Source organism: Patulibacter minatonensis DSM 18081, from assembly GCF_000519325.1.
Classification (GTDB): domain Bacteria; phylum Actinomycetota; class Thermoleophilia; order Solirubrobacterales; family Solirubrobacteraceae; genus Patulibacter; species Patulibacter minatonensis.
On record NZ_KI912613.1, the window covers coordinates 3570918 to 3653632 of the forward strand.

Annotated in this window: 76 protein-coding genes, 5 tRNA genes and 2 pseudogenes; 34 read left to right on the top strand and 49 right to left on the bottom strand. The window is 74.6% G+C overall.

Annotation, left to right across the window (positions count from 1 at the left end; all coding sequences use genetic code 11):
* From PATMI_RS30885 to PATMI_RS0116605, 7 genes are all read left to right on the top strand, one after another.
* Positions 1 to 1991 (top strand): hypothetical protein (locus PATMI_RS30885; protein WP_036726027.1); only part of this gene is annotated, 1991 nt, incomplete at its 5' end.
* Between the two features lie 125 nt (positions 1992 to 2116).
* Positions 2117 to 3616: a collagen-like triple helix repeat-containing protein gene (locus PATMI_RS38300; RefSeq protein ID WP_026911698.1), complete on the top strand. Its 1500-nt coding sequence runs from the start codon at positions 2117 to 2119 to the stop codon at positions 3614 to 3616.
* Between the two features lie 327 nt (positions 3617 to 3943).
* A complete protein-coding gene (locus PATMI_RS0116585; protein WP_026911699.1) occupies positions 3944 to 4747 on the top strand; it encodes a flagellin N-terminal helical domain-containing protein in 804 nt (267 codons plus the stop codon).
* A 218-nt stretch (positions 4748 to 4965) separates the two neighbouring features.
* Entirely contained in the window at positions 4966 to 7533 is a 2568-nt protein-coding gene (locus tag PATMI_RS38555; RefSeq protein ID WP_051471844.1) for a glycosyltransferase, read from the top strand.
* Complete coding sequence (locus tag PATMI_RS34825; RefSeq protein ID WP_051471846.1) at positions 7530 to 8981, top strand: methyltransferase domain-containing protein; 1452 nt, start codon at positions 7530 to 7532, stop codon at positions 8979 to 8981. The genes PATMI_RS38555 and PATMI_RS34825 overlap by 4 nt, the downstream gene beginning before the upstream one ends.
* Positions 8982 to 9027: 46 nt before the next feature.
* Positions 9028 to 9651, top strand: coding sequence for a CHAP domain-containing protein (locus PATMI_RS34830; protein ID WP_051471849.1), 624 nt, complete (start codon positions 9028 to 9030; stop codon positions 9649 to 9651).
* Positions 9652 to 9770: 119 nt separating this feature from the next.
* Positions 9771 to 10331: a hypothetical protein gene (locus PATMI_RS0116605; RefSeq protein ID WP_026911700.1), complete on the top strand. Its 561-nt coding sequence runs from the start codon at positions 9771 to 9773 to the stop codon at positions 10329 to 10331.
* 73 nt (positions 10332 to 10404) lie between these two features.
* On the opposite strand, the gene PATMI_RS0116610 is transcribed toward PATMI_RS0116605, so the two are convergent.
* From PATMI_RS0116610 to PATMI_RS0116635, 5 genes are all read right to left on the bottom strand, one after another.
* Positions 10405 to 10950 carry a DapH/DapD/GlmU-related protein gene (locus tag PATMI_RS0116610; protein ID WP_026911701.1) on the bottom strand — a complete coding sequence of 182 codons (546 nt, stop codon included), beginning with the start codon at positions 10948 to 10950 and terminating at the stop codon, positions 10405 to 10407.
* The gene (locus PATMI_RS0116615) at positions 10947 to 11414 is read right to left on the bottom strand and encodes a DUF1579 family protein (RefSeq protein WP_026911702.1); all 468 of its coding nucleotides are present in this window, start codon (positions 11412 to 11414) and stop codon (positions 10947 to 10949) included. The genes PATMI_RS0116610 and PATMI_RS0116615 overlap by 4 nt, the downstream gene beginning before the upstream one ends.
* A gap of 33 nt (positions 11415 to 11447) precedes the next feature.
* A complete protein-coding gene (locus PATMI_RS0116620) occupies positions 11448 to 11903 on the bottom strand; it encodes a VOC family protein (protein WP_026911703.1) in 456 nt (151 codons plus the stop codon).
* A gap of 109 nt (positions 11904 to 12012) precedes the next feature.
* A complete protein-coding gene (locus tag PATMI_RS30905) occupies positions 12013 to 12837 on the bottom strand; it encodes a sigma-70 family RNA polymerase sigma factor (protein ID WP_051471854.1) in 825 nt (274 codons plus the stop codon).
* A gap of 438 nt (positions 12838 to 13275) precedes the next feature.
* On the bottom strand, positions 13276 to 13545 hold the full coding sequence (locus PATMI_RS0116635; protein ID WP_026911704.1) for a hypothetical protein: 270 nt from the start codon (positions 13543 to 13545) through the stop codon (positions 13276 to 13278).
* Positions 13546 to 13706: 161 nt separating this feature from the next.
* Here PATMI_RS0116635 and PATMI_RS0116640 point away from each other — a divergent pair, with 161 nt between their 5' ends.
* Positions 13707 to 14552: an alpha/beta fold hydrolase gene (locus tag PATMI_RS0116640; protein WP_026911705.1), complete on the top strand. Its 846-nt coding sequence runs from the start codon at positions 13707 to 13709 to the stop codon at positions 14550 to 14552.
* 145 nt (positions 14553 to 14697) lie between these two features.
* Here the strand turns inward: PATMI_RS0116640 and PATMI_RS30910 are convergent, their stop codons facing one another.
* Positions 14698 to 16752 carry a protein meaA gene (locus PATMI_RS30910; protein WP_051471856.1) on the bottom strand — a complete coding sequence of 685 codons (2055 nt, stop codon included), beginning with the start codon at positions 16750 to 16752 and terminating at the stop codon, positions 14698 to 14700.
* A gap of 144 nt (positions 16753 to 16896) precedes the next feature.
* Positions 16897 to 17973, bottom strand: coding sequence for an SDR family oxidoreductase (locus tag PATMI_RS0116650; RefSeq protein ID WP_026911706.1), 1077 nt, complete (start codon positions 17971 to 17973; stop codon positions 16897 to 16899).
* A 106-nt stretch (positions 17974 to 18079) separates the two neighbouring features.
* On the opposite strand from PATMI_RS0116650, the gene PATMI_RS30915 reads away from it, so the two are divergent.
* Positions 18080 to 18994, top strand: a complete 915-nt coding sequence (locus tag PATMI_RS30915) for an MBL fold metallo-hydrolase (protein WP_051471858.1) — start codon at positions 18080 to 18082, stop codon at positions 18992 to 18994.
* A gap of 310 nt (positions 18995 to 19304) precedes the next feature.
* Here PATMI_RS30915 and PATMI_RS0116660 read toward each other — a convergent pair whose 3' ends face one another.
* From PATMI_RS0116660 to PATMI_RS0116680, 5 genes are all read right to left on the bottom strand, one after another.
* Entirely contained in the window at positions 19305 to 20096 is a 792-nt protein-coding gene (locus PATMI_RS0116660) for a DsbA family protein (protein ID WP_026911707.1), read from the bottom strand.
* A complete protein-coding gene (locus tag PATMI_RS37605) occupies positions 20086 to 20640 on the bottom strand; it encodes a hypothetical protein (RefSeq protein ID WP_026911708.1) in 555 nt (184 codons plus the stop codon). The genes PATMI_RS0116660 and PATMI_RS37605 overlap by 11 nt, the downstream gene beginning before the upstream one ends.
* Positions 20637 to 21194 carry an RNA polymerase sigma factor gene (locus PATMI_RS34835; protein WP_051471860.1) on the bottom strand — a complete coding sequence of 186 codons (558 nt, stop codon included), beginning with the start codon at positions 21192 to 21194 and terminating at the stop codon, positions 20637 to 20639. Before PATMI_RS34835 ends, PATMI_RS37605 begins: the two co-directional genes overlap by 4 nt.
* Before the next feature lie 141 nt (positions 21195 to 21335).
* On the bottom strand, positions 21336 to 22076 hold the full coding sequence (locus PATMI_RS0116675) for a DsbA family protein (protein ID WP_026911709.1): 741 nt from the start codon (positions 22074 to 22076) through the stop codon (positions 21336 to 21338).
* Between the two features lie 419 nt (positions 22077 to 22495).
* A complete protein-coding gene (locus PATMI_RS0116680; RefSeq protein ID WP_026911710.1) occupies positions 22496 to 22981 on the bottom strand; it encodes an OsmC family protein in 486 nt (161 codons plus the stop codon).
* A gap of 128 nt (positions 22982 to 23109) precedes the next feature.
* On the opposite strand from PATMI_RS0116680, the gene PATMI_RS0116685 reads away from it, so the two are divergent.
* Positions 23110 to 23397, top strand: coding sequence for an ATP-dependent Clp protease adaptor ClpS (locus tag PATMI_RS0116685; RefSeq protein WP_026911711.1), 288 nt, complete (start codon positions 23110 to 23112; stop codon positions 23395 to 23397).
* Positions 23398 to 23503: 106 nt separating this feature from the next.
* Here PATMI_RS0116685 and PATMI_RS0116690 read toward each other — a convergent pair whose 3' ends face one another.
* Positions 23504 to 23896 carry a hypothetical protein gene (locus PATMI_RS0116690; RefSeq protein ID WP_026911712.1) on the bottom strand — a complete coding sequence of 131 codons (393 nt, stop codon included), beginning with the start codon at positions 23894 to 23896 and terminating at the stop codon, positions 23504 to 23506.
* Positions 23897 to 24183: 287 nt separating this feature from the next.
* On the opposite strand from PATMI_RS0116690, the gene PATMI_RS0116695 reads away from it, so the two are divergent.
* Both PATMI_RS0116695 and PATMI_RS0116700 read left to right on the top strand, forming a co-directional pair.
* Positions 24184 to 24624, top strand: a complete 441-nt coding sequence (locus PATMI_RS0116695) for a hypothetical protein (protein ID WP_026911713.1) — start codon at positions 24184 to 24186, stop codon at positions 24622 to 24624.
* Positions 24625 to 24634: 10 nt separating this feature from the next.
* Positions 24635 to 26074, top strand: coding sequence for a sigma-70 family RNA polymerase sigma factor (locus tag PATMI_RS0116700; protein ID WP_026911714.1), 1440 nt, complete (start codon positions 24635 to 24637; stop codon positions 26072 to 26074).
* A 99-nt stretch (positions 26075 to 26173) separates the two neighbouring features.
* Here the strand turns inward: PATMI_RS0116700 and ccrA are convergent, their stop codons facing one another.
* The 3 genes from ccrA to ygfZ all read right to left on the bottom strand — a co-directional run bounded on the left by ccrA (position 26174) and on the right by ygfZ (position 29122).
* On the bottom strand, positions 26174 to 27430 hold the full coding sequence (gene ccrA, locus PATMI_RS0116705; RefSeq protein WP_026911715.1) for a crotonyl-CoA carboxylase/reductase: 1257 nt from the start codon (positions 27428 to 27430) through the stop codon (positions 26174 to 26176).
* A gap of 72 nt (positions 27431 to 27502) precedes the next feature.
* Complete coding sequence (locus tag PATMI_RS0116710; RefSeq protein WP_026911716.1) at positions 27503 to 27904, bottom strand: hypothetical protein; 402 nt, start codon at positions 27902 to 27904, stop codon at positions 27503 to 27505.
* A gap of 162 nt (positions 27905 to 28066) precedes the next feature.
* The gene (gene ygfZ, locus PATMI_RS30925; RefSeq protein WP_084270016.1) at positions 28067 to 29122 is read right to left on the bottom strand and encodes a CAF17-like 4Fe-4S cluster assembly/insertion protein YgfZ; all 1056 of its coding nucleotides are present in this window, start codon (positions 29120 to 29122) and stop codon (positions 28067 to 28069) included.
* Between the two features lie 74 nt (positions 29123 to 29196).
* On the opposite strand from ygfZ, the gene PATMI_RS0116720 reads away from it, so the two are divergent.
* Together PATMI_RS0116720 and PATMI_RS0116725 are read left to right on the top strand one after the other, a co-directional pair.
* Positions 29197 to 29562 carry a hypothetical protein gene (locus tag PATMI_RS0116720; RefSeq protein WP_026911717.1) on the top strand — a complete coding sequence of 122 codons (366 nt, stop codon included), beginning with the start codon at positions 29197 to 29199 and terminating at the stop codon, positions 29560 to 29562.
* Between the two features lie 31 nt (positions 29563 to 29593).
* Positions 29594 to 29929, top strand: a complete 336-nt coding sequence (locus PATMI_RS0116725) for a hypothetical protein (RefSeq protein ID WP_157260816.1) — start codon at positions 29594 to 29596, stop codon at positions 29927 to 29929.
* Between the two features lie 79 nt (positions 29930 to 30008).
* On the opposite strand, the gene PATMI_RS30930 is transcribed toward PATMI_RS0116725, so the two are convergent.
* Positions 30009 to 31112: an ABC transporter substrate-binding protein gene (locus PATMI_RS30930; RefSeq protein ID WP_169738384.1), complete on the bottom strand. Its 1104-nt coding sequence runs from the start codon at positions 31110 to 31112 to the stop codon at positions 30009 to 30011.
* Between the two features lie 354 nt (positions 31113 to 31466).
* Between PATMI_RS30930 and PATMI_RS37965 the strand changes: the two genes are divergently transcribed.
* Positions 31467 to 32450, top strand: coding sequence for a hypothetical protein (locus PATMI_RS37965; RefSeq protein ID WP_026911719.1), 984 nt, complete (start codon positions 31467 to 31469; stop codon positions 32448 to 32450).
* Positions 32451 to 32747: 297 nt separating this feature from the next.
* Positions 32748 to 33221, top strand: coding sequence for a transcription elongation factor GreA (greA, locus tag PATMI_RS0116740; protein ID WP_026911720.1), 474 nt, complete (start codon positions 32748 to 32750; stop codon positions 33219 to 33221).
* Between the two features lie 313 nt (positions 33222 to 33534).
* Here greA and PATMI_RS0116745 read toward each other — a convergent pair whose 3' ends face one another.
* The 4 genes from PATMI_RS0116745 to PATMI_RS0116760 form a co-directional block, all read right to left on the bottom strand.
* On the bottom strand, positions 33535 to 36837 hold the full coding sequence (locus PATMI_RS0116745; protein WP_169738385.1) for a lamin tail domain-containing protein: 3303 nt from the start codon (positions 36835 to 36837) through the stop codon (positions 33535 to 33537).
* Positions 36838 to 37009: 172 nt separating this feature from the next.
* On the bottom strand, positions 37010 to 37756 hold the full coding sequence (gene cofE / locus PATMI_RS0116750) for a coenzyme F420-0:L-glutamate ligase (RefSeq protein ID WP_026911722.1): 747 nt from the start codon (positions 37754 to 37756) through the stop codon (positions 37010 to 37012).
* Between the two features lie 4 nt (positions 37757 to 37760).
* Positions 37761 to 38411 (bottom strand): 2-phospho-L-lactate guanylyltransferase, encoded by a 651-nt coding sequence (gene cofC / locus PATMI_RS30935; protein WP_051471863.1) that lies wholly within the window; start codon positions 38409 to 38411, stop codon positions 37761 to 37763.
* A complete protein-coding gene (locus PATMI_RS0116760) occupies positions 38408 to 39379 on the bottom strand; it encodes a 2-phospho-L-lactate transferase CofD family protein (RefSeq protein ID WP_245604185.1) in 972 nt (323 codons plus the stop codon). Before PATMI_RS0116760 ends, cofC begins: the two co-directional genes overlap by 4 nt.
* A 93-nt stretch (positions 39380 to 39472) precedes the next feature.
* Between PATMI_RS0116760 and PATMI_RS0116765 the strand changes: the two genes are divergently transcribed.
* The gene (locus tag PATMI_RS0116765; protein WP_157260817.1) at positions 39473 to 40465 is read left to right on the top strand and encodes a hypothetical protein; all 993 of its coding nucleotides are present in this window, start codon (positions 39473 to 39475) and stop codon (positions 40463 to 40465) included.
* A gap of 36 nt (positions 40466 to 40501) precedes the next feature.
* On the opposite strand, the gene PATMI_RS0116770 is transcribed toward PATMI_RS0116765, so the two are convergent.
* Positions 40502 to 41251 (bottom strand): SDR family NAD(P)-dependent oxidoreductase, encoded by a 750-nt coding sequence (locus tag PATMI_RS0116770; RefSeq protein ID WP_026911725.1) that lies wholly within the window; start codon positions 41249 to 41251, stop codon positions 40502 to 40504.
* Positions 41252 to 41312: 61 nt separating this feature from the next.
* On the opposite strand from PATMI_RS0116770, the gene PATMI_RS0116775 reads away from it, so the two are divergent.
* Positions 41313 to 42722, top strand: coding sequence for an amidase (locus PATMI_RS0116775; RefSeq protein WP_026911726.1), 1410 nt, complete (start codon positions 41313 to 41315; stop codon positions 42720 to 42722).
* A gap of 81 nt (positions 42723 to 42803) precedes the next feature.
* Positions 42804 to 43601: an inositol monophosphatase family protein gene (locus PATMI_RS0116780; RefSeq protein ID WP_026911727.1), complete on the top strand. Its 798-nt coding sequence runs from the start codon at positions 42804 to 42806 to the stop codon at positions 43599 to 43601.
* 44 nt (positions 43602 to 43645) lie between these two features.
* On the opposite strand, the gene PATMI_RS0116785 is transcribed toward PATMI_RS0116780, so the two are convergent.
* Positions 43646 to 43728: transfer RNA gene (locus tag PATMI_RS0116785), tRNA-Leu, on the bottom strand.
* Positions 43729 to 43752: 24 nt separating this feature from the next.
* On the bottom strand, positions 43753 to 44244 hold the full coding sequence (locus tag PATMI_RS0116790; protein ID WP_084270019.1) for a hypothetical protein: 492 nt from the start codon (positions 44242 to 44244) through the stop codon (positions 43753 to 43755).
* A gap of 71 nt (positions 44245 to 44315) precedes the next feature.
* Here PATMI_RS0116790 and PATMI_RS0116795 point away from each other — a divergent pair.
* Positions 44316 to 44397 (top strand) — tRNA-Leu (locus tag PATMI_RS0116795).
* A 43-nt stretch (positions 44398 to 44440) separates the two neighbouring features.
* Here the strand turns inward: PATMI_RS0116795 and PATMI_RS34840 are convergent.
* Complete coding sequence (locus tag PATMI_RS34840; RefSeq protein WP_051471865.1) at positions 44441 to 46651, bottom strand: penicillin-binding transpeptidase domain-containing protein; 2211 nt, start codon at positions 46649 to 46651, stop codon at positions 44441 to 44443.
* A 287-nt stretch (positions 46652 to 46938) separates the two neighbouring features.
* On the opposite strand from PATMI_RS34840, the gene PATMI_RS0116805 reads away from it, so the two are divergent.
* Positions 46939 to 47397, top strand: a complete 459-nt coding sequence (locus PATMI_RS0116805) for a GNAT family N-acetyltransferase (protein WP_051471867.1) — start codon at positions 46939 to 46941, stop codon at positions 47395 to 47397.
* Here the strand turns inward: PATMI_RS0116805 and PATMI_RS0116810 are convergent.
* The gene (locus PATMI_RS0116810) at positions 47315 to 47905 is read right to left on the bottom strand and encodes a hypothetical protein (RefSeq protein WP_157260818.1); all 591 of its coding nucleotides are present in this window, start codon (positions 47903 to 47905) and stop codon (positions 47315 to 47317) included. The two genes, PATMI_RS0116805 and PATMI_RS0116810, sit on opposite strands and share 83 nt — an antisense overlap.
* A 145-nt stretch (positions 47906 to 48050) precedes the next feature.
* Between PATMI_RS0116810 and PATMI_RS30945 the strand changes: the two genes are divergently transcribed.
* Positions 48051 to 49352: a lipase family alpha/beta hydrolase gene (locus tag PATMI_RS30945; protein WP_084270020.1), complete on the top strand. Its 1302-nt coding sequence runs from the start codon at positions 48051 to 48053 to the stop codon at positions 49350 to 49352.
* Positions 49353 to 49381: 29 nt separating this feature from the next.
* On the opposite strand, the gene PATMI_RS0116820 is transcribed toward PATMI_RS30945, so the two are convergent.
* Both PATMI_RS0116820 and PATMI_RS0116825 read right to left on the bottom strand, forming a co-directional pair.
* On the bottom strand, positions 49382 to 49864 hold the full coding sequence (locus tag PATMI_RS0116820) for an anthrone oxygenase family protein (protein ID WP_026911731.1): 483 nt from the start codon (positions 49862 to 49864) through the stop codon (positions 49382 to 49384).
* Entirely contained in the window at positions 49861 to 50730 is an 870-nt protein-coding gene (locus PATMI_RS0116825) for an NAD(P)H-binding protein (protein WP_026911732.1), read from the bottom strand. Before PATMI_RS0116825 ends, PATMI_RS0116820 begins: the two co-directional genes overlap by 4 nt.
* 81 nt (positions 50731 to 50811) lie before the next feature.
* Between PATMI_RS0116825 and PATMI_RS30950 the strand changes: the two genes are divergently transcribed.
* On the top strand, positions 50812 to 51792 hold the full coding sequence (locus tag PATMI_RS30950; protein WP_051471869.1) for an AraC family transcriptional regulator: 981 nt from the start codon (positions 50812 to 50814) through the stop codon (positions 51790 to 51792).
* A gap of 80 nt (positions 51793 to 51872) precedes the next feature.
* Positions 51873 to 52598: a hypothetical protein gene (locus PATMI_RS37970; protein WP_026911733.1), complete on the top strand. Its 726-nt coding sequence runs from the start codon at positions 51873 to 51875 to the stop codon at positions 52596 to 52598.
* A 69-nt stretch (positions 52599 to 52667) separates the two neighbouring features.
* Here the strand turns inward: PATMI_RS37970 and PATMI_RS0116840 are convergent, their stop codons facing one another.
* The 8 genes and pseudogenes from PATMI_RS0116840 to ku (PATMI_RS37610) form a co-directional block, all read right to left on the bottom strand.
* The gene (locus PATMI_RS0116840) at positions 52668 to 53375 is read right to left on the bottom strand and encodes an SDR family oxidoreductase (protein ID WP_026911734.1); all 708 of its coding nucleotides are present in this window, start codon (positions 53373 to 53375) and stop codon (positions 52668 to 52670) included.
* 104 nt (positions 53376 to 53479) lie between these two features.
* On the bottom strand, positions 53480 to 54388 hold the full coding sequence (locus PATMI_RS0116850; RefSeq protein WP_026911735.1) for a hypothetical protein: 909 nt from the start codon (positions 54386 to 54388) through the stop codon (positions 53480 to 53482).
* Positions 54385 to 54993, bottom strand: coding sequence for an RNA polymerase sigma factor (locus tag PATMI_RS30955; RefSeq protein WP_051471871.1), 609 nt, complete (start codon positions 54991 to 54993; stop codon positions 54385 to 54387). Before PATMI_RS30955 ends, PATMI_RS0116850 begins: the two co-directional genes overlap by 4 nt.
* 67 nt (positions 54994 to 55060) lie before the next feature.
* A complete protein-coding gene (locus PATMI_RS30960) occupies positions 55061 to 55465 on the bottom strand; it encodes a YccF domain-containing protein (protein WP_051471873.1) in 405 nt (134 codons plus the stop codon).
* Positions 55466 to 56303: 838 nt separating this feature from the next.
* A pseudogene (locus tag PATMI_RS38805) lies at positions 56304 to 56672 on the bottom strand (VOC family protein); the annotation flags it as partial.
* A 48-nt stretch (positions 56673 to 56720) separates the two neighbouring features.
* Positions 56721 to 57041: pseudogene (locus PATMI_RS38810) on the bottom strand (VOC family protein); the annotation flags it as partial.
* 77 nt (positions 57042 to 57118) lie between these two features.
* Positions 57119 to 57985 carry a non-homologous end joining protein Ku gene (gene ku / locus PATMI_RS30970; RefSeq protein ID WP_051471875.1) on the bottom strand — a complete coding sequence of 289 codons (867 nt, stop codon included), beginning with the start codon at positions 57983 to 57985 and terminating at the stop codon, positions 57119 to 57121.
* Positions 57985 to 58968, bottom strand: coding sequence for a non-homologous end joining protein Ku (gene ku / locus PATMI_RS37610; protein ID WP_051471877.1), 984 nt, complete (start codon positions 58966 to 58968; stop codon positions 57985 to 57987). The genes ku (PATMI_RS30970) and ku (PATMI_RS37610) overlap by 1 nt, the downstream gene beginning before the upstream one ends.
* A 78-nt stretch (positions 58969 to 59046) precedes the next feature.
* On the opposite strand from ku (PATMI_RS37610), the gene PATMI_RS37615 reads away from it, so the two are divergent.
* Together PATMI_RS37615 and PATMI_RS30985 are read left to right on the top strand one after the other, a co-directional pair.
* Complete coding sequence (locus PATMI_RS37615) at positions 59047 to 59958, top strand: thioredoxin domain-containing protein (protein WP_051471879.1); 912 nt, start codon at positions 59047 to 59049, stop codon at positions 59956 to 59958.
* A 123-nt stretch (positions 59959 to 60081) separates the two neighbouring features.
* On the top strand, positions 60082 to 61041 hold the full coding sequence (locus PATMI_RS30985) for an alpha/beta hydrolase (RefSeq protein WP_051471882.1): 960 nt from the start codon (positions 60082 to 60084) through the stop codon (positions 61039 to 61041).
* A gap of 3 nt (positions 61042 to 61044) precedes the next feature.
* Here PATMI_RS30985 and ligD read toward each other — a convergent pair whose 3' ends face one another.
* Positions 61045 to 63738: a non-homologous end-joining DNA ligase gene (gene ligD, locus PATMI_RS36020; protein ID WP_084270021.1), complete on the bottom strand. Its 2694-nt coding sequence runs from the start codon at positions 63736 to 63738 to the stop codon at positions 61045 to 61047.
* 71 nt (positions 63739 to 63809) lie between these two features.
* On the opposite strand from ligD, the gene PATMI_RS30995 reads away from it, so the two are divergent.
* Positions 63810 to 65030, top strand: coding sequence for a CynX/NimT family MFS transporter (locus tag PATMI_RS30995; protein WP_051471884.1), 1221 nt, complete (start codon positions 63810 to 63812; stop codon positions 65028 to 65030).
* A gap of 9 nt (positions 65031 to 65039) precedes the next feature.
* On the opposite strand, the gene PATMI_RS0116900 is transcribed toward PATMI_RS30995, so the two are convergent.
* The 4 genes from PATMI_RS0116900 to PATMI_RS0116915 all read right to left on the bottom strand — a co-directional run bounded on the left by PATMI_RS0116900 (position 65040) and on the right by PATMI_RS0116915 (position 67446).
* Positions 65040 to 65741 (bottom strand): stage II sporulation protein M, encoded by a 702-nt coding sequence (locus tag PATMI_RS0116900; protein ID WP_157260821.1) that lies wholly within the window; start codon positions 65739 to 65741, stop codon positions 65040 to 65042.
* Positions 65742 to 65972: 231 nt separating this feature from the next.
* Positions 65973 to 66737 (bottom strand): hypothetical protein, encoded by a 765-nt coding sequence (locus PATMI_RS0116905; RefSeq protein WP_026911737.1) that lies wholly within the window; start codon positions 66735 to 66737, stop codon positions 65973 to 65975.
* A gap of 95 nt (positions 66738 to 66832) precedes the next feature.
* Positions 66833 to 66903 (bottom strand) — tRNA-Trp (locus PATMI_RS0116910).
* A 51-nt stretch (positions 66904 to 66954) separates the two neighbouring features.
* Positions 66955 to 67446, bottom strand: a complete 492-nt coding sequence (locus PATMI_RS0116915; protein WP_026911738.1) for a hypothetical protein — start codon at positions 67444 to 67446, stop codon at positions 66955 to 66957.
* A gap of 142 nt (positions 67447 to 67588) precedes the next feature.
* On the opposite strand from PATMI_RS0116915, the gene PATMI_RS31000 reads away from it, so the two are divergent.
* Positions 67589 to 69118 carry an MFS transporter gene (locus PATMI_RS31000; RefSeq protein WP_245604186.1) on the top strand — a complete coding sequence of 510 codons (1530 nt, stop codon included), beginning with the start codon at positions 67589 to 67591 and terminating at the stop codon, positions 69116 to 69118.
* Positions 69119 to 69149: 31 nt separating this feature from the next.
* On the opposite strand, the gene PATMI_RS0116925 is transcribed toward PATMI_RS31000, so the two are convergent.
* The 3 genes from PATMI_RS0116925 to pheA all read right to left on the bottom strand — a co-directional run bounded on the left by PATMI_RS0116925 (position 69150) and on the right by pheA (position 71557).
* Entirely contained in the window at positions 69150 to 69521 is a 372-nt protein-coding gene (locus PATMI_RS0116925) for a hypothetical protein (RefSeq protein ID WP_026911739.1), read from the bottom strand.
* 117 nt (positions 69522 to 69638) lie between these two features.
* Positions 69639 to 70655 (bottom strand): prephenate dehydrogenase, encoded by a 1017-nt coding sequence (locus tag PATMI_RS31005; RefSeq protein ID WP_051471886.1) that lies wholly within the window; start codon positions 70653 to 70655, stop codon positions 69639 to 69641.
* Entirely contained in the window at positions 70652 to 71557 is a 906-nt protein-coding gene (gene pheA, locus PATMI_RS31010) for a prephenate dehydratase (RefSeq protein WP_051471888.1), read from the bottom strand. The genes PATMI_RS31005 and pheA overlap by 4 nt, the downstream gene beginning before the upstream one ends.
* 46 nt (positions 71558 to 71603) lie before the next feature.
* On the opposite strand from pheA, the gene PATMI_RS0116940 reads away from it, so the two are divergent.
* Together PATMI_RS0116940 and PATMI_RS0116945 are read left to right on the top strand one after the other, a co-directional pair.
* Positions 71604 to 71674 (top strand) — tRNA-Gly (locus tag PATMI_RS0116940).
* A gap of 391 nt (positions 71675 to 72065) precedes the next feature.
* Positions 72066 to 72139: transfer RNA gene (locus PATMI_RS0116945), tRNA-Pro, on the top strand.
* A 90-nt stretch (positions 72140 to 72229) separates the two neighbouring features.
* Here the strand turns inward: PATMI_RS0116945 and PATMI_RS0116950 are convergent.
* Complete coding sequence (locus PATMI_RS0116950; RefSeq protein ID WP_026911740.1) at positions 72230 to 72586, bottom strand: nuclear transport factor 2 family protein; 357 nt, start codon at positions 72584 to 72586, stop codon at positions 72230 to 72232.
* 210 nt (positions 72587 to 72796) lie between these two features.
* Here PATMI_RS0116950 and PATMI_RS0116955 point away from each other — a divergent pair, with 210 nt between their 5' ends.
* The gene (locus tag PATMI_RS0116955; RefSeq protein WP_157260822.1) at positions 72797 to 73606 is read left to right on the top strand and encodes a hypothetical protein; all 810 of its coding nucleotides are present in this window, start codon (positions 72797 to 72799) and stop codon (positions 73604 to 73606) included.
* 16 nt (positions 73607 to 73622) lie between these two features.
* On the opposite strand, the gene PATMI_RS34850 is transcribed toward PATMI_RS0116955, so the two are convergent.
* Complete coding sequence (locus PATMI_RS34850; RefSeq protein ID WP_084270022.1) at positions 73623 to 74126, bottom strand: HPP family protein; 504 nt, start codon at positions 74124 to 74126, stop codon at positions 73623 to 73625.
* Positions 74127 to 74207: 81 nt separating this feature from the next.
* Between PATMI_RS34850 and PATMI_RS31025 the strand changes: the two genes are divergently transcribed.
* Together PATMI_RS31025 and PATMI_RS34855 are read left to right on the top strand one after the other, a co-directional pair.
* A complete protein-coding gene (locus PATMI_RS31025) occupies positions 74208 to 75173 on the top strand; it encodes a LysR family transcriptional regulator (RefSeq protein ID WP_051471893.1) in 966 nt (321 codons plus the stop codon).
* A 70-nt stretch (positions 75174 to 75243) separates the two neighbouring features.
* Positions 75244 to 77637 carry a sensor histidine kinase gene (locus tag PATMI_RS34855; protein WP_051471894.1) on the top strand — a complete coding sequence of 798 codons (2394 nt, stop codon included), beginning with the start codon at positions 75244 to 75246 and terminating at the stop codon, positions 77635 to 77637.
* Between the two features lie 11 nt (positions 77638 to 77648).
* On the opposite strand, the gene PATMI_RS0116980 is transcribed toward PATMI_RS34855, so the two are convergent.
* The 3 genes from PATMI_RS0116980 to PATMI_RS0116990 form a co-directional block, all read right to left on the bottom strand.
* Positions 77649 to 79376 carry an alpha-amylase family glycosyl hydrolase gene (locus PATMI_RS0116980; RefSeq protein ID WP_084270023.1) on the bottom strand — a complete coding sequence of 576 codons (1728 nt, stop codon included), beginning with the start codon at positions 79374 to 79376 and terminating at the stop codon, positions 77649 to 77651.
* A 118-nt stretch (positions 79377 to 79494) separates the two neighbouring features.
* Complete coding sequence (locus PATMI_RS0116985; protein ID WP_026911743.1) at positions 79495 to 79932, bottom strand: PaaI family thioesterase; 438 nt, start codon at positions 79930 to 79932, stop codon at positions 79495 to 79497.
* 72 nt (positions 79933 to 80004) lie between these two features.
* Positions 80005 to 81549, bottom strand: coding sequence for a DHA2 family efflux MFS transporter permease subunit (locus PATMI_RS0116990; protein WP_026911744.1), 1545 nt, complete (start codon positions 81547 to 81549; stop codon positions 80005 to 80007).
* Between the two features lie 244 nt (positions 81550 to 81793).
* Here PATMI_RS0116990 and PATMI_RS31035 point away from each other — a divergent pair.
* On the top strand, positions 81794 to 82715 hold a 922-nt coding region (locus tag PATMI_RS31035), incomplete at its 3' end, for a patatin-like phospholipase family protein (protein WP_169738387.1).

The following is an 82715-nucleotide window of genomic DNA, read 5'->3' on the forward strand; positions in this document are numbered from 1 at the left end:
TCGTCGGTCGCGCTCGCGCCGCGGCACGGGCGGCGGTCGCGACGGCGCTCGGCGGGCCCGAACCGTCCCCGCCGCCGCCGGCCCGCGACCCCGCGAGGTTCGCCGACTACTGGGTCTCGTCGGTCTCGCCGTGCCTCGACGACGGCTTCGCGCCGCCGGTGCTCGAGGGGTGGACGACGCTCAGCCGCGACCCGGTCGACGAGGACGAGGACCCCGACGACCGGGGCGACGAGATCGATCCCGATCCCGGGATCGAGGACGAGGACGCGCCCGGACCCGCGCGCCGACCGCGCGTGGCGTTCGACGTCGTCCGGCTGCACCGCTCGGAGCGCGAGGTCGAGCGCAGCGTGCTGCGCGCCCTGATGCCGGACGAGGCACCGGCGCTGGTGGACGTCGCGTGGGACCGCGTCGCCGACGCCGTGTGGGCGCCGCGCCTGCGGACCGCGTTGCTCGCGTGGGAGCGGGCCGGTGCGCCGGCGCCGTTCGCGATCGCCGACTACCGCGACGCCGTGCTGCACGACCTCGACCGGCCGGGGTGGCCGGAGCTCGCGACGATCGGCCTCGTCCTGACGCTCGTCGACGAGGGCGGCTGGTCGCTCGAGGCCCCGCTGGAGGGACCGCTCTGGGTCTCGGGCGGGGGCTGGAGCCTGCAGCCGCAGGGCCTCGGCGAGAGCGTCCTGGACGACGCGTGGGACGAGGACGGCTGGGAGCAGCTGGTCGAGGACGCCGGGGTCGCCGAGCTCGTCGTCCGTCCGGGTGCCGCGCAGCGCCGGCCGTCCGTCCCCGACCGGTGGCCGGACGACGAGGTCGGCGGGCGACCGGACGGTTCCCGGTGGGCGGTCGACCCGCGCGGTGCCCCGTCGCCCAGGACGGGTGCGGAGCCGGACGTCGACGATCCTGCCGTCCCGGGACGGCAGGTGCCCGGTGCGACGACGCCGGAACACCGGACACCCGCGGTCGAGTTCGTGACCGGCACCGCCGGCCGCGCGCACGCGACGCGCGCCTCCGGGACGCCCGAGCCGTCGCCGGACGAGGTCCTGACGATCGCGCTCGCCCGCCCGTCGGGGCGGCTGTGGCGGACCGCCGCGGCCGCGCTCCTGCTGCTGGTGCTGCTGGCGACCTTGGTCCTCCTGGTCGTGGCCTCGGCGCGCACGGACTCCGCCTGGCAGACGGTGTCGGCGGTGCTCGTCGCGGTCGCCGTCCCGTCCGGTGTCGCCGCGTGGCTGCTGCCGCGGCTGCGCGCCCGCCTGTCGAACGGCACCCTCGTCGTCATGGGCGACACGGTCGTCGTCCGCCACCCCGGCGTCCTCCGGGAGCCGCTCGAGCTGCCGCGCCAGGCGATCCGGGCGGTGCTGTTCGACGACGGCGACTGGTCCGACGACCGGCGGTTCCCGATCGGCGCGACCGAGCGGCTCGTCGTCAGCGGCCGCTCGGAGGCCACGGGGTGGCTCTGGACCCGCGAGGACCCGACGCTCGTGCCGATGGTCGGCCACGGGTCCGAGGCCCCGAACCTCGCCCTGCTGCTCGACGGTGCCCCGGTCGCCCCGCGGCCGCGCAGGATCGCGTCGTGGGGCCCGATCCCCGGCGAGGTCCTGAGCGGGCTGCTCGTCGCGGTCCAGGACGTCGAGGCCGCGCGCCGGGCGTTCGCCCCGTGGGCGCTCGGGCGCGCCGCGACCAACGACGACCTGCGCCGCGTGGGCCTCGCGTTCCTGGACGGCGAGACCGACGGGTCCGGGACGCTCGGCGAGGCCGAGCTGCTCGGTGGCACGCCCGCGCCGGCCGGCGGTGCGCCGCGGCGGACGCTCCTGCGGGCCCGCGAGCTCCGGAAGGGCTGGCTGCTGCTCGCCGCCGGGGTGGTGGTGCCGTTCCTGGCGCTCTGGGCGGTCGGGATCGGGCTGCTCTGGCGGATCCGCGACGGGCGCGGCCAGCTCCCCCTGATCGTGGGCGGCCTGGCGATCTTCGTCGGCCGCCTCGCGCTCTGGATCGGCTGAGGCGCCCGGACGCACCGGCCGTCGGGCGTCCGGCGGCGCGCGTTGGCGCGGGGCCGGGACACCGGTCGCGATCGCGGGGGACTTCCCCGATGCCGTCCCCGCGGGCCGACGGCACCCTGCGAGGCATGCGTTCCTCCGTCCGCCGCCGCGCCCGCGCGCTGGCCGCCACCACCGTCCTGTCCTCCGCCGTCCTCGCGTCGACCGCACCGCCGTCGGGGGCGACCGCCGTCGTCTACCGCGACGGGAACGACGTCCACCTGAAGAGCGTCGACGGCACCCGCAGCAAGCGGATCACGAGCGACGGCACGTCGAGCTCGTACTACACGGTGCCGACCGCCGACGACGCGGGCAACGTCGTCGCGATCCAGGGCAGTGGCACGTCGCGGATGATCGTCTGGCACCCCGTGGGCGGCGGGACGCCGATCCGCAACGTCATGCCGTGGAAGATCGGCAGCGCCGTCAACGCCGGTCCGACGTGGTCCCGGCTGAACGCGTCGGGCACGTCCCTGGCGTACGGCTACCTCTACAACCGCGACATCCACACCGCGCTGTCGCCGCACCTCGCGATCGTGAACCCGAAGGCGCCGGGGAGCCCGACCTCGCCGACGTACGACGTGGCGGGGTACACCGATGGCTCGTGGTTCGGGAGCAAGGTGCTGACGACGAACGGGCAGCAGCTGTTCGTGGAGACGACCCCGGGGACGTTCCAGGGCTGGCTCGTCTCGCCGTCGGGCATCACCGGCGGCGAGCTCTCGCGGGACGGCTCCCGGGTCCTCGTCCGCCTCGGCAACGGGGCGCTCGAGCTCGACACCCTCGACGGCCGGACGCCCCCGGCGGCGGGTCCGACGTCGGGCTGCCAGATCGCCCCGAACGGCAACGACCGGTTCTCCGGCCAGGTCCGCATGGCGCTCTCCGCCGACGGCCGCCGCGTCGCCTGGTCCGACGCGTCGGGCGTCCACGTCGCGACGGTCGCGACCACGACGACCCCGGAGGCCGCGTGCCGGCTGACCGAGCACGTGGTCCTGAGCCCGACGGGCGGCATGCCGTCCTTCACCGAGTACACGATCCCGGCGCCCACCGATCCGGGGAACCCGGGCGATCCCGGCAACCCGGGCGATCCGGGGAACCTGGGCGATCCCGGCAATCCGGGGAATCCGGGCGATCCCGGCAATCCCAGCGACCCGGGCAACCCGGGGGATCCCGGGAACCCGGGGGACAAGGGGCCGACGGGCGGCGGGACCACGACGACCACCACCACAACGACGCCCGACGGCGGGAAGATCCCGGACGGCGGGAAGACGCCCGGCGGCGGGAAGACCCCGGTCGCCTTCCGCGTCGCCGAGGTCCCCTCGCTCACGACCGCGAAGCTCCGCAAGGGCCAGGCGCTCACGGCGACCGCGCCGGGTCCGGGGCGGATCACCGCCACGGTCCTGCGTGCGAAGACGACGGTCGCGCGAGGCGTCGCGACCACGAAGCGCGCCGGCTCCGCCCGGGTCACCCTGAAGCTCACCGGCGCGGGACGCCGTGCGACGCTCCGCAACAGGCGCGTCGTGGTCGCGATCACCTTCCAGCCGAAGAACGGAAAGCCGATGACGCTCAAGCGCAGCGTCGTCGTCCGCGGCTGAGCCCGGGCACCGGCGGCGCCCGTCCGCCGTCCGGCGACGCGCACCGACGTGGTCGCAGTCTGGTCGCTGGGGGCGCGCGAAGCACGACCACGTGGCGCCGACCCCTGACGTGGTCGCAGTTCGGCCGTCGGGGGCGTTCGAACCACGACCACGTCCCACCGACCGCGGCCTCGCCGCCCCCCACCCACGGCCCATGGTGGACGCCGGCTGGACACCTCCGACGGGTCGGCTCAAGTCCCGGACCCGGACGCCGATCAACGGTGCGCAAGGGGCGACACGGACGTCGCCCCAGGAACATCAACCACAGCGGATCAAGGAGATCAGCGCATGTCCCTTCGCATCAACACCAACGTCGAAGCCTTCAACGCCCACCGCAACCTCAACGCCACGAGCGACAAGATCGCCAAGTCCATGGAGCGCCTGTCCTCGGGCCTGCGCATCAACCGCGCCTCGGACGACGCGGCGGGCCTGGCGATCTCGGAGAAGATGCGGGGCCAGATCGGCGGTCTCGATCAGGCCAAGCGCAACGCGCAGGACGGCATCTCCCTCGTGCAGACGGCGGAGGGGTCGCTGACCGAGGTCCACTCGATCCTGCAGCGCGTGCGCTCGCTGGCGGTGCAGTACCAGAACGGCACCGTCGGCTCGGACGACAAGGCGGCCATCGACGCCGAGGTCTCGCAGCTCACCACGGAGCTCGGCGCCATCGGGACGCGGGCGGACTTCAACGGCACGAAGCTCCTCAACGCGTCCGGCACCGTCACGTTCCAGGTGGGCGCGAACGACTCGGAGACGACCACGGTCAGCCTCGTCAGCCTCGGCTCGAAGCTCGGCTCGGTCGCCGGTGCGACCACCCTCTCGGGGATGACCCTGTCCTCCATCGACGCGGCGATCAAGGACGTGTCCCAGACCCGCGCGGACTTCGGTGCCGTGCAGAACCGCCTGGAGCACACCCTGAACAGCCTGTCGGTGACGCAGGAGAACCTGACCGCGTCGGAGAGCCGCATCCGCGACGTCGACATGGCCAACGAGATGGTGGCGCTCACGAAGAACCAGGTGCTCTCGCAGGCCGGCACGGCGATCCTGTCGCAGGCCAACCAGGCCTCGCAGGGCGTCCTGTCGCTCCTGCGCTAGTCCTGATCCGCCGGCCCCCGGGCCGGCGGCGAGGGATCGGGGAAGGGGTGCCACGGCCCCGGGGCGAGAGCTCCGGGGCCGCGGTCGTTCCCCGGCCGCCCGTCCGCGGCGTCGCGACCGCCCGCGCCGTCGCGTGCGGACGCCGCGCTCCGCGCAGCCGTTCCGAAACGCCGGTCCACCCGTCTCAAGATGCGCCGCGCCCGGCCGACGAAGGGTGCATGGCGCTCCGACTGACCCCAGAACCCGCCGCGACGGCCGAGCCGCTCGCCGCACGCCTGGCGCCGCGCGCCGACCGCCTGCTGCGCGACCACGACCTGCCCGGGTGGAGCGCGCTCCACCGGTCGGTCGACGACGAGCCGGACGTCCACCGCCGCTACGAGGCGCGCCGGACCCTCGGCGAGCGGGCCCTCGCGCACCCCGGCGGCTCGCCCGCGCAGGTCGCGGCCCGGATGCTCGTGGTGGCCGGCCGCCTGCTCCACCTGCTCCACGACGAGCCCCGCGAGCCGGTCCTCCTGAACCAGGCCGGGGTCGCGCTCTACGAGCTCGGCCGCCTCGACGACGCCGAGGCCCTGTTCCGCGCCGCCCACGCGCTCGACCCGCGCCTGCACCAGGTCGTCCGCAACCTCGGCGAGGTGCGCCGTCGCCGCGAGGCCGGCCGCACCCGGCAGGACGGGCTGCCCGTCGAGGTCCGCATCGGCGTCGAGGCCCTCGTCCCGAAGGTGCGCGACGTCGTCGGCCGCGCCCGGCCCGCGGAGGGCCTCACCGTGTCCCTGTGCATGATCGTCAAGGACGAGGAGGCGATGCTGCACCGGTGCCTCGCCGCCGCCGCGCCGTGGGTCGACGAGCTGATCGTCGTCGACACCGGCTCCACCGACCGCACGGTGGAGATCGCGGAGTCCCACGGTGCACGCGTGCTGCACCACGTGTGGCAGAACGACTTCGCGGCGGCCCGCAACGTCTCGTTCGACGCCGCGACCTCGGACTGGGTGCTCTACCTCGACGCCGACGAGGTCCTCGTCGACGGGGACGGCCCCCGACTGCGCGAGCTCCTGGGCCGCACGTGGCGCGAGGCGCTGTTCCTCGTCGAGACGAACCACACCGGCGACCTCGAGGACGGCACCGCGACCACGCACGACGCGATGCGCCTGTTCCGCCACCGCCCGGAGCGCCGCTTCAAGGGCCGGCTCCACGAGCAGATCCAGCACGTCCCGGCGTACCTGCCCGAGCGGCTCGAGGTCTCCACCGTCCGGATCGAGCACTTCGGCTACCTCGGCGAGGTCCGCGAGCGCAAGGACAAGGTGCACCGCAACCGCGACCTCCTGGAGCGGCAGTTCGCCGACGGCGAGGACACCCCGTTCCTGCGCTTCAACCTCGGCATGGAGCACGTCGCCGCCGACGACGTCCATGCCGCGATCCCGCACCTCCTGCAGAGCTGGACGGCGCTCCGGGACGACCCCGACCGCGGCGCCTACGGGTTCGTGCCGATGCTCGCCTCGCACCTCGTCGACGCCCTCCGCGCCGCCGGCCGGCACGACGAGGCGCTCGCCCGCGCGGAGGAGGTCCTCGAGCTCTTCCCGTCGTTCACCGACGTCGTCCTGATGCAGGGCCACGTCCACCGCGCGACGGGCGACCCGGCCCGGGCCGAGGAGCGCTACCGCCACGCGATGGACCTCGGCGACGCGCCCAGCACGTACGTCGCGACCGTCGGCGCGGGGACCTACCTCGCAGCCCGCGCGCTCGCCGACATGCTCGCGGGGGAGGGGCGCGACGACGAGGCCGAGGCCCTCCTCGAGCGCACCCTGCGCGAGCACCCGACGCACTTCCGCACCGCGGAGGCGCTGGCCGCCCTGCTGCTCCGCCGCGGCCTGCCCGCGGCCACGGTCGTCCGGCGGATCCACGGGATCGTGCCGGACCTGCCGCCCAGCGGCCGGTACCTCGTCGCCGCGGCGCTCCACCGCGCGGGCGCGGCCGACGAGGCCGAGGCCGAGCTGCGCGCCGTCCTCGCCGCGAGGCCCGGATCCGACGCCGCCCGACTGCAGCTCGTCGAGACGCTCGTCCTCCAGGGCCGCCTCGAGGACGCCGCGGCCGAGGCCGGCCGCGTGCCGGAGGACAGCCCGCGGGAGGAGGCCGCCCTGCGCCACGCGCTGTTCTGCCGCCTCGCCGCGGGGCGGTCCGCCGACGACGTCCTGGTGCGTGCCGCCACGGTCCTGCCGCCCGGCGACCTCGCGCTCTTCGCGGCCTGGGCCCGCCGGACGGACGGCACCGCCGACGGGCCAGCGATCCCCGTGGCGCCGAACGGACCGCGCGGAGCCGCCGGGTCCGACGCCTCCTCCGGGTCCGCCACGTCGTCCGCGGCCGTGGGCCTCCCCGCCTCGGCCGCCGAGCTCGCCCTGACCCTGCTGAACGCCCTCGCCCGCCTGGAGCGGTTCGAGGCGTTCGAGCGCCTCGCCGCGGTCTACGAGCGGACCGCCCTGCCCTGGCGGCAGCGCCGGGAGCGCCTGGCGCGCCTCTACCTGCGCCGCGGCTTCCTGCAGTCCGCCGCCGACGAGTGGATGGCGGTGATCCGGCGGGACGGCCCCGACGTCGACGCGCTCCGCGGCCTCGCCGTGATCGCCCAGGAGATGGGGATGGACGACGACGCCGCGGTCTTCGCCGCCGACGCCGACGCGCTCGCCGGTGTCGACCGCCCCTCCGCGGGCGACGCGACGCCCGGTGCGCCGCCCCCGGGATCCACCGCGACGCCCGCAGGCGCGGTGTCTCTCGGCGCCGCCGAGGCGGTCCGATGAGCACGACGGAGCAGCCCGTCGGCAGCGGCGTCCGCCGCACCGACCACGAGGACCACTACTTCGAGCACGTCCGCCCGGAACTCCGGGTCCGCGTGCCGCTGACCGCCGCACGGGTCCTCGACGTCGGATGCGGCGCCGGGAGCCTCGGTGCCGCGCTGAAGGCCGAGCGGCCGGGCCTCCGGGTCGTCGGCCTGGAGGGCTTCCCGGAGGCCGCCGCCGAGGCCCGCACCCGCCTGGACGAGGTCCTCGAGGTCGACCTCGACGCGATCGACGGGCTCCCGCACCCGGAGGGCACGTTCGACGCGATGATCTTCGGCGACGTCCTGGAGCACCTCCGCGACCCGCAGCGGCTCCTGCGGGTCCTGCTGCCGCACCTCGCCCCGGGCGGCGTGCTCGTCTGCTCGATCCCGAACGTCAAGCACTGGAGCGTCGTCCACCCGCTGCTGGTCCAGGACCGCTGGACCTACGAGGACGCGGGCCTCCTGGACCGCACCCACGTCCACTTCTTCACGCTCGAGGAGGTCGGGACGATGCTCGACGAGCTCGGCCTCGAGGCCGTCGAGATCGGCGTCAACGACCTCGCGCCGCTGCCGGGCGCGCTGACGCCGCTCGTCGACGCCGCCGTCGCGCTCGGCGCCGAGCGCGACGAGACCGCGGCCCGCCTCGGTGCCTACCAGTACCTCCTGACCGTCCGACGGACGGGGGAGGACCCGCGCCGCGCCGCGCAGGACGACCTCGCGGAGAGGACCGACGCCTCCGCGGACCACGTCCCGCCACGCGCGGGCCGCCACGACGCCACCGCCCGCGGCCTCGACCGTCACCCACCCGGCACGCCGCCGGAGCTGACGATCGTGATCCCGACGCTCGACGCCGCCGGCGACCGGCTCCGCGCCTGCGTCCGCGCTCTCCAGGACCGCACCGACGTGCCGTACGAGATCGTGGTCGTCGACAACGGTGCGCCGCCCCAGGGCTTCACGGCCCCGGTCAACGCGGGTCTGCGCGCGGCGCGCGGTCGCTACGCCGTCGTCTGCAACGACGACGTCGAGGTCCAGGACGGCTGGTGGCCGCCGCTCCGGCGGGCGCTCGACCGGGGCGAGGCGGTCGCGTTCCCGTGGACCGCGGACGGCCCGATGCGGGAGGACTTCGCGGCCTGGTGCTTCGCGGTCTCCCGCGACGCCCTGGACCGCCACGCCGTCCTCCCCGGGGAGTTCCTCGATCCGGCGCTGGTCGTCTGGTACCAGGACACCGACCTGCTGGCCCGCCTGCGCGCCGCGGGGACCCCGCCGGCGCTCGTCCGGGAGTCGCAGGTGCGTCACGGCCTCAGCGAGACGGTGGCGTCCGAGGACCCGGCGCTCCGGGCGTGGATCGCCGTCCAGGTCGAGGACGACCGCCGCGCCTTCGAGGCACGGCACGGCACCGGGGTCCCCGGCGCCGCGGTGACGAGCTGATCGCGCGGCGCTCAAGGTCCCGGTCCCGCCGCCGATCACCCGCGTGATGACCCTCGCCACGACGCTCGACCGGATCGCGCAGCTCCAGGCGCTGGCGGACCCCCAGGCCGCCGCCCGCACCGCGGCGGCGCAGCGCGCCGCCGCGGCGGGCGCGACGCAGGCGGCGACCACGACCGCCGCCACCGCGACCCCCACGGGGTTCGCGACGGCGCTCCGGACCGCGTCGTCGACGGGCGCGACGACGCCGATGATCGAGGCCGCCCGCAGCCAGCAGGGGGTCACCGAGCAGCCGCCGGGGTCGAACGACGCGCCGCAGATCGCGGCGTACCGGCAGGCGACCGAGGGCGCCCCGGGACCGGGGCCGTGGTGCGCCTACTTCGTCTCCTGGGCCGCCCGGCAGGCGGGGACGCCGCTCGGCGATCGCGGCCAGGGGTTCGGCTCCGTGGACGCGATGTGGTCGTGGGCGCAGGGCGCCGGCCGCGGCGTCCCGAACGGTCCCGGGATCTCCCCGCAGGTCGGCGACGTGATCGTCCTGGACCAGCACACGGGCATCGTCACGGGCGTCCGTCCCGACGGCACCGTGGAGACGATCGAGGGCAACACCTCGGACCGCGTCGACGTCCGCACCCACCCGGCGGGCGAGGCGATCGGGTACGTCCGGATGACGTAGGAGGGGCGGGAGGAGCGCGCCGAACCGGACGACACCCGCTGCCCGTCGGCCGCATCCGCCCGGGCCGGGTCGGCACGGTCGACCTCGCGACGGGCGGGGAACGCGGGTACCGTCGCGTCGTGCGCGTGATCGTGTCGTCGAGAGCCGTGGTCGGCTGTGCGGTCCTCCTGCTCGCCGCGAGCGTCGCCCTGCTGTGGGTGCCGTGGTTCCCGTTGAACCCGCGGGTCGAGTGCGGGTGGACGTGCTACGTGCCGCTGGAACCGGGCCGGAAGGGGCCGACGTTCCTGTCGCTCGGCGGCCGGGGCGGGCACTCGGCCGCTGTCCTCGCGTCCATCACCGCGATCCTGGCGACCACGTCCGCCGTCGTCGTCGCGGTGACGCGACGACACCTGCCGCGCGTCGCGCCGGTGTCACTGATGGTCCTCGGGACGGCGTCGCTGATCGCGTCGACCGTCGCGATCCTCCGCATCACGGGAGCCGACATCATCCTGGTCCCGGGGCCCGACCAGGGCCATCTGGTCGGCGATCCGTCGGTCGGGACGGGGGCGGTCGTCGCCCTCGCGACCGGTGCCGGCACCGTCGTCCTCGGCCTGCTCGCCCTCGTCGCTCCAAGGGCCCCCGGGCCGGCGCGCAGGGAGTCGCGCGCGGCCGCGGCGCTCCCGCGGGCGCAGGAGCCGTAGCGGCTGCCCGCTCGTGCGCGGGTCGAAGCGATGGAGCGGCGCCGACGTCCGCCGACCGCGTGCGCCCGGCCCCTCAGCCCACCGACCGCACGACCCTCGCCGGATTGCCGGCCACGAGCGTCGCCGCGGGCACGTCGCGGCTGACGACCGCGCCGGCGGCGATCACCGCGCCGTCCCCGACCGCGACCCCGCCGACCACGATCGCGCCGGCGCCGATCCACACGTCCTCGCCGATCCGGATCGACGCGACGACGACGCCGTCCCGGCGCTCCGCGACCGCCGTCGGGTGCCCGCTGGAGAGCAGGCTGACGTTCGGCCCGATCATCGTGCGGGCGCCGATCTCGATGCCGCCGATGTCGTTCAGCGTGCAGCCGTGGTTGACGAAGACGTCGGCGCCGACGCGCAGGTCGACGCCGTGGTCGCAGTGGAGCGGCGGGACGAGGCGGAAGCCCTCGGGAGCGGGGCGTCCGGTCAGCGTCGCCCAGGCCTCGAGGATCGCGTCCTGGTCGGCGTACGGGAGCCGGTTGAGCGCCTCGCAGCACGCGAACGCCCGCGGCACGCCGTCCATCGCGGCCCGGAGCTCGGCGCTGCCCCGCGGCAGGTGCCGCTCGCCCTTCACGCGCCGCGCCGGAGCGGCGCCCACATCGCCGGGTACGGACCCGCCCGCATCGTGTCCGTCGCCGCGGACGCCGGGATCACGTTGTGCATCGACAGGTGCAGGACCTCCGGGTCGGAGGCGTCGACGACGACCTGCCAGCCCCAGTCCCCGGCGTACGTGCAGGAGACGGTCAGCACGCGGCCGGCCGAGGTCCCGGAGAGGACCCGCGGCTCCGGCTTCTGGTGCCACGAGTCCCCCCAGAGCCCGACGACGGTGCCCGGGGCCTCGCCGGCGCCGAGCACGAGCAGGCCGTCCTGCTCGCCGTCCTGGGGGTGCGACCACGTGTACGCGATCTCGGTCAGGTGCCCACCGGCCGCGCCCCGGACGACGGCCCCGGCCGGGGCGTCCTGCAGCGGGTCGTCGGGCATCAGGCGGAACCCGTTGGTGCCGGTCCAGGATCCGGTGTGCCCGGCGAACGCGTCCATCGGCGGACCGTACCGCCGGGTGCGGCGCGTGCCCTACGCCGTCGTGGTGCCCGCGGGCTCCGGTGCGCCGGGCTTCGCCGCCGGGTCGACCCACATGACCTGCCAGCCGTGGCCGTCGAGGTCGAAGAAGCTGCGCGTGTACATGAAGCCGAAGTCCTCGACCCCGTCGGCCTCGGTGGCACCCTCGGCCAGCGCCGTGGCGGAGACCGCGTCGACCTCGTCCTTGGACCCGACGGTGAACGTGTAGAGCGCCAGGGCGTGGGTGGACGGGTCGCCGGCGGGCAGCTTCGAGTACTGCGCGAAGCTCTCGCGGCTGGACAGCATCACGGACGCCTCGTCACCGAAGACGAGCAGCGCGTTCTGTCCCTCGACGCTGGCCCGCGGGTCGAGTCCGAAGCCCAGCTTCAGGAAGAACGCCCTGCTGCGCTCGACGTCGGCGACCTGCATGTTGACGATCAGGGAGCGTGAGGGATGTGCGGGAGTGGTCATGGTGGGGTCCGTCCGGAGGTTCGGTGGGGTGTCGCTGATGGTCAGACCCCACGCGGACCCGGAACTCATCTGACGGACGTCGAGTTGGCGCGAGGACGCTCCCCGCCGATCAGTCGACGAGGGAGCCCAGGAGCTCCGCGTCGCCCCCGAGCGCGACCCGCAGGCGCTTGCGGAGCGTCCCGGCGATCTGGCAGACGCGGGACTCGGAGACGCCGAGCAGCTCGCCGATCTCCCGCAGACGCCGCTCCTCGACGTAGAGCAGCAGCGCGACCTCGCGCTCGCGCGACGGCAGCGCGGCGACCGCGGCGGCGACCCGGTCACGGGCCTCCTTGACGGCGGTGGCGTGCTCGGGATCCATCGAGCGGTCGCGCATCGCGATCGTCTCCGCCCGGTCGACGACGACGCCGTCGGAGCCGGAGACCGTGGTGGCGAGCGACTCGACCTCGGCCAGGGCCAGCTGGTCGCGCCGGCCCCGGACCTCGTCGGGCGTGCTCTCCAGGCGGTCGGCCAGCTCGACGTCGGTCGGCTCGCGCTCGAGGTGCCCGCGCAGCTCCCGACGCGCCTTCTCGGCGTCGCGCTCCCAGCGGCGCAGCGACCGCGGCGCCCAGTCGCGGCGGCGGAGCTCGTCGAGGACGGCACCGTGGATGCGCGTCCAGGCGAACTGCTCGAGCGTCGCGCCCTTGACGGGGTCGTACCGCTCGATCGAGACGACGAGGGCTTCGTAGCCGGCCGCCGCGAGGTCGTCCATCTCGCAGTAGGCGGGGAGCTGCCGGATCTTCCTCGTGACGATGTGCCGGACGAGCGGCGTCAGGAGGAAGACCAGGTCGTCGCGCTCCTGCTTCGACCCCGTCGCGCGGTACCGCTCCCAACGGGCGAGCAGCTGCTCGGACGTCGGGCGACGGTCTGGACGCTGGCGGGTGGTGAGCGGGCTCATGGAAATCCGATCCGGGGGATGCTTCGGGGCGATCGAGGGGGAGGGGGTCCCCCGTCCTGGGGACCTACGATCGTCGGATCTGGAGGCCGAAGTTGGCGGAACTCAACGGATGATCCCCCCGTGTACGGCGTTCATACGCTGGATGTCCAAAGCGCTAAACACCCGCCCCGACGGGCGGTGTTTCGAAACCGGATCCCGTTCTACGACGGGTAACGCTGGTCACGCGGGCCTCGCGGCCGTGTCGCACATCGCCTCCCCCGATCGGTGGATGTCCAGTGCCGATCGGCGTTCTTGAGCGTCTTGCGTGCCCTGGGCCACAGTAGGGCATGGCGGCCGCTGCATCAAACGTTTAGACGTCCAGATCGCGAAAATGGACGATCGGTGGACGCGCGGGACGCGGCGTCCGTTCGGCGGGCCGAATCCGCGTCCCGGGCGCGGTCAGGCCGAGGCGAAGAGCCGCCGGAGGGTGTCGCGGTGCTTGACCAGGAGGACGATCGCCACGGCCACGAGGATCAGGACGATCCAGCCCGCGCTGAGGTCGGAGGAGCCGTGTCCGGACCCGTAGTAGTGATGGCCGCCGTACGAGCCGGAGCCGTGGGACGTCGACGCGTGGTACGAGGACGACGATCCCGAGGAGTGGCTCGAGAAGTGGTGGCTGCCGATGCCGGCGCGGGGGAGGACGGCGGTGGTGGGGACGGCGGTGAGCATGGGTCCATCCTGCGACGGACCGGCAGCCGCGACCATCGCCGCCCGGGGTGGACCGCACCACCCCCTCCGCGCCGGGCGCGCCCGGCGCAGCCCGTCGGCCGGCGTCGGCGTCCGCCCGAGCCCGTCGCGGAGCGCCCGTCGCCCCGTTGTAGGTTCACGGCATGTCGACCCCGCACCGCACACGGACCGTGACCGTCGGAGGGGTCGGCTCCCCGGTGCTCGACCAGGGCCCGGCGGACGCCGACGAGGCGGTCGTGTTCGTCCACGGCAACCCGGGTGCGCGGGCGGACTGGGCGGACCTGCTCTCCCGCCTGCCGTCCGGCGTCCGCGCGATCGCGCTGGACATGCCGGGTTTCGGGGCCGCCGACGCCCCCGCCGACTTCCCCTACGACGTCGACGGGTACGGCCGGCACCTCGGCGGGGTGCTGGACGAACTCGGCGTGCGGCGGGTCCACCTGGTCCTGCACGACTTCGGGGGGCCGTGGGGCCTCTCGTGGGCGGCCCGGCACCCCGGTGCGGTGCGGAGCATCGTCCTGTTGAACACCGGCTCGCTGAGCGGCTACCGCTGGCACCACTGGGCGCGGATCTGGCGCACGAGGGTGCTCGGCGAGCTCTTCATGGCGCTGTCGTTCCGCCCGCTCCTCGTCCGGGTCTTCCGCCGCGAGAACCCCGGCCTCTCCGACGCCCACCTCGGCCGGATCTACGACCAGCTGGCGCCGCGGACGACCAAGCGGGCGGTCCTCCGCCTCTACCGTGCGACACCGCCGGACTGGATGGGGCGGGACCGCGAGGCCCTGCGGGCGATCGATCCCCCGGTGCTCGTGGTGTGGGGGACCGACGACCGGTACCTGCCCACCGTGCAGGCCGACCGTCAGGTGGAGACCTTCCCGTCGGTGCGGGTCGAGAAGCTCGAGGGCCGCGGCCACTGGGCGTACCTCGAGGACCCGGAGGCCGTCGCCGCCCACGTGCTCCCCTTCCTGGCGCAGCAGGTGGCGGCCACGGAGTGACGGACGGGACCGTCGCGCCGGCGGTCGGTGCGACCTCCGGCGCGGCCGCCCGGCCCTCCGCACGGGAGGCGCTCCGCCGATCGGCGACGGGCCACGCCGCGCGCGCCCCGCCTGCCGGGCCCGCGCCGTCGGGCCGGTCCCGCGATCAGCTCGCGGCGCCGGCCTCGATCGACCCGCCGGTGGGGGCGGGGACGTCGGCGGCGTCGAGCACGCCGTTGGCCTCCGCGACGATGCGCGTGATGTCGGCCATGATCACCGAGATGTCGAAGTCCTTGGGCGTGTAGACGCCCGCGACGCCGGCGTCGGCCAGCGGCTGCGCGTCGGCCTCGGGGATGATGCCGCCGACGATCACGGGCACGTCGACGCCCTTGTCGCGGAGCTCCTGGATCACGGCCGGGATCAGCTCCAGGTGGCTGCCCGAGAGGATCGAGAGGCCGATGACGTGGACGCCCTCCTGCTCGGCCGAGTGCGCGATCTGCTCGGGCGTCAGGCGGATGCCCTCGTAGACGACGTCCATGCCGACGTCGCGGGCGCGGACGGCGATCTGCTCCGCGCCGTTGGAGTGGCCGTCGAGGCCCGGCTTGCCGACGAGGATCTTGATGCGGCGGCCCATGGCCTCCGACACCCGCTCGACCTCGGCCTGCACGGCCTCCAGCGACTCGGAGCGGTCCGTCGTGGACGCGGCCTCGCCGACGCCCGTCGGGCCGCGGTACTCGCCGAACGCGGCGCGCAGCGTCTTGGCCCACTCGCCGGTCGTGACCCCCGCGCGGGCGGCCTCGATCGACGCGGGCATGATGTTCTCGTCCGACCCGGCGACCTCGGCCAGGCGGGTCAGCGCGGCGTCGACGGCGGCCTGGTCGCGACCGGCGCGCCACTCGGCGATCGCGTCCTTCGCGTGCTGCTCGACGGCGTGGTCGACGGTCATGATCCCGCCGTCGCCCGCCGCCGTCAGGGGGGAGGGCTCGGTCTCCGTGTACTTGTTGATGCCGACGACGGTGAGGTCGTTGCGCTCGATCCGGGCGATCCGCTCGCGGTGGCTCTCCACGAGCGAGCTCTTCATGTAGTCGACGGCCTCGACCGCGCCGCCGTGCTCGGCGACCACGGCCATCTCGGCACGGGCGCCCTCGAGGAGCTCGTCGACCAGGCCCTCCATGACGACGGAGCCCTCGAAGATGTCGGGGTACTCGAGCAGGTCGGTCTCGAACGCCAGGACCTGCTGGATGCGCAGGGCCCACTGCTGGTCCCAGGCGCGGGGGAGCCCGAGGGCCTCGTTCCACGCCGGCAGCTGCAGCGCGCGGGCGCGGGCGTTGCGGCCGAGCGTGACGGCCAGCGCCTCGAGCACGATCCGCTGGACGTTGTTCTCCGGCTGCGCCTCGGTCAGGCCGAGCGAGTTGACCTGCACGCCGTAGCGGAAGCGCAGGGCCTTCTCGTCGGTGATCCCGTAGCGGTCGCGACCGAGGGCCTCCCAGAGGACGCCCATCGCGCGGAGCTTCGCGTGCTCCTCGATGAACCGCACGCCGGCGTTGACGAAGAACGAGATGCGGGAGAAGACCTTCGGCATCACCGACGGGTCGACCTTCTCGGCCGCCGCGTCGAGCACCGCGATCGCGTTGGACATCGCGTAGGCGATCTCCTGGACCGGCGTGGCCCCGGCCTCCTGCAGGTGGTAGCTGCAGATGTTGATCGGGTTCCACTTGGGGACGTGCTCGACCGTGTAGGCGATCATGTCCGCGATCAGCCGCATCGAGGGGCCGGGCGGGAACGCGTAGGTGCCGCGCGCCAGGAACTCCTTGATGATGTCGTTCTGCGTGGTGCCCTGGAGCGCGCGCTGGATCTCCTCCGGATCGCTGTCCGGGTTCTGCTCCTCGGCGGCGACGATGTACATCGAGAGCATCCACGCGGCGACCGCGTTGATCGTCATCGACGTGTTCATCGTCTGCAGCGGGATGCCGTCCATGAGGACCCGCATGTCGCCGATGTGGGAGACCGGGACGCCGACCTTGCCGACCTCGCCGCGCGCGAGCGTGTCGTCGGGGTCGTAGCCGGTCTGTGTCGGCAGGTCGAACGCGACGGAGAGGCCGGTCTGGCCCTTCGCGAGGTTGCCGCGGTAGAGCTCGTTGGACGCCTTCGCCGTGGAGTGCCCGGCGTAGGTCCGCATCAGCCAGGGACGGTCCGGCTTCGGCAGGCGTGGGCTGGTCATCCCGGGAGTGTAAGCCGCACCCCCCGTCCGAGGGGTGGTGCGTGATCCACCGCATCGGACGTCCCCACATCCGGGCACCACATCGCGGGCCGGGGAATGCGACCGGCGGTAGGTTCCGGACCCCGCGGCCCGGGGCGTCCGCGGCTACGGCAGGACCCGCGCCGAGCGGTAGGCGTCCAGCGTCCGCAGGACCGCCTCCGGCGTCCGCCGGTGCCCCGTGAACCCGAGGTCGCGGCTGCGGCCCGTGTCGGCGAAGACCTCGAACGGGCGTCCGAGGTCGGCGTCGGTGTGCCACCACGACGCGACCCGCGAGAGGTCGGGCTCGACGAGGCCCTCGCGCTCCGCGATGGCCCGCCACGTGTCCTCGAGGCCGGCCATCTGCCGCTCCAGCGGGCGGGGCTCGCCGGCGAAGCCCTCCGGCTCGACGCCCAGGTGCTCCGCGATCCGCGGCCACAGGGTGCGCCAGCGGAAGACGTCGCCGTTGACGACATTGAACGCGGTGTCCGCGGCCCGCGGGGTCGTCGCGGCCCACGTCATGTGCTCGGCGAGCAGATCGGCGTCGGTGACGTCGCAGACGCCGTTCCACTGCTCCTCGGAGCCCGGGAAGACGAACGGCCGGCCGAGCTCGCGGCAGAGCGCGGCCTGGGCGCCGATCGTGAGGCCCATGTTCATCGCGTTGCCGACGGCGAAGCCGACGACGGTGTGCGACCGGTGGACGCTCCACGTCGCGCCGAGGCGCGCCGACGCGGCGAACAGCTCGTCCTCCTGGTCGTAGTAGAAGTTCGCGACGTCCAGGCGCGGCTCCTCCTCGCGGAACGGGGTGTCGGGGACCTCGCCGGTGCCGTACGCCTCGAAGGGGCCGAGGTAGTGCTTCAGGCCCGTGACGAGCGCGACGTGCCGTACGCTGCCCGCCGGCTCGATCGCCGCGAAGAGGTTGCGCATCATCGCGGTGTTGACCTCGCGGTTCTCGTCCTCGGTGTCCCGCTTCGACCATGAGGTGTAGAAGACGTGCGTCGGCGCGAGGCCGAGGAGCGCCGACGCCACGCCGTCCGCGTCGAGGAGGTCGGCGGCCACCGCTCGGGCGCCCGCGGGAGGCCCGCCGGGATTGCGGGCGAGGCCGACGACCTCACCGCCGCGACCGGTCAGGAGGCGGACGATCGCGGCGCCGGTGATGCCGGTGGCGCCCACCACCAGGGCGACGGGGATCTCGGGCTCGGGCACTGGGGGACCGCCTCTCTCGCGCCGGGGTCCGGCGCGTCGACTCGGCCTCCGACGGTAGCGGCCCGTCACCCGCGGCCCCTGACGCCCGGGAGATAGGGTCGGAGGGGTGACGTACGACCCGCCGCAGACCGTCGACCTGATGCACATGGGCAAGCCGAAGGCGATGTCCGCGCACCTCTTCGACGACGTGATCGTCGACCCCGGGTGCGAGAAGACGATCGACAAGGTCGTCGAGGCGCTCGACGGCCGCACGCCGCGGGCGATCCTGCTGACGCACATCCACTTCGACCACGCGGGCGGCACCGGGGCGCTGGTGCGGCGGTTCCCGGACGTCGAGGTCTGGGTCCACGAGCGCGGCGCGCGGCACATGATCGACCCGACCCGCCTGGTGGCCAGCGCCCGCAAGGTCTTCGGCGACTACTTCGACATGCTCTGGGGCGAGGTCGTCCCGATCCCGGAGCAGAACGTCCGCGTCCTGCACGGCGGCGAGTCCGAGGGTCCGTGGGAGGTCGCCTACACGCCGGGCCACGCCCAGCACCACGTCTCGTACTTCCACACGCCGACCCGCACGGCGTTCACGGGCGACGTCACCGGCATCCGCATCGACGGCGGCCCCGCGCTGCCGCCGACCCCGCCGCCGGACATCGACCCGCCGCTCTGGCACCAGTCCCTCGAGACGGTCGCCGCCTGGGAGCCCGAGCGCCTGGCGTTCATGCACTTCGGCCAGACCACGGACGACGTGATGGAGCAGATCGCCACCTGCCACGAGTCCCTGGACCAGTTCGCCGAGGCCGCCCGCACGACCGACGCGGCGGGCATGGCCGAGTGGATCCGCGCCTGGGTCCTGGAGCGCGCGGGGGAGGAGGGCCTGCCGACGTACTACGCGGCCGGCCCGTTCGAGGGCCTGCACGCGGGCCTCGCCCGCTACTGGAAGCGGGTGCACGCGGAGGCCGAGGCCGACGCCGCCGCGGCGCACGACGAGACGGTCGTGGGCGACGAGCACCGCCCGACGACGGGCTGAGCGCCGGTCCCGACGCGACGGCAGGCGCGGGCAACGAGTCCGCCCCGCGGCGGCACGCGGGGGGCCGGCCGGGGTCACGGACGGTCGGAAACCGGCCACGAACGACCCCCGACCCGGCCGTCCCGTCACGCCGAGGTCACGGACGGTCGGGTACCGACCACGAACGACCCCCGACCCGGCCGTCCCGTCACGCCGAGGTCACGGACGGTCGGGTACCGACCACGAACGACCCCCGACCCGGCCCTCCAGCACGACGGGCGCGGCGGACGTGTCGGGGACCACGCGTGGCCGATCGACGGCCGGGTCGCCGTCACCCGCCGCGGGACGCCTCGGCGACGACCCGGTCGATCGCGTCGACGTCGTCCGTCGCCACGCGCCGCCCTTCCCGCGACCCACGCGGGAGCACGTAGAGCGACGGCGTCTCGTTCGTCCCCAGGCCCCGGGCGAGGGCCTCGGCGGCAGCGATGCCGGAGCGCGACGCCGGGGTCTCCCGGGTCTGCACCCGGTTCGTGGCGATCCTGTTGACCGTCGCGATCCGGCGGAGCGTGTCGTCCGTCGCCCAGGCGTCCTGCTCGGAGCCCTGGTTCCAGTAGAGCGCGTCGACGAAGGTCCAGAAGCGTCCCGCGGGGGCCAGCGCGTAGGCGGCGCGACGTGCGCCCTCGCCGTCGGTCGTCCCGGCCGGGGCGTCGCGGTAGTTCACGAGCTCCAGCCGCAGGTTCGCCTTCCCGGTCCGGACGAGCCGGTCGACGATCTCGCGCTGCGGGCCCAGCTCGTGCGCCTGGCAGCTCGGGCACTTGAGGTCCGCGATCTCGAGGAGCGTGACCGGGGCGCCGGGGTCGCCGAGGACCGTGCCGCGTTGCGGGAGACCACGCAGCATCGCGGCGGTCTCGCGCGACCCGCGGACGCCGTCGCGGTCCGGGGTGCCCTTCGCCGCCGGGTCGGGCCTGAACGCCCCGACGGCGACGACCACCGCGACCACGACGACCACGACCCCCACCGCGCCGCCGAGCAGCCGGAGCCGGCGGCGGCGCTGCTCGGCCGCGTGCTCCGCGGACTCCCGGGCCTCGCGGGCGCGCCGCGCCGCGGCGGCCTCAGCAGGCACGGGGATCGCCCGGGTCGACGGCGGGACCCGCGTCCCGCGGCGGGACGAGGAACGCCGACCCGACGGAGCACCGCAGCACCCGGGCCAGGTCGAGGGACGTCCCATCGCCGGCCGCTCCGGTCGATGCCGCTCCTGCCGCCGTCACCCCGGACGACCGTGCGTCGCTCTCCGGCGACCCGGCACGGGCCTCTGCCGGCCCCATCGTCGCCGCCCGACGGGCCGACCCGTCCGCGACGTCTGACGCACCCGGGGCGCCGGACGAGCCGGTGGACGTGAAGGCGAACACGACGACCACCGCCAGGACCGCGGCGCACGCGACCGCGGCGAGACGACCGCGGAGCGCCGGCGCACGGCCGGCCGCGGGGAACGGGAGCACCGGATCCGGGGTGGCACGCGGCGCCTTCAGGACGGTCGGCGGGGGGACGGGACGGCGGTCGACGTCCCGCCCCGGTGCGGCGCCCCGCCCACGCGCGGTCGCCCGCTCGTCGGCGGCGCGCATCAGGGCGAGCCGGAGCTCGGGGAGGTCGACGTCGGGCCCGCTCATGCCGGGGGCACCAGTCCGCGGAGGGTGGACAGGCCGCGGCTGACCCGCTGCCGGACGACGGCGGTGGAACAGCCGAGCTCCCGCGCGATCTCCGCGTAGTCGCGCCCGTCGAGGACGTGGGCGACGACGGCGTCGCGGTGCTCGGCGGGCAGCCGGTCGAGCAGCACGAGAGCGTCTGCACCGCGGGCGACGTCCGCCAGGTGCTCCAGGTGCTCGACCGTCTCGTCGGTCAGGTCGAGGGCCGGCAGGCCGAGGCGATCGCGGGCGTCGTGCCGCACCCGGGCGCTGCGGTAGCTGTGCGAGAGGACGTTGCGCGCGATGCCGAAGAGCCAGGCCACCGCGGACGCGCCGTCCCGTCCCTCGAACCGGTCCGCGGACTCGAGCGCCGCGGCGAAGACCTCGGCGGTGAGGTCCGCCGCGAGCTCCGGGGTGCTCGTCCGCCGGAGCATGAAGACGAGGACCGCCCGTTCGTGCCGCTCGTAGAACTCCCCGAACGCCGCGCCGTCGCCTGCGGCCAGCAGCTCGTGGTCCGGTCTGGGTCGTCGTCTCCGCACACGCATCATCAAGGGAGTACCGCGACGGTGCCGGGTGTGACGAGGACAATCCGTCGACCGGCCGGCGGCGAGGTCCACCTCCGGCGCGCTCTGCACCCGGCATGCACGAGGACGGGGTCCGGTCGCGCTCGACGGCCGCGCCTACCGCGTCCCTCCACGCTCCAGACGGGCGACGGCCTCCTCGATCCCGCGCGCAGAGGTGTTCGAGACGGCGAGGGTGGATCCGCCGTCGCGGCGCCGCACGTACAGAGCGGGCGTCCCGGTCGCCTCCAGGCGCGAGAAGCGCTGGTCGTCGGCCCGCGCCGCACGGCGGGACGCGGCGGTCTCCCGCATGGTGCCGGCACCGACCGGCGCCCCTGCGAGGCGGCCGAGCTCGACGAGGCGAGCGGGCGTGGCCCACTCGCGGGTCTCGTCGCCCTGGCGGCGCAGCACCTCCCGGGCGAAGCGCCACAACCGGTTCCGGGACGCGAGGTTCAGCGCCGTGGTGCGCAGCCGCGCACCGTCGTGCGTCCCGACGTTCCCGTCGATGATGTCCACGAGGTGGAGCTCGATCGCCGCACGCCCGGGGCGCACCAGCCGGCGGACGACCGTGCCGAGCTCGGTCTGCTCGAAGCTCCGGCACGCCGGGCACTTCAGGTCGGCGAACAGCACGATCCGGACCGGCGCGCTCGCGCGGCCCAGGAGGTTCCCGTGCTCGCGGACCCCCGGGTACGCGGGGGTCGCGGCGAGGGCGGCCGACGGCGCACCGGACACGAGCGCCGCGGACGTCGCCGTGGCGAGCGACGCCACCGTCGTCACGATCGCGGTCCGTCGCGTCAGGAGCCGGCCCTCCGGATCGGTCGTGCCGCGGGCGACGGGACGGGGCGATCCGGGACGGGACATGTCCGGAGGCTACCGGCGGCTCGCCGGGCGATCGACCGACCGGATCACCGCGCCGCGGTCACGGATGCCCGGATACCGACCGGAAGTGACCTCCGACCCGGGTCGCCGTTGTGTTGCGGTCACGGATGGTCGGATACCGACCGGAGGTGACCTCCGACCCGGCTCGTCGTCGCGCCGCGGTCACGGATGGTCGGATACCGACCGGAGGTGACCTCCGACCCGGCTCGTCGTCGCGCCGCGGTCACGGATGGTCGGATACCGACCAGCGGTGACCTCCGACCCGACCCGACCCGATCCGATCCGATCCGACCCGATCCGATCCGACCCGACCCGACCCGATCCGATCCGACCCGACGCGCGCCGCGGTCACCGATGGCCGGAGACCGACCGGGAACGGACCCGGCCCGTCGCGCCGCCCCTCACGCCCACCGGAACGCCGCGTCGATCACGATCTCCGACCGGAGGGAGTTGGCGATGAAGCACTCGTGGTGCGCCAGGTCGACGAGCCGCCGGAGGCGGTCCTCGGACGTGTCCCCGCGGACCGTGATCGCCGGGCGCAGGACGATCCGCTCCACCCACATCGGCGTGAAGCCGGAGCCGTCGGTGGGCTCGGGCATCTCGCCGGTCGCCTCGTCGCGGTAGTCGACGACGTCGACGCGGGCGCGCGCGGCGACCGCGAGGAACGCGAGGAGCTGGCACGAGCTGGCCGCCGCGACCAGCAGCTGCTCGGGGTTCAGCCGCGCCGGATCGCCGCCGAACGCCGGGTCGCTCGTCAGGTCGAGCTCCGTGCGCGCCGGCGTCGCCTGCACCCGGTGGGCGCGGTCGTAGTGGTCGTACCCGACACCTGTGGAGCCGTCCCACGTGCACGTGGTGGCGTAACGGTGGACGGCCGCGCCCTCGGTCATGCGGACACCTTGGCACAGCACGGCGGGTGTCCTATGGTGGAGATGACGGCCCCGCGACCTGAGGTCCCCCGGCACGATCGCCGCCTCGGTCCGCATCCCCCGGGACTTCCCCGTTACCCTGCACGACCGTGAGTCAGACCATCGAGCAGACCCGCGCCGCCGACCCGCTGACGGGACTCGGTGGGGCGTGGAACGTGATCGTCCGGGACGACGACCACAACACGCACCAGGGCGTCGCGGTGGTCCTCGCCCGGTTCATCCCCGGCGTGTCCGTCGACTCGGGCCTCCGGATCGCCGACAAGATCCACCACACCGGCGCGGCCATCGTGTGGACCGGCCACAAGGAGCTGGCCGAGCACTACTGGGAGCAGCTGCGCGACGCGGGCCTGACGATGGCCCCGCTCGAGCAGGCCTGAGCCCCGCGGTCCGGGTCCCGACCCGGGCGACGACCTCGAGAACCACGAAGGCCCGCCGATCGGCGGGCCTTCGTCGTTCCCGGCGCGCCCTGGAGCGCCCGGACGTTCAGCTGGCGACCGGGGCCCCGGTCATGCGCTCGTCGTCCTCGGCCTTCGCCGGACCGAACGGCTCGTCGCCGTACGGGTCGGTGACGCCGGCACCGCGGCCGTGCGCGATCGCGACGTTCTTCTCGTACGCGAGGGGCTTCTGGAAGAGCTTCGTCTGGACGGTCCGGAACTCGATCCAGGTCTCGGAGTTCCACATCCGCGTCCAGGTCTCCTGGTCGGGGACCGCGATCGACATCCGGAACTTGTAGGCGTCCTCGCGCGAGCGGATGACCCGGACCTCGAGCGCGCCTTCACGCAGGAGCTTCGGCGTCAGCTCCTGGAGCTTCGCGGCGAGGTTGTCGGCCTGCAGGCCTGTCGCGTAGAACGGGATCTCGTAGGCGATCGTCGTCATCGTGCGCCTATCGTCCCACGTCCGGGCCGATCGCGCGGGCGAGGCGTCGGGCCGGGGCGGCCGCAGCGATCCGCCGACCGCGTTCGTCACAGGGGAGCCCGGTCCCCGAGCACGCGTCCTCGGACGCGCCCGCCGGCGGCCGGGGCGATCGACCGCAGGACGCCCCACCCGGAGCCTGGAAACATTCTTGGAGGAACGTGCGTGCGTTCCGTCGTCCCCCGACGTCCTCACCCCGACGGCGCGCAACGGATGCGCCGTCACCGTCCCCCAGAGAACGAGGAACTCCCATGTCCCGCATCAGCAGCACCGTCCGGCCGACCCGTGCGACGAGCGTCGTCCTGGCCGGCGTCGCCGCCCTCACCGCGTTCGCCGGCCCCGCGGTCGCCGCCGACGCCCCGGTCATCAGCGCGCAGAAGACCTGGACCGGGGCGAAGACGCCCGTGTCCGTCCCCGGCAACCACCTGCACAAGGGCGACACCATCCCGAAGGGCGCGGTGCTCGTGTACCGCGAGGTCACGGTCACCGGGCCCACCTCGAAGCGGCGACTCGTGCTCACGCTGCCGCGCCGCAAGGGCCTGACCGGCATCGCCGTGTCGGAGGGCTCGTCCGTCAGCGTCCAGGTCGCCAAGGGCCACGAGCAGTACGAGGGCAAGCGGCGAACCGTCCTCACCGTGCAGGGACGCAAGGGCGACGGGGGCAAGGTCACCGTCTACGGGTACGGCCGCTGAACGCTGCCCCGTGAGCCCCAGCTCCTCGTCCCGCGACGATGCGCTGCTCGCCCGCCTCGCCGCCGGGGACGAGGCGGCGTGGGACGCGATCGACCGTCGTCACCGTCCGGCGCTCCGGCGCTGGGCGGCGTCCCTGTCCCGTCCTGGCGTCGTCGACCCCGACGACGTCGTCCAGGACGTGCTCGTCCGCGCGCACCGGGAGCTCGCGGGCGGGTTCGTCCCCGACCACCTGTCGGCCTGGTTGCACCGGATGGTCCGCAACGCCGCGATCGACGCCGTCCGGGCACGGGCGCGCCGGGTGGCGGATCCCCTGGACGATGCGCTCGTCGCCGACACCGGCGGAGGTCCGGACGTCGTGATCGTGCGCCGCGAGCGGCTGCGTCGCGTCATCGACGACGTCGCGCGCCTGCCGGACGCCCAGCGGCGCGCGCTCGTCGCGGTCGCGGTCGACGACCGGCCCGTCGAGGAGGTCGCGGACGAGCTGGGGATCAGCGCCCCCGCCGTCCGCATGACCGTCCGTCGGGCCCGCGAGAACCTCGTCCGGACCGAGGAGGCCCGGGACGCCACGTGCGACCGGATCCGCGAGGTCCTGCACGACGCCCACGACCGCGGGCGCCGGCCGTCGGAGCAGGCCCGGCTGCACCTCCAGCACTGCTCCGACTGCCGCGCGTACCGCAAGGCGTTCCGCCGGGTCGACCGTCGCCTGCGGGTCCTCGTCCCACCGATCGTCCCGCTGGCCGGACTCCTCGGAGGGGGCGGGGTCACGGTCGGCGTGGTCGGCAAGTCGGTCGTCGCGGGCGTGCTCGCGGTGGCGGTCGCCGGCGGTGGCGTCCTCGTCGAACGACAGCACCAGAAGGGCCCCGGCGATCCGTCTCCCGTGACGCTGCAGGCGGGGATCGTCTCCGACCGAGAGGTCCGGCGTGGCGGGGCGCTGCCGCCCGGGACCTACGCGGTGACCGCCCGCGTCCGGCTGCCGGCCGGCGTCCCGGCGCGGGGGCAGCAGCGCGCGGTCACCCTGCGGTGCCCACCCGGCACCAGGACGAAGCAGATCATCTACCCGGCGAGCCCGAAGTCGTTCGACGTGGCGACGGACATCGACTCCAGGCTCGGGATCGGCGGGCCGACCCTCCGCCTGATCTTCGACGACCGGCGCCTGCCACGAGCACGGACGACACGCGTCGGCGCGCTGTGCCGACGACCGGACGGCGCGGGGTCGCTCGTCCAGCACCCGAGGCGGGCGCGCCCGGGAGAGGTCCCGATGACGACCGGCACGGGCTTCACGTACCTCCGTCGGCGTCCGGGCGGGGTCATGCGGGCCACGCTGTCGGCCTACGAACCCGTCTCCGTGATCCGGACGTCCCGCCGTGGCGGGTGGGTCTACGTCGCCGCGGACCTGCCCGGCGTCCGCGGATGGGTCCGCCTGTCCCAGCTGCGACCGGCGGGTCCGTGACGGGACCGCGCCGCCTGCCGCTGGACGACCGCGGCGGCGCGCTGATGCTGGATCGTGACGAAGCACCTGCGGCCGCGGTGAACACGGCCGCAGGTCCGGTCAGACGCCGATCTCGCCCTTGATGGCGCCCGGGCCCTCGCCGGTGCGGCCCTCGTCCTCGGTCTTCGCGCCGACGAGGATGGCGATCTTGCCGGAGTGCTTGTTGTCGCGCATGAGCTGGTGGACGTTGGCGGTCTCCTCGAACCCGACCGTCTTCCAGAGCACCGGCTTGACCTTGCCCTCGGCGATGAGGGCGTTGGCCTTCATGCACTGGTAGGCGTTGGCGAAGTGGGAGCCGATGATCTCCTTCTGCTTCATCCAGAGGTACCGCACGTCGAAGTCGAGCGTGTAGCCCGACGTCGCGCCGCAGATGACGACCTTGCCGAACGGCTTGACCGTGAAGACGGAGGTCGGGAACGTGGCCTTGCCGACGTGCTCGAAGACGACGTCGGGCGCGTCGCCGAGGAGCTCCTTGACCTTCTTGGAGAACGCGCGGGAGTGGCCGAAGCGCTCCTTCTCCTGCTCCGGCGTCTCGTCGCCGGTGCGCATCATGCCCTTGAAGTCGTTGCGGTTGATGTACCCGACCGCGCCGAGCTCCTTGACGAGCTCGCCCTTCTCGTCGGACGACACCACGCCGACGCACTCCGCGCCGGCGGCGAGGCAGAGCTGGATCGCGAAGACGCCCAGGCCGCCGGCGGCGCCCCAGATCAGGACCTTGTCGCCGGCCTTGATGGCGGCGCGGTCCATGAGCATGCGGTAGGCGGTGAAGTACGTCAGGCCGTAGGACGCGGCCTCGGCCCAGGAGAGGTGCGCCGGCTTCGGGAGCAGCTGCTGCGCCTGGACCTTGCAGAACTCGGCGAAGGAGCCCCAGGTGGTCTCGTAGGCCCAGATCTTCTGCGACGGGGCGGCCATCGGGTCGAGGCCGTGGACCTCGACGTCCTCGTAGGACGCCTGGTTGCAGTGGATGACGACTTCGTCGCCGACCTTCCAGCGCGTGACGCCGTCGCCGACCTTCCAGACGATGCCCGACGCGTCGGAGCCGCCGATGTGGTGGCCGAACTCGGGGTGGTCGCCGTACTTGAAGACGGAGACGGGCTGGCCGAGGGCGGCCCAGACGTTGTTGAAGTTCACGCCGGCGGCCATGACCCGCACGACGACCTCGAACGCGCCGGGCTGCGGCACGTCGACGGTCTCGAGCTGGATCGCGTCCTCGGGCTCGCCGAGGCGGTCTTCGCGGATCGCCCAGGCGGACATCGTCGCGGGCAGCTCCCCGGGGGCCGTGCGCGCGGTGTGCAGGTCTGTGAGGTCGACGGACATCCGCGGAACCCTACCCACAGTACGACCGGACCGGATGCCCGCCCGGCCCCCGTTGGAGAACCGCTGGGGGTGCTAGGGCAGCAGCAGCTCGCCGTCGGAGCTGCCGCGGGTCTTCCCGACCCGCAGCCGGGCGTCCTCGATCCCGGATCCGGCCTGCAGGCGCCAGGTCCCGCGGGTGACCGTGCCCTGGATGGCGGCGACGCCGCCGGGCGCGATCGGATCCTTGGTCGCGCGCGTCCGCCCGCCCGATCCGGAGGGCGCCAGGGTCGCCCGGACGGACTTCGTCGACTGGTTGCTGATGACGATCCGGACCGGACCGCCGCCGAGGCGCGCGGGGGAGATCGTGACGCCCTTGTCGGTGATGGCCGCGCTGACCTGGAGCGTCGCCGGAGGACGCGAGCCGTTCGGCTTGTCCTTCTGGTCGACGCGGCCGCAGCCGGTCAGGACGGAGCCGGCGACGACCGCGGTGCTCATGAGGACGATGGAACTGCGGGCGTGCATCGCTTCCGGGCTCTCCAGGTTCGGTCGCGGCAGGGGCCGCGGACGATCGGTCGCAACCCTACCCGAGGTCGCGTTCCGTGTCCGATCGATCTGCGACACCCGTCGAGCGGACGGTGCGCGCGCGGTCGCGGGACCTCAGGCCGAGACGTCGCCGCCGGCCCGGCGGAAGGGCAGGGCGACGACCCGCGCGGACGTGGGGCCGCCCTCGGCCGGCCGCAGCACCACGGTGTCCTCCGGCTCGATCTCCCGCCGCACGAGCGCCAGGGCGATCGGTCCGAGGGCGGGGGAGTCGACGCAGGTCGTCACGCGACCGAGCTCGCGCCCGTCCCGGACGATCACGGTGCCGACCGGCACCGTGCGCTCCAGCTCGAGACCCCGCAGGTGCCGGTTGGGCCGGCCGCGCCAGTGCAGGCGCGCGACGGTCTCCTGCCCGACGTAGCACCCCTTCGTGAAGCTCACAGCCCGTTCGACGATCCCGGCCTCGGCGGGCATGACGCTCTCGTCCATCTCGTGATGCAGGCGGGGACGGCCCGCCTCGACGCGCGTGACCTCCGCCGCGGAGGCGTCGACCGGACGCGCGCCGTGCTGCTCGAGGGCCGACCGGACGGCGTCGGTGTCCGCGGCGGCGGGCAGCACGTCGACGCCCGCGGGCGTCCGGACGAGGCGGACGGGGACCCCGTCGACGTCGGCGGCGACGGTCGCGTGCTCCTCGTCCGCGAGCGCCTCCGCCGCCGGGCCGAGCACGGACCCGGTGCGAGGTCCGGCCAGGGAGAGCAGCCCCAGCTGCAGCGTCCGCTTGTGCAGCTCGACGTCGAACCCGATCAGGTGACGGCGCAGGTGGTCGAACAGCGCCTGGAGCCCGCTGCGCTCGCACAGGAGCAGCAGCTCGACGTCGTCGGACGTCCCCACGTGCACGATCCGCAGGTCGGCGACGATCTTCCCCTTCGGCGTCAGGAGCGCCGCGTAGGTCCCCGTTCCGGGCTCGAGGGCCTCGACGTCCGCGGTGACCTGGCCGGTCAGGAAGGTGCGCGCCTCCGTGCCGGTCAGCGCGAGCTTCCCCGACGGGGACCGGTCGACGAGGCCGGCGCCCTCGCGCAGGTCGCGGTAGCCGGCGGCGACGACCTCGGGGTCGGGGGGCTCGTCGGCCGGGGGCGCGGCCGGTGCGTCGTGGGTCTGGGGGACATCGGGCACGTCTCCGACAGTAGCGCCCGCCGATCCGGTTCCCGACGCAGGGCGTTCCGGACGATCATCTAGAGTGCAGGCCGATGTCGCTCGCCAAGAACTTCCAGCGGGTCCTCGACTCCCTGCCCGACGACTGGTCGGACCTGTCGCTCGATCTGCGGATCGTCGACGAGGACCGCTACGTGGAGGCGGCCACGTACGTCACCACGACGTGCAACGCGCAGCCGTACTCCCGGCACGACTGGCACTGGCGGATCCTCGTCGCGCACCGGTTCGGCCACGCCGCGGCGCCGACCGCGGTGCTGTCGGCGCTGTCGCTGCTGGACCAGGCCGGGATCACGGGCGAGATCGTCGTGCGGGACGTCCGCGTCGGACGCGCCGAGGTGGAGCCGATGTGGGGGCGGGGAGAGACCGCCCGCCAGGAGTTCCGTCGGCTCCGCGCCCACTGACGGCCGGGCGACGCACGTGCGCATCGCCGTCGTGGTTCCCGATCTGCTGTTCGGGTCGCAGGCCATGGAGATCGTGAAGGCCGCCGGGCACGACCCGGAGCTGACGTCGGACATCGACGGGCTCGTCGAGCTCCTGGCGGCGGAGGACTTCGCCGCCATCGTCGCCGACCTGAGCGTCGACGGGGTCGAGCGGGCCGAGGCCATCGCCGACGTCCGGCCCGCCGGCGTCCCGGTGCTGGCGTGCTTCCCGCACGTCGAGCCCGAGGTCCGCTCCGTCGCGCTCGAGGTCGGGCTGGACCAGGTCGTCCCGCGCTCGCGCCTGGCGCGCGAGGGCGGGGCCCTGCTGAACGCCCTGCTCGACGCCTAGGGGACCGGGGCGGGCCCCGCCCCGAGCGTCCCGACGCCGGCCGTGCCGAACGTCGGCGAGGCTCGGGGCACCCGCGGGCTCAGCTCCCCGGCGCCTTGCTCCAGACCATCGCGTCGACGTCCGGCGCCTTCTTCGTGATGCCGACCTTCGCCTCCCAGGTCGCCCACGTGCGCAGCTCGGCACGGGGGAGCGTGCCGGTCCGGCCGACCTGGTCGACGAAGGCCGGCTTGACCGCGGCGAGCTGCTGCTCGGTGGTCGCCGGATCGATGCTCTTGTCGCCCGACCCGCTGCGCAGGGCCTTCACCGCCTCGTCGTCCTGGCCCTTCGGGGTCGACGCGACGGCCTCGTAGCCGGCGGCGCTCGCCCGGGCGAACGCGAGGACGTCGTCGCCGCGGGACGCCAGCGTCTTCGGCGTGGCGACGATCAGCAGCTCGGGGTAGACCGGCGCGCCGTAGGCGTCGAGGCGGAAGACGTGGGTCTTCGGCCGTCGGGCGGTCAGGGCGACGCCCTCCGCGTTCCAGAACCCGATCGCCGCGGCGACCTTGCCGCTGAGCACCGACGGGACGGCCTCGAAGCCGATCGTCGCACGCTCGACCTGCTTCGGATCGCCACCGTCGCCGCGGACGATCTGGTCGAGCGCCGCGTCGTCGCTGGGCAGGCCGGTGACGCCGACCCTCTTCCCCTCGAGGTCGCGCGGCCGGCGGACGCCCGGCGACGCCAGGACCGCGGCGAGCGGCCGCTGCACGAGCGCGCCGACGGCCACGAGGTCCGCGCCGTCCTGCCGCGCCAGCGCGACGTCGTGGATGTCCATGACCGCGAGGTCGGTCTTGCCGGCCGCGAGGAGCTTCGCCCCGTCCGCGCCGGAGCCCGGGATCCGGATCTGCACCTTCAGCCCCGCCTTGCGGAAGAGCCCGCGCTCCTGCGCCACGTAGAGGCCCGTGTGGACCGCGTTGGGCGCGAAGTCGAGGGTGAGGCTGAGCGGCCGTGACGCGGCGCCGGGCTCGGTCGTCGCGCCCCCGGCCGTGCGCGTGCCGGTGCTCCCGCCGTCGGAGCCCCCGCAGCCCGCCAGCAGGCCGGCGCTCACCGCGAGCGCCGCCAGCCGGACCACCGTCCCCGTCGATCGTCGGCGGGACGCCGATCGGACGAGGGTGGCCGGGCTCCGGGGGTCCTGCGATCCAGACATGGCACACAGGGTGGCGGACCGGGGGATCCGGCGGCTTGACGGCCGGTTGAATGAAGCGAGCTGCTCTGAGCCGGCCAGTTCCGGACGACGATCACTCCGTCCATCGGAACTCGTCACTGAAGGTCCTGCTTCAGAACCTCGAACAACCCGACCCGTGTCTTCGAGAAATCGGGCCTCGATTCGGCGACTCAGCGCGCATCTCGGCTCTAGCAAGATGCTCATGGACGCACAAGCAGGCCTACGCGTCCAGTTTTCCGGCGAGGTCGATATTGCTGCCCGGGTGGCTGGTACCTTGCTCGCCGCTGTCCACTCGGCAGTTCTCTTACCAGGAGTAGTTGTATGCGTAGAAGTGTTGTGGTCGCCTTCGTTGCGACGTCCTTGGCGATCGGAGTCGCACAGTCGGCGTCGGCGGATGTTCGCCGCGGAGGCGTCGATGACCCAGTCGGCGATAGCACCGGCGGGGCGACTAGGGACATCACGCGGTTCGCGGCCAGTTACGACCAGAACGGCAGGATCTACGGCAACGTCACGTTCGCAGCGCCGTACGATCCCGCGCAGCCGTCGTTTGTGTCGATGAAGTTCGCGTCGATCGACGGATCGACGTGTGGCGGCGTCAGTGCGAGCCTGTTCGGGTTCCAAGACTCCGCGTCGCCTATTTTCACGATTGATGGCGTCCGTGGAACCGGTTCTGGATTCGGGACGCAGCTGGACACCACGAGCGTGGCGTTCTCGGCGACCAACTCACAGTTGGCGAATCGCGACTGGAAGTGCGTGACCGTCACGGTGTCGCCGAAGGACGGCGACGGGACGATTTCTGATCAGCTCACCGGACCGCTGTACTTCGATGGGTTCGCTCCCGACAGCGACGGTGACGGCGTCGCAGACAGCATCGACAAGTGCCCGACGGTCGCCGCACCCGGCACCGCCGACGGGTGCGTCCCGCCGGCCACGACGCCTGCTCCGACGCCTGGGGGCGGCTCAGGTAGCGGCACCGCGCCGGCCACCACGACGGCGTCGGCAACGTTCAAGGCTTTGAAGACCGTGAAGCGCGGGAAGTCCACGGCGCTGCGTCTGACGGTGAAGAACCCGACGTCCGCGCTGATCAAGGGCGTGAAGGTCATGTTCACCGCCCCAAAGAACACGACGTTCAAGAACGGCAAGAAGCGGTCGAAGACCGTGACCGTCGCCCTCGGAGACATCGGTGTCGGAAAGACCAAGACGGCATCCGTGACGGTCCAGACGACCAAGAAGTCGAGGAAGTCCTCGACGATCGCAGTCAAGGTGCAGCCGACTGGATTGAAGAGCACGAAGGTGTCAGTGCCCCTGAAGACCCGCTGAGATCCAACCGCCCGCAAGAGAGTCGCCGCCGCGCACTGCGGCGGTGGGTTTCGTCGGTTTCCGCGCCTTGAAGGTCTTCCGGAACAGTCGAGACGGCGCTGCGAGCGACAAGCGGTGAAGCGTCGCTGAGCAGTGGACCGTCAACGTGTCCCAGCGAAGTCTGCGGCAGCGCCGCGGGGCTTCGCGCTCAAGCCAGCGACCGGTCGGATGCGATCGGCCGGCCGGCCGGCCCGGGCAAGTCGACTCGAGGGTTCTGTGTCAACCCGCGCCCGCGGCCCCAGTCGTTACGGTGGTGTGATGGAAGCCAGCGGCGAATCGATCTCCCCCGAGGGCCTCGAGGCCCTGAAGGCGGAGCTGGACGAGCTCGAGGGTCCGGCGCGCCGGGACATCGCCGCGCGCATCCAGCGGGCGCGCGAGCTCGGCGACCTGAAGGAGAACGCCGAGTACCACCAGGCCAAGGACGACCAGGCGCACCTCGAGACCCGGATCGCCGGCCTGCTGGAGCGTCGCCGGAACGCCGTCGTGACCGAGGTCTCGACGAGCGGGAACGTCGTCGGGTTCGGCTCCACCGTGACGCTCGTCGACGTCGACACCGAGAAGGTCCAGAAGTGGTCCCTCGTCGGTGCCGCGGAGGCCGACGCGAGCGCCGGCAAGATCTCCGTCGAGTCGCCGGTCGCCCAGGCGGTCCTCGGCCACGCGCTCGGCGACGTCGTGAAGGTCACGACGCCGCGCGGCGTGCGCAACCTGCGCGTCGACAAGCTCGGCGACTGACCCCCGGCCGCCCCGGGTGGCCCGGGGCCGGGGCGAGGCGGGGAGCGATCCGGCTCTGGTTCGTCGGACGAGCCATCGACGCATCGGTCGGTCTGCGAGCGGGGAGTGATGCGCGCTTGGTTCGTCAGACGAGCCATCGACGCATCGCGCGGCCCGCGGCCCGCGAACCGCGAGCCCTGTGCCGCCGGAGCCGTCTCGCGCCCGGCGGCCGTGCCGGCCTCCGGAGGCGGAGACGCTCGCGCGTCACGACCTCCGCAGGCACCACCGGTCCCGCCACCCCGAACAGGGCGGCGGGACGCTCCGGGCTCCGGGCTCAGCGCACCCGCAGCGTGATCTTGCGGGTCACGACCGTCTTGCCGACCGTGATCCGCACGGTCAGGCGCTGGGTGCCCCGGCGGGCGCTGCTGCCGACCTTCACCGGGATGCTGACGCGGCCCGTCTTCCCGGCCTTGACCGTGCCGTAGCGGGCGCTGCCCGACTTCCCGGCGCGGAGGGCGGCGGGGAGGGAGACCTTCACCTGCGCGCCGCGGAACGACGAGGTCGTCAGGTTGCGCAGCGAGACCGAGACGCGCGCGGTGCGGCCGCGGGTGACCGTCCGGGTGGACGCGATCGACACGCTCACGCGGCCGTCGTCGCCCTTGTCGCCCTTGTCACCCTTGGCTCCGGCGTCGCCCTTGTCGCCCTTCGTGCCGGTGCCCGTCGCGCCGGTGTCGCCCTTGGCGCCCGTATCGCCCTTGGCGCCCGGTGTGCCGGCGTCGCCCTTCGGGCCGGTCGCGCCGGGGGTGCCCGGATCGCCCTTCGGGCCGGTCGAGCCGGTCGCGCCGGGCGTGCCCGGGGTCCCGGGGGTGCCCGGAGTACCCGGGGTGCCGGGCGTGCCCGGATCGCCCTTCGGGCCGCTCGGCGCCGCGATGCTCCTGCCCGTCAGCGGCACCGAGAGGTTCCCGCCGTCGGTGGTGATGGCCAGCGTCGCGGTGGACGTCGTCGTCGCGCGACCCGGGGCGAACCGGATCCGGATGCGGCACGAGGCGCCCGCGGCGACCGTCTGGTCGGCCGCGCAGGTGCTCGACGTGATCTGGAAGTCGTCGGCCGAGGCGTCGTCGGTGTCCGTGATCCGGACCTTCGACACCGTCAGCGCGGCGTTCCCCGTGTTCGTCACCGTGACGTCCTGCGAGCCGCCGAACGTCCCGACGGGCTGGTCGGCGAACGTCGGCGCGGTCGCCTCGGCCTTCGGCGCCGGCGCCACGGCGTCGATCGTCACGAGCTCCGGGTCGTGGTCCGAGATGCCCTGGCCGGTCGCCTGGTCGAACGGGTGGTCGTTGTTGCTGTGGACGTACCGGACGTCCGCCACGCGGGCGGCGAGGCCCGACGTCGCGAGCGGGTGGTCGAGCGTCTGCAGCCGGCCGTTGAACTGGTAGCTGTAGCGCTCCTGCGCGGGGGCGCGCTCGCCGAGGTTCGTGAGCGTGCCGCCCGACGTCGCGGTGATCAGCGGCGACTCGTCCTCGAACGAGTTGTAGTCGCCGACCGAGAGGACCTCCTGGCCGTCCGCCTTCAGGCGCGCGGCCTCGTCGCGGACGATCGTCGCCATCGCGTCGCGGCAGGCGTCCGAGCCGGCCTTCGACCGGAAGTGGTTGCTGATGATCGTGAACCGCACGCCGGGCTTCGGCTCGACGTCGAGCGCGAGCGGCGGACGACCGAACAGCTTGCCGCCCTCCGAGCAGTTCGGGATCGTCGTGGTGGTGTCCTTCGCGAGCTGCCGCGGGGCGCCGTGGACGACGACGCCGGACTTGACCAGCACGCCGACGTCGATGCCGCGGGTGTCGTTGCCCTCGGGCGCGTAGGCGGTGTAGCCGCCGATCTTCGCGGCGAGGTCGTCGAGCACCTGCTGGCTCGTCTTCTGCGTGCCGGTCGTGCTCGTCCGGCCGTCGCCGATCTCCTGCACCGCGACGACGTCCGGGGCGCGCAGGCGGTCCTTGATCGCGGTCGCCGTGCGCTCGAGCTGCGCCTGGTACTCGGCGGGCGTGATGACGTGGTTCAGGTCCCCGACGGCACCGTCCGGGAAGAGGTTCTCGACGTTGAAGCTCGCCACGCGCGTCTGGCCCGCGGCCGCGGCCGGGGCGGTCGCGACGGCCGGCTCGGCCGGGTCGGGCGTGACCGTCGGCAGCGCACCGGGCTGCGGGGCGATCGAGTAGTTGTAGTACGAGAAGCCCATCGGGCCGGTCGCGCCGGTGACCTTCGAGAAGAGGCTCCCGATCACGGCCGTCGTCGACGGCGCCGCCGGGTAGTACGGGTTGTTCGGGTCGCCCGCGCCCGCGTCGTCGACGAGCTTCAGGAGGCTCGGGCCCGGGTTCTGCCGGAAGACGCGCGACTTCGCGTCGCCCGGCGTCAGGAAGAGGTCGCCGAACTTCGACGTGCCGCCGCTGTTGGCGACGCCCGTCGGGAGGGTGACGAGCATGCCCTCGAGCTGCTCGTAGTAGCTGCGGGTGCCGTCCGCCGACGGGTTCGTGACGGTCTGCGCCTCGGCCTTCGCCTGGTCGATGACGACCGGGTCGGGCTTCTCGGCGGCCGTGGCGTCGCCCTCGACGGTGACGACCGGCGCGTTCGTGGCGGTGCTGCCGCGGAGCGTCGTCTCGTTGAACTTCTCGAAGACCGTGCCCGTGACCTTGATCTTCTTGCCGATCAGGGCCTTGCGGTCCGTGGCCGTCCCGATGCCGCGCACGCGGGAGACGAAGACGCCCTCGGAGGTGGCCGGGTTGCCGTCGTCCTGGCCCTTCGGCGTCTGGATCCAGACGCCGGCGTCGGCCGGGTAGGTCGTGTCGTACGTGTAGCCGACGCGGTCGTCGACGCCGGTGACGACGCCCTCGACCGTGACCTCCTGGCCGTTCTTCGGGCTCGCGACGCCGCTGCCCTGGACCTGGCTGATCGGGGTGATCGTGCCGCCCGGGTCGGGGTCCGTGCCCGGGTCGGGGTCGACGCCCGTGCAGGTCACGGGTGCCGCGGCCGAGTTCTTCGGCGCCGGCGCCGCGATCGTGAAGTCGGTGGCGTTCTGGTCCGTGTCCTGGCAGCCGTCGAGCTTGCGGATCGCGGCTGTCGAGTTGCTGAGGTTCGCGGTGGGGCTGCCCTCGAACGCGTTCGTGGTCGTGCCGTAGCCGACGCGGTCGCGGAGCGTGGAGCCCTTGAGCAGGTCGACCCGGCCCGCGGTGCCGGACATCAGGAGGTCGCCGGTGGCGTCCGGGGTCGGGAGCGCCGGCAACGTCGTGCCGCTGCCCGTGGACTCCTTGATCAGGTAGCGCCCACCCGCCGGGATCGTCCCGGTCAGCGGCGTGGTCCCGGTCCCGGTGCCCGTGGCGGAGCGGTAGATGACGCTCCAGTTGCCCGCGGTCAGGTCGACGGGGGCGGCGCTCCGGTTGACGAGCTCGATGAAGTCGCTGTTGTACTGGGCGCCGGAGTTGCCCCCTCCGCCGTAGACCTGCGAGATCGCGAGGTCGGGAGAGCCGGCGGCCGACGCCGCCTGCGGGAGGGTGGCGGCGACGCCGAGCGATGCGGCGACCGTGAGCGCGGCGAGCACGCGCGTGGGAGCGGGGCGGTCGCCGGGTGGCAGACCGATGAGACGGGACACGGGGTTCCTCTCGGGAAGGGGCGGGAGGGACGCCGGGTCGCGGCGCACCGTTGGCGACCGTACGGCCACCGGACCCACGCGCCGTCACGCCCCGGTGAACGCCGCGTGTCCCCCGTGTGACCGCCGATCCGGTACCGCCGTAAGCCGTCGCGGGCCCCGGCGGGCGGGTCCGTCAGGCCCCGAAGAGGTCCTCGTCCGCGGGGCGCACGAGCGTGCTCGCGCCCGGGCCGTCCTCGGCCGTCACGTGGTCGCCCAGGCCGCCGACGACGACCGCCGGCTGACCGGACGCCTTGCCGCGCATCAGGTCGGCGGCGGACGCGACGTGGTCCGCCGTGGCGATGACCGTGGCCTTGAGCTCCCGCCCGTGGCGGTCCGTCGCGCCGCGCTCGTCGGCGACGGCACGCAGGCCGGCGCAGCCGATCGCGACCTCGGCCTGGCCGTGGCGCCAGGCCCGGCCGAACGAGTCGGCGATCACGACCGCGGGTCGGCCCGGCAGCGCCGCGCGGAGCCGGCGGGCGGAGGCGTCGGGGTCGGCGGGCAGCGTGACCGCCCAGCCGTCCTCCACGTTGGAGCGGTCGACCCCGGCGTTCGCGCACACGAAGCCGTGGTGGGTCCGGCAGATCAGGACGCCGCGGCGCGCGCGGACGATCTCGCGGGTGCCGTCGAGGATCAGCTGGACGAGCTCGGGCTCCTTCTCGAGCTCGGCCGCGAGCTCCGCGGCCCGCGCCGAGACCTCGACGGTCGCCAGGTCGACGAGTGCGCCCTCGGCCTTCGAGACGACCTTGTGGGAGACGACGACCGCGTCGTCGGCCCGGAACGGCGCGCCGTCGTGGGCCGCGAGGACGAGTGCGGCGAGGTCGTCGCCGGGCGCGACCTCGGGCAGGGGCCGCAGCGCGCGGACGGTCAGGGGTGCCGTCACGGGCCTAGAGGATGCGGGGCAGCAGCCCGCGCGTGTGCGACGCGCCGCCGCGGACCTCGTCCAGCCGCGCCTGCAGGGCGGCGAGGTCGTCGCCGGTGTCGACGTCGAGCATGACCGTCAGGGGCTCGGACTCGTAGACCGCGGCGCCGGCCGCCTCGCCGGCCTGCGCGTGGCGCTTGCGGCTGCCCTCGCCGAACGACGGGGTCATGACGTCCGGCGGCGTCAGCACGAGCGCGTTGGTGCCCTCGCCGTGGCGGTCGGGGACGATCGTGACCTCGCGGCCCTCGGGGGCCGCGCTGAGCAGGCCGTCGATCTCCGCCGGGTCGATCGCCGGGGTGTCCGCCGGCAGCAGGATCACGCGCTCGGCGCCCTTGGAGAGCGCCATGCCGACGCCGAGGACCGCGGCCTCGCTGTGCCCGAGGTCCCGGGCGTCCATCAGGACCTCGGCGTTGTAGTTGATCGCGATCTGCTCGGCGATCGGCTCGCCGGTGACGACGATCACGCCGTCGACGAGCTCCGCGCGCCGCAGGGCGATCAGGACGTCGGTCACCATCGCCTGCATCAGCGCGACGCGGGAGCGCGCGGGCAGGCGGTCGGCCAGCCGGGTCTTCGCCTGCGGGAACCGCTTGACGGGGACGACCGCGATGGTCCTCATGCGGGGCTCCGGTCGCCCGCGGCCAGGTCGGCGGCGAAGGCGAGGACGTCCGCGGCGACGGACGCGCGGGACTCCGCGTCGGCCATCAGGACGTTCGCGGTGCGCACGGCGACGCCGGGGAGCTCGACCTCCTCGTCGGTCAGCAGCCCGTCGAGCAGGCCGTCGTAGACGCGGGCGATGCCGGGGGCGTCCATCGAGACGTCGGCCCACCGCAGGAACGACGCGGTCGGGCCCTTGAGGACCTGGCCGTCGACGAGCGGGGCGACGGCGACGACGGGCGCCGCGGCGGAGCGCAGGGCCTCCCGCACGCCCGGCACCGCGAGGATCGGGCCGATCGAGATCACGGGGTTGGACGGCCCGACGACGATCGCCCGCGCCGACGCGATCGCGCGCAGGACCTCGGGGGTCGCGGTCGCCTGCTCGGCACCGTCGAACGCGACGTCAAGCACGACGGGCGCGGGCTCCTCGCGCAGGCGCCGGATCATGAACTCCTGGAAGTCCCACCAGCGGTCGTCGGCGCGCACCCGGGTGCGGACGGGCTCGTCGGCGGGGGGCAGCACGTGGGCGGCGACCCCGTAGGCCGCCGCGTTCTCGGCGAGCACCTCGGTCGGCCGGGCGCCCTCGGCGAGACGGCGGGCACGGCGGACGCACAGCGCGAGGTCGCGGTCGCCGAGGTTGAACCAGACGTCGTCGCCGAGCTCGCGCAGGGCGTCCATCACGAGGAACGTGTCGTCCTTCAGGCCCCAGCCGCGCTCGTCGATCCGGTCGGCGAGCCAGAACGTGACGAGGTCGGGATCGGGGCTCACGAGACCGCCGTGGATCTCGACGTCGTCCCCGGTGTTCGCGATCACGACGAGGTCGTCCTGGGCGTGCTGCAGGATCCCACGGGCGAGCTTCGCGCCCCCGGTCCCCCCGGCGAGCACGACGACCGGGGCCTCGGGCAGTGGGCGGGCGACCGCAGAAGACACGACGGCGGAGTATAGGCCCGGACCCGGCCGGTCCGGAGCCTCCCGCGAGGCCGGGTGGACGTCCGGACGGTCGCGTGCGACGGTTGCGTCCACATGCGCGTCCACGCCCACCGGGGGAACACGCTGGCGGCCGGAGCGGTCGTCCTGGCGGCCGCCGTCGTCGAGGCCGAGCTGCGGTCCGGGACGACCACCGCCGTCCGCGTCGCGCTGCTGGTGCTGCTGGCGTCGGTCGCGGCCCTCGGCGCCCTCGGGTCGCCCGTCGAGGCGGCGGGTCTGCGCGCCTACCAGGAGCTGCTGCTCGCGATCACCGCCCTCGCGGTGACCGGGCTCGTCGCGCACGGGCTCGACCTCTCCGGGGCGTCCCCGGGGCGGCCGGTCGAGGCGTTCTGGGTCGCGGTGGTCGCGGGCGCGGGCGCGGTCGTCGCCCTCGTGCTCGCGCGGGTCCGGTCGGCGACGATCGTCCTCGGGCTCGGCGCCGCGGCGGCGGTCCTGGCGCTCGTCGCGGGCACCGGCGCGGCGTGGACCGGCGACGACCCGCGGGTCGGGATCCGCTGGGCGCTGCTCGCGGCCGCGGTCGTCCTGGTCGGCGCGATCATGGTGCGGATCGACCGGCGGTACCAGCAGGCGGTCGCGCTGGCCGACGCCCTGGCCGGCGTCGTGGTCCTGCTCGCCGCCACGTTCCTCGTGGACGACGTCCGCGGGGCGGCGGAGCTCCTCGGCCTGCCGCGGGCGACGGAGGACGCCGGTCTGGGCTGGCAGCTCCTGATGCTGACCGCGGGGTTCGCGCTCGCCGGGCTCGGGGCGACGCTCCACGAGCGCGGACCTGGCTGGCTCGGGGCGCTGGCGCTCGTCGCGAGCCTCGGGGTGCTGGCGCGGGACGGCGGCGGCTTCGCCGGCTGGCCGCTCGTGCTCGTCGCGGTGGCGGCGGTCCTCGTGGCCGTCGCGCTCCGGCCGGTGGCCCACCGGGGCGTGGTCGACGACCCGGTGCCCGACGACGACCTCCCGCCGCCGGTCCCGTTCCGGCCCCGGGGCCTCGCACGGGTCCCGCCGGACCGCGACCGCGGCGACGCCGACGACCTGCTGTAGCGCGGCGCCGTCGTCCGCCCGGGGCGCGGCCCCTGCTCAGGCGGTGCGGTGCACGTCGCGGCCGGTCGCCTGGTCGCGGGGCCGGACGACGATGGAGTCGAGGTTGACGTGCTCCGGGCGCGTGGCGACGAACGCCACGAGGTCCGCGACGTCGTCGGCGACCAGCGGGGTCATCCCGGCGTAGACCGCGGCGGCCTTCTCCTCGTCGCCGTCGAAGCGGACGCGGGCGAAGTCGGTCTCGACCATCCCGGGCTGGATCTCGGTGACCCGGATCGGACGGCCGAGGAGCTCCAGGCGGAGCGTCCTGGTGGTCGTCCAGACGCCGTGCTTGGCGGCGATGTACCCGCCGCCGCCGGGGTAGATCTCGAAGCCGGCGATCGAGCCGACGTTGATGATCGTCCCCGAGCCCGAGGCCTCCAGCGCGCCGATCAGGGCCTTCGTGACCCGGACGGTGCCCAGCACGTTGGTCTCGTACATCGTGCGCCAGCCGTCGAGGTCGGCGTCGAGCACCGGATCCGCCCCGAGGGCACCGCCGGCGTTGTTGACGAGCACGTCCAGCGTCGGCACCTGGGCCGCGAACGCGTCGACGGACGCGTCGTCGGTGACGTCCAGGGCGATCGCCCGGCCGTCGATGTCGGCCGCGATCGCCTCGAGCCGGTCGACCCGCCGCGCGCCGAGCACGACCTCGTACCCCGCCGCGGCCAGGCGGCGCGCGGAGGCCTCGCCGATGCCGCCGCTGGCCCCGGTGACGACGGCGACGGGGCGGGCGGACGGGCTCTCGGGCATGCCCCGCGTTCTAGCACGACCGGGCCCGGGCGCCCCCGGCGGCGACCGGTACCGTGGCCGGATGGAGATCGACGAGCTGCTCTGGGCCGGCGCCGACGCGCAGGCCGTCGCCCTCCGCGAGGGGCGGGTGACCGCGCCCGACCTGCTCGAGGCCGTCCTCGCCCGGCTGGAGGCGACCGCCCCGGCGCTCAACGCGTTCCGCATCGTCTTCCCGGAGTCCGCACGTACCGAGGCCGCCGCGGCCCAGGCGCGACTGGACGCGGGGGAGACCACGCCGCTCCTCGGCGTGCCGGTGGCGGTCAAGGACGACCAGGACGTCGCCGGCGACGTGTCGCCCGCCGGGGGCCGGCCGCAGGGGCCGCCCGCGACGCAGGACGGCATCATGGTCCGCCGCCTGCGGGCCGCGGGCGCCGTGGTCGTCGGCCGGACCCACGTGCCCGAGCGGATGCTCTGGCCGTTCACCGAGACCCTGACCTACGGCGCGACCCGCAACCCGTGGGACCTCGACCGCACGCCGGGCGGCTCGTCGGGCGGCACCGCGGCCGCGCTGGCGGCGGGGATCGTCGGTGTCGCGTCCGGCTCCGACGGCGGCGGCTCGATCCGCATCCCGTCGTCGATGTGCGGCCTGTTCGGTCTGAAGACCACGCGCGGCGTGCTGCCCGACGACGGCGAGGAGCACTGGCACGGCCTGGCGGTCGCCGGGCCGATGGGCCGGTCCGTGGCCGACGCCGCGGCGATGATGGACGTGATCGCCGACGACGGCTGGGCGTCGGGCGAGGCCCCGTCGGGCGAGCCGCAGCCGAGCTACCGCGAGGCCGCCGACGCCGATCCGCGTCCGCTGCGGATCGCGATCTCGTGGCGCGCGCCGATCGGGAAGGTCCCGATCGAGGCCCGCCGCCGCGCCGCGATCCTGGAGACCGGCGACCGCCTGCGCGCGCTCGGTCACGAGGTCGTCGAGCGCGAGGTCCCGTACGGCCCGCGCGCCTTCCCGCAGTTCCTCGTCCGCTACCTGCGGGGCGTCGCCGACGACGTGGAGCCGCTGCCGCGGAAGGACTGGCTGGAGCCCCGGACGAGGAACGCCCGGCGCCTCGGCCGGCTCGTCCCCGACGCCGTGCTGGCGTGGGCACGCGCGCAGGAGCAGGTCCTCCACGAGCGCTTCCGTCCGCACTTCCAGGCGTTCGACGTCGTGCTCCAGCCGGGCATGACGGACGTGCCGTGGAAGATCGGCGCGTTCCACGGGCGCGGCGCGCTGACGACGATGCTCGGCGTCGCCCAGCGGATGCCGCACATGCCCGTCTGGAACGTGCTCGGGTACCCCGTCGCCGCCGTGCCGATCGGCCTGGACGACGCCGGCCTCCCGATGGGCTGCCAGTTGATCGGGCCGCCGCGGTCCGAGCGGCGGCTCCTGTCGCTCGCCGGCCAGCTGGAGCGCGACCGGCCCTGGGCGCACCTGCGCGCCGCGGGGGTCTGACGGACGGGCGCCGCGGGCCGCGGAGGCCGCCGGTCACGCGTGGGGAACGCCCCGGCCGTGCCGATCCCTCACGATGAGGGCATGACCTCCGGGCACGACACCGCCGTCCTCGACGAGCTCCTCGCCGTCGCCGAGGCGGCCGCGCGCGCCGCGGCCGCCGAGCTGACGTCGCGGGCCGGTGACCTCCAGGCGCTCCGGATCGACACGAAGTCGACGGCCACCGATCCGGTGTCGGAGGCCGACGTCGCCGCCGAGGAGGCGATCCGTCGCGTCCTCGCCGCCCGGGTCCCGGACGACGGGATCGTGGGGGAGGAGGGCGACGACGTCCTCGGCACCACCGGTCGCCGCTGGATCGTCGACCCCCTCGACGGCACCGTGAACTACCTCTACGGCAACCCGCAGTGGTGCGTGTCGGTCGCGTGCGAGGACGTCGTGGGCGTCGTCTACGACCCGGGGCGCGAGGAGCTGTGGGCCGGCGCCGCCGACGGCCGCGCGACGCTGAACGGCACGCCGCTGCCCCGTGCCGCGGCGCCCGACGGCGGCCTCGGGCACGCGCTGGTCGCGACCGGCTTCGGCTACGACCCGGAGGTCCGGCGCATCCAGGCGTCGATCGTCTCGCGGGTGCTGCCGGAGGTCCGAGACGTCCGCCGGGCGGGCGCCGCGGCGCTCGACGTCGTCTGGGTCGCCGGTGGCCGGACCGACGCGTTCTACGAGTACGGCGTGAAGGCCTGGGACACCGCCGCGGGCGAGGTCATCGTGGAGGCCCTGGGCTACGAGGTCCGGACGATCCTGGGCCACGGCCCGATGGGCGACGGCAAGCTCGTCGCGCCGCCGGAGCTCGTCGACGGACTGCTCGCGCTGGTCGCGCCGGACGCGTAGGCCGGAGAACGACGAGACCCCCGCGGGGCGGGGGTCTCGAGAGGTACCCGGGGAGGGATTCGAACCCTCACTCCGTTGCCGGAAGCGAATTTTGAGTCCGCCGCGTCTACCGTTCCGCCACCCGGGCAGGTGGTTCCCGGGATCGTAGGGGTCAGGCGGGGACGGTGCCCTGCGGACGCACGTCGGCGCTGCGGGTGTCGGGCACCGTGCGCTCGACCTCCTCCTGCCAGTTCTGGGAGAAGGCGACGATCGTCACGATGATCACGAGCACCTGGACGGCGAGGATGATGATCGTCAGGAAGCCGAGGTCGGCGGAGAGCGCGGCGTCCTTGTAGCCGATCGCGTCGCGCTCGTACCACGAGTTGATCGAGACGCCGGCGAAGATCGCGACGAACGCGCCGATCCCGGCGGCCATCGGCAGCACCCCGCGGCTCCAGCGCACGACCTGGACGATGAAGATCAGGTTCAACGCGATGAACGCGATGTTCAGGGGCTTGGCGTCCTCCATGAGGTCCCAGCCCTTGATGGTCGTGGCGGCGATGACCGCGCACGAGCCGAGCAGCGAGAGGATGACCACGAGGCGCATCACCTTGCTGGCCGACTTCTCCCGGTTGGGGTACTCGAGCTCCACGTTTCGCGCCATGACGCCGAGGAGCCTACACTCCACGGCGGAGGTCCGGGCGAGTTTCGGACCCTCGGTCGCAAACACGCCGAGCGGGCGTGGTGGAATTGGTAGACACGCGGGCTTTAGGTGCCCGTGGCGCAAGCCGTGGGGGTTCGAGTCCCTTCGCCCGCATCCCGTCACGAGGGGTCCCGAGGGACGCCCCGTCGGGGCGGCGTCACTTCTTCAGCGCCGCCTGCAGGACCGCCCTGGCGACGGGGGCCGCGGTCGCGCCGCCCTGACCGTCCCCGCGGCGCAGGACGCCCACGGCCACGGGATCCCGCTCGCCGCCGGACGACGGCGCGAACGCCGCCATCCACGCGTCGGTGTCCGACGAGTCGTTCGGGTCGCAGATCGTCGTCGACGTGTCCGGCGGCGCGGTCGTCGTCGGGTCCACGGGGTCCGTGAACGAGTCGTCGGGCGGGGTTTCCTCGGTCGTCGTGTCGTCCGTCGTCGTCGGGTCCGCATCGTCCGTGCTCGTGGTCGGAGGATCGTCCAGGGCGTCGGGATCGGCGCCGCCGTCGGTCGTGGTGCCCTGGGCCAGGGTCAGCCCCGCGGGCCGGAGGAGCGCGCCGCGACGACCGCGGTACGCGGCACCGTCGGTGCTCGCCCCGTCGCGCGTCGTGGTGCCGTCGGTCCCGCCCGTGCCGCCCCCGCCGGAGGGGCCCTCGCTGCGGCAGGTGCCGATCTCGGCCGTGCCGGTCTTCCCGGCGACCGTGACGTCCGGGATCTGCGCGGACGTGCCGGTGCCGTCGGAGACGACGGCCTCCATCATCGTCAGCAGGTCCGACGCGACGCTCGTGTCGATGACGTTGCGGACCTTCGCCTCCGCGTCGGTGCGGCGGAAGGTCAGCACGGGCTGGTCGCCGCCGGTCGCGACGGTGGTGGCCATCATCGCGACCTGCAGCGGGGTCGCCCGGACGCTCGACTGCCCGATGCCCGAGAGCGCCAGGTCGGCGTCGTCGAGGTCGTCCGGGATGCGGCTGCGGACCGCCCCGTCGACCGGGGGCGTGCGGTTGAAGCCGAACGCCTCGGCCATCTTCACGAACGGCGTCGAGCCGACCTTCACCGCCAGCGGCGCGAAGACCGAGTTGCAGGACTGGGCGAACGCCTCCACCAGCGTCCCGCCGCAGCTCTCGCCGTCGGCGTTGCGGATGCCCAGGGCCGAGGTGGCGACCGGGAACTGCTCGTCGGTCGTCGTCGACCCCTCCTTCAGCGCCGCGGCCGCGGTGATGATCTTCATCGTCGATCCGGGGGCGCTGGCCTCCTGCCACGCGTCACCGGAGAACGCCAGGACCTCGCCCGTGCGGGTGTCGATGGCGGTCAGGCCACCCCCGGACGGCGCGGACGCCTGCGCCTGGACGGCGGCCTCCATGACGGGCAGCGAGACCGACGAGACGACCGTCTTCGGCGGGATCGCCTTCTGCCGGCCGAGGACGCGGTCGCCGGCCTTCAGCGTCAGGCCGGGGGTCCCGACGAGGTCGTCGTTCAGGAGGCGCTCGAGCCCCGACACGCCGACCTGGGTGTTCGCGGGGATCCCCTTCGCCTGGTACGCCGCGCGGTCGGACTCCGGGATCGGGCCCATCGCGCCGCGGATCTCCTTGACGACGTCGGCGGGCGCGGACGACCGCCGGTCCCTGCCCTGCGCGATCGGCGTCTTCCCGTCGCGGAACATGATCGTTCCGCGGGTCGGGATCTGCGCCTGACGGGTGAGCCGCTCGCCGGTGCGCAGCCCGGGGAACGCCAGGCTGCGGGACCACGCGATGCGGGCGTCGTTCCCGGAGCCCAGGACCCGGAGCCGGAGGTCGCCCTCGATCGTCCCGAAGAGCTTCGTGCGGATGCTGATCGGCGCGACGAACTCGTTGCCGTCGCGGGTCGACCCGCCGGTCTCGATCGACTCGCCGGTCGCCAGGCGGTAGGCGTCGCGGTTCAGGCCCGCGAAGCGCTTGACCGGGTAGACGCGCTGGGCGTCGGTGTCGATCGAGTCGAACATCGCCTGGTAGTCGCGGGAGGCGAAGGCCGACAGGAACTGGTCGACGACCGCCTGCTCGGCGTCGCGCTCGTCGTCGCCGGCGCCGCACGAGGAGACCAGCAGGATCACCACGATCAGCGCGACGCCGCCGATCGCCGCGAACAGGGCCTGCCGCGGAGGCGTCCAGCCGCCCGGCTCGGGCCCGTGGCCGCCGTCGGCGGGACCGCCCGTCGGACGGTGCGGGAGGCGCGGGCCGCCGCCGCCGGTGCCCCCGACGCGTGCGGGCTCCTGCTCCGCCGCGCTCGGGCGCGGCCGTGGGCGGGGCCGGTCGTCGTGCCCCGCGCGCGGGATCGCCGGGCGGAAGGGCTTGAGGGGCTTCAGCTCCTCCTGGTCGTCGTCGTCCCAGTCGTCGCTCATCGCGTCACCGCCGGGACGGAGGGCGGGACGACCCGCGGGAGCGTGGGGGCGAGCACCGACGACCCGCGACCCGCCGGGCGCGGGCGTGACGGCACCCCGGCCGGTCCCGTGGGGGGACCGGTCGTCCGGGCGGCCGAGGCGGTGGTGGGACGTACGCGCACCGGACCATCGTGCCGCACCGGCGCCCGGCGCGGGGAGGCGTGGCGCGGGGGAGCGCCCCGGACCGGGTGCCGCGGGTCGTCCACGTGCTGTCGCGACCGGGCCCGCGCGCCGGTACGGTGCCTGCCGTGTCCGTCGCCGCGTCCGTCCGCCCACTGCGCCCGGACGACCACCGGGCGTGGGCCGTGCTCTGGGACGGCTACCTGCGCTTCTACCGCGAGGAGCTGACGCCGGAGGTCACGGCCGACACGTTCCGGCGGCTGTGCGCCGGGACCGCCGGCGTCTTCGCGCTGGTCGCCTGCGACGCGGACGATCGCCCGATCGGCCTGGCGCACGCGATCGTGCACCCGTCGACGTGGTCCCCCGGCGGGTACTGCTACCTCGAGGACCTCTTCGTCGATCCCGCCGCGCGCGGCGGGGACGTCGGCCGGCTCCTGGTCGACGCGGTGGCGGCGGAGGCCGCCGCCCGCGGGACGACGAAGCTCTACTGGCAGACCCAGGCGTTCAACGGTCGTGCCCGGTCTCTGTACGACCAGGTCGGGACCCTGTCGTCCGCGGTGGTGTACGAGCGGGATCCGGCGACGTAGGCCCGCCCGGCACCGGTTCCGCGGGGTCCGCGACGGCGACCGCCACGGTGGGCCGGAGCGCGACCGCGGCGCCGAGCAGCACCGCTCCCGCGCTGGCCGCGAGCGCCACGACCGCCCCGGGCCCGGGGTTCGCCGAGAACACGCCGTCGGCGGTGGTCTGCACCATCGTGCCCCCCTCGGCGTAGCGGACGATCACGACCACGGTCCCGATCAGCGTCCCGAGCCCGGCGGCGGAGATCGTCCACCCGAGCGCGACCGGTGGGCCGTCCGACGACCACAGCGCGGTCACGAGGACCGCGACGGCCAGGACCGCGAGCACGACGAGCAGGATCCCGACGAGCGGTGCGACCTGCAGGCCTCCGCGGCCCCCGAGGGCGGCGATCGACACGGGTCTCGAGGTCGGGACGTAGCACGTCCACCCGCAGTGACCCTTGTGGCCGTTGGCCGTCAGCCAGGTCAGGAGCGGCGAGACCGTGCAGGCGGCCCCGACGACGGCGGCGCTCGCCACGAGGGGGGTACGCCGGCCGGCCCGCATCCCACGACCGTACTACGGGTGCCCGGAGATCCCGGCACGGATCCGCCGGTTCACCGAATTCGACCGCCGGTAGCTCTTTGCCGCGGACGGCGGTCGGGGAGGTACGGTGTCCACCGTGATGCGCCCCCGATCCGCCCTGCGACGCACGATCCGCCCCCTCCGCGCGCCGCTCGTGGCCGCGGCCGCGGCGGTGGCCGTGGCGCTCGCGGGCCCGCAGGCCGCGAACGCCGCCGATCCGCTGCCGGTGCCGTGGAGCCCGGTGAACCTCGTCGCGGGCGGTGCGAACCCCGACGCCGCCCCGGGGGCCAACGACTTCTCCTGCAAGCCCGCGCCGGGCACGCGACCCGTGGTGCTGGTCCACGGCCTCGGTGCGACCCTCGGCACGAACTGGGCGACCTTCGCCCCGCTCCTGAAGAACAACGGCTTCTGCGTCTTCGGGCTCACGTACGGCCGGTCCGCCGGGTTCCCGTACGTCGCCGGCCTGCAGCGGATGGAGGACAGCTCCGCGGAGCTGCAGGCGCTCGTCGACAAGGTGCTGCAGGCCACCGGCGCCGACAAGGTCGACCTGCTCGGCCACTCGGAGGGCACCGTGATGCCGCGCTGGTACCTCTCCTTCCGCGGTGGCGCGGCGAAGGTCGACAAGTACGTGCAGCTGACCCCGCTCTGGGACGGCACGAACCTGGCGGGCATCGGCGACCTCGTGGCCGCGGACAAGGCCCTCGGGCTGGGCGCGCAGCAGGGCCTGACCACGCTGCTGTCGCCGGTCTGCGGGTCGTGCGTGCAGTTCGCGCGCGGGTCGGACTACCTGAACGCGGTGAACGCCGCGGGCCCCGCGATCCCGTCGATCCACTACACGGAGATCGCCACGAAGTACGACGAGCTGGTCCAGCCCTACACCAGCGGCCTGCTCGACGCCCCGAACGTGAAGAACACGGTCCTCCAGGACGTCTGCCCGCAGGACATGTCGGAGCACCTCGCGGTCGCCTACTCGCCGAACGTCGCGCAGCTCGTGCTGAACGCGCTGGCGCCCGACCGGGCCCGGCCCGTCCGCTGCGTGACGATGCTGCCGACCGGGCCGGTCGGCACCGTGCCCGACATCGGCCTGGAGCCGCGGTCCGCGAGCGCCGCGAAGCCCGCCGCCGCCGCGCAGTGCGCCAGCCGCCGCTTCGCGATCCGCGTGCGCCCCACCGGCCGGGCGATCCGCTCGGTCACCGTCCGGGTCGGCGGGCGGAAGGTCGCGACGCGCCGCGCCGCCGGCACGACCGCCGCGCAGGGCCGGTGGACCGCCACCGTCGACCTCACGCGGTACGGGCGCCGCACGGTGTCGGTGGTCAGCCGGGCCGTGCTGCGCGCGAAGGACGCGAAGGGCCGCGCGCGCGTCGTGACCGACGCGCGCCGCTACCGGACCTGCGGGGCCTGAGCAGGGGCGCGCGGGTCGCCGCCTCCGGGTCACCCCGTCGTCATCCCCACGACGATCAGCCCGGTCGCGATCGCCCCCGCCGCCGCGCGCAGGTGGTTCAGCGGCGTCCACGTCCCGGTGTAGTCGCTCCAGCGCGCCGCCGCGCCCGAGGCGTGCGCGTCGACGGTAGACAGCGCGTCGTTCATCGGCACGTGCTTGCCCATCGTCAGGCCGATCACGCCGACGAGGAAGACCCCGGCGCCCGCGGCGAGCCACGGCGACGACGGGTCCGACCACGACCGCACCGCGACGACGACCAAGGCGACGCAGAGGAGCGCTCCGCCCATCAGGACGATCATGAACGCCGGGGTGACGGCCTTCTCGTTGATTGCCTGCATCGCCTCGATGCTCGCGCCGGGGTCGAGCTGGTCGAGCGCCGGCATCACGAACGCCGAGAACGCGAACAGGACCCCGGCGCTCAGGCCGCACGCCAGCGCGGTCGACAGCGCGAGCCCGAACAGCGGCCCGGTCATCGGGCCACCGCCGGCACGTCCCAGGCGCCGCGGGCCGCCGCGTCGCGGACGTAGTCGCGAAACGGCCGGGCGGGCCGGCCGAGCGCCTCGCGCACGCCGTCGGTGGTCGGCGTGTTGCGGCCGTCGAGGACCTCGGTGAACAGGTAGGCCATGAGGCCCGCCACGTCCTCCGGGACGCCGGCGGCGGCGAGCCCGGCCAGGAAGCCCGGGAGCGGGACCTCCGTGTGGACGACCGGACGGCCGATCGCCGCGCCGATCGCCCCGACCGCCTCGGCGAAGGTCAGCGCCTCGGGCCCCGTCAGCTCGTGGAGCCGGCCCGCGTGGCCGTCCTCGGTCAGGGCGGCGACGGCGACGTCGGCGATGTCCTCGACGTCGACGAACGGCTCCCGCACGTCGCCGACGGGCAGCGCGACCTCGCCGGTCAGCACCGGGTCGAGCAGGAAGCTCTCGTCGAAGTTCTGGGCGAACCAGGCGCAGCGGACGACCGTCCACGGCGTCCCGGCGGCCTGCACCGCCCGCTCGGCGCGCTCGGCCTCCGGCTCGCCGCGTCCGGAGAGGAGGACGATCCGCTCGACGCCCGCCGCGGTCGCCTGCCGGGCGAACGCGCCGACGGTCTCGGCGGCGCCGGGCACCGCCAGGTCCGGCACGTAGGCGACGTAGACGGCCCGGACGCCGTCGAGCACGGCCGGCCAGGTCGACGCGTCGTCCCAGTCGAAGGCGGGCGACGCCGAGCGCGAGCCGGCGCGGACGTCGACGCCCCGGGCGCGGAGGCGGTCGGCGACGCGTCGCCCGGTCTTGCCGGTCGCGCCGAGCACGAGCACGGGGCGGCGGTCGGTGGTGGTGGAGTGCTGCGGTGTGGTGGTCATGCCGACGATTCAAGCGCCGCGAGTCTGGACGTTCCATAGTCGAATCGCTTCGATGCATACGCGAGCGTCTATGATGCGGCGATGGACGCGATGGCCGGCCTCCTCGACGGTCCCCGGGCGCGCGGAGCGTTCCTGCTGCGCTCGGCGATGGACCCCCCGTGGTCGCTGCGGGTGCAGGACGAGGCGCCGCTCACGATCGTCGCGATCGTCCGCGGTCACGCGTGGCTGCTGCCGGAGGGACGGGACGCCGGGGCCCCGCCCGTGCGGCTGGACGTCGGCGACGTCGCCATCGTGCTCGGGCCCGACCCATACGTCGTGGCGGACGATCCCGCCACCGCCCCGCAGGCCGTGATCCACCCCGGCCAGCGCTGCACCACCCCGGACGGCGTCGAGCTCGACGCGATGCGCGAGCTCGGGGTCCGCACCTGGGGCAACGACCCCGACGGCGAGACGGTGATGCTGACGGGGACCTACCACCTGGAGGGCGAGGTCAGCCGGCGCCTGCTGCGCGCGCTCCCGCCGCGGCTGGTCCTCCGGGAGGACGAGTGGGACTGTCCGGTGATCCCGTTGCTCGCGGACGAGGTCGTCAAGGACGCGCCGGGCCAGGAGGCCGTGCTGGACCGGCTCCTGGACGTGCTGCTGATCGCCGTGCTCCGCGCCTGGTTCGCGCGACCCGAGGCCGAGGCGCCCGGCTGGTACCGCGCGTCGGCCGACCCCGTCGTCGGGCCGACGCTCCGGCTCCTGCACCACGAACCCGCCCGCCCGTGGACCGTCGAGGCGCTGGCGAGCGAGGCCGGGGTGTCGCGGGCGGCGCTGGCCCGCCGCTTCCACGACCTGGTCGGCGAGCCGCCGATGAGCTTCCTCACCGGGTGGCGGATCGCGCTCGCCGCGGACCTCCTGCTCGAGCCGGGCGCGACGGTCGGCTCGGTCGCGCACGAGGTCGGGTACGGCAGCGCGTTCGCGCTCTCGACGGCCTTCAAGCGCGTGCGCGGCGTGAGCCCCTCGGTGTGGCGGACGCGGGTCGCCGCAGACGACGCCGCCCCGGTCGAGGCGGCGGTATGACACACGGGGAGCGCCCGACGCGCAAAGATCCATGGACCCGCCCCGACGATCCCGTCGGTCGGGTCAGGCAGGATCCCCCCATGGACGAGCAGCACCCCGAGCCCGTCGCTCCCTCACCACCACCTGGCCCGGAGGCCCCCACCGGGTTCCGCCGGCACCTCACGCCGCCGATGGTGATGAGCACGCTGGCGCTCTTCGTCGCGCTCGGCGGCACCGGCTACGCGGCGACGAAGCTCCCCGCGAAGTCGGTCGGCGGCAAGCAGCTCCAGGACTCCGCGGTGACGTCCTCGAAGGTCAAGAACGGGTCCCTCCTGGCGAAGGACTTCAAGACCGGCGAGCTTAAGGCGGGCAAGGCCGGGGCGCGCGGGGCCGCGGGCCCCGCCGGCGCGACGGGCGCGACCGGGGCACCGGGACCGCAGGGCGCGACCGGCGCGACGGGCGACACCGGGGCCCGCGGCGGCTTCAGCTCGGTCGTCACGCGGTCGATCGAGACGAACGTGGCGGGTGGCGGCACCGCGGCGCTGGTGGTGGCGCGGTGCAACGTCGACGAGATGGCGACCGGCGGGGGCGGATCGTTCGTCAACGGCTCCGCCGACAACACGTCGCTCGGGCGCTCCGCGCCGATCCGCGTGCTCCGGAACCCGGACGGGACCGTCGTCTCGACCGGCGTCCAGGACGCCAAGCCGGACGGCGCGAACAGCGCCGACGGCTGGACGGTCGTCGGGACGAACCGCACCGGCAGCGCGATGAACTCCGCCGACTCCCGGACGCTGCGGGCGTTCGTGCTCTGCGTCCCGCGGCCCTGACGGCCGACGTGCGGCGGTCCCCGTCCGGGACCCGTGCGCCGCGGCGGCGCTCGGCGGTCCCGGGCCAGGTCAGGCCGCGGACGCCTCGCCGTAGAGCACCGACGGCGGGTTCGACAGTCCGGCCTTCACCTGGCGGCTGATCTCGTCGACGAGGACCTCGTCGTCGTCGGCGCGCAGCCCCGCGATCAGCGCGTCGGCGACCTCGGAGGCCTGGATCTTGTCGCCTTGCAGGCCCTCGGTCAGGTCGGTCTCGACGTAGCCGACGTGGACGCCGACCACGCGCGTCCCCTGCTCGCGCAGCTGGACGCGGAGGCCGTTGGTCAGGGACCATGCCGCGGCCTTCGTGGCCGAGTAGTTGGCGAGGTGCGGCATCGCGATCCACGAGACGACGGAGAGCATGTTCACGAGCGTGCCCCCGCCGTTCCGCGCCAGCACCGGGGCGAACGCCTGCGACACCGCGAGGGTCCCGAAGTAGTTGACGTCGAACTCCCACCGCGCGGTCTCGACGTCGATGTCGAGCGGCGCGGAGGGCGCCCCGACCCCGGCGTTGTTGACGACGAGCTGGACGTCGCCGAGCTCCTCGGCGAGCGCCCGGACGCCGGCCGCGTCGGTGACGTCGAGCCGGACGGGGACGACGCGGGGGTCGGTGACGGACGCGGGGTCGCGTGCGCCGGCGTAGACCTTGGCGGCGCCGGCGTCCGCGAGGGCCGCGGCGAACGCCGCGCCGATCCCGCGGTTGGCGCCGGTGACGAGGACGGTGAGACCTTCGAGCTGCATGGTGTTCCGATCTGCGTTGCGTGAAGCGACTCAGCGAGTCATACAGGTTCGGTCATGCAACCCACTCGGGCGGGGCGATCCCGGCGACCCCGCCGCGCCGGCCGTCAGCGGAACGTGCCCTCATCGCGGACCGACGCGCCCGGGTGCGGTCCCATCCGCAGCAGCCGGTTGGTGGCGGCGTCGCGGGGGAGGGACTCGGCCACGTCGAAGTCGATGGTCAGCAGAGGACTCGGGGCGCCGAGCCGGTCGACCACGCGGACGGGGAGGGCGTCGTCGGTGCGGAGGTAGATGTCGCGGGTCGTCGTGCGCTCGGTCGCGGGGGCGTCGAGCCCCTTGCCGGGACCCGACGCGCCGGTGAAGGTCTTCAGCGAGCTCGTGATCCGGACGTGCTCGACAGGCGTGCCCCGGATCTCGGTGGGCTCGAGGACCTCGACGCCGTCCGCGCCGTCCTTCGCCCGGCGGAGGAGCTCGGCCAGGTCGCCGATCTGCGTCACGCCGAGCCCGGGCGGGGTGGTCGCCAGGTCCGGGACGGCGCGTCCGTCGCGCGGGAAGAACGCCGGGTCGGTGTGCCGGAGCAGCTCGTCCCGCTCGCGGTCGTAGGTCACGAACGTCCTCGCGTCCTCGTCGCGGACGGACTCGAGCTCGCCGCCCTGGAAGATCGTCCGGTTGCGTCGTCCGTCGGTCGTCTGCCACGACTCGACGGTGCGGACGCCCGAGCCGCTCGTGACGGTCGAGCGGTAGTGCAGGATCGTGTCGGGCTTCGTGACCGCGGCCGCCGCGCGGTCGAGGATCCCCGGCACGCTGCCGCCGTCGCCGGGCAGGACGGCGACGCCGGCGGTCGCGACGACCGCGATGGTGCCGGCGAGGGCGACCGGCCGGACGTACCGGGCGTGTCGTCGGGGCAGCGTCTGCGGGCCGGCGAGCAGCAGACGCTCGAGGGCGTCCTCGTCGGGGCGGGCCTCGGCCTCGGGACGGAGCTCGCGCAGCAGGGTGGTGGGATCGGTCGGGCTCATGTGCGGGTCCTGGTGGTCGTGGGGGTGGTGGGGTTCGGGACGGTGCCCCGGGGGGCGGGACGGTGGGCGGTGTCGGGCCGGACGACGGCGGGCGCCGGGCCGGCGTCCAGCCGGGCCTGCAGCGCCCGCGCGAGGCGGCGCCGTGCGCGGGAGAGCCGGGCGCGGGTGACGACCGGGCTGAGCTCCAGCACGACCGCGATCCGCCGGGCGGGGAGGTCCTCCCAGACGTGCAGCAGCATCAGTTCGCGGTCCTGGGGCTCCAGGGTCTCCAGCGCGTCGAGCAGCGCCCGGCGGTGCTCCCGACGCTCGACGTCCTGCTCGACGCCCGGGCCGTCGAGGTTCGCGACCTCGCGGACGCGGCCGGCCAGCGCCCCGGCGCGCTCGGCGGAGCGGCGTTGGTTCGCGAGGACCTTCGTCGCGACGTTCAGGAGCCACGGCAGCACGTGGGCCGGGACGTCGCCGAAGCGGCGCCACGCGACGAGGAACGTCTCGGCCGCCAGGTCGTCGACCTGGTCGGCCGGGGCGCGGGCGGCCAGGTAGCGGTGGACCGTGGCGTAGTGCGCGCGGTACAGCTCGCGGTAGGCGTCGGGGTCGCGGTCGTCCATCACCGGGGAGATGTGCGGCCGGCGCGATTCGTGACCGGGGGCGTCGGAGTCCGCGGCCCGGGGTCCGTCAGAACGCGACGCCGCGCGCGTCGGCGTACGACCCGACCGGGACGACCCGCTGCCCGAGCGGGAGGAGGCTGATCGGGATCAGCTTGAAGTTCGCGATGCCGAACGGGATCCCGATGATCGTCACGCAGAGCAGGACGCCGGTGACCAGGTGCCCCAGGGCCAGCCACCAGCCGGCGAGGAGGAGCCAGATGACGTTCCCGATCCCGGACATCACCCCGGCGTCGGCGGCCGGCACGACCGTCCGGCCGAAGGGCCACAGGCAGAACCCGGCGATCCGGAGCGCGGCGATGGAGAACGGGATCGTGACGATCGGGATCACCATCAGGATCGCCGCGAACGTGTAGGCGAGCGCCATCCAGAACCCGGCCAGGACGAGCCACAGGACGTTGAGGATCAGGCGCATGGGGCGAGCCTACGGCGGGCGGGTGAGGCCGCGATCAACGGGCGGGGCGGTGGGTGCCGGGTGGGGCAGCGGCGCGGGGGACGGAGGCGGGGCGCTGCGGGCACCCGATCGCCGGATACGTGGGACGGACGCGCGGAACGAGTGCGACGTGACAACCCCCACCCGTCCCGGAGGGCCTTGTCACGTGTCCGGGTGCTGGGGAGGACGACGTGACGAGGGGCGCCGACACCGGGGGGTTCGTCACGTCCTTCTGATTGGAACCGAGACGCCGGGGTCGCTACGGCCGCGGTCGGCTCGACCCAGCCCCGGCGGGTGCGAGAGACGGCAGCGGTGCGGCCGAGGCGGACGGGACGGCCGAAGGCGGCGGGGCGCCCGAGGCGGACGGGAGGGCAGCGGAGGGCGGCGGGGCGGACGGGACGGCTGCGGAGGGCGGCGGGGCGGACGGGGCGGACGGGACGGCTGCGGTGGGCGGCGGGGCGGCCGAGGCGGACGGGACGGCCGACCGGGGTGGGGGAAGACCCGCCGGCGGTGACGGGTCGACCGCGAGGTGCCAAGCCCCCGCCTCGGACCGAGCCCTTGGCACTTCGTGGTCGTTGAGCGACCCCGATGTGCCACGGTCCCACGCCGGCAAGGGCCCTTGGCACCTCGTGGTCGTCGTCTCCGTGACCCTGCGAACCGTGCCGTCCCGGCGTCAGCGCGGACTGCGCCGTTTCGCCGTCCCGCCGTCCCGCCGTCCCGCCGTCCCGCCGTCCCGCCGTCCCGCCGGACACGCCGCCCCGCCGACCTACTCCACCCCGCCGAACTACTCCACCCCGCCGGACTACGCCGCCCCGCCGGACTACCCCGTCCCGACGTACACCGACTCGACGTTGTTCCCGTCGGGGTCGACGACGAAGCCGCCGTAGTAGTGCGGGCCGTACTCGGGGCGCGGGCCCGGTGCACCGTTGTCGGCGTACCCGGCGGCCAGGGCGGCGGCGTGGAACGCGTCGACCGTCGCGCGGTCCGGTGCGAGGAAGCCCAGGTGGACGTGCTCGGTGCGGGCGCCGCCGGCGACCAGCGAGAAGGTGCCGCCGCCCGGGCCCTCGCGGACGTACGAGACCCGCTCGCCCGTGTCGGTCAGCCGCCGGATCGGGGCGTGGGGCGCGATCGCCTCGAAGAACGTCCGCGACGCGGCGAGGTTGCCGACGCGGATCCAGAGGTGGTCGACGTTGCCGTCGGTCCGCCGGCCGTCGCGATGGACGGCCTCGACGCTGTTGCCGTCGGGATCGCGGAGGAACGCCCCGTAGTAGGTCGGGGTGAAGTCGCGGACCCCGGGCCGCCCGTCGTCGGGCGCCCCGACCTCGACGCCGGCGCGCCAGAAGGCGTCGACCAGGTCCCGCGACGCCACCGAGAACGCCAGGTGGAGGTTCCTCGTGACCGGATGCCCCGGACCCGCCTCGGCGAACGAGAAGTCGCGCCACTGCAGGTAGACCGGCCCGCCGGTCGGTCGCTCGAGCCGGGCGGCCTCGAGCACGGGCCGGTAGAAGCGCTCGGCTGCCCGGCGGTCGGAGACGCGGATGGTGACGTGGTCGAACATCTGCCGGGTCGCCACCGTACACCGGCCCCGAACGGGCGGCGAGCGGTGCACGCCGCCCGGCGCGGCACCGGGGATCCTCAGCCGGCCTTCGCCCGTCGCTTCGAACCGCCTCGGGACGTCGCCGTCCCGCCGCCCTTCTTCGACCGGGCCCTCGCCGTCGCCAGGCTCTCCTCGAGCGCCGCCATCAGGTCCTTCGGGGCCTTCTGCGGGGCCGGCTCGGGGTCGTGCTCCGGGATCTCGACCTCGCCGTTCTTCCGCTTCTCGTCGATCAGGCGCAGCAGGCGGACGCGGTGGCAGTCGTCGTAGCGGGAGGGCTTGAAGTCGTCGGTGAGCTCGCCGATCAGGGCGACGGCGTCGTCGATCTCGCGCTTCGTCGGCTTCCCCTTCTTCCCCGTCGGGATCGCCCCGATGTCGTCGGGGGTGCGGAGCTCGTCGGCGAAGTGCATCGTCGTCAGGGACAGCAGGCCGTCCTGCTCGCGGAGGGCGACGAGGTACTCCTTGGCGCGCAGGACGATGCGCCCGATCGCGACCTGGCCCGCCTTCGCCATCACGTCGACGAGCAGGCGGTACGCGCGGATCGGTCCGTCGCCGTCGCCGGCGGGGAGCAGCCAGTAGGGGTGGTCGAAGTAGACCGGGTCGATGTCCGTGAGCGCGACGAAGAGGTCGATGTCCACGGTGCGCGTCTTGTCGGGCTGCGCGGCCTCGAAGTCCTCGTCGGTGAGGACGATCATCCGGTCGTCGTCGGTCTCCCAGCCCTTGGCGACGTCCTCCCAGTCGACCTCCTTCCCGTCGGTCGATGCGACGCGCTGCATCTGCACCCGCTCGCCGGTCTCCTTGTGCACCTGGTGGAAGTGCACGTCGCGGTCGCGCACCGCCGAGACGAGCTGCACCGGCACGTTGACCAGGCCGAAGCTCAGCGAGCCGGTCCAGAGGGAGCGCGCCATCAGGACGCCGCCTTCTTCTTCGTGGTCGACGGCTTCTTCTTCGTCGTCGACGCCTTCTTCTTGGCGGACGCCCTCTTGGTGGCGGTCGACGTCGACCCACCGGACGACGGCTTCCCGCTCGAGGACTTCGACCCGCCGGACGACGCCTTCGCCTTCGCCGAGCTCGCCCCCGCCGTCGCCTTCTTCCGCTCCGCGGCGGTCTTCCGCTTCGGCTTCCCGCCCTTCAGGCTCGCCTCCAGCGCGTCGGCGAGATCCCCTCCGTCCTCGGGCTTGCGCTTCGCCTTCTTCGGCTCCTTGCCGTGGCGCTTGCGCTCGATGAGGTCCATCACGGCGTCGCGGTAGGTGTCGTGCTGCTCCTCGGGCTCCCAGTCGCCCTGGAGCATCTCGACGAGCGCGCCGGCCATCTTGACCTCGCGGGCGCCCGGCTTCTTCCGCAGCGACGGGAGCTCGAGGTCGGACTTGTCGACGAGCTCGTCGTCGAAGCGCATGGTCTGGATCCCGAGGGCGCCGCCGAGCGGGCGGACGGCGACGAGGTTCTCGCGGGAGCGCAGGACGAAGCGCCCGATGCCGACCTTGTCGCTCTTCTCCAGCGCCGCGAGGAGGACGCGGTAGCCGTGGACGCCGTCGTCCTGGGCGCCGACGAGGTAAGGCTTGTCGTAGAAGACGGGGTCGATCTCCTCGGCGCGGACGAAGTGCTCGATCGCGATGACCTTCGGGTGCGTGCCCTCGGCCGCGGCGATCTCCTCCTTCGTCAGGACGATCTGGCCGTCGTCGCCCTCGTCGTAGGCCTTCTCGATGTCGGCGTACTCGATCTCGTCGCCGGACTCGGCGCCGATCCGCCGGTGCTCGATCGTCGCGCCGTCGCTCGCGCGGACCTCCCGGAACCGGAGGGTGTGCGGGCTGGTGGCCGAGAACAGCTTCACCGGGATCGCGACGGACCCGAACGTGATCGTCCCGTTCCAGATGGAGCGCGCAGCGGGCATGGGGACGACGGGTACCCCGTGGGAGCCGGGCGACGCACCGACCGCTGGCGGTCGGGCGTACGGGGTAGGGGCCGGGCGATGGCCGCCCCCGACGCATCCGGATCCCCCGACCCCGAGGATCCCGCGCCGCCCGACGACCGGTCGGCGGACCGGCCGCGGGTCGAGGTCACGCTCTTCACGGACCCGGCGTGCCCGTTCGCGTTCTCGTGGGAACCCGTCCGCTGGGCGCTGCGGTGGCAGTACGGCCGGCAGCTGCGCTGGCGGACGACGATGATCGTCCTGACCCGCGAGGAGGGGGAGGCCGAGAAGCTCGCCGGGGGCGCCGACGGCCTGCAGGAGGCGTACGGGATGCCGATCGCGCGCGGCCCGCACGCCCGTCCCGCGTCGAGCGAGCCCGCGTGCCGCGCGGTCGTCGCGGTACGCCTGAACGCCCCGGAGCACGAGGAGGCGCTGCTCCGTCGCATCCGTGTCCGGACCATGGCGGGCGGGCTGCTCGACGATCCGACCCTGCTCGCCGCGGCGGCGGTCGACGTCGGCCTGGACCCCGTCCGCGTCCAGACGTGGGCGGCGACCGCGCCGGTCGCGATCGCGCTCGACGAGGACGCCACGGCCGCGCGGACCCCGTCCCCGAGGGCACGGGCGCTCGACCACCGCCTCGGCGGTCCCGCCGGCGAGCGGCGCTACAGCGCCCCGAGCCTCGAGCTGCGGCTCCCGTCCGGCCCCGGCGTCGCGAGCGTCCCGGGCTTCAACTCGCACCCGACGTACGAGATCGCGCTGGCGAACCTCGACCCCGCGCTCCGGCGCCGCGACGCCCCCGACGACGTCCCGACGCTCCTGGACTGGGCCGGCGTGCCGCTCGCGACGGCCGAGGTCGCCGCCATGATGCGGATCGACCGGGACGACGCCCGCGAGCGGCTCGAACGCGTCGCGACCCGCATCGATTCCGGCGCCGACGCGTACTGGGCCCTGCCGGACCGCGCGAGAACCTGAGCAGCCCTCCCGGCGCAGCGGTCCACGGCCGCGCATCGCCGGTCCCCCACGGCGGTTCCACGGCCCCTCGCGGACGCCCGAACGCGAGTGGTGGACGCCCTCCCGACGGCCCATGCTTCGCGCATGAGCTACGGCCCCGCCCACCGCACCTACGCCCGCGACCACGACGCCTGGCGGACGGTCCAGCCGCTGCTGCCCGCCGCCATGCGGACCCTCGGCGACGAGCCGGAGGAGGAGGCGTGGACGAGCGGGGCCGCGACGCTGCACCTCGACCGCTACCGGGTGGAGGACGCCCCGGCGACCGTCGTCGTGCTCCACGGCGGCGGCGGGCACGGGCGGCTCCTGTCGAGTGCCGGGCGACTCGCGCGGGACGCCGGCATCGAGGCCGTGATGCCCGACCTGCCCGGGTACGGCCTCACCGACGCGCCGCCGTCGGACCGCCGCTACGAGGCCTGGGTGCGGCTCGCGGCGGGACTGGTCGTGGCCGAGCGGGAGCGCAGCGGTCGCCCGCTGGTGGTCGCCGGGATGAGCCTCGGCGGGATGCTCGCGTGGCACGTCGCGGCGTCGCTGCCGGTCGGCACGGTCGCGGGCGTCGTGGCGACGAACCTGCTCGACACCGCGGACCCGGCGGTCCGGGCGGCGGTCGTCCGGCACCCGGCGCTCGCGCGCGTCGCGCCGGCCGCGCTCCGGGCGCTGCCGCGACGGCTCGACGACCTCCGCGTGCCGCTCTCGCTGGTCGGGAACGTCGGCGGGATCAGCAACGACCCGGCGGTCACCCGGGCGCTCGTCGCCGACCGTCGCGGGACGGGCTCGCGGGTCGCCCTCGGCTTCCTGCGCACGTGGCTGGCGTACGAGCCGCCGGTCGCCCCGGAGGACTGGGAGCACGGCCCGGTCCTCCTGGCCCACCCGGGAGCGGACGCCTGGACGCCGACGGCGCTCAGCCTGCGGTTCTTCGACCGGATCGCCGGCCCGAAGCGGTTCCTCGAGCTCGAGGACGGCGGCCACCTGCCGATGGAGGAGCCCGGCCTCACGACGATGCGGGACGCGATCGCGGGGCTCGTGGCGACGCCCGCCGGCGGGTGAGTCCTAGCCGTTCAGCTCCGGCAGCCGCTGCTCCAGCGTCAGCAGCGGCGCGAAGAGGTCGCCCCGCCGCGCCACGCGCTCGAGGGTGCGGTCGGCGGTGAAGACGAGGGTCTCGGGGTCGTCGGAGCGCTCGCACGCCTCGACCTCGTCCCAGTCGATCGGCGTCGACACCGTCGGGCGGCGGCGGGCGCGCAGCGAGTAGACGCCGACCGTGGTCTTCGCCTGGTCGTTCTGGCTCCAGTCGATCAGGACCTTCCGGTGGCGGAGCTCCTTCGCCATCTTCGACACGACGAGGTCGGGGAGGTGCTTCTCCAGGAACCGCGCCAGCCACCGGGCGAACGGCTTCGTCTCGTCGTAGTCGCCAGCCTCGCCCAGCGGGGCGTAGAGCTGCATGCCCTTGGACCCCGACGTCTTGCAGACCGCCTGCAGCTCGAACCGGCCGAGGACGTCGCGGATCGCCAGGGCGACGCGGCAGCAGTCGACGATCGACGCGCCCGGACCGGGGTCGAGGTCGAACACGAGGGCGCGGGGGCCGGACACGCCGTACTCCGCGTCGGGCCGCCCGAGCGACAGCGACGGGTGCAGCTCGATCGCCGCGAGGTTCGCCGCCCACAGGAGCGTCGGCAGGTCCTGCACCATCACGAAGTCGACGGTGCCGTCCTTCTTCCCGTACGGCACGGTCGTCGTCGCGACCCAGTCCGGGCGGTGCTTGTCGGCGTGCTTCTGGAAGAACGCCTTCTCCTCGACGCCGTTCGGGTAGCGCTTGAGCGTCATCGGGCGGCCCCGCCAGTGGGGGAGGGCGACCGGCGCGATGGCCGCGTAGTACCGCAGCACGTCGGACTTCGTGAACCCGCCGGGGTAGAGCGCCTTGTCGAGGTTCGACAGCTTCAGCGTCCGCCCCTCGACCTCGACCTGGACGCTCTTCCCGGAGGACGGGATGAGCTCGTCGGGGTCGACGTCTGCGACCTCCGGCTCGGCATCGCCCGCCGCGTCCGCGGTCGGGTCGGATGGCGGCTCCGGCTCGTCGACGACCGTGGCCTGCACCGGCGCGCCCGTCTCGGGCCGACCGCCGAGTGCGGCGGCGAGGACGTCGTCGGGGACGTGGTGGGGATCGTCGGAGGCCGGCGCCTTCCCGTCCTCCGAGGACGTCGTGCCCGTCGACGCCGCTCCGCCCTTCGGGCCACGGGACGTCCGGGAGGACGCCCCGTCCTCGGACGGCGCTGCGGCCTGCTCATCCTCGCCCGCCGCGGACGGCGCCGCAGCCGTCTCCCGCACGACGTCCTTCGCGTCCTTGTCGTCCCGGAGGCCCTGGTAGGCGCCCTGGCGGATCGAGCCGTCCGACGTCCACTCGGCGAACCGGACCGCGACGACGAGCGAGGGGGTGCAGAAGCGGGCCTCCTTCGGCGGTTGCCGGCCGGCGAACGGGGACGTCTTGCGCTCCAGCCGCTCGAGCTTCGCCGTCAGGTCCTCGAGCGTGTCGCGGTCGAACCCGGTACCGACGCCGCCCGCGTACTGCAGTTCACCCGATTCGTCGAAGACCCCGAGCTGGAGCGACCCGAGGACGCCCGAGCGGCCGCCCTTCCCGGGCAACCACCCACCGACGACGAACTCCTGCCGCTGCTCGTGCTTCACCTTGACCCACGCCTCCGATCGACGCCCGGGACGGTAAACGGCGTCGGTGCGCTTGGCGATGACGCCCTCGAGGCCCTGCTCGGCGGTCGCCGCGAGGAGCCCCTCGCCCTGGCCGACGTACGCGGCCGGCGTCTGCCAGTGGTCGCCGTCGAGTCCGAGCTCCTCGAGCCGCTCCCGACGCTCGGACCACGGCAGGCCGATGAGGGCGTGCCCGTCGAGCCAGAGGAGGTCGAAGACCATGAGCGTCACCGGCCGCTCCTGCGCGAGCCGCTTCACCTGCGCGCCCCGCGCGTGCATGCGCGACTGGAGCGCCTGGAAGCTCGGCCGCCCGTCGTCGCCGAACGCCACGACCTCGCCGTCGAGGATCGCCTCGTGCGACGAGAGCTGCCGGTTCAACGCCCGCAGCTCCGGATAGGCGGGGGTGATGTCGTTGCCGGCGCGCGAGAACAGGTGGAAGCGCCCCGGCTGCGACCGGACCACCGCCCGGACGCCGTCCCACTTGACCTCGAACGCCCAGTCCTCGAGTCTTCGCGGCAGGCTCCCGGGCTTCGCGAGCATCGGCTCGATCGCGTCGGGCATGGGCTCCGCGTCCGCGTCGACCGGCGGATCCATGCGGTGGATCATCCAGTCCTTCGGGTCCTTGCCGGCGTGGAAGAGGGCGTGCTTCCCGGTCAGCCGGTCGCCGGAGAAGACGACGATGATCTCGTCCTTCCGCCACTTCTCCACCTCGAAGGTCCCGCGGTCCCAGATCGTCATCTCGCCCGCGCCGTAGTTGCCCTCGGGGATCGTGGCCTCGAAGTCCAGGTACGTCAGCGGGTGGTCCTCGGTGTGGACGGCCTTGCGGTTCTGCTCCGGGTCGGTCGGCAGGCCGCCCGGGATCGCGAACGAGGCGAGCGCCCCGTCGTGCTCGAGGCGCAGGTCCCAGTGCAGGCGCGTGGCGTGGTGCTCGTGGACGACGAAGCGCGGGGCGTCCTTTCCGGCCGACGCCCCGTCCTCGTCCCCGGAGGGCTCGGGGGTGTCGTCGAAGGACCGCTTGCGCCGGTACTCGTCGAGGGGCTCGGCCATCGGGGCCCACCGGTACCCCGCGTGGGCCCGTGCCACCCGGACCCGCGGCCGCCCGTGCCACGATGCAGGGGATGTCGCTCCGCCCGGACGACGCGGCGGCCCCGCGGGGCGTCCGCGGCGAGCTCCTGCTTCTGGGCGTCGCGGTCGCCCTGTTCTCGCTGAACCTGCGGCCGGCGCTCGTGGCCGTCGGGCCCCTGGCGCCGCAGCTGCGCGACGACACCGGCCTGAGCGCGGCGTCGACGAGCCTGCTGACCACGCTGCCGCTTGTCTGCTTCGGGCTCTTCGCGACCGTCGCTCCGCGGCTCGGCCGGCGGGTCGGCCTGGAGCGGGCGCTCCTGATCGCGCTGGCGCTGCTCGTCGGCGGGATCGCCCTGCGGGTCGTGTCCCCGGTGGTGGCGCTGTTCGCCGGCTCCGCGGTCGCGGGCGCCGGCATCGCGATCGCGAACGTCCTCCTGCCCGGGGTGGTCAAGCGGGACTTCGCGGACCGGACCGGCCCGATGATGGCGGTCTACTCGGTGGGGCTCAACGGCGGCGCGGCGCTCGCCGCGGGGCTGACCGTCCCGCTGCAGGACGCGCTCGGGCTCTCCTGGCGCGGGGCGCTGGCGCTGTGGGCCGTGGCCGCGCTGGCCACCGCCGCGCTCTGGCTGCCTCGGGCGCTCGGGGCCGCGCCCGCGCCGGTCGCGGCGTCGGCGCACGCCCGCGGCGTCTGGCGCTCCCGGGTCGCGTGGGCCGTCGCGCTCTTCATGGGCCTCCAGTCGCTCGAGTTCTACGCGATGTCCGCCTGGCTGCCGACGCTGCTGCAGGACGACGGGACGTCCGCCTCGACCGCCGGGCTGCTCGTCGCGCTGATGAGCGTCGCGAGCATCGGGGCGTCGCTCGTCGTCCCGGTGCTCGCCGCCCGGTCGCGACGGCAACGGGGCCTGACCGCGTTCGCGGCGGGCTGCTTCGCGATCGGGCTCGTGGGGCTGCTCGTCGCGCCGTCCGACGGCGCTCTGGCGTGGGTCCTCGTGCTGGGCCTCGGACAGGGGACCGGGATCAGCCTCGCGCTGACGCTGTTCGTCCTGCGCTCGCGGACGCCCGAGGGGGCCGGCGAGCTCTCCGGCATGGCGCAGACCGTCGGCTACCTGATCGCGGCCGGCGGGCCGCTCGGCGCCGGAGCGCTGCACGACCTCAGCGGCGGCTGGACGCTCCCGCTCGTCGCGCTGCTGGTGCTGCTCGTCGCGATGGTCCCGGCGGGGTGGCGCGCCGGGGCGGACCGGATGCTCGAGGACCCGTCGCCCGCGGAGCCGTGAGCGCGCGGCTCAGAAGAAGTCCGAGGCGATGACGACCTCGACGAACGCCGAGGCGATCACGACCGGCACGGCGATGATCACGCACGCGGCGACGGCCGCCAGGAGCTCGCGGTTGCGGTCGCGGCTCTCGAGCCACAGGGCCGCCGCGAGGGGCAGGAAGACGGCGATCAGCTCCGGCACTGCGTGAGGGAGCAGGCGGACGAGGATCTCCGCGGAGGTCATCCCCCCCTTGCCGGAGAGATCGGCGAGCGAGTGCCCGAGGATCAGCGCCTGCTGCAGGATCGAGTACATCGTCAGCGCGACCACCAGGAGCAGCGCGGGCGTGGCCGCGTTGCGGTGGATCCACGCCTGGACCCCCGACATCTCGCCGGCCTGGATCGGCAGCGACCGGCGCACCAGGTACGTCGCGAAGCAGACCATCAGGTGCAGCAGGAGCACCGTGAAGTTGCGGCCGAGGATGAACCAGAAGTCGGCCCAGCGGGCGCTCGGGTCCGCCGCGATCAGCGACCCGCTGGTCGCCTCGGGCGTGGCGGAGACCGACACGATGTACGTGGCGAGAAGCAGGATCGCCGCGATCGCGGCGCTGATCCCTACCCACGGCAGGAGCTGCGACGGTCGCTCCGACCATGAACGCAGGGCCACGCGGCTGTCGGCGATCGCCGCGTTCCGGGCGGCGAGGCGCGCCGCCGCGGTGTCCTGTCTCGTCGCCATGCCCCGATCGTACGGGTCGGTCCCGGCGGCGACGCCCGCTCGATCGTCCAGCCGCGCGACGCGGACCACCTGCACGAGCGTCGGATCGCCGTCGCAGACGGGCGTGGGTGCCCACGATGGGCGTCCATCGATCGTCCAGGCGACTCCTGTCGGCCGTCGGTCTTCCGTCCAGGCGTCCGTCGCGCCCGGTGGCGCCGCGGATGCCGCCCCGGCCCGGGGCGGCGGGGCGACTCAGGGGCCGACGGCCTGCGCGTCCGTCAGCCGGCGGACCGCCGCGGTCATCAGCTGCTGCTGCACGGCGTCGTCGACCCCCACGAGGGCGAGCAGCGCGAGGCCGCGCCCGACGCGGGAGGTGGCGATCGAGATCGACACGTCCTCGGTGCGTCCCTCGGCCCGGACCGTCACCGACACCCGGTACGCGCTGGGGCCCGAGCCGCCCGTCAGCGCCGGCGTCGACTCCTGCGGCGCGCTGACGGTGCCGCCGGCCTTCTTCGCCGCGTCCCGGACCTGATCGAGGCCCGCCTTCACGATGCAGTCGCGATTGAAGTCGCTGTTGATCGACTCCAGGCTGCGGAGCGCCTGCGCCGGCGTCTCGTACAGGTAGACGGCGCTGCCGACCGAGCTGTCGCCCTTCCGGAACAGCTCGGTCCGCGCCCGCCCGGAGGTGGCGCGCTTGGCGGCGACGATCGCCGGGCACGGGCCGTCGACCTCGTCCTTCCCGCCGACCTGGCCGCCCGTCCACGTCCCGGGGAGGTCGGCCCGGACGAGGACGCCGTCGCGGGCGGTCGCCTTCTCCTGCGCCGCGCTGCCGGCGGGCGCCGACTCGATCTCGGCGGCGGGAGTGGCCGCCGTGGTCGTCGGCGTCGTCGCGGCGGTGGTCGCGGGGGCCGTGGTCGTCGACGGTGAGCGGGCCTCGGTCGTCGGGTCGTCGTCCCCGCCGCCGCACCCGGCGAGGAGGACGGCGGTCGCGAGCAGGGGGAGGGCTGGGCGCATCATGGGCGCGAGCCTACGGCGTCGACCGGCGGTCCGCCCGGGCGCCGGACCCGGTCCCGGAACGCAGGACGCCCGGCGGGACCGGGCGTCTGGAGAGGCGGGGGATGGAGGAATCGAACCTCCCGTTGCGGTTTTGGAGACCGCCGTGTTACCGATACACCAATCCCCCCTCGGGGTCGCACATGGTACCCAGAGGACCCTCGGACCGTCGGCTCGCCCGTCAGCGCGGGAGCGCGCAGCGGGTCACGGCGTCGCTGCCCTGCACGGAGATGACGAGCGTGGAGGCGTCGCCGAGCTGGTCGTCGTAGGACCCCTGGCGGGCGGCGTCGCACCAGATCTGCGCCTGGCCCTCGTCGGCGGCGGTCGCCCGGGCCGTGCCGTCGCCGCGCACGGAGATGCTCGGGCGGTCCCCGTCGACCGTCGGCGGCTTCTGGACCGTCACCGTGGTGGTCGGGGGCGCGGTGCCGCCGCTCGTCCCGCCCGTCGTGGCGGTGCCGGCACCCGGAGTGGTCGCGGTGCTCGTGGAGGGCACGACGACGGTGGTCTGCGGGACCGCCTGGGTCGACGTCACGACCGGCGCCTGCGCCTCGGTGGTCGTCGAGGCGGCGGATCCGGTGGACGTCGTGGTGTCGTCGTCGCCCGAGCCGCCGCAGCCGGCGAGGGCGAGCGCCCCGCAGGTCAGGGCGACGGCGGAGGCGGAGGAGAAACGCATGGACAGGTGATACCGCGGGACCCGGATGCGGTGGGCCGCGCGTTGCAGGCACCCCGCCCGCGGCCGGCACCGCGGGTGCCTACGATCACCCGGTGCCCCCGTCCCGCCCAGCGCCGTCCGTCGCGACCGGCGCGCGTCGACCGTGAGCGTCGCCGGGGAGGACGCCCCGACGACCCGCCGCGGCTGGGTCGTCGCCGGGCTGATGGCCACGCTGGCGCTCTCGGCGCTGGAGGGCACGATCGTCGCGACCGCCGCGCCGCAGGTCGTCGGCGACCTCGGCGGCTTCTCGCTCTTCGGCTGGGTCTTCTCGGCCTACCTGCTGACGCAGACCGTCACGATCCCGCTGTACGGCAAGCTCGCCGACCAGTACGGCCGCAAGCCGGTGCTCCTGATCGGCGTCTCGATCTTCCTCGCGGGCTCGGCGCTCTGCGCGGCCGCGTGGGGGATGGTGGCGCTGATCGTCTTCCGGGCCGTCCAGGGCGCGGGGGCGGGGGCGATCCAGGCCACAGTGCAGACCGTCGCGGGCGACCTCTACGCGGTGGAGGACCGCGGGAGGATCCAGGCGCGGCTGTCGAGCGTGTGGGCGGTCTCGGCGCTCGCCGGTCCGGTGCTCGGCGGGGTGCTCGCCGAGACGCTGTCGTGGCGGTGGATCTTCGTGCTGAACGTGCCGGTCGGCCTGGTCGCGATGGCGATCGTGTGGCGGCACCTGCACGAGGACGTCCGGCGCCGGGCGCACCGGATCGACGCGCTGGGGACCGCCCTGATCTTCGCGTCGGCGGGCCTCCTGGTCTTCGCGCTGCTGCGCGGCGGCGCCGCGTGGGACTGGCTGTCGGCCCCCAGCCTCGCGATCCTGGCGGCCTCGGCCGTCGCGGCGCTCCTCGCGGTCCGGGTCGAGCGGCGGGCCGAGGAACCGGTGATGCCGCCGTGGGTGTGGCGGCGCAGGGCGTTCGTGGGCGCGAACCTCGGCATGGCCGGGCTCGGCCTCCTCTTCGCGGGGCCGTCGATCGTGCTCCCGGTCTACGGCCAGCTCGTGCTGGGCCTGAGCGTCGCGGTGGCGGGGCTCCTGCTCGCCTCGATCCTGATCGCGTGGCCGGTCGCGTCGTCGCTGGCCCCCCGGCTCTACCTGCGGGTCGGGTTCCGGCGGAGCGCGATGCTCGGGGCGATGCTCTCCCTCGCCGCGACCGCGGGGTTCGTCCTCCTGCCGCACGAGCCGTCGGTCGTCCCGGTGCTGGTGGTCGGCCTGGTGCTGGGTGCCGGGTGCGGGCTGCTCTCGGTCCCGCTGGTGGTGTCGGTGCAGACCGAGGTCGGGTGGGAGGACCGCGGGGTCGCGACGAGCACGGCGATGTTCTGTCGCGTGCTGGGGCAGAGCCTCGGCGCCGCCGTGTTCGGGGCGATCGCGAACGCGACGCTCCACGCGCACCTGCGGGACGCGCCGCAGGACCTGCGGGCGCAGCTGCCCGCCGACGTCGACGGGATCAGCCGGACCCTGCAGGGCGGCGCGGGGCTGGACGACCGCGCCGCGACGTACCTCGGCACGGCCGTGACGGCCGCGACGGAGCACGTGTTCCTTGGACTGGCGGTCGCGGCGGCCGCGACCCTGGTGGTGCTCGCGCTCGTGATGCCGCGCGTGGCGCCGCCCGTGCCGTCGGGGGCGACGGCGCCGGCGGACTGATCCGCCGCCGTCGGCCGCCCGGGGGATCGGGCTACTTGCCGACGTTCTGGAGCTGCTTCTGGGCGTCCTCGAGCTGCTTCTTCGCGTCGTCGGGGAGGTTGCCCTGCTCCTTCGCGGCGTCGATCGCGTCGTTCGTGGCGTCCTTGGCCTTGTCGGTGATCTCGCCGGCGCGCTGCTCGAGCTCCTTCTGGACGTCCTCCGCCGAGCGCTTGCCGGAGCGCACGTCCTCGGCGGCCTTCTGGGCGTCCTCCTGGAGCTGCTTGCCCTGCTGCTGGAGCTCGACGCCCTGCTGCTGGATCTTCTCGGCGGCCTGCTTCTCGTCGTTCCCGCCGCAGGCGGCGAGCGTGATCGTGAGGAGGGCGGCGACGGGGAAGGCGATGAGGCGGGTCTGTGTGTTCTTCATGGTCCGTACCGTATGGGCCGGATCGGCCCGCCGCCGCGTCATCCGACGCATTCGGCGCGTACCGCTCGTCGCGTCCCGGACGGTCGGGTGGGAGCCCGTGCGGGCCACCACCGAGCGTTACGCGCCGGCCCCGCTGCGCTCGCCCACCAGACGGCCGTCGCCGGCGTCGGCGAGGCCCCGCACCGCGACGCCGCGGGCGCCCAGCGCCAGCAGTCCCGGCCAGCCGTCGGCGACGACCACGGGCTCCCAGGACGGGGCGGTCCACCGGGCCGCGGCGATCGCGTCGTGCGCCGCCACACCGCGGTCCCAGGCGGCCTGGAGGTCGTCGTGCTCCCCGGCGCGCAGCGCGGCGGCCGCGGCGCGCAACCCGTCGGCGGCCGCCTCGAGCGCGTCGGCGGTGGGCGTGGCGTTGGCGTGGAGGATCTCGACCCAGAGCCCGGACGGGGCGCCCGCCACGCGCGTCATGTCCCTGAGCGCGCCGCCGGAGAGCACCGCGGCCAGCGGCCCACCGGCCGGCGGGCCGGCGGCGAGCTCGGCGAGCGTCCCCGCCACGACGTGCGGCGCGTGGCTCGTGGCGGCCAGCGCCCGGTCGTGGTCCTCGGGCGTGCACGCGACGAGGCGCGCGCCGAGGGCGTCGAGGACCGGCGCGGCGGTCAGCAGGGTGGCGGTCGTGTCGGCGACCCCGTCGGGATCGTCGGCGGGCGGGCAGACGGCCCAGGTGGCGCCGTCGAGCAGGTCGGCCCGGGCCGCCGCGAAGCCGCCGCGCTCGGCGCCTGCCAGCGGGTGCGCCGGCAGGAACCGCCCCGCGGCACCGGGCACCCGCGCGCGGACCTCGTCGACGACGGGCCCCTTCACCGACGCGGTGTCGACGACGACCAGGTCGGGGTTCGCGGACAGCGCCGCGGCGGCGACCTTCGCGGTCGCGTGCGGCGGGACGCAGAGCAGCAGCACGTCGACCGCGCGCGCCGTGGCCTCGGGCGATCCGTCGGCCGGGACGCCGAGGTCCTCGCACCACGTGCGCGGGTCGGGCCAGACGTCGCACCCGCGGACGTCGACCCCGGCCGCACGCAACGCGAGGAGCGCGGAGCCGCCGATCAGCCCGAGCCCGCAGACCCCGACCCGCGGACCGCTCATCCGCGCGCCGTCCGCGCGAGCATGCGCTCCAGGCGCCGGTCCTGGTCGCCGTCGCCGGCGGAGCCCCGCTTCTCGGGCCGGGTCGGGTCCTCGGGGTAGGACCCGAGGAAGCGGACGTCGGCGGTGCGCTCGAGCAGCCCGACCGTCGCGTCGCGCACGCGGGCGTCGTGGAGGTGCCCCTCGACCTCGACGAAGAACACGTACTCGCCCAGCAGCTCCTTCGTCGGCCGCGACTTGATCGCCGTCATGTTCACGCCGCGGCCGGAGAACTCCTGCAGCAGGGACACGAGGCTGCCGGCGCGGTTCTGGTCGGGGAAGAGCACGAACGCGGAGCGGTCGCGGCCCGTCGCGGCGGGGCTCTCGTGGCCGAGGCGCAGGAACCGGGTCGAGGCGCGCTCGTCGTCCCGGATGCCGCGCTCGGTCGCCACGAGGCCGAACTGGGCACCCGCGTCGGGCCCGGCGAGCGCGGCCCAGCCGGGCCGGGCCTCCTCGGCGACCTCCCGGCAGGCGACGGCGTTGGAGCTCGCCGCGCGCGTCTGCAGCCCGTGCCGGCGGATGAAGGTCTGGCACTGCGCCAGCCCGACGGCGTGGGAGACCACGCCCGTGAGCGGCGCGTCGTCGCCGGGCAGGCGCCACAGGTCGAAGGCGACGGGGATCACGCGCTCGGCGACGATCACGACGTCCTCGTCGGTGGCGATCAGGAGGTCGAGGTTCGCGGCGACCGGGCCGTCGAGGCTGTTCTCGAAGGCGATCACCGCGCCGTCCGCCGATCCGCCCGTGACCGCGGCGATGACCTCGTCGGCGTGGTCGAGGGCGACGAGCCGCTCGCCGGCCCGGGCGAGGTCGATCGCCGCGCGGTGGGTGAAGGTGCCCTCGGGCCCGAGGAACGCCAGGTCGGCCATCCGGCGAGCCTACCCGGCGCCCTCCTGGCTAGACTGCGACCTCCTCGCGGGCGAGGTGTTGTGGTTGCACAGGAGCCTTCCAAGCTCTTAGGGCGGGTTCGATTCCCGTCGCCCGCTCCTTCCGGCCCGGCCGACCCACCGGCGGCCGGCGGCCCGATGCGACGAAGGCCCCGGTCGGTGACCGGGGCCTTCGTCGTTCCTGCAGCTGCCGCCTGGGTATCCCGCGCCCGCCCTACTGCTGCGGACGCGGGGGTCTTGGCGGTTCCATCAGCTGGTGCGGCGGGTGGAAACGGTGCGGGCGGTGTTCGGCATTCGGTGGCTCCTCGGTGGCTCTTCGTCCTGCGGTGTCATCCATAGAACCACCCGTTCCTTGGCACGAGGGTGGGGTGACCTCTGGAGTTCCTAAGGGTTCGGGAGCAGGCGGGTAAGCGGCGGCGAACCGGGGGCTCTCGGCGCCCGACCGGTCGGCCGACCGCCGAGCGCCCGCTGCGGTAGCCTTCCGCGTCCTCGGGGAGTGGCGCAGTCTGGTAGCGCACCCGGCTGGGGGCCGGGCGGTCGCAGGTTCAAATCCTGTCTCCCCGACTGAGGAACGAAGGACCCGCACCGGCGGGTCCTTCGTCGTTCCGGGCCCGGTCCGGCGACGACCGTGGCCTCGCGCTCGCGGTCGCCGGGTCAGGCCGCGGAGTCCGTCGTGCGGAGCACCGAGATCCTGCCGGCGTCGATGACGAACGCCTCGACCCGCCGGAAGGGCCGTGGCGGTCCGCCGTCGGGCGACCGGAGGCGTCCGCCGCCGACGGTGAAGCCGCAGCCCGGCCCCGCGAACAGCCGGTCGACCGAGGAGCGGGCCCGCCCGGTCGGGAGCTCGGCGGTCAGGCGGGTGCGGAAGGCGTCGCACCCGTCCGCCACCGGGAAGCCGTTGCGCTCCCAGCGGAGGTCGTCGGTGACGCACGCGACGATGCCGGCCACGTCACCCGCGGCGCGGGCGGCGATGTAGGCCTCGATCAGCTGGTTCTCGGATGACGCGGGCATGGGGCTCCCGGTGCTCGTCGGGGCCGGGGATCCGGCCGGTGCGACGATCGTGCCGTCCGGCGCTCTCGGTGACCAGAACCCGATGTCCCCGCGTCGCGATGACGAACGTCACCTCCGGGTCGGCGAACGGCGTCGGATGGACCACCATCGGTCCGGCGGATCCGCCATCCGGCCGATGACGGGCCTGCGGCCACGGCCTAGAGTCCGGCCATGGACAGGATCGTCTCCCGACCGGCCACCGGACCGCGACGTCGTCGCCTACGTCGACGCCCCGTCGCGGTGCTCGGCCTCTCGCTGCTCGCGCTGATCGTGACGCCGTCCGGGGCGCTCGCCGCACGCGACGCCACGCCTAAGGAGCTCGCCGCGTTCGCCGCCGCCAACAACGTCGGCGACGGTCCGCAGTGCCTGACGGACGAGGACGGGACGTCGCCCGTCGCAGGGACCGACCTCGAGGGCCGCGTGTCCGAGCTGGACCCGACGTGGGGATTGTCGTACAGGTCGGGTGCGTGTTCGATGGCCGAGGGCCGGACGCTCTACCGCATCGTCGGCGGCACGTGGACGGTCGTGACCACCGTCAGCGGATTCAACTACTGCCGGGCCGTCTCCCCGGCGCTCCCCGACCGCGTCGGCGAGGAGCTGGGCATGTGCGACCCGACGCCCGGTGGGACCGTGCTCGGCGCGCCGGGGCTCATGCCGAACGGGAAGGGATGGGGGGCCTCGCGCCCGCGGATCATCTACAACGGGGGCGTCCCGAGCGGGCTGATCGTGAAGATCCGGTGGAAGCACTGGGGGTCGCGCACCGCGACCGGACGCGGGCGGACGTTCATCTACAAGCCCCAGGGCGGCTACTACCGGGGGTCCGTCCGGGCGCAGCTCCGAGCCGGCCGGTTGGGCACCTGCACGACCGGCGGACGCAAGACGTACCGCCGGCTCGAGGTACGGGTGCCGTCCCGCCCGGGAGGGAAGCTCGGCCGGTGGTTCTCCTGGAGCGGCGCCCAGGACCTCTGCAGCATCGACTGACGGGACGGTGGCCCGGTCAGCTGTTCGGCGCCGCCTCGAGCGCCGGCCGCCGCACCGGGTACCGCTGCCCGTGCAGCAGCGGCGACAGCACCATCGTGGTCGCCACGAGCGTCGCGGCGCCGAGCAGGACGACGGTCAGCGGGAACCAGAGGTCGCCCTGGTGCTGGATCGCCACGGCCGCGGTCGCGACGGCCGGGGCGTGCAGGACGTCGAGGCACATCATCGCCACCGCGGCGACCGAGGCGGCGAGGGCCACCGCGAGCGCGCCGCCCCCGAGACCGGCGAAGACCGCCACGCCGACGCACGCACCGACGAGATGTCCGCCGACCACCCGCCGCGGCGCGACGCCGGGGAGGTGCGGAGCGCTGTGCTTCAGCGCGGCCGTCGAGAGGAACGGCGCGATCAGGAGCGGGGAGCCGAGCGTCCGCCCCAGCGCCGCGACGAGCGCCGCGCTGCAGAACACGCCGAGGCCCATCCGGGCGAGGGGCGGCAGGTGGGGAGGGACCGTCGGCAGGGGCATCGCGGCGACGGAGCATGCCGACCACGACCGTTCGGATCCAATATCAAGTGGTGACCGTTCGATCAGCTATCGTGATGACGCGTGAACGTCCGGCACCTGCGGTTCTTCGTCGCGCTCTCCACCGAGCGCCACTTCGGCCGCGCCGCCGCGGCCTGCCACGTGTCGCAGCCCGCGCTCTCGATGGCGATCCGCCGGCTCGAGGCCGAGCTCGGCGTGCGGCTCGTCGAGCGCGGCGGCGGCAGCACCGTCGGGCTGACGGAGGCGGGGGAGGCCCTCGTCGACCGCGCCCGCGCGACCGTCCGCGGCGTCGACGACATCGAGGCCGAGGCCTCGCGGCTGCGCGGACGACTGACGGCGACGCTGCGGCTCGGCACGGTGCCGACCGCCGTCGCGGCGGCGCCCGCGCTCGTCGCCCCGCTGCTCCGCGCCCACCCCGGCGTCCGCACCGAGATCCGGACGTCGTCGGGGCGCGACCTCCTGGGGCGGGTCGCGCGGCACGAGCTCGACGCCGCGCTGGTCTACGAGGACGACGGCCTCGCCGGCGTCCGGAGCACCGCGCTCTACCGGGAGCGCTTCGTGCTGGTCGGCGGCCGCGACGACGACCCGCCCGGACCGGTGTCCTGGGGGACGGTCGGCGGGCTGCCGCTGTGCCTGCTGACCCCCGAGATGCAGCAGCGGACGATCCTCGACGACGTGTTCCGCCGCGCCGGCGCGACGGTCCGCCCCGTGGCGGAGGCCGACGCGCTCCCCGCCCTCCTCGGGTTCGTCCGCGAGGGCTGGGCGACGGTGCTCGGCCGGACCTGGTTGTCCGGGCAGCGGCTCCCTGCGGACGTGCGCGTCCGGTCGATCGTCGACCCGGTGATCGAGCCGACGATCACGCTCGTGACGGCCGCGGCGGGGCCGGCGACCCCGGTGGTGCGGGCGCTCCTGGACGCCGTCTCCGGCCTCGACGTCGAGGAGCTCCTGGGCGCCGCAGGCGTCCACGACGAGGGACGGACAGGCCCCGCGGCCGCGTCGGCCTCCCCGGGGAGCCCGTCACCGGCCTGAACCACCCGGGATCGGATCCTCGCCGACGGATCGGGCGGGGCGTCGCGCATCCGATCTAGGCTCTGAGGCCGTGCCTCCCGCCTTCAGCGACGCGTGGGTCCGCCGCGCGGCACCCGAGGGCGCGGACCTCGCGGGACGCGGCTCGCGCGTCGCCCGGCTCATGCTCTCGGTGATCCGGCCGATGACGGTCGCGATCGCGCTGCTCCTCGGCCTGCTGTCGCCCGACGTCCAGACGCTGCCGCTGGTGCTGCTCGCGGCGGTGGGGTTCGCGGAGACGGCGTGGACCGCCCGGTGGCTCCTGCGCGCCACCGTCGGGGACGACGACCCACGGGCGCTCGGCCCGCTGATCCTCGACGCCGCGCTCCTGATGGTGGCGATCGGCCTGAGCGGCGGCGCGGACTCGTACGTCGTCTTCATCGTGATGGTGCTGCCGATCGCGGCGGCCGTCGTTGCGGGCCCCCGGGCGATCGTCGTCCTCGGCGTCGTCGGCATCGGGGGTTTCGGCCTCGTCGTCGGGTGGGGCGCGGAGCTCGCCGTGTTCGCCGTCGAGGGGGTCTGGGCCGTGATCGTGGCGATCGCCGTCGGGCGCCAGCGCGGGATCCTGCTCCGGCGCCTCGCGCAGATCGACGACTCGGTCGCGGCGCTGCGGGCCCCGGGACGGCAGGTGCGGGACGGGATCGGACCGGAGCTCCGGACGACCGTCGTCGCCCCGATCGCCCGGGTCCGGCAGGCGCTGCGGGATCCCGCGTCGCCGACCTCCGCGGTGCTGCACGAGCTGGCGGACCGGGTCGGCGCCGCGTCGGTCCGCGTCCGCTCGGTGGTCTCGGAGCTCCACGCCCCGTCGGGCCGGCCCCGCGGCCTCGACGGGCCGCTCGTCGACCTGGTCGCCCGGCGCGCGCCGACGGCGCGGACCCACCTGGCGGTCGGCACGGCGCGGGACCGCCGGTTCGACGCGCTGCTCGTGTCGATCGTCCGCGACGCGCTCACCGTGGTCGCGACGCCGGACAGCACCACGGTCGCGATCGACGTCGTCCCCGACGGACGGGGCGCCGTGATCCGCGTCGTCGCGACGCCACCCCCGGTCCGCGATCCCGAGGACACCGATGAGCGCCACCGGGTCCTGGCCCTGCGGGTGGCCGGTGCCGGCGCTCGGCTCGAGGTGGAGGACCCGGCCCGCGGCGTCGTCGTCGTGAAGGTCCGCGACCTCCGGGCCCCCGACGGGGAGGACCCCCGCACCGCGCTCGCGGGCGTCCGGGGCGTCCGGCGCGTCATCGCGGTCTGCCGCATGGTGGGCGCGCTCGCCGGGTTCGCGGTGGCGCTGATCGCCGGCGGCAACGATCCGGGCTGGGGGCTCGCGGGCCTCGCGGTGATCGTCGTCGGCGCCGCGACGACGGCCGTGCTGGTCACGCGTCCGATCCGCGCGCCGGTGCTGCTCCTGCTCGTCGCGATCGACACGATCCCGATCGTGTGGCTGTGGTCGGTGGTGGGGCCGGACACCCAGCGCTTCCTGCTGCCGATCGGCATGATGCTGCCGGTCGCGTGGGCGTTCGTCGCCGGACCGGGCCTGCTCCTCGCGATCGACGTCGGCATCGTCGGAGGGCTCGCGGCGTACCACGACCTCGGGCCGGCGGGCACCCCGGCGGCCCTCGCCGGCGTCTGGGCCGCCTCCGTCGGCATGGTGCTCGCGACGGCCGGGAAGATCCTCGCGTCCCAGCTGCGGGACGCCGCGCTCCGGCGCAACCGGTCGGTGCAGCGGATGCTGGAGGGGGAGGAGGGCGAGCGGCGGCGACTGGCCGCCGACCTCCACGACGACGCGCTGCAGCTCCTCCTGGCCGCCCGGCAGGACCTGATCGAGGCCGCGGACGGCGATCCGGACGGCGCGGGCCTCGCGCTCCAGGCGCTCGACGAGGCCGACGCGGCGCTGCAGTACGTGCTCGACGAGCTCGACCTCGACGACCGCGCGCCGCTGGTCGAGGGCGGGCTGCGGGCGGCGCTCGGGCAGATCGCCACCGACGTCGAGGCCCGAAGGCGCGGCCCGCGGATCGTGCTGCACGTCGACCCCGCGGCCGAGGGGCACCGCGACGGCCTGATCGTCCGGGTCGCGCGCGAGCTGCTGACGAACGTCGTCCGGCACGCCACCGCGACCGCCGCGCACGTCAGCGTCGTCTCGACCCCGGACGGTCTGCGCCTCGAGATCGCCGACGACGGCGTGGGCTTCGACCGCCGGCTCGTCGAGGACGCGGCCGAACGCGGGCACGTCGGGCTGGCGACCATCGACGAGCGCGTCCAGGAGGCCGGCGGCACGACGTCCCTGCTCGACACCGACCGCGGCGGCGCGCTGGTCCGGATCGACGTGCCGGTGCCGCGGGCCGGCGTGGTCCACGCCGCGACGGCGAACGGCGCCGCCGGGGTCGCCGTCCCGGGCACGGCCCCTCCGCAGGACCCGGCGGGCGGCAGGGCCTGACCGTCGCCCGGTCAGCGCCGCTCGACCACCGCGCCCTGCCACGGGGCGAGCCGCAGCGCGTCCGGGGTCGTCCCGTCGTCCGCGCGGTCGGTCGCCAGCAGCACGTGGCCACCGGGCAGCCGCACGTCGGTGCCCGAGAGGTTCACGTGGCAGTCGAGCGGGCCGCGCCGGAGCGTCAGGACGCCGTCCGCGAGCACCGGCAGCTCCATCGGGGCGCGGTGCAGCTCGGGCCGGGCGCGGCGCAGCGCGATCAGGTCGGTCGTGAACCTCAGGTGCGAGTCGGGGTCGCGCTCCTGGGCGGCGACCGAGGTGACCCGGGGGTCGTGGGCGGGGAGCCACGGGGTGCCGGTGGTGAAGCCGGCGTGCGGCGCGTCGTCCCACGGCATCGGGGCGCGGCACGGGTCGCGGCTGTCCTTGCCGGGCAGCCCGCCGTGGGCGAGCGGGTCGCGGGCGTCGGCGAGCGGGACGGGCGGCGCGTCGCCGAGCCCGAGCTCGTCGCCGTAGTAGAGCATCGCCGTGCCCCGCAGGCTCATCAGCAGGAGCAGCGCGCCGCGCACCCGCCGCTGGTCGCCGCCGAGCCACCGGGTGACGTACCGGGACCCGTCGTGGTTCGACAGCGTCCAGACCGGCTGGGCGTGCGCCGGCAGCACCCGCTCGGTCTCGGCGACGATCGACCGCAGCGGCCCGGCCTCGTACGGCTGGCCCATGAAGCGGAAGTTGAACGCCATGTGCAGCTCGCTGCCGGGCCCCGCGCCCGCGGCGCCGTAGTAGCGCGACAGCGCCTGCAGGTCGTGCGTGTTGGTCTCGCCGAGCAGGATCGGCCGCCGCGGGTGTCGGTCGACGAGGGCGCGCCAGTCGCGCAGGACGTCGTGGACCTCCGGCCGGTTCATCGAGTAGACCGGCCGCTGCCCGCGGAGCCGGACGTTCGTGCGGTCCTCGGCGGTCGCGGGCGGGTTGTCCCGCAGCTCGCGGTCCTTGACGATCGCCTGGCAGACGTCGATGCGGAACCCGTCGACGCCCAGACCGGTCCAGTGGCGCAGGATCGTGCGGAACGCCCGGCGGACGCGCGGGTCCCACCAGTTGAGGTCCGGCTGCCGTGGCGTGAAGTTGTGGAGGTAGTACTGCCCGGTCGGCGCGTGCCACCGCCAGGCGGGCCCGCCGAACATCGAGACCCAGTTGTTCGGCGGCGACCCGTCCGGCCGGGCGTCCGCCCACACGTAGAAGTCGCGGAACCGCGCGTCGCGGGACGAGCACGCGTCGACGAACCACGGGTGCCGATCGGAGGTGTGGTTCGGGACGACGTCGTGGAGCACGCCGACGCCCTGCTCGTGCGCCTGCGCGAACAGCTCCCGTGCGTCCTCCGACGTGCCGAAGTCGGGGTGGACGGCCAGGTAGTCGGAGACGTCGTAGCCCCAGTCCGCGTCCGGACTGGCCGTGATCGGGGTCATCCAGATCCCGGACACCCCGAGGCGTCGCAGGTAGGGCAGGCGTGCGGCGACGCCCGGGAGGTCGCCGTGGCCGTCGCCGTCGGTGTCGAGGAACGACCGCGGGTACACCTGGTAGAGCACGCCGTCCCGCCACCAGCCCGGGCGCAGGGCCTCGGGCGCCCACGCGGGGTCGGGTGCAGTGGTGCGCGCCGCGGGGTCGCCTGCCGGCGCGGCCGCCGACGCGCCGGGGCGGACGCGGGTGGCCGTCGCCGCCGGATCGGTCTCGCGCGTCGGTGGTCGGAGGTGCGACATCCACCCGGAACGGTGGCGGACGCCGCGGACGTCTGCGCCGCGACCGCCGCCCGAGGACGACCGTCCGGGGCACGCGGGGTCGGGCGGGTCCGGCGGCGCGGGTGGCGGCGCGGCGCGCTCAGGCCGGTGGCCGCACCGAGCGGATCGTCCCCTGGGCGACGGCGCACACGGTCTCGGTGCCGTCCTCCGCGACCTCGACGACCTCGCACCGGCAGACGGTCTGCCGGGCGGTGGCGTGCACGACGGTCGCCCTGGCGCTGAGCGTGCCGGTGCGGCCCGGCCGCACGTAGTCGATCGTCATGCCGGCGGTCAGCACCGCGGGCCCGAGGACGGAGCCGCCGGCGAACGTCAGCGCGTTGTCGGCGAGGTAGGCGAGGACGCCGCCGTGCACGACCCCCTGCTGCTGGCGGAGCTCGTCGCGGACGTCGACCTCGAGCGTCGCCCGGCCGCCCGCGATCGTGGCCAGCCGCGCGCCGATGAGGCGGCTGAAGGGCTGGCCCCGGAGCGCGCGGGCGGCGGCCTCGGGGGTCAGCAGGGCGTCGGGTGCGGGGCTCATCGTCTGGACCTCGGGTCGGGGACTCCCCGAGGATCCCCGGTCGCCCGGCGGCACGTGCGGCCGGGGCCCGGCCTACTCGGCGAAGACGGGCGGAGCGGCGCCGGGGGAGGCATCCGCCGCCGGCCGGAACCTCATGAGCGCCATCCCGAGCGCCGGGAGGAACGCGAGGGCGAGGAGGGCGACGGCCCAGGCGAAGGTCCCCCCGAACGCGCTCGCCAGCGGCTCCGCGATCGCCTCCCGCTGGGCACCGCTGAGGCCGTGGACGGCCTCGAAGCCCCCGCCGCTCCCGGCACCCTCCAGCTTCGAGCCCAGCCGGTCCTTGATGTTCGACGCCAGGATCACCGACACGATCGCCGTGCCGATCGACGCGCCGGACTGCCGGATGATGTTCATCGCGGTGCTCGTGCGGGCGATCGCCTGCGGCGGGACGGCCTGCATCGCGGCGGTCATCGTCGGCATCATCGAGAGGCCCATCCCGAGCCCGAGCACGAACCCGAAGGACGCGAGCAGCGCCAGGGGCGTGTCGGCGTCCACGAACGCGAACGGCGCCATCCCGGCGACGAGCAGCGGGATGCCGAACGCCGCGAGGCGGTTGGGGCCGTAGCGGTCGGTGAGCCGGCCGGCGATGGGCATCGTGATCATCGCGCCGACGCCCTGCGGGATCAGCAGGAGGCCCGACCCGAGCGCGGACTCGCCGCGGACCGACTGGTAGTAGAGCGGCACGAGCAGCAGCGCACCGAAGAACGAGATCGAGAACAGCAGGAAGACGCCCGCGGCGGCACCGGCGCGGGTGCCGACGAAGGTGCGGATGTCGATCAGCGGCTCCTTCGTCGTCCAGCTGTGGCGCAGGAACGCGGCCACGAGCACGGCGCCGACGACGATCGGCCCCCACGACTTCAGCGCGCCGAAGCCGTCGCTCGAGGACTCCGCCAGACCGAAGATCAGGACCGTGAGGCCGGGGGAAAGCAACAGGAGCCCGATCCAGTCGAGCTTGTGCGCGCCCTGCGGCCGGTCGGTCTCGAGCACCTTGAGCGCCCCGACGAAGCCGACGATCCCGATCGGGACGTTGATGAAGAAGATCCAGCGCCAGGAGACGTCGTCGACGAGCCAGCCGCCGAGGACGGGTCCGACGATCGGTGCCACGAGCATCGGCACGCCGAGCGCCCCCATGACCCGGCCCATGCGGTGGGGGCCGGCCTTCTTGGTCATGATCGTCATGACCGCGGGCATGATCATGCCGCCGCCGACGCCCTGCAGGACGCGGAAGAAGATGAGCGACCCGGCGCTCCAGGCGAGGCCCGACAGGATCGATCCCGCCATGAAGAGCACGAGCGACCAGAGGTAGATCCGCTTCGTCCCGAAGCGGTCGGACGCCCAGCCGGTGAGCGGGATCACCGCCGCCAAGGCGAGCGTGTAGCCGGTGACGACCCACTGGATCGTCGTGATCGTGGAGTCGAAGTCGGACGCGAGGCGGTCGATCGCGACGTTGATGATCGTCGTGTCGAGGATCGACATGACCGCACCGATCATCACGACGCCGGCGACGATCCAGGTGTCCCGGTCGATCGGGTCCGAGGCGCCCGGCGCCGCGGCCCGCGCAGGAGGGGAGGAGGACATCGGGCAATCGTACAGTCACTAGAAGAATCTAGCGACTGAATGGCGTGTTGCCACTCGCGCGATCGCCCGGGCGACGGGCCCTCGCGTGCCCGTGTGACGACCTCCACGGGCCGGGGAGGGAGCGGATGCGGCTTCCGGGGTACATGCTCTCCTGCAGATGCCGCTGTTCTCCGACGATCAACGCACGGACGATCCTGTCCGGCTGGACATAGATGAACCGTTCGCGGGTGTCGATCATGTGAACGTGGACGACATCACCCGAGTGCTGGAGCGCCGACGCGCCGGGCACCCCGACCCGTACAAGGTCGCGCTCTGCATCGAGGGCGGCGGGATGCGCGGCGTCGTGTCCGCCGGGATGGTCGCCGCGCTGCAGGAGCTCGACGGCGCGCGGCTGTTCGACCACGTCTACGGCTCCTCCGCCGGCGCGCTCAACGGCGCGTACTTCCTCGCCGGACAGGCCGACGCCGGTCTGCCGATCTACTTCGAGGACCTCCCCGAGCGCCGCTTCGTCTGCTGGCGCCGCTACCTCCGCGGGGGTCCGCTGCTGCACCTCGACGACCTGATCGACGAGGTCATGACCCACGTGCGGCCGCTCGACTTCGAGGCCCTGCACCGCAGCCGTCCGACCTTCCACGCGCTCGCCTACGACCTGGCGGAGCAGCACGTCGTCGCGATGCCCGACCCGCAGGACCGCGAAGGCCTCTTCGAGCGCCTGCGCGCCTCGTGCCGCGTCCCGGTCTTCGGCGGCCCGCCCGTCGTCCACGGCGAGCACGCCTGGTGCGACCCGCTGCTGCACGAGCCGATCCCGTGCCGGACCCCGCTCGCCCTGGGCGCGACCCACCTCGTGGTCCTCTCCACCCGGCCGACCCCGAACCTCACGCGGGCCGGCGTCGTGCAGCGCTCCTTCGAGGGACGCCTGCTGGCCCGCTGGGACCCGCGGCTCGCGGCGTCGATGGTCGCCGACGGCACGACCCCGTACGACGACGCCACGCTCTTGGAGGACCTCGTCGAGGCCGGTCGCGCGCTCGTGATCGCCCCCGAGGGGCCGATCGTGGGCCGCCTGGAGACCGACCCCGTCGCGCTGCGCGCCGGCGCCGACCGCGGACGGGCGGCCGTGATGGCGTCCGAGGCCCTGACCGGCGGCCGGATCCCCGAGGCACCCGCCG

Excerpts from the sequence above, each read along its gene's own strand:
- PATMI_RS38300 (WP_026911698.1), top strand. The coding sequence starts at position 2,117 with ATGCGTTCCTCCGTCCGCCGCCGCGCCCGCGCGCTGGCCGCCACCACC.
- PATMI_RS0116585 (WP_026911699.1), top strand. The coding sequence starts at position 3,944 with ATGTCCCTTCGCATCAACACCAACGTCGAAGCCTTCAACGCCCACCGC.
- PATMI_RS38555 (WP_051471844.1), top strand. The coding sequence starts at position 4,966 with ATGGCGCTCCGACTGACCCCAGAACCCGCCGCGACGGCCGAGCCGCTC.
- PATMI_RS34825 (WP_051471846.1), top strand. The coding sequence starts at position 7,530 with ATGAGCACGACGGAGCAGCCCGTCGGCAGCGGCGTCCGCCGCACCGAC.
- PATMI_RS34830 (WP_051471849.1), top strand. The coding sequence starts at position 9,028 with ATGACCCTCGCCACGACGCTCGACCGGATCGCGCAGCTCCAGGCGCTG.
- PATMI_RS0116615 (WP_026911702.1), bottom strand. The coding sequence starts at position 11,414 with ATGGACGCGTTCGCCGGGCACACCGGATCCTGGACCGGCACCAACGGG.
- PATMI_RS0116620 (WP_026911703.1), bottom strand. The coding sequence starts at position 11,903 with ATGACCACTCCCGCACATCCCTCACGCTCCCTGATCGTCAACATGCAG.
- PATMI_RS30905 (WP_051471854.1), bottom strand. The coding sequence starts at position 12,837 with ATGAGCCCGCTCACCACCCGCCAGCGTCCAGACCGTCGCCCGACGTCC.
- PATMI_RS0116635 (WP_026911704.1), bottom strand. The coding sequence starts at position 13,545 with ATGCTCACCGCCGTCCCCACCACCGCCGTCCTCCCCCGCGCCGGCATC.
- PATMI_RS0116640 (WP_026911705.1), top strand. The coding sequence starts at position 13,707 with ATGTCGACCCCGCACCGCACACGGACCGTGACCGTCGGAGGGGTCGGC.
- PATMI_RS30910 (WP_051471856.1), bottom strand. The coding sequence starts at position 16,752 with ATGACCAGCCCACGCCTGCCGAAGCCGGACCGTCCCTGGCTGATGCGG.
- PATMI_RS37605 (WP_026911708.1), bottom strand. The coding sequence starts at position 20,640 with ATGAGCGGGCCCGACGTCGACCTCCCCGAGCTCCGGCTCGCCCTGATG.
- PATMI_RS0116675 (WP_026911709.1), bottom strand. The coding sequence starts at position 22,076 with ATGTCCCGTCCCGGATCGCCCCGTCCCGTCGCCCGCGGCACGACCGAT.
- PATMI_RS0116680 (WP_026911710.1), bottom strand. The coding sequence starts at position 22,981 with ATGACCGAGGGCGCGGCCGTCCACCGTTACGCCACCACGTGCACGTGG.
- PATMI_RS0116690 (WP_026911712.1), bottom strand. The coding sequence starts at position 23,896 with ATGACGACGATCGCCTACGAGATCCCGTTCTACGCGACAGGCCTGCAG.
- PATMI_RS0116695 (WP_026911713.1), top strand. The coding sequence starts at position 24,184 with ATGTCCCGCATCAGCAGCACCGTCCGGCCGACCCGTGCGACGAGCGTC.
- ccrA (WP_026911715.1), bottom strand. The coding sequence starts at position 27,430 with ATGTCCGTCGACCTCACAGACCTGCACACCGCGCGCACGGCCCCCGGG.
- PATMI_RS0116710 (WP_026911716.1), bottom strand. The coding sequence starts at position 27,904 with ATGAGCACCGCGGTCGTCGCCGGCTCCGTCCTGACCGGCTGCGGCCGC.
- PATMI_RS0116720 (WP_026911717.1), top strand. The coding sequence starts at position 29,197 with ATGTCGCTCGCCAAGAACTTCCAGCGGGTCCTCGACTCCCTGCCCGAC.
- PATMI_RS30930 (WP_169738384.1), bottom strand. The coding sequence starts at position 31,112 with ATGTCTGGATCGCAGGACCCCCGGAGCCCGGCCACCCTCGTCCGATCG.
- greA (WP_026911720.1), top strand. The coding sequence starts at position 32,748 with ATGGAAGCCAGCGGCGAATCGATCTCCCCCGAGGGCCTCGAGGCCCTG.
- cofC (WP_051471863.1), bottom strand. The coding sequence starts at position 38,411 with ATGAGGACCATCGCGGTCGTCCCCGTCAAGCGGTTCCCGCAGGCGAAG.
- PATMI_RS0116765 (WP_157260817.1), top strand. The coding sequence starts at position 39,473 with ATGCGCGTCCACGCCCACCGGGGGAACACGCTGGCGGCCGGAGCGGTC.
- PATMI_RS0116770 (WP_026911725.1), bottom strand. The coding sequence starts at position 41,251 with ATGCCCGAGAGCCCGTCCGCCCGCCCCGTCGCCGTCGTCACCGGGGCC.
- PATMI_RS0116775 (WP_026911726.1), top strand. The coding sequence starts at position 41,313 with ATGGAGATCGACGAGCTGCTCTGGGCCGGCGCCGACGCGCAGGCCGTC.
- PATMI_RS0116780 (WP_026911727.1), top strand. The coding sequence starts at position 42,804 with ATGACCTCCGGGCACGACACCGCCGTCCTCGACGAGCTCCTCGCCGTC.
- PATMI_RS0116790 (WP_084270019.1), bottom strand. The coding sequence starts at position 44,244 with ATGGCGCGAAACGTGGAGCTCGAGTACCCCAACCGGGAGAAGTCGGCC.
- PATMI_RS34840 (WP_051471865.1), bottom strand. The coding sequence starts at position 46,651 with ATGAGCGACGACTGGGACGACGACGACCAGGAGGAGCTGAAGCCCCTC.
- PATMI_RS30945 (WP_084270020.1), top strand. The coding sequence starts at position 48,051 with ATGCGCCCCCGATCCGCCCTGCGACGCACGATCCGCCCCCTCCGCGCG.
- PATMI_RS0116820 (WP_026911731.1), bottom strand. The coding sequence starts at position 49,864 with ATGACCGGGCCGCTGTTCGGGCTCGCGCTGTCGACCGCGCTGGCGTGC.
- PATMI_RS0116825 (WP_026911732.1), bottom strand. The coding sequence starts at position 50,730 with ATGACCACCACACCGCAGCACTCCACCACCACCGACCGCCGCCCCGTG.
- PATMI_RS30950 (WP_051471869.1), top strand. The coding sequence starts at position 50,812 with ATGGACGCGATGGCCGGCCTCCTCGACGGTCCCCGGGCGCGCGGAGCG.
- PATMI_RS37970 (WP_026911733.1), top strand. The coding sequence starts at position 51,873 with ATGGACGAGCAGCACCCCGAGCCCGTCGCTCCCTCACCACCACCTGGC.
- PATMI_RS0116840 (WP_026911734.1), bottom strand. The coding sequence starts at position 53,375 with ATGCAGCTCGAAGGTCTCACCGTCCTCGTCACCGGCGCCAACCGCGGG.
- PATMI_RS0116850 (WP_026911735.1), bottom strand. The coding sequence starts at position 54,388 with ATGAGCCCGACCGATCCCACCACCCTGCTGCGCGAGCTCCGTCCCGAG.
- PATMI_RS30955 (WP_051471871.1), bottom strand. The coding sequence starts at position 54,993 with ATGGACGACCGCGACCCCGACGCCTACCGCGAGCTGTACCGCGCGCAC.
- PATMI_RS30960 (WP_051471873.1), bottom strand. The coding sequence starts at position 55,465 with ATGCGCCTGATCCTCAACGTCCTGTGGCTCGTCCTGGCCGGGTTCTGG.
- ku (WP_051471875.1), bottom strand. The coding sequence starts at position 57,985 with ATGGCGCGCTCCCTCTGGACCGGCTCGCTGAGCTTCGGCCTGGTCAAC.
- ku (WP_051471877.1), bottom strand. The coding sequence starts at position 58,968 with ATGCCCGCTGCGCGCTCCATCTGGAACGGGACGATCACGTTCGGGTCC.
- PATMI_RS37615 (WP_051471879.1), top strand. The coding sequence starts at position 59,047 with ATGGCCGCCCCCGACGCATCCGGATCCCCCGACCCCGAGGATCCCGCG.
- PATMI_RS30985 (WP_051471882.1), top strand. The coding sequence starts at position 60,082 with ATGAGCTACGGCCCCGCCCACCGCACCTACGCCCGCGACCACGACGCC.
- ligD (WP_084270021.1), bottom strand. The coding sequence starts at position 63,738 with ATGGCCGAGCCCCTCGACGAGTACCGGCGCAAGCGGTCCTTCGACGAC.
- PATMI_RS30995 (WP_051471884.1), top strand. The coding sequence starts at position 63,810 with ATGTCGCTCCGCCCGGACGACGCGGCGGCCCCGCGGGGCGTCCGCGGC.
- PATMI_RS0116900 (WP_157260821.1), bottom strand. The coding sequence starts at position 65,741 with ATGGCGACGAGACAGGACACCGCGGCGGCGCGCCTCGCCGCCCGGAAC.
- PATMI_RS0116905 (WP_026911737.1), bottom strand. The coding sequence starts at position 66,737 with ATGATGCGCCCAGCCCTCCCCCTGCTCGCGACCGCCGTCCTCCTCGCC.
- PATMI_RS0116915 (WP_026911738.1), bottom strand. The coding sequence starts at position 67,446 with ATGCGTTTCTCCTCCGCCTCCGCCGTCGCCCTGACCTGCGGGGCGCTC.
- PATMI_RS0116925 (WP_026911739.1), bottom strand. The coding sequence starts at position 69,521 with ATGAAGAACACACAGACCCGCCTCATCGCCTTCCCCGTCGCCGCCCTC.
- PATMI_RS31005 (WP_051471886.1), bottom strand. The coding sequence starts at position 70,655 with ATGAGCGGTCCGCGGGTCGGGGTCTGCGGGCTCGGGCTGATCGGCGGC.
- pheA (WP_051471888.1), bottom strand. The coding sequence starts at position 71,557 with ATGGCCGACCTGGCGTTCCTCGGGCCCGAGGGCACCTTCACCCACCGC.
- PATMI_RS0116950 (WP_026911740.1), bottom strand. The coding sequence starts at position 72,586 with ATGCCCGCGTCATCCGAGAACCAGCTGATCGAGGCCTACATCGCCGCC.
- PATMI_RS0116955 (WP_157260822.1), top strand. The coding sequence starts at position 72,797 with ATGGACAGGATCGTCTCCCGACCGGCCACCGGACCGCGACGTCGTCGC.
- PATMI_RS34850 (WP_084270022.1), bottom strand. The coding sequence starts at position 74,126 with ATGCCCCTGCCGACGGTCCCTCCCCACCTGCCGCCCCTCGCCCGGATG.
- PATMI_RS0116980 (WP_084270023.1), bottom strand. The coding sequence starts at position 79,376 with ATGTCGCACCTCCGACCACCGACGCGCGAGACCGATCCGGCGGCGACG.
- PATMI_RS0116985 (WP_026911743.1), bottom strand. The coding sequence starts at position 79,932 with ATGAGCCCCGCACCCGACGCCCTGCTGACCCCCGAGGCCGCCGCCCGC.
- PATMI_RS0116990 (WP_026911744.1), bottom strand. The coding sequence starts at position 81,549 with ATGTCCTCCTCCCCTCCTGCGCGGGCCGCGGCGCCGGGCGCCTCGGAC.